The organism is Paenibacillus ginsengarvi, assembly GCF_003626695.1.
In the GTDB taxonomy this organism is placed as follows: Bacteria; Bacillota; Bacilli; order Paenibacillales; family NBRC-103111; genus Paenibacillus_AB; species Paenibacillus_AB ginsengarvi.
Genome location: NZ_RBAH01000002.1, coordinates 1 through 115,343 on the forward strand (window position 1 = coordinate 1; position 115,343 = coordinate 115,343).

General features: G+C 51.2%; 92 protein-coding genes and 1 pseudogene (1 of these 93 running past the window's edge). 73 read left to right on the forward strand and 20 right to left on the reverse strand.

The features are described from left to right. Window positions 1–192: 192 nt before the first annotated feature. Window positions 193–813: a hypothetical protein gene (locus tag D7M11_RS03285; protein WP_120745742.1), complete on the reverse strand. Its 621-nt coding sequence runs from the start codon at window positions 811–813 to the stop codon at window positions 193–195. Between the two features lie 104 nt (window positions 814–917). On the opposite strand from D7M11_RS03285, the gene D7M11_RS03290 reads away from it, so the two are divergent. Next, entirely contained in the window at window positions 918–1,307 is a 390-nt protein-coding gene (locus tag D7M11_RS03290; protein ID WP_120745743.1) for a hypothetical protein, read from the forward strand. Here D7M11_RS03290 and D7M11_RS03295 read toward each other — a convergent pair. After that, window positions 1,288–2,193 carry an AraC family transcriptional regulator gene (locus D7M11_RS03295; protein ID WP_120745744.1) on the reverse strand — a complete coding sequence of 302 codons (906 nt, stop codon included), beginning with the start codon at window positions 2,191–2,193 and terminating at the stop codon, window positions 1,288–1,290. The genes D7M11_RS03290 and D7M11_RS03295 overlap by 20 nt on opposite strands. Window positions 2,194–2,397: 204 nt before the next feature. On the opposite strand from D7M11_RS03295, the gene D7M11_RS03300 reads away from it, so the two are divergent. The 16 genes from D7M11_RS03300 (at window position 2,398) to D7M11_RS03375 (ending at window position 24,174) form a co-directional block, all read left to right on the forward strand. Further along, entirely contained in the window at window positions 2,398–3,258 is an 861-nt protein-coding gene (locus D7M11_RS03300) for a phytanoyl-CoA dioxygenase family protein (RefSeq protein WP_120745745.1), read from the forward strand. A 224-nt stretch (window positions 3,259–3,482) separates the two neighbouring features. Next, window positions 3,483–3,893 carry an NUDIX hydrolase gene (locus D7M11_RS03305; protein ID WP_120745746.1) on the forward strand — a complete coding sequence of 137 codons (411 nt, stop codon included), beginning with the start codon at window positions 3,483–3,485 and terminating at the stop codon, window positions 3,891–3,893. Between the two features lie 16 nt (window positions 3,894–3,909). Next, window positions 3,910–4,386, forward strand: a complete 477-nt coding sequence (locus tag D7M11_RS03310; protein WP_120745747.1) for an NUDIX hydrolase — start codon at window positions 3,910–3,912, stop codon at window positions 4,384–4,386. Window positions 4,387–4,700: 314 nt separating this feature from the next. After that, entirely contained in the window at window positions 4,701–5,360 is a 660-nt protein-coding gene (locus tag D7M11_RS03315) for a hypothetical protein (protein WP_120745748.1), read from the forward strand. 115 nt (window positions 5,361–5,475) lie between these two features. Next, window positions 5,476–5,856, forward strand: a complete 381-nt coding sequence (locus tag D7M11_RS03320; RefSeq protein WP_158606401.1) for a VOC family protein — start codon at window positions 5,476–5,478, stop codon at window positions 5,854–5,856. A gap of 15 nt (window positions 5,857–5,871) precedes the next feature. Further along, the gene (locus D7M11_RS03325; protein WP_193556090.1) at window positions 5,872–6,117 is read left to right on the forward strand and encodes a hypothetical protein; all 246 of its coding nucleotides are present in this window, start codon (window positions 5,872–5,874) and stop codon (window positions 6,115–6,117) included. A gap of 13 nt (window positions 6,118–6,130) precedes the next feature. Beyond that, window positions 6,131–6,685 (forward strand): hypothetical protein, encoded by a 555-nt coding sequence (locus D7M11_RS03330; RefSeq protein ID WP_120745751.1) that lies wholly within the window; start codon window positions 6,131–6,133, stop codon window positions 6,683–6,685. 229 nt (window positions 6,686–6,914) lie between these two features. Continuing rightward, on the forward strand, window positions 6,915–8,720 hold the full coding sequence (locus D7M11_RS03335) for a sensor histidine kinase (RefSeq protein WP_120745752.1): 1,806 nt from the start codon (window positions 6,915–6,917) through the stop codon (window positions 8,718–8,720). Next, on the forward strand, window positions 8,717–9,856 hold the full coding sequence (locus tag D7M11_RS03340) for a response regulator (RefSeq protein WP_158606402.1): 1,140 nt from the start codon (window positions 8,717–8,719) through the stop codon (window positions 9,854–9,856). The genes D7M11_RS03335 and D7M11_RS03340 overlap by 4 nt, the downstream gene beginning before the upstream one ends. Window positions 9,857–10,121: 265 nt before the next feature. Further along, a complete protein-coding gene (locus D7M11_RS03345) occupies window positions 10,122–11,705 on the forward strand; it encodes a hypothetical protein (protein ID WP_120745754.1) in 1,584 nt (527 codons plus the stop codon). 14 nt (window positions 11,706–11,719) lie between these two features. After that, on the forward strand, window positions 11,720–12,250 hold the full coding sequence (locus D7M11_RS03350) for a hypothetical protein (protein ID WP_120745755.1): 531 nt from the start codon (window positions 11,720–11,722) through the stop codon (window positions 12,248–12,250). 553 nt (window positions 12,251–12,803) lie between these two features. Continuing rightward, window positions 12,804–13,847 (forward strand): Cfr family 23S rRNA (adenine(2503)-C(8))-methyltransferase, encoded by a 1,044-nt coding sequence (locus D7M11_RS03355; protein WP_120745756.1) that lies wholly within the window; start codon window positions 12,804–12,806, stop codon window positions 13,845–13,847. After that, the gene (locus D7M11_RS03360) at window positions 13,844–14,119 is read left to right on the forward strand and encodes a CD3324 family protein (RefSeq protein ID WP_120745757.1); all 276 of its coding nucleotides are present in this window, start codon (window positions 13,844–13,846) and stop codon (window positions 14,117–14,119) included. The genes D7M11_RS03355 and D7M11_RS03360 overlap by 4 nt, the downstream gene beginning before the upstream one ends. 311 nt (window positions 14,120–14,430) lie before the next feature. Next, a complete protein-coding gene (locus D7M11_RS03365) occupies window positions 14,431–16,263 on the forward strand; it encodes an ABC transporter ATP-binding protein (RefSeq protein ID WP_120745758.1) in 1,833 nt (610 codons plus the stop codon). After that, window positions 16,263–18,146 (forward strand): ABC transporter ATP-binding protein, encoded by a 1,884-nt coding sequence (locus tag D7M11_RS03370; protein ID WP_120745759.1) that lies wholly within the window; start codon window positions 16,263–16,265, stop codon window positions 18,144–18,146. Before D7M11_RS03365 ends, D7M11_RS03370 begins: the two co-directional genes overlap by 1 nt. A 136-nt stretch (window positions 18,147–18,282) precedes the next feature. Continuing rightward, a complete protein-coding gene (locus tag D7M11_RS03375; RefSeq protein ID WP_120745760.1) occupies window positions 18,283–24,174 on the forward strand; it encodes an OmpL47-type beta-barrel domain-containing protein in 5,892 nt (1,963 codons plus the stop codon). A gap of 163 nt (window positions 24,175–24,337) precedes the next feature. Here the strand turns inward: D7M11_RS03375 and D7M11_RS03380 are convergent, their stop codons facing one another. Then, window positions 24,338–25,402 (reverse strand): Gfo/Idh/MocA family protein, encoded by a 1,065-nt coding sequence (locus tag D7M11_RS03380; RefSeq protein ID WP_120745761.1) that lies wholly within the window; start codon window positions 25,400–25,402, stop codon window positions 24,338–24,340. 176 nt (window positions 25,403–25,578) lie between these two features. Here D7M11_RS03380 and D7M11_RS03385 point away from each other — a divergent pair, with 176 nt between their 5' ends. The 7 genes from D7M11_RS03385 (at window position 25,579) to D7M11_RS03415 (ending at window position 33,797) form a co-directional block, all read left to right on the forward strand. Further along, window positions 25,579–26,439, forward strand: coding sequence for an AraC family transcriptional regulator (locus D7M11_RS03385; protein ID WP_120745762.1), 861 nt, complete (start codon window positions 25,579–25,581; stop codon window positions 26,437–26,439). Between the two features lie 176 nt (window positions 26,440–26,615). Further along, a complete protein-coding gene (locus D7M11_RS03390; protein WP_120745763.1) occupies window positions 26,616–27,248 on the forward strand; it encodes a PspA/IM30 family protein in 633 nt (210 codons plus the stop codon). A gap of 27 nt (window positions 27,249–27,275) precedes the next feature. After that, complete coding sequence (locus D7M11_RS03395) at window positions 27,276–28,319, forward strand: TFIIB-type zinc ribbon-containing protein (RefSeq protein ID WP_120745764.1); 1,044 nt, start codon at window positions 27,276–27,278, stop codon at window positions 28,317–28,319. After that, window positions 28,316–29,116, forward strand: a complete 801-nt coding sequence (locus D7M11_RS03400; protein ID WP_193556091.1) for a TPM domain-containing protein — start codon at window positions 28,316–28,318, stop codon at window positions 29,114–29,116. Before D7M11_RS03395 ends, D7M11_RS03400 begins: the two co-directional genes overlap by 4 nt. A 20-nt stretch (window positions 29,117–29,136) precedes the next feature. Next, window positions 29,137–30,117 (forward strand): SPFH domain-containing protein, encoded by a 981-nt coding sequence (locus tag D7M11_RS03405; protein WP_120745765.1) that lies wholly within the window; start codon window positions 29,137–29,139, stop codon window positions 30,115–30,117. A 1,008-nt stretch (window positions 30,118–31,125) separates the two neighbouring features. Beyond that, window positions 31,126–32,451, forward strand: coding sequence for an ABC transporter substrate-binding protein (locus tag D7M11_RS03410; protein WP_120745766.1), 1,326 nt, complete (start codon window positions 31,126–31,128; stop codon window positions 32,449–32,451). 20 nt (window positions 32,452–32,471) lie between these two features. Continuing rightward, window positions 32,472–33,797, forward strand: a complete 1,326-nt coding sequence (locus D7M11_RS03415; protein ID WP_120745767.1) for an ABC transporter substrate-binding protein — start codon at window positions 32,472–32,474, stop codon at window positions 33,795–33,797. Between the two features lie 72 nt (window positions 33,798–33,869). Here the strand turns inward: D7M11_RS03415 and D7M11_RS03420 are convergent, their stop codons facing one another. Next, a complete protein-coding gene (locus tag D7M11_RS03420) occupies window positions 33,870–35,264 on the reverse strand; it encodes an extracellular solute-binding protein (RefSeq protein ID WP_120745768.1) in 1,395 nt (464 codons plus the stop codon). 149 nt (window positions 35,265–35,413) lie between these two features. On the opposite strand from D7M11_RS03420, the gene D7M11_RS36845 reads away from it, so the two are divergent. From D7M11_RS36845 to D7M11_RS03435, 3 genes are read left to right on the forward strand one after another with little or no spacing between them, the layout of a single operon-like run. Beyond that, entirely contained in the window at window positions 35,414–36,907 is a 1,494-nt protein-coding gene (locus D7M11_RS36845) for a glycosyl hydrolase family 28-related protein (protein WP_158606403.1), read from the forward strand. Window positions 36,908–36,954: 47 nt separating this feature from the next. Then, window positions 36,955–37,962: a Gfo/Idh/MocA family protein gene (locus D7M11_RS03430; RefSeq protein WP_120745770.1), complete on the forward strand. Its 1,008-nt coding sequence runs from the start codon at window positions 36,955–36,957 to the stop codon at window positions 37,960–37,962. Beyond that, a complete protein-coding gene (locus tag D7M11_RS03435; protein WP_120745771.1) occupies window positions 37,959–38,948 on the forward strand; it encodes a Gfo/Idh/MocA family protein in 990 nt (329 codons plus the stop codon). Before D7M11_RS03430 ends, D7M11_RS03435 begins: the two co-directional genes overlap by 4 nt. Window positions 38,949–39,194: 246 nt before the next feature. Here D7M11_RS03435 and D7M11_RS03440 read toward each other — a convergent pair whose 3' ends face one another. From D7M11_RS03440 to D7M11_RS03455, 4 genes are read right to left on the reverse strand one after another with little or no spacing between them, the layout of a single operon-like run. After that, window positions 39,195–40,295: a GerAB/ArcD/ProY family transporter gene (locus D7M11_RS03440; protein WP_120745772.1), complete on the reverse strand. Its 1,101-nt coding sequence runs from the start codon at window positions 40,293–40,295 to the stop codon at window positions 39,195–39,197. A 20-nt stretch (window positions 40,296–40,315) separates the two neighbouring features. Next, a complete protein-coding gene (locus tag D7M11_RS03445) occupies window positions 40,316–40,546 on the reverse strand; it encodes a hypothetical protein (protein ID WP_120745773.1) in 231 nt (76 codons plus the stop codon). Window positions 40,547–40,551: 5 nt separating this feature from the next. Continuing rightward, window positions 40,552–41,751 (reverse strand): Ger(x)C family spore germination protein, encoded by a 1,200-nt coding sequence (locus D7M11_RS03450; protein ID WP_120745774.1) that lies wholly within the window; start codon window positions 41,749–41,751, stop codon window positions 40,552–40,554. Next, on the reverse strand, window positions 41,748–43,277 hold the full coding sequence (locus D7M11_RS03455) for a spore germination protein (RefSeq protein ID WP_120745775.1): 1,530 nt from the start codon (window positions 43,275–43,277) through the stop codon (window positions 41,748–41,750). The genes D7M11_RS03450 and D7M11_RS03455 overlap by 4 nt, the downstream gene beginning before the upstream one ends. 103 nt (window positions 43,278–43,380) lie before the next feature. On the opposite strand from D7M11_RS03455, the gene D7M11_RS03460 reads away from it, so the two are divergent. Then, entirely contained in the window at window positions 43,381–44,523 is a 1,143-nt protein-coding gene (locus D7M11_RS03460; RefSeq protein WP_120745776.1) for a GerAB/ArcD/ProY family transporter, read from the forward strand. On the opposite strand, the gene D7M11_RS03465 is transcribed toward D7M11_RS03460, so the two are convergent. Further along, a complete protein-coding gene (locus D7M11_RS03465) occupies window positions 44,520–45,164 on the reverse strand; it encodes a DUF2238 domain-containing protein (protein WP_120745777.1) in 645 nt (214 codons plus the stop codon). The genes D7M11_RS03460 and D7M11_RS03465 overlap by 4 nt on opposite strands. A 92-nt stretch (window positions 45,165–45,256) precedes the next feature. Further along, on the reverse strand, window positions 45,257–45,919 hold the full coding sequence (locus D7M11_RS03470) for a L,D-transpeptidase family protein (protein ID WP_240040939.1): 663 nt from the start codon (window positions 45,917–45,919) through the stop codon (window positions 45,257–45,259). 227 nt (window positions 45,920–46,146) lie between these two features. Here D7M11_RS03470 and D7M11_RS36275 point away from each other — a divergent pair, with 227 nt between their 5' ends. From D7M11_RS36275 to D7M11_RS03510, 9 genes are all read left to right on the forward strand, one after another. After that, on the forward strand, window positions 46,147–46,314 hold the full coding sequence (locus D7M11_RS36275; RefSeq protein WP_158606404.1) for a hypothetical protein: 168 nt from the start codon (window positions 46,147–46,149) through the stop codon (window positions 46,312–46,314). Between the two features lie 201 nt (window positions 46,315–46,515). Continuing rightward, complete coding sequence (locus D7M11_RS03475) at window positions 46,516–47,307, forward strand: DUF2935 domain-containing protein (RefSeq protein ID WP_240040940.1); 792 nt, start codon at window positions 46,516–46,518, stop codon at window positions 47,305–47,307. 210 nt (window positions 47,308–47,517) lie between these two features. Continuing rightward, window positions 47,518–48,321 (forward strand): helix-turn-helix transcriptional regulator, encoded by an 804-nt coding sequence (locus D7M11_RS03480; RefSeq protein WP_193556093.1) that lies wholly within the window; start codon window positions 47,518–47,520, stop codon window positions 48,319–48,321. A gap of 147 nt (window positions 48,322–48,468) precedes the next feature. Beyond that, a complete protein-coding gene (locus D7M11_RS03485; protein ID WP_120745781.1) occupies window positions 48,469–50,286 on the forward strand; it encodes a glycosyl hydrolase family 28-related protein in 1,818 nt (605 codons plus the stop codon). Window positions 50,287–50,428: 142 nt separating this feature from the next. Further along, a complete protein-coding gene (locus tag D7M11_RS03490; protein WP_120745782.1) occupies window positions 50,429–50,953 on the forward strand; it encodes a cyclase family protein in 525 nt (174 codons plus the stop codon). 23 nt (window positions 50,954–50,976) lie between these two features. Further along, window positions 50,977–51,432 carry a GNAT family N-acetyltransferase gene (locus D7M11_RS03495; RefSeq protein ID WP_120746068.1) on the forward strand — a complete coding sequence of 152 codons (456 nt, stop codon included), beginning with the start codon at window positions 50,977–50,979 and terminating at the stop codon, window positions 51,430–51,432. Window positions 51,433–51,546: 114 nt separating this feature from the next. Next, a complete protein-coding gene (locus D7M11_RS03500) occupies window positions 51,547–52,083 on the forward strand; it encodes an SRPBCC family protein (protein WP_120745783.1) in 537 nt (178 codons plus the stop codon). 93 nt (window positions 52,084–52,176) lie between these two features. Next, window positions 52,177–52,587 carry an IS200/IS605 family transposase gene (gene tnpA, locus D7M11_RS03505; RefSeq protein ID WP_120745784.1) on the forward strand — a complete coding sequence of 137 codons (411 nt, stop codon included), beginning with the start codon at window positions 52,177–52,179 and terminating at the stop codon, window positions 52,585–52,587. Continuing rightward, window positions 52,584–53,753: an RNA-guided endonuclease InsQ/TnpB family protein gene (locus D7M11_RS03510; protein WP_120745785.1), complete on the forward strand. Its 1,170-nt coding sequence runs from the start codon at window positions 52,584–52,586 to the stop codon at window positions 53,751–53,753. The genes tnpA and D7M11_RS03510 overlap by 4 nt, the downstream gene beginning before the upstream one ends. 564 nt (window positions 53,754–54,317) lie before the next feature. Here D7M11_RS03510 and D7M11_RS03520 read toward each other — a convergent pair. After that, window positions 54,318–55,148 (reverse strand): helix-turn-helix transcriptional regulator, encoded by an 831-nt coding sequence (locus D7M11_RS03520; RefSeq protein WP_120745786.1) that lies wholly within the window; start codon window positions 55,146–55,148, stop codon window positions 54,318–54,320. 135 nt (window positions 55,149–55,283) lie between these two features. Here D7M11_RS03520 and D7M11_RS03525 point away from each other — a divergent pair, with 135 nt between their 5' ends. From D7M11_RS03525 to D7M11_RS03570, 10 genes are all read left to right on the forward strand, one after another. Then, window positions 55,284–57,110 (forward strand): FAD-dependent oxidoreductase, encoded by a 1,827-nt coding sequence (locus D7M11_RS03525; protein ID WP_120745787.1) that lies wholly within the window; start codon window positions 55,284–55,286, stop codon window positions 57,108–57,110. Window positions 57,111–57,142: 32 nt separating this feature from the next. Next, on the forward strand, window positions 57,143–58,450 hold the full coding sequence (locus D7M11_RS03530) for an ABC transporter substrate-binding protein (protein ID WP_158606406.1): 1,308 nt from the start codon (window positions 57,143–57,145) through the stop codon (window positions 58,448–58,450). Between the two features lie 62 nt (window positions 58,451–58,512). Next, a complete protein-coding gene (locus D7M11_RS03535; protein ID WP_120745789.1) occupies window positions 58,513–60,492 on the forward strand; it encodes a glycosyl hydrolase family 28-related protein in 1,980 nt (659 codons plus the stop codon). Window positions 60,493–60,642: 150 nt separating this feature from the next. Beyond that, a complete protein-coding gene (locus D7M11_RS03540) occupies window positions 60,643–61,314 on the forward strand; it encodes an alpha/beta hydrolase (RefSeq protein ID WP_158606407.1) in 672 nt (223 codons plus the stop codon). Between the two features lie 163 nt (window positions 61,315–61,477). Next, complete coding sequence (locus D7M11_RS03545; protein ID WP_120745791.1) at window positions 61,478–63,331, forward strand: leucine-rich repeat domain-containing protein; 1,854 nt, start codon at window positions 61,478–61,480, stop codon at window positions 63,329–63,331. A gap of 98 nt (window positions 63,332–63,429) precedes the next feature. Continuing rightward, window positions 63,430–64,095, forward strand: coding sequence for a hypothetical protein (locus D7M11_RS03550; protein ID WP_240040941.1), 666 nt, complete (start codon window positions 63,430–63,432; stop codon window positions 64,093–64,095). Window positions 64,096–64,247: 152 nt separating this feature from the next. Then, window positions 64,248–64,745, forward strand: a complete 498-nt coding sequence (locus D7M11_RS03555) for a VOC family protein (RefSeq protein ID WP_120745792.1) — start codon at window positions 64,248–64,250, stop codon at window positions 64,743–64,745. Between the two features lie 147 nt (window positions 64,746–64,892). Then, complete coding sequence (locus tag D7M11_RS03560; protein WP_120745793.1) at window positions 64,893–66,074, forward strand: alpha-D-ribose 1-methylphosphonate 5-triphosphate diphosphatase; 1,182 nt, start codon at window positions 64,893–64,895, stop codon at window positions 66,072–66,074. A gap of 153 nt (window positions 66,075–66,227) precedes the next feature. Then, entirely contained in the window at window positions 66,228–67,160 is a 933-nt protein-coding gene (locus D7M11_RS03565; protein ID WP_120745794.1) for an ABC transporter ATP-binding protein, read from the forward strand. A gap of 19 nt (window positions 67,161–67,179) precedes the next feature. After that, the gene (locus tag D7M11_RS03570; RefSeq protein WP_193556094.1) at window positions 67,180–68,097 is read left to right on the forward strand and encodes an ABC transporter permease; all 918 of its coding nucleotides are present in this window, start codon (window positions 67,180–67,182) and stop codon (window positions 68,095–68,097) included. A 1,009-nt stretch (window positions 68,098–69,106) separates the two neighbouring features. Here the strand turns inward: D7M11_RS03570 and D7M11_RS03575 are convergent. Further along, window positions 69,107–69,904 carry a helix-turn-helix domain-containing protein gene (locus D7M11_RS03575; protein ID WP_193556095.1) on the reverse strand — a complete coding sequence of 266 codons (798 nt, stop codon included), beginning with the start codon at window positions 69,902–69,904 and terminating at the stop codon, window positions 69,107–69,109. A 152-nt stretch (window positions 69,905–70,056) separates the two neighbouring features. Between D7M11_RS03575 and D7M11_RS03580 the strand changes: the two genes are divergently transcribed. From D7M11_RS03580 to D7M11_RS38000, 7 genes and pseudogenes are all read left to right on the forward strand, one after another. Further along, window positions 70,057–71,208, forward strand: coding sequence for an amidohydrolase family protein (locus D7M11_RS03580; protein WP_120745797.1), 1,152 nt, complete (start codon window positions 70,057–70,059; stop codon window positions 71,206–71,208). Next, the gene (locus tag D7M11_RS03585; protein ID WP_120745798.1) at window positions 71,205–71,561 is read left to right on the forward strand and encodes a Rieske (2Fe-2S) protein; all 357 of its coding nucleotides are present in this window, start codon (window positions 71,205–71,207) and stop codon (window positions 71,559–71,561) included. Before D7M11_RS03580 ends, D7M11_RS03585 begins: the two co-directional genes overlap by 4 nt. Window positions 71,562–71,609: 48 nt before the next feature. After that, window positions 71,610–76,004 carry a carbohydrate binding domain-containing protein gene (locus D7M11_RS03590; protein WP_158606408.1) on the forward strand — a complete coding sequence of 1,465 codons (4,395 nt, stop codon included), beginning with the start codon at window positions 71,610–71,612 and terminating at the stop codon, window positions 76,002–76,004. A 17-nt stretch (window positions 76,005–76,021) separates the two neighbouring features. Beyond that, complete coding sequence (locus tag D7M11_RS03595; RefSeq protein WP_120745800.1) at window positions 76,022–77,356, forward strand: ABC transporter substrate-binding protein; 1,335 nt, start codon at window positions 76,022–76,024, stop codon at window positions 77,354–77,356. Between the two features lie 107 nt (window positions 77,357–77,463). After that, window positions 77,464–78,474 (forward strand): Gfo/Idh/MocA family protein, encoded by a 1,011-nt coding sequence (locus D7M11_RS03600; RefSeq protein WP_120745801.1) that lies wholly within the window; start codon window positions 77,464–77,466, stop codon window positions 78,472–78,474. A gap of 431 nt (window positions 78,475–78,905) precedes the next feature. After that, a pseudogene (locus D7M11_RS37880) lies at window positions 78,906–79,132 on the forward strand (hypothetical protein); the annotation flags it as partial. A 153-nt stretch (window positions 79,133–79,285) separates the two neighbouring features. Beyond that, a complete protein-coding gene (locus D7M11_RS38000; RefSeq protein ID WP_158606449.1) occupies window positions 79,286–79,393 on the forward strand; it encodes a hypothetical protein in 108 nt (35 codons plus the stop codon). 102 nt (window positions 79,394–79,495) lie between these two features. On the opposite strand, the gene D7M11_RS03610 is transcribed toward D7M11_RS38000, so the two are convergent. Continuing rightward, entirely contained in the window at window positions 79,496–81,952 is a 2,457-nt protein-coding gene (locus D7M11_RS03610) for a glycoside hydrolase family 44 protein (protein WP_158606409.1), read from the reverse strand. A 244-nt stretch (window positions 81,953–82,196) separates the two neighbouring features. Here D7M11_RS03610 and D7M11_RS03615 point away from each other — a divergent pair, with 244 nt between their 5' ends. Further along, a complete protein-coding gene (locus tag D7M11_RS03615; RefSeq protein ID WP_120745803.1) occupies window positions 82,197–83,114 on the forward strand; it encodes an aminoglycoside phosphotransferase family protein in 918 nt (305 codons plus the stop codon). Window positions 83,115–83,173: 59 nt separating this feature from the next. On the opposite strand, the gene D7M11_RS03620 is transcribed toward D7M11_RS03615, so the two are convergent. Next, a complete protein-coding gene (locus D7M11_RS03620; protein WP_158606410.1) occupies window positions 83,174–84,748 on the reverse strand; it encodes a DUF5050 domain-containing protein in 1,575 nt (524 codons plus the stop codon). A gap of 282 nt (window positions 84,749–85,030) precedes the next feature. Between D7M11_RS03620 and D7M11_RS37885 the strand changes: the two genes are divergently transcribed. Next, window positions 85,031–86,101, forward strand: a complete 1,071-nt coding sequence (locus tag D7M11_RS37885) for a CD3324 family protein (protein WP_338042468.1) — start codon at window positions 85,031–85,033, stop codon at window positions 86,099–86,101. 134 nt (window positions 86,102–86,235) lie between these two features. Here D7M11_RS37885 and D7M11_RS03630 read toward each other — a convergent pair whose 3' ends face one another. Further along, entirely contained in the window at window positions 86,236–86,703 is a 468-nt protein-coding gene (locus tag D7M11_RS03630) for a DinB family protein (protein ID WP_120745805.1), read from the reverse strand. Between the two features lie 139 nt (window positions 86,704–86,842). Between D7M11_RS03630 and D7M11_RS03635 the strand changes: the two genes are divergently transcribed. From D7M11_RS03635 to D7M11_RS03650, 4 genes are all read left to right on the forward strand, one after another. Beyond that, complete coding sequence (locus D7M11_RS03635) at window positions 86,843–87,754, forward strand: LysR family transcriptional regulator (protein ID WP_120745806.1); 912 nt, start codon at window positions 86,843–86,845, stop codon at window positions 87,752–87,754. A gap of 110 nt (window positions 87,755–87,864) precedes the next feature. After that, window positions 87,865–89,259 carry an FAD-dependent oxidoreductase gene (locus D7M11_RS03640; protein ID WP_120745807.1) on the forward strand — a complete coding sequence of 465 codons (1,395 nt, stop codon included), beginning with the start codon at window positions 87,865–87,867 and terminating at the stop codon, window positions 89,257–89,259. Between the two features lie 12 nt (window positions 89,260–89,271). After that, on the forward strand, window positions 89,272–90,690 hold the full coding sequence (locus D7M11_RS03645) for an MBL fold metallo-hydrolase (RefSeq protein ID WP_120745808.1): 1,419 nt from the start codon (window positions 89,272–89,274) through the stop codon (window positions 90,688–90,690). A gap of 53 nt (window positions 90,691–90,743) precedes the next feature. Then, a complete protein-coding gene (locus tag D7M11_RS03650; protein WP_120745809.1) occupies window positions 90,744–91,328 on the forward strand; it encodes a histidine phosphatase family protein in 585 nt (194 codons plus the stop codon). Window positions 91,329–91,417: 89 nt separating this feature from the next. Here D7M11_RS03650 and D7M11_RS03655 read toward each other — a convergent pair whose 3' ends face one another. Then, window positions 91,418–92,233, reverse strand: coding sequence for an AraC family transcriptional regulator (locus tag D7M11_RS03655; protein WP_120745810.1), 816 nt, complete (start codon window positions 92,231–92,233; stop codon window positions 91,418–91,420). A gap of 226 nt (window positions 92,234–92,459) precedes the next feature. On the opposite strand from D7M11_RS03655, the gene D7M11_RS03660 reads away from it, so the two are divergent. Together D7M11_RS03660 and D7M11_RS03665 are read left to right on the forward strand one after the other, a co-directional pair. After that, complete coding sequence (locus D7M11_RS03660; RefSeq protein WP_120745811.1) at window positions 92,460–93,773, forward strand: ABC transporter substrate-binding protein; 1,314 nt, start codon at window positions 92,460–92,462, stop codon at window positions 93,771–93,773. A gap of 17 nt (window positions 93,774–93,790) precedes the next feature. Next, on the forward strand, window positions 93,791–94,669 hold the full coding sequence (locus D7M11_RS03665) for a sugar phosphate isomerase/epimerase family protein (RefSeq protein ID WP_120745812.1): 879 nt from the start codon (window positions 93,791–93,793) through the stop codon (window positions 94,667–94,669). 114 nt (window positions 94,670–94,783) lie between these two features. On the opposite strand, the gene D7M11_RS03670 is transcribed toward D7M11_RS03665, so the two are convergent. Further along, on the reverse strand, window positions 94,784–95,689 hold the full coding sequence (locus tag D7M11_RS03670) for a helix-turn-helix transcriptional regulator (protein ID WP_120745813.1): 906 nt from the start codon (window positions 95,687–95,689) through the stop codon (window positions 94,784–94,786). Window positions 95,690–95,993: 304 nt separating this feature from the next. Here D7M11_RS03670 and D7M11_RS03675 point away from each other — a divergent pair, with 304 nt between their 5' ends. Genes D7M11_RS03675 through D7M11_RS03700 form a run of 6 tightly spaced genes read left to right on the forward strand, consistent with a single transcriptional unit; the run spans window position 95,994 to window position 102,221 of the window. Then, window positions 95,994–97,346 (forward strand): LLM class flavin-dependent oxidoreductase, encoded by a 1,353-nt coding sequence (locus D7M11_RS03675; protein ID WP_120745814.1) that lies wholly within the window; start codon window positions 95,994–95,996, stop codon window positions 97,344–97,346. Between the two features lie 38 nt (window positions 97,347–97,384). Further along, window positions 97,385–98,653, forward strand: a complete 1,269-nt coding sequence (locus D7M11_RS03680) for an ABC transporter substrate-binding protein (RefSeq protein WP_158606411.1) — start codon at window positions 97,385–97,387, stop codon at window positions 98,651–98,653. Between the two features lie 10 nt (window positions 98,654–98,663). Then, on the forward strand, window positions 98,664–99,494 hold the full coding sequence (locus D7M11_RS03685) for a hydroxypyruvate isomerase family protein (RefSeq protein WP_120745816.1): 831 nt from the start codon (window positions 98,664–98,666) through the stop codon (window positions 99,492–99,494). A 24-nt stretch (window positions 99,495–99,518) separates the two neighbouring features. Further along, complete coding sequence (locus D7M11_RS03690; RefSeq protein WP_120745817.1) at window positions 99,519–100,256, forward strand: sugar phosphate isomerase/epimerase family protein; 738 nt, start codon at window positions 99,519–99,521, stop codon at window positions 100,254–100,256. Window positions 100,257–100,302: 46 nt separating this feature from the next. After that, window positions 100,303–101,322 (forward strand): Gfo/Idh/MocA family protein, encoded by a 1,020-nt coding sequence (locus tag D7M11_RS03695; RefSeq protein ID WP_120745818.1) that lies wholly within the window; start codon window positions 100,303–100,305, stop codon window positions 101,320–101,322. 23 nt (window positions 101,323–101,345) lie between these two features. Further along, window positions 101,346–102,221: a sugar phosphate isomerase/epimerase family protein gene (locus D7M11_RS03700; protein ID WP_120745819.1), complete on the forward strand. Its 876-nt coding sequence runs from the start codon at window positions 101,346–101,348 to the stop codon at window positions 102,219–102,221. 23 nt (window positions 102,222–102,244) lie between these two features. Here the strand turns inward: D7M11_RS03700 and D7M11_RS03705 are convergent, their stop codons facing one another. From D7M11_RS03705 to D7M11_RS03715, 3 genes are all read right to left on the reverse strand, one after another. After that, window positions 102,245–102,571, reverse strand: a complete 327-nt coding sequence (locus D7M11_RS03705) for a YnfA family protein (protein WP_120745820.1) — start codon at window positions 102,569–102,571, stop codon at window positions 102,245–102,247. 207 nt (window positions 102,572–102,778) lie between these two features. Continuing rightward, complete coding sequence (locus tag D7M11_RS03710) at window positions 102,779–104,758, reverse strand: right-handed parallel beta-helix repeat-containing protein (RefSeq protein ID WP_158606412.1); 1,980 nt, start codon at window positions 104,756–104,758, stop codon at window positions 102,779–102,781. 46 nt (window positions 104,759–104,804) lie between these two features. After that, window positions 104,805–106,139, reverse strand: coding sequence for an ABC transporter substrate-binding protein (locus D7M11_RS03715; protein ID WP_120745822.1), 1,335 nt, complete (start codon window positions 106,137–106,139; stop codon window positions 104,805–104,807). Between the two features lie 317 nt (window positions 106,140–106,456). Between D7M11_RS03715 and D7M11_RS03720 the strand changes: the two genes are divergently transcribed. From D7M11_RS03720 to D7M11_RS03740, 5 genes are all read left to right on the forward strand, one after another. Further along, a complete protein-coding gene (locus tag D7M11_RS03720) occupies window positions 106,457–107,527 on the forward strand; it encodes a LacI family DNA-binding transcriptional regulator (RefSeq protein WP_193556096.1) in 1,071 nt (356 codons plus the stop codon). Between the two features lie 214 nt (window positions 107,528–107,741). Beyond that, window positions 107,742–111,035 carry an OmpL47-type beta-barrel domain-containing protein gene (locus tag D7M11_RS03725; protein ID WP_120745824.1) on the forward strand — a complete coding sequence of 1,098 codons (3,294 nt, stop codon included), beginning with the start codon at window positions 107,742–107,744 and terminating at the stop codon, window positions 111,033–111,035. A gap of 485 nt (window positions 111,036–111,520) precedes the next feature. Next, window positions 111,521–111,982, forward strand: coding sequence for an NUDIX hydrolase (locus D7M11_RS03730; RefSeq protein ID WP_120745825.1), 462 nt, complete (start codon window positions 111,521–111,523; stop codon window positions 111,980–111,982). Between the two features lie 47 nt (window positions 111,983–112,029). Continuing rightward, entirely contained in the window at window positions 112,030–112,656 is a 627-nt protein-coding gene (locus tag D7M11_RS03735) for a DUF4304 domain-containing protein (RefSeq protein ID WP_240040942.1), read from the forward strand. A 160-nt stretch (window positions 112,657–112,816) separates the two neighbouring features. After that, window positions 112,817–115,343, forward strand: the 5' portion of a protein-coding gene (locus tag D7M11_RS03740) for a heparinase II/III family protein (protein WP_120745826.1). 1,148 nt of this gene lie beyond the right edge of the window; the window shows 2,527 of its 3,675 coding nt (coding positions 1–2,527); its start codon is at window positions 112,817–112,819; its stop codon lies off the right edge, out of view.

The window sequence follows — 115,343 nt, forward strand, 5'->3', positions numbered from 1 at the left end:
CATGGTTGCTCGACACTTCCATGATACCAAACAAAGAGGGTGTTTTTTTGTCAATCAATAGAAAAAGAGGCTTTGGCTCTTAGAACCACAATGGATTCGACCTATTTTGTTGCTGCGAAAGTTGAGTAAATAAGTATCTTCATACAGAGAAAAGTTTTCCACCAGAAATCATTAGGGAGTATTTACTATAGCTCAATAAGTAAAAGGTCTTATCTTGTTATTCGCAGCCTGTTTGAGTCTTTTTTCAAGATCGTTAATGCTTGCTCCTTTGAAAGATTGATAAAGCGGATGTTTAGTTTTGGAATCAATTTTTCCATTCTTTAATAACCAGATACCTTCTTTGGGCATATACGGCCAGTAATTGCCATCAGACGTTTTACTTAGAATAAGGAGCGCTTCGTCTCCCTCATTTAGCATAGTAATTTCTTCAGAATCTGTAACCTTGCTAAACTGTAGTAGGGTTACTTCTTTATTTTCCGGTACTTCGCCATAAATTACTTCATTAACTTTAATGGTTAAGGGTGTGACATCATAAGTATAATTGGCTCTGTTTCCCAGATTGGCGTCACGTTTAACGTTTTCCCCAATTTTCTCGACTTTCCCACGGATAATAAGATTAACTGCGTACATTTCTTCTTCTAAAGTATTATTATTTTCGACCAGTGCAGAAGATGAATGGTTGTCCGTGTGATCGGTGCGAATAAGATTGGCAATATGCTTGGAACCAAAAGAACTTTGCTCAAAAATAGCACCAAGAACGATTGCTGCAGTCAAAGAAGCCACAACTATATTTTTTTTTTCATAAAAATCCATCCTTCCATTTACAGTGACTGTCCGATATACCCGCAAGTATCCGTATGGGGACGGTTCGATCCGGCTAGTGGAAGCGCTTGTACCGGTGTTTAGAGGAGGAAAAGATGAAGCAGTTTCTCATGATCATGTTCACTTTGATGCTTGTTCTGCCCGGCTGTTCCAAAGAGGATTACAGTAAAGAATTGAATACAGGTTTATCCGAGGCCGAAGCCAAGTTTCGAGAAAAAGATATCATTCAAGCGGTAGCCTCTGCCTCCAGCTTCAACGACGTCGCTTTCGTGAAATTTCGATTTTTAGTAAAGAAAAACGTTGATAAAACCGAGGCGATCCAATTGGTGGATGATTTCATTGCTGCTACGCAGAAATATTCGCGATTAGACAAAAACATTTTGGACATCACGGATATATCCTTTGATATTTTAAATACTGACGGAGTGACTTTGTACAAAGGGAGTAAGCGGACCAAAGAGCCGCTTATTCATTGGGAGAGTTAGGCCGGTTCGGATACAGGTCCGAGGTGCTGCACCGTTTTTTGTACGACAAAGGCGTCTCCTTCACCAGCCTCCCAAATTCCCGGTAGAAGGAAGAGGTGCTTTGAAATCCGCATTGCTCGCAGATGTCCTCGACGGGCAGATCCGTTTGCACCAGCAGTCTCTGCGCAGCCTGCACGCGTAGTTGGAGCAAATACGTTTTGAATCTTTCCCCCATAACCTCGGCAAACAGATGACGGGCCCGCGAAGGGCTGAGCGACATCGCTTTGGCGACATCGTCAAGACCGATGTTCTCCTGATAATGCGTTTGAATAAAGGCAAGACCCATGCGGACCGTTGCATATTTGTTGTAAAAGGGCTGCCAGACTCCGTCCGTTTCAGCATGATAATGACGAAGAAGCAGCGAACAAATGTGATACAGCAAACTTTTGACAAGCGTGCCGTAAGCCGGGCGGCGCTCCGAAAGCTCTTCCCGCATGTGCAAAATAAGCTTGCCGATCTCGCGAGCTACCGGGAGCTGTCCCGGTATGCGGTGCGTAAAGCGGTCACGGTCGTATAGAAACGGGCGGAGCAGCTGAAAATCTAACTGCTCGATCGTTGATGCTTGGAAAAATAAAAACAAATTCGAGCAGGTAAAGCCTCTGTACGATTTCGACGTATGCCGCTCGGTATTGTTAACGATGACAAGATCGCCGGGGCCGAGGTCGTATTCCCGGTTTTTGAAATAAAACACGCCTTTACCGGAGAGGCAGCAGCAGATCTCCAAGGCATCGTGCCAATGCGGAATTTCCGGAATAGTCGGCAGCGTCCATGGAACAAGGGATACCCCCGTCTCCGCACTCGGCAAATGGTTGTTCCGTATCGCTTCGACAGATTGAATGATGTCCACTCGTCACAGCCCCCGCCTTTCCTCTGTTACGTCTCCAGTATAGGACGATGCCGCTCGCCATTCAATACATTCGAAGGATGCAGCCGTTTTTGGGAATAAAAGAGACGCTGCTGCCATTGTTTCCCAAACGGAAAGTTTTTAAGATAAAGTCACGGTCGGCGATCAGATATCGTGCCGGCGATTGAAAACAAGGAGGTCTTTTCTTTGACCACTCAGTCGAAATTGCCTTACCGCTTCGAATTCGACAAGGACGAATTGCGGAGCATCGTGGAATGCAACGAGCAGCACGGCTTTGCCATTGTAAAAGGGATGCTGCCCCCGGAGACGGTGGAGATGCTGAAAGCGGAGGTGCGCCGCGTGCTTGAGCCTGTTGTGCAGTCAACCGGCGTCATCACGTATACGCATACCCAGTTCATCGAGCATTCTCCCGCTTACGCGTCATTAATGACCTATGAGCCGTATATGCGCATCGCTCGTGCGCTCAATGATGACGAACCGATCACATTAAACCGTTCGGCCGCCATCTACAAAATGGCGGGCTGCGGCCCGATGGCGTGGCACACGGACTGGGGGCCGCTCGAGCACCCGTACGATACCAATGCGGTTTTAAACAATTCAGGGGCAAACTCCATGTGGTTTTATTTGAACGGCATCGACGACGTTCGGGGAGGGCTGGCGATTATCCCTGACTCCCATACGGAAGATTGGGAAGCTCCCCAAGGTTTCGCCTTTACGGGCAAGAAAAAGTCGTTTTACCGGAAAGGAGCGGCGACGACCCCTCATACGCGTATGGACGATGTGCCGGGAGCCATGCCGGTCATCGCCGAGCCGGGGGATATGATCCTGTTCGCCGAGCGGACGTATCACGGCGTATATCCGCACCGGGGAACCGAAACGCGGCTGAGCTGCGGAATGAGCTTCCGCAAAAAAAGCTACAAACCCGAGCAGGTATGGCCGCTGCCCGAATCGGCGAAGCGGTTTATCGACTCTTGCCCGCCGGAGATCCAGCCTCTTGTCGAAGGGTATCTAGGGATGAGCGGAAATTGGGTGAGCGTTCCCCGGTAAAGGATGTAAGGGTACGTTATGAAATAACGGCAAAGTGAAGACAGTATAAGCAGGCTCCGGACAGGGCAAGGCAGGGCGGTCTTGGGCCTGTTTCCTGATTGTTTCTTCCAGCATAAAGGCATACATGCTATGCGTCAGTCATCAGTATATTATTAGGCAAACGTTTGTTATGGAAAGGAGATATTGATGTTAGCATTTAGGTTAATGAACGGGAGGAGAGCTAAGTGCTACCAAAACATTTTATTTCCGCAGCAGCAATCGTGCTCAATGAGCATAACGAGATCTTGCTGATCAAAGGCCCGGATCGCGGCTGGGAAATGCCGGGTGGCGTAGTTGAAGAAGGCGAGTCGCTCAGGCAGGCAGCGATCCGAGAAACCAAGGAAGAAAGCGGGATCGAGATAGAGGTCACAACATTTTGCGGTATATTTCAAAATGTGCCTCAGTCCATTTGTAACACGTTATTTCTAGGCCGACCGGTCGGCGGACAATTAACCACCAGTCCCGAGTCGCTGGAAGTAGGTTTTTTCCCGATTGAAGCTGCGTTAGAGATGGTGACTTGGGGCAATTTCAGGCAAAGAATCGAGTATTGTTTGCAGGAAGAGCGTCATCCCTTTTATGTGGAGTTTCAATTATGAGCTGGAGTGATGCCGAATGGAATATGAACCACCCAAGCACATCGTTTCCGTTTCCGCCTTATTAAGGAACGCTAATCATGAGGTTTTATTGCTTAGGACGCATTGGCGTTCGGATACATGGGAGATGCCTGGCGGAAATGTGGAGGCAGGGGAAGCTTTGGACAAGGCGGTATGCCGGGAATTTCTGGAGGAGACGGGGATTACGATCCGTCCTGTAGGCATAACGGGTGTGTACTATAATGCGACGAAGCATGTATTATCGGTTGTTTTTAGAGCGGAGTACGTAAGCGGTGACATTCAGGTGCAGCCGGAAGAAATTGTAGAAGCCAAGTATATCGCACTATCTGAAGCTAACATAGACCAATACATAACTCGACCGCAGCAAAAATCCCGCACACTCGATGCGATGAAGGCACAGTGTATTGTTCCGTATGAAACGTGGGCAGTCGATCCGGCCTATAACTTGGTATCCAGACTATTCAACGAGTTATAGACGAGCGGTAGTTACAGTTAATACTTCCCCGTTATCAATGAGCCTGTTTAGCGCCAGAAGAACGCCGGATTGGCACCCGGCCAGCCGGGTCGTGGGTGAGCGGAAGGCCGGAATATAACGAGAAAATAAAGGAAATGTAAAGGGAATTTGGAAACGGCATAGAAGTAGTTAAGGAATCCAGGAAGGGAGGCTCACGTATGGAAAAATACAAATCTCTCTGCTAGTAAAGCTTCTTACAAGGAGGGATTACGTATGTTATGATATTCTGCCCCTATTCTAACGTAAGGAAGAATCCATGATAGGGGAGGATTAGTATGAATATCGCTGACTACATCTTGAAGCATCATCTGAAAAACGTATACGTGATTACGGGCCTGGCCTGCGGCGGGAAGTCAACGGTTAGCAAGTATTTGGCGGATAAATATGATTTGATTTTACTGGATTGGGACAAACAATTTGCTTCGTATCAGGCATTGGTCGATCCGCGATATCAACCGGCCATGAGCCGGAGACCAACGTTTGCATCTTGGGAAGAGTATTTCATGAGGCCGCCCGAACCATTTTCGGCTGGATGCAACGTTTCGGGAACAAACCGACATGGTCATTGCGCATCTCCTTTCCCTTTCAGGGAATACGGAAACAAACGAATTATGGTCGACGGCTTCTTCTCGGTTGAAATTTTGAAGGAAATATCGGATTACAGCAGAGTCGTATTCCTGCTTTCCTCCGAGGAAGTGGTCCGCCACGACTATTTCAACCGGGAATGCAAACGGGATATGTACGAATGTATCAAAGGTCTGAACGATCCGGAGGCCGCTTTCGAGAACGTTTTCCAAACTATGTTTTACAAGGCGGATGAAAACGAGAAAGCCATTCGCGAAAGCGGGTTTAGATGGTTCAAGCGGGAAACTCTAGGGACCGACCCGATGGACACGATCAAGCAAATCGAAGAGCATTTCGGCTTTAACAAATAAAGGAACAGGTCTGGCCTGCTACAACGGGTCAGGCCTTTTCGATTTTATTTCGCTATTTACACGCGAACGCCCGTTTGGTATTCTTGTAGTAAAAATATGGGAATGAGGGATTGGTGTGGGCTTAAAGCTGAATTCGACCTATGTAACGATTCCCGTCAGTAACTTTCAACAAGCTGTGGACTGGTACGGAGAACATTTCGGATTTATGGTAACAACAGAAGACCCCTATTACATAGAAATGCGAAACGAATCGGGCATCAAAATTTTATTTCAACAAAATGAACATCGGCTTCATTCTCATTTTATGTATCCTGACGGTTCGGCCCAATCGTCGTTCGGGTTTATGGTCGACGATGCGGAACATGCCTATCGGTATTGCCTCGAGAAAGAAATAAGGGTTGGTACTTTTTTTGACTATCAAGGCAAATCCTTTTCATTTTACGATCCGGACGGTAATTTCATCGAGGTTTGGAGCCTGCCGGTGAGGAAGGACTGACGAGCGATTACGCCTGTGACTCCTGATGCAAGCATCATTCCAAAAGGAGATGGATGGTTGGGCATTGCATTTCGATTAGGGTACGCGGCTGTGATGGTGTGGCTCATTTATGTGATGTATGCGATCCTGCACGTGGATGCTTGGAATGACGACAATCGAGCAACCGTCGGTATTTTTGTTGCTTTGGCCGGACTCGTTTTGTTCCCTGTTTATTTTGTACTTGTTTACATCCTGGGAAGACTGGTTCGAATGAAAGAATAAGGAGAGGATCGGCTTGTCAAATGCAAAAGAAAAAATAGTCGAGCTGGACGTCGAAAAGATCAATATCGTCGATAAAGACGGGAACATACGAATGTCCCTATTCAATAGCGAACGTATCCCGGACCCTGTCATAGACGGTAAAGTGGTAAGCAGGTCGGGAATACCTGGATCAGGAATGCTGTTTTACAACAATGAGGGCGACGAATGCGGAGGGCTAGTGTTTGGGAGCAAAACCTATACTTCCGAAGATTACGGAGGACAATACGCCGGCAAAACGGAATCGGTAGCTTCTTTGACCTTCGATGCTTATAAAGGCGATCAAGTTACGCATATGTATTTTCATGAGAGTACGATTGGGGAGCGCATGTACGGATACGTCCTATACGATCGGCCGAGCGGAGTAGCGAGAGCGCGAATGGATCGCGCCCAGGACGGGGCTGTTGGAGTCAGACTATCGGACAGCAAGGGGCAAGAGCGAATACGTCTAGTAATAGATGCAAACGATGTACCGGTACTCGAGTTTCTTAATGAAAAAGGAGAAGTGGTGTATAGTCTCCCGCCTAAATAATAGATGATAGAGGCGGGAAATTAAAGGAATGCAGAGCTGCAGGAAAGGTACCTTTCCTGCAGCTGTTTTCATTTGAACGTTGCAGAAGCTTGAAGTTTTTTTAAATTCTTTCATTGAACCGTATTATAATGAAAATAGCAAATGATATTCTATGGTGGGGAATCCTTACGCCGAACCGGCCCATCTGATGGCTACGGCAGCCACCTCAAGTATAGGGAGATTCTAGAACTTGGAAACAAAACATTGGATGGCGGTAACGCTTTCTCTCGCAACGGCGCTGATGATTTTCGTCTCCTATTTGTCTTATCGCAAGCGCCATCTTCCCGTAGCCAAAACGATGATTCTGACTATGCTCGCTGCGGCTTTTTATGCGCTCGGCTCCGTCTTCGAGGCGATGAGCAGAAGTTTGGAAGATATAAAGCTGTCGATGCAAATCGAATATTTTGGCATTCCTTTCGTTACTACGCTTTGGTTATTTCAAGTGATTCAATTCACCGGAACTGCGGCGCGATGGCGCAAACGTCTGGCCGTGCTTTTATTCGCTATCCCTGTAACGATCTTTTTTCTCCATCTGACCAACGATTGGCATCATCTGGTCTATGAACGTTATATTCCGAATCCGGACGGCTCGATTCCCTTGTACACGTCGATCAAAGGCCCTTGGTATAAGGTGCATACCGTTTATAATTATTCCGTCTTACTGTGCGGAGTTTTCTTGTTCATTCCCATGTACCGGCGGGCTTCGCCGATCGTGCGCAGGCAAATTGCCGTTCTCCTTCTGGGGGCGGCTGCTCCGGCGATATTCAATTCGTTTTTGTGGTTCGGCTTGAAAGTGGATTTGACCCCGTTCGGATTTGCCGTCTCGGGCGTTGCTTATGTGTGGGGCATACTCCGGTTCCATTTGCTTCGCCTGACGCCGATCGCACAGGCCCAAGTGTTCGAGACGATCCGGGACGGCGTCATCCTGTTCGACTCCGAGCATCAGATCGTCAGTTTCAACCGCGCCGCCGGGCAAGTTCTTCCAGAGCTTGTTCAAGTGAAGCGTTATCCTGCCGATATGTCCGAGATATTGTCCGCCCATCCGGAGCTGCTGGAGCGCATTCGCGAAAGCGAAGGAGACGAGCGGTTTCCGTTCCAGACCGCCATGAACCACCGGATGAAATACTATTCTTGCAGCTTGTCGCTTATTTATGATTCGGGTCAGAACGGGATCGGTAAAATTCTCATGTTCAGCGATATTACCGAGCTAAAGGAAACCGAGGCCCGGTTGCGCGAGAACGCCCGCCAACTGTCCGAGCTTAATGCGTTCAAAGACAAGCTGTTCACCGTCATGGCGCATGACATTCGCGATCCGATCGCACTGCTGGTCAGTTTGACCGACCTGCTGAGCGATGAATTGGCCGCCGCAGGTGATGAGCATGCCGAACTGGTGCGAGAGCTTAAAGGTCAAGTGCAGAGCACCTTCCATCTAGTCGACAATTTGCTTGATTGGTATCGCAGCCAGGAAGGGCAGGTGGCGTTTCGCCCATCGGCCTGGAATTTGCAGCGGGTCGTTCAGCAGGCGCTGCTGCCTGCCGTGACCAAGGCGGATATGAAGCAAATTGTCATGACGGAGCGAATCGATAAGCGGTTGTCGGTCAGTGCGGATAAAGAGATGCTCGATGTTATTTTGCGAAATTTGCTGTCGAACGCGATCAAATTTACCGGCGCTGGCGGGGCAATCGATATTGCGGCCGCGTCGAAAGATAGCTTTATAGTCATATCCGTTCGCGACAATGGATCGGGGATTGATGCGGCGACAGCGGAACTGCTGCGAATGGAGGAGCGGTTTGTCAAAGGAGCTTTTCCCGGCGACGACACCGGAGAGATGCGATTTGGATTGGCTTTAATTCGCGAATTCGTGCGGATTCATGGGGGCAGCCTTTGGTTTGACAGCGAGCCGGGACAAGGAACGGTTTTTTCGTTCACGCTGCCGTCTGCGGACGGAGCGCTCAACTCGCAGGAACGTGAAAATAGAGAGGAGGAATGTGGATGAAAGTGATTTTGGTGGACGATGAGCCAACGATGCACCTGATCTTGCGCAAAATGCTCGCCAAGCTGTCGGGCGTTCAAGTGGCAGGCGCATTCACGGATACGAAATCCGCCGCCTCCTTTTTGCTTCAAAACGCCGATGTCGGCCTAGCGTTCGTGGATATCTCCATGCCGGGAGAAAGCGGAATGGCATTTGCTCACCAGTTGGATGCCTTGGGCTCTCCGGTGCAGGTCATTTTCGTAACCTCCCATAAACAATATGCGCTGGAAGCTTTTGAGCTGGCCGTCTTGGATTATCTGGTCAAGCCTATCGCCCAGGAGCGGTTGCAGCGGGCTGTGGATCGCGCGCTGGCGAGCCGCCGGCATGCATCTCAAAGGTCCCAACTGTCCACTACGGTCATAACGATGCTCGGCGACGTTTCCGTGAGTAATGGAGCGCGCCGGGTCAAGTGGATTTCGCGCAAATGCGCGGAGCTGTTCGCTTATTTGCTGCTTTACCAGGGCAAACGGATTCCGCGTTCCCGGCTGGTAACGGACATTTTCGGAGGGATGCTGCAGGCCGGTGCGGAGAACTACTTGAACACGACGGTTTATCAATTGCGCAAATCGTTGGAACCTTTAGGTTTGCGGGATGCCGTAAGATCGGAAAACGATGGCTACACGCTTGAATTGAAAGACCCGCTGATCGACTACAAGGATTTCGAAATGCAGGCGGAGCAGTTGCAAGCCATAGAGCGGGACGATATAGAAAACGCGACGCGGATCGAACGTTTATACACGGGCGACCTGTACGGGGACAAAGCGTATGTATGGGCCGTCCACGAAACGGAGCACTATGCGGAATTGTATGCCTCGTTAGTAAAGCGGCTTGCCGTGGCGCTGACTTTACACGGGGATACGACCACGGCTTCGAAGCTGCTGTTCAAATTGAAAGAACGGAATCCGCTTGACGAATCGGTCATTCGTCAGCTGATGGCGATATGCGAGAGGAGCGGGGACAAAAAAGGATTAACCGCGCTGTATACCGATTATGTGCGGCTGTTAAGCCGGGAGCTTGGCATTCGCCCGTCCGAGGACTTGATCCGTTTGTATGATTTGCTGCTCAGCACTTTTTCCGAGAAAAATAAGCAGGATCGATAATTTTATTGCGTTTCTTAAAAGACCCGCGAAGCCCGATGGCTGCGCGGTTTTTTCGCATGAATCGACTTTTTCTTTTATAATTCTTTCATCCGGTCTCGATAAACTGGAAGTAGGCAAGGACCGGACATCTTGAAGCGGATCTAGTAAAAGCAATCCGCTATTCTTACTCCTTTTCTGTTATATTATAGGTAAATATACCCAAAAAACTTGTGGTGCGTCTATTGTCTGCCAATCATCAGTCATTTCCGAGAAAAAGGTGGATCTCATGGAATTCAAATCCCATTCCCCTCGTCAAACTAGCAAAACCGGCCCGAGTCCCGCCCCGTCATCCGCAACGCACGAAGCCGAGTCGTTCGGAGCAGCCGAGTACGGGGCGGGCTCCAGGCGTGATTCCGTATTTAGCGCGGGACATATTATGCAACTGCAGCGCACGGTCGGCAACCAGGCGGTGCAGCGCATGCTGTCGGGTATGACCGCCCCACAGGGAAGAGCACCGCGCGTTCAGGCGGCGGGGGCCGATGTAATCAGGCGTAATCCGGAGGCCGCTGCCGCAGCGCCAATCGCTGCGGCGCCAAAGCTGGGAGGCGATCTGCGCTCCATGGGCGAATACTACACGATCTACAAGTGGTTGCAAGCCCAGGCGGACAAGGCCGGCAAAACGGCGCTGTTCGGCTTCTTCGACAGTCTCGATCCCGGTCAAAAGATGGCCGCCATCCGTTCGATGGCGGGCAATGCCAGATCCCCCGATCTGGACAAAGTGAAAGAGACGATGATTACCGGCTTTTTCAGCAAAAGCTTCGACTGGAATCGTTTCTCGGAACTGTCGCGTGAAGCGAAGCAATCCGACACGACCAATTACAACGCCGATCAGGCGCGCGATTACGCCAGCTATTCGGCGATCGGTACATCGTCCGCTGCGGGCGGCACGAGCGGCAGCGCCAAGATCAGCTCGGAGCTGGGGGCGCGAGGCGCGCTTCCTGTGGCGACGAATGCCGCGCCGGTGGCAGCCGGTTTAAGCGGTGCGGCTTCGCTCTCGCAAATGTACAATGCCACGCAAAATTATGACTCCAGCTTATCCACCGCCGATAAAGCGCAGCTTGTCGTCGGTGAAGGCGGAGGCGGGGCCGCCGACTTTGCCAGATTCGCAGCTGCGGCTGCGGACGGCCCGCGAGAGATAGCGAGCGGAGCGGCAACGATGGCTGCAGGGGTCGGGGCCGTCGTAGGCGGGGCCGCTTATCTGGTCAGCGGCGTTGCCGGCTACCGGGAAGGGCGCAAAAATGCGGCAAAGCTGGAAGGCCTGGAGAGCGGCTTCGGCGAACGGGCAGGCGACGCGCGCGCCGAGCAGCTTGGACATGCGGCGCATTTGGGAGCGTCAACGCAGCATTTGAACAAAAATAAAAGCGCCGCGACAGCGGCGAAGGGTGCGATGATGATCGCCGGCGGAGCGGTGCTGCTCGCGGCCGCGGCGTCTCCGATCGGGCCACTGCTCATCACAGCAGCCGCTATATTGGGCGGTATTGCGGCCATCATCAAATTTTACAAGAAAAGCAAGCGCAAGGAAGCGTTCGTGGACCGGGTGCTTGGCACCGAGGCGGAAGCAGCGAAGCCGGAGAATGCCGGCTTGGGCAAGGAGAAGGTAAGGCAACGGCTGATGGAGGTACGCGGGTTCAACAGCGTCGATCAATGTTACAGCCAGATCGTGACCGATTTGGCGGGCATGTTGTTCGATGGCGGCGTCAAGGGCGAGGATGAGGAATGTAAACAAGTTCTGGAGGCGATGGGCCTCAAAATCGATAAGAAGAAGCAGAAGCCAAGTAAGGAATTGATCGCCAAAAAATTACACACTTGAGGGAGGGCGGCGCTATGACTAGTACGGATATGCTGCCGGAATCGTTCCTGCAGGAAGTCTGCCGTTATTACGAGACGATCGGGCTGAGTGTCCGATTGGCGGAGCCTGCCGAGGAGTCCCCCTATTATTCGCTGATTGTCCGTTTCGATGACATCGGCGAGCGCGGCTTGATCGTTGATCTGGAACTTTGTTTCGTACCCGGCTTGGAAGCTTTTGCCCAGGAGGGCGTCTACATTTTGCAATCGTTTGCCGTGCTTGCCGATCATGTGCCAGCGGACAATGCCGCCGAGCTGTTACGTGCGACGTCGTATATCAACATGCTGCTGCCGCTCGGCGCATTCGGCTTGTACGAGGAAAGCGGCACGCTTTACTTCAAGATCAATACGATGCTGCACCACGATTGGTTGACGGAAGCGACAGCCGTGACTAACATCGATAGGCAAAACGGCCTGCTGCTGCACCAGTTGTATCAATACGCTGAACGGCTGATCGACATTGCGGAAGGGCGTCTTGCAGCAGCAGCGCTGCGAGAAGACTTGGCGTAACAGGACGTTACAAGCAGAAGGCGAATCTATTATTTTATTTGTTTTTGGCATTGTTAGCGGCCACGCTGTAATGTTACAATTTCTTTAACGCTTAACGTTAGGAGATGAAGAGGATAATGTAATCGGACTTGCCTTTGATGAGAAGAATAAAGCGGATTGTTGTTTTATTCTTCATGGGCAAGAAAGTTACCGTATTCTTTTCACTCAAAAATAGATCCGGTTCATGCTCCGTATGGAGCTGGATATTGCCGTGTTTTTGAGCTACAAGAAGGGGAACTTTCTTGCAGCTCTTTTTTGTTGCTTGGGAAAGTCGTTTCCGGGAGGATGATTGCCATGTTGATTGAGGTCGTAGATGATTGGGTGAACCGGTTCCAGTCCAGTAAAGCGGTTCACACAACAACCAATTCGGTTGCCGGAGGGTTATCTCTCTATCGACAGAAACACGTAGCGATCCGTTTGCAACGATTTGTGCTTTTGCGTTAGTTGGCTAACCACGTATGAAGCCACCGCTAGCGGTTGCTTTTAACGTTTTCTCCGGCAGTAAGGAGAAGACATGAAACCCCTATCGAAATATGAAACGATCCGGAGAATCTTATCCGACTTCAAACAGCCTGCATATCGGTATAAGCAAATTACGGATGCGATCTTCAAGCAAAACGTTGGCGAATACGAACGGATGACCATGCTGCCTCCATTTTTGCGCGACGAATTGATTCGAAGACTCGGTCCGCGCGTATGCAGCGTCGTTCCGGTCAAGGAACTGATGTCCAAACAGGTCCGCAAGATCCTTTTTGCCACCCCGGACAACGAACGCATTGAAGCCGTACGGCTCTCGTATGAGCGGGGATGGAACTCGTATTGCATTTCCACCCAGTGCGGCTGCGGGTTCGGGTGCAAATTTTGCGCGACCGGCACTATCGGCCTGAAACGAAATTTGACCGCCGACGAAATTACCGACCAATTGTTATACTTTCATATAAACGGCGACGCTCTGGACAGCGTTGCATGCATGGGGATGGGGGAAGCACTAGCCAACCCGCATCTATTTGATGCGCTGACGATATTGACCGACCCGAGTCTCTTCGGTTTAGGCCATCGACGAATTACGATTTCTACCATTGGTCTTTTGCCGGGAATCGAGAAGCTGACACGGGAGTTTCCGCAAGTGAATCTGACCTTCTCGATGCATTCGCCATTCGATGAGCAGCGAAGCGAGCTGATGCCGATCAACGATCGGTTTCCGATCCGCGATGTGCTCCGCGCACTGGATCTTCATATCCGCCATACGAGGAGAAAGGTGTACATCGCGTATATTCTTCTTCGAGGGGTGAACGACTCGGTCGCGCATGCGGAAGCGGTTAGCGAGTTGCTCGGTGCAAGGGGGCCTGGCGGACATCTCTATCACGTCAATCTGATTCCGTACAACTCGACCGAAGTTACGCCAGATAGCTACGGGCAATCGGATCGGGATCAGGTTGCAAGGTTTGTTCGGATCTTAAAATCCAAGGGAATCAACGTCACAGTGCGAACGCAATTCGGAACGGATATCGATGCGGCTTGCGGTCAGCTATATGGACACAGGAGTGAACCTACATGAAACCTATCGACGCTACCGTTATTCTCCCCCAAGAGCTGATCGAACAATTGCAACAGTTTGTGCAGGGCGGAACGATCTACATTCCGGCTAGCAAGGATGATCATCCGAGCATGGAAGAGGCAGCCGTTTGCCGGAAGGAGATGGATAGGCGAAATAGCGATATTATCCAAGCTTATACATCGGGAGCCTCTGTTGAACAACTGGCGCAATCTTATTTGTTATCGATCTATGCCATTCGAGAAATCATCAATCACTATACTTTGAAAATGTAGCACAAGAAAACGAGCCGTTGGAGTTGCTTCCAGGGCTCGTTTTCTTGTGATGGGTCGAATCGGCAACGGGGGGCTGGCGGATTTCTTGCCTTAACAGCAAAAACGTGCAATGCCTAAGGCATTGCACGCGTTAATTTGTATGTATGATTTTGGCACGATTTAATACAACGAGGATGTCCTCGCCATCCATAATATTAGTATAACAAAAAGCAAATTATAAGTCTATACTTTTACCGAAAATTCCCTTATTTTTATAAAGCAAAACGTTTCGATACAAGGCTTAAAAAAATTGGATAAAACGAGGTATCCCTATGGAGGTAAGCAAGCAGAGCGCAGCATACGGTTTTTTCAGCAATTTGATCTTTATGATTCGCGAGCAATGGAACTTTGATAAGAAGGGAGTTTTCGTACCGTTCGTAAGAATTCCTTCCGATATTGCTGTCTCGCTCCTGGGCATATGGATTCCCAAAGTGGTACTGGACGCGATTGCGAACTCGGTTCCGGCTTCTGAATTCGTGATGCAACTAAGCGTGTTGACGATGGCGATGATGGTTCTGATGTATGTTAGTTATTATACCGAACAAAGCATTTATAGGAATTCCGTTCGAATATGGAACTTGCACTTTTATATCCGAAAATCGTGGAAAATCGTCGATATGGATTATCCACAGTTCGCCTCTCCGGCGGGAAAAACCAAAATTGAACGATCTCATCAAGCGCTCAACAGGAATGTCAATGTGAATATGGTTTCTATTTATCCGCATTTTGTCGAGCTGTTGAAAAACGCTTTTGGATTTCTATCATTTTGTGCTCTACTAATTTGGCTAAACCCTCTTATCATTCTCCTGCTTCTATTAAGCTATGCGGTTAACGTGCTTGTTGTACTGCATATCGAAAAATGGCAGCATCAGACCAAGGACGAGCGTGCCCAAATCGATCGCAAGCTGGATTATGTGGTCAGCCGCACGAGCGATAGTTCTATCGCCAAAGATATACGGATCTACAACATGAAAACTTGGATAGACAGCATGTCCGAGTTTTTTATGCGAGAACAATACAACTGGCAGAACAAAATCGCATCGAAACGATACAGGCAGGCGCTGCTCGAAGCTCTATTGATTGTGGTGCGAAACGGAGGCGCCTATGTTTATTTAATTTGGAAGATGGATCATCACGAGATCTCCATTGGAGAATTTGTACTGTACTTCGGAGCGATTACCGGATTCGGGCAATGGCTGGAACAAATCGTAGGCAGAATCGGAAAGCTTTCAACAGCCCATTATAAGGTAAACGATTATCGGCATTTGATCGATACGACGGACAAGATGAGGAGGACGGAAGGAGCACCTCTCCCGCCTACGGATGAACCGGTGGAGATTGTTCTAGACAATGTCAGTTTTCATTATGAAGGCAGCAAGGAGCTGATTCTTGACCGGATCCATTTGAACATTCGCAAAGGAGAGAGGCTTGCGATTGTAGGCACGAATGGCGCAGGCAAGACCACTTTGGTTAAACTGATTTGTGGTCTCTTGGAACCGGTTTCAGGCCGCGTTTTATTGAACGGAACCGATATCAAGGAATTTAATAGAGACGAATACTACACCCTCATTACGGCCGTATTTCAAAATGTATGTTTGCTGCCTGTAAGCATCGCTAATAATATTACATTTTGCTCCGATGAAGAAGTCGACTGGGAGAAGCTTTATACATGTACGGAGCTGGCGGGGATCAAAAGCAAAATCGAAAGCTTGCCGAACGGCTTCGCCACCAATCTCGTACCTTCCGTAACGGATCAAGGCGTCCAGCTTTCAGGAGGAGAAAACCAGAAGCTTCTGCTGGCGCGAGCGCTGTACAAGGATGCTCCGCTAATTATTCTGGACGAGCCGACGGCTGCGCTTGATCCGATCGCCGAGAATCAGATGTATCTCAAGTACGATGAACTGACCAAAAATAAAACCGCGCTTTTTATATCCCACAGGCTTTCTTCTACACGCTTTTGCGATCGAATCATCCTTATCCAGGATAAAACCATAACGGAGACGGGAACTCATGATGAGCTAATGGCACTCGGCGGGGCTTATAAGGAAATTTTTGATATCCAGAGCCAGTATTACCAACGTAACGCAGGGGAGGAAGCTGTATAGTGAGCGATGCCGATAGGAGAAGTTTTGGTAAAGATCTGCAAATGATTAAGCGCGGCTGTACCCTTGCCAGACAGATTTCGCCGGGACTAATGGAGCTGACGCTTGTAAAGTCGGTACTCAACGCCATAATACCTTTTGTTTCCATATACATGCTGGCTGTAATTATTGACGAATTGCTGGGTGAGCGAAATCTAAAGTTGCTTGCCTTTTATGTAGGAGTAACAGTCGGTGGAACATTTCTGATGTCCGTACTGGCGGAATGGGTATCGAAAAAGGTATCGATCCAAAACGGGATGTTTGAAGCGAGGCTTCAGCATTTTTTGAATGACAAAAACTTGACCATGGACTTTACAAGACTGGAAGATCCCAAAAACACAGAGCTGCGGGAAAAAATTATGGGCAATATGTACGCAGCTGGAGGAGGGGTTCACGCGATCGTGGAACAGATAGCCACCATTGTCGAAAGCTCCTTTTCAGTGATCGTTGCTGTTGCGATTTCTTTTGGCGCCCTTACGGCAACTGCTGCAGCTGGCAGCGGTAGGATAGGCGTGGAGAATTCGGTATGGTTTTCCCTATTGCTAATAGCGGCAATTGTCATTTGCATAGCGCAAACCGTAAGAAATTCAAGATCAGCTAAAAAGAAAGAATTTGAGCTGTTTCAAAACGGCGCCCGAATAAACGGATACATTGGATATTACAATCATTTCTACCTGGAAGACGATCAGGCCGGCAAGGATGTGCGAATATTCGATCAGCGCCAGCTTATTGTAGATGAAGTGCTTGCCAAAGGACGATTGCCTTGGTTACACGTCGTTAATGGCACATACCGCCTTAATCAGAAATATCTTAGCTTCAATTCGGCGATTTCAGCTTTAATCGGCGGCCTTATATATATCTTTATCGGTCTTAAAGCGCTTTCCGGCACGATCAGTATTGGAAGCGTTACGCAAAGCTATGCGGCGATATTCAGGCTTGTTTCGGCGGCCGGGCATTTATCGGTCTCGCTCTCGAAAATCAGAAGCAACAATAACTACGTGGAACTGCTTTATGAATTTATCGATATGCCTTCGGAAAATCATGAGGGAACAGAGATTCCTGCCAGGTCCGAAGCCGGATGGGAGATTGAATTTCACAATGTCAGCTTCCGTTATCCGGCGAGTGAACAATATGCGCTGCACAATCTGAGCTTGAAGCTATCGCCGAGCAGTCGCACTGCGATAGTAGGGATGAACGGTTCCGGCAAATCCACTATGATTAAATTGCTGTGCCGGCTATACAGTCCGGAATCGGGATACATCACGCTGAATGGGAAAGACATAACGAAGTTTGAGTATAAAGCTTACTTGAGCCTTTTTTCGGTGGTGTTTCAAGATTTTCAACTGCTGGCTTTTCCTATAGGGCAAAATGTGGCGGTGTCGAAGGACTACGAGGAAGAAAACGTTTGGCGATCGCTGCAAAAAGCGGGAATAGCCGATCGAATACGCGAACTGCCTCTAGGAACGAAACAATCGATTTACAAAAACTTCGAAGAAGACGGAGTCGATCTATCTGGCGGCGAGTCGCAAAAGATCGCCTTGGCGCGCGCCATCTACAAGGATGCGCCGATCGTAGTGCTGGATGAGCCAACGGCAGCCCTCGACCCCGTCTCGGAATATGAAGTGTACTCCAGATTCAACGAAATGATCGGCGGAAAAACAGCGTTGTTCGTATCCCACAGACTTTCCTCATGCCGGTTTTGCGATCGGATCGCTGTTTTTCATGATGGCCGGATCGTTCAATTCGGCACCCATTCCGAATTGCTGCAAATCTCGAATGGGAAATATGCCGAGCTGTGGAACGCTCAGGCTCAGTATTATACGGAAAAGGCAAGGTTTGACCGTTAAAATTGCTGTTTTTTAAACCGGTTTTAAACTCTCCGCGTTATGCTATTGGAGTTAGCTGACCTAACAGACGGAGAGGAGTTGCTAAAAGACATTGGTATCGAAACGATGGAAACGAAACATACGAGCTCAGCCAGGCGTGATACTCGCGATCATTTCGGTGTTGGTGATGGCCGGCCTGGGCGGCGAACGGCTAGCGATGGCGGCAGAGGGATATCCGCCCCATCCGCTGCCCAGCTACATCGCCACCCAACAAGACTATACGCTCGGCTTGAAACCCGACGGAACAGTAGTCGGCGACGGTCAAGTTCAAATGTTAAACTTGTGGGACTGGACGAACGTCAAATCGATCGATGCGGGATTGAAGCATGCCGTCGCAGTTACGACTGACGGGCGTGTGTATGCAGCGGGGAAAGACGGCGGCAACGCTTGCTTCTCCAGCGACGATTTGACTCAAAAAGCGACACAATGGACGCAAATGAAGTCTGTGGTAGCAGGAGATTGCTTTACGGTAGGGTTGAAAACCGACGGAACCGTTGTGGGGCTCGGCAAGATGAACGGCTACGGGCAAATCAGCAATTTGTCCGAGTGGTCCGGCATCACGCAGATAGCCGCCGGCGACAACTTCACGGTCGGCTTGACCAGCGGCGGTAAGGTTGTCATGAAGGGCAACAATTTCTATGGACAGGATAATGTCGGCTCCTGGAGCAATATCGTACAGATCGCTGCCGGGGATATGTTCATCTTGGGGCTTCGAGCCGACGGGACAGTTGTATCGACCGGCAGCGTCGACGTATCCGGGTGGAAAGATATCGTATGGATTTCCGCAGGTTCTTCGGTCGCCGCAGCCGTTACGAAGGAAGGCAAGGTCGTCACGGCAGGCTACGTCTTCTCCGATATTGAAACGGAAATGAAGAAGTGGACGGACATCATTCAGGTCTCGATCCGCCGTCAATCCCATGCGGTCGCCGTTCGTAAAAACGGACAGGCGGTAGCTGCCGTTCAAGTGAGCGGCTTTAATTACAAGCCGCAGGTGAAATGGAGCTTGAAGCAATACACGCCGCAGCGGCCGGCTTCAATCGCTGCTCCTTCGTCTCCTCGAACAAATGGGCTTGCCACGCTGCAATGGACATCCCCGGGTAATTGGGGACTAGGCAGCGACCGCTATTATCAGGTGGAGTTTTACGATGGAAGCGCTTGGTCTACGATTGGAGAGCGGGTGACCGATGCGACGTTCTCCTATGACATCCCCGATGCCGTCCATACCACCGAAGCCAAATTTCGGGTGCGTGCGGGTACCGAGTACGGCTTATCGGACTACACGACGACGGATGCGATGGTGATCGACAGTATACCGCCACAAGCACCGCTAATCGCGCTGAGCACGGAAGCTTGGAGCGACCAGCCCGTGACGGTTACGATTGCGGACGGTCAAGCACTAAGCGGGGTGGATCGCACGGAATACCGGTTAAACGGCGGTTTGTGGCAGACCTATACGGCGCCGCTGCTCGTAGAAACGGAGGGAGAAACGAAAGTCGAGGCGAGAGCCTGGAACACGCTGGGAGGAGTCAGCGAAGCCAGCGCCAAGACGGCTCGGATCGATCGGCTTGCTCCGGAGTCCCCGGTCCTGACAGCGGACGCTTCCGGTTGGACACATGCGGAGGAGGTGACAGTTTCCGTAACCGACGGAGCGGATGCGGGAATCGGCGTATTGCGGTCCGAGGTTCGGATCGCCGCCTTGGACGGCGCCGTTGTATCCGACTGGACGCCGTACGTTCCGCCCCTGAAGTTACAGGACGAAGGACGCTGGACCGTTCATGCAAGGACCGTCGATAAGCTGGGTCATGTAAGCGGGGAAAGTGCCTTTGACATATGGATCGACCGTACAAAGCCGAATGCTCCGGTGGTCACCACGCAAACGTCCGATTGGATTGACGCGCCTGCTGTGACAGTAGCCGTCTATGGCGACGACGGGCTATCGGGCTTGCAGCGTCTGGAATACAAGCTTAGCGGCGGAGCCTCCGCTGACTGGACGGCGTATACCGGCGAGCTGCGGATCGAGGCGGAAGGCGAAACCGAGGTACGGGTGCGCGCGATAGATAAGGCAGGCAATGTAAGCGACGAATCGTCCGCGTGGGTCCGAATCGACCGGTCCGCTCCGGAGACGCCGGTTGTATCGGCCAGTGAATCGGATTGGACTGCCCGGGACGTCAAGGTAAACCTGGCAGGTACGGACCGCCTGAGCGGTCTGCTGAGATTCCAAGTGAAGCAGGGTGCGGGCGGCGCTTGGCAGGATGTGGCTCCCGGCGACTTCGCGACCGTGACCGCCGAAGCTGAAACAACGGTTACGGCGCGAGCGGTAGACCGACTTGGTCATATCAGCGCGGAAGCCTCCGTTCTGGTCCGAATCGACCGAACGAAGCCGAATCCACCGCTTGTGACTCCGCAAACGTCCGATTGGATTGACGTGCCTGCTGTGACAGTGGCCGTCTATGGCGACGACGGGCTATCGGGCTTGCAGCGTCTGGAATACAAGCTCAGCGGTGGAACCTCCGCAGATTGGACGGAGTATACCGGCGAGCTGCGGATCGAGGCGGAAGGCGAAACCGAGGTACGGGTGCGCGCGATAGATAAGGCAGGCAATGTAAGCGACGAATCGTCCGCGTGGGTCCGAATCGACCGGTCCGCCCCGGAGACGCCGGTTGTTTCGGCCAGTGAGTCCGGATGGACTGCCCGGGACGTCAAGGTAAACCTGGCAGGTACGGACCGCTTGAGCGGTCTGCTGAAATTCCAAGTGAAGCTAGGGGCGGTCACTTGGCAGGATGTGGCTCCCGGCGACTTCGTAACCGTTACCGCAGAAGGCGAAACGACGGTTACGGCGCGAGCAGTAGACCGGCTCGATCACATAAGTGCAGAGGCCACACTTCTGGTCCGGGTCGACCGAACGACGCCGTCGGTCCCAATAATTGCGACCGACGCTGCAGGCTGGACGTCCGGGAATGTGACGGTGTCCGTATATGGGAGCGCCGATGCCGTTTCCGGGGTGTTGAAGTACCAGTTCAAGCTGGGAACGAACGGTACGTGGAGCGATGTTTCGGGAGCCGGCATCACCGTGAGCGCTGAAGGTGAAACACCTATTTATGCGAGGGCTTTGGATGTGGCGGGCAACGTAAGCGAAGCGGCTTATACGGTCGTTCGCATCGACCGAACGGCGCCTTCCGCTCCGGCCTTGACCCCGAGCACGACATACTGGACTAATGACAAGATCACCTTTACAATGAGCGGCGGTGCGGATGCGGGCAGCGGGATAACGCGCTGGCAGTATCGGATTAGCCCCAGCGGGAGTTGGACGGATTACGAGGGCGCCGCCGTGACGGTCGATACGGAAGGTGAAACGACCGTTTTTGCACGGGTTATGGACCATGTCGGTCTGGTCAGCGGAGAAGCGAGCGCGGTATTGCATATCGATCGGACGCCGCCGAGCGTGCCGGTGCTATCGCTAAGCGAACACGGCTGGTCGAACCGCCCCGTGACGTTTGAGGTATACGGCAGTACGGATATGGCGAGCGGCGTTGCAAAGTATATGGTGAAGCAAGGCGTAAACGCAGCTTGGACGGAATACCCTGGCACAGCGGTTGAGATCAGCTCGGAGGGGGAGACACCGGTATTTGCGCTGGCTGTCGATGGGGCGGGCAACCGGAGCGCCGAGGCCCGAGCCGTAGTCCGGATCGACCAGGGGATGCCGGTACTTACATTGAAAGGGGACAATCCGCTGCTGCTAGAGGTCGGTACTCCTTATGCGGAGCCGGGCGCTGAGGCTGCGGATGCGCAGGATGGCGATTTGACCGGGCAAATAACGGTTACGGGCAGCGTCTATTCCGCCAAGCTTGGTGCTTACGAGCTCCGGTACCGCGTATCGGACCGGACCGGGAATACCGTCGAAGCAATACGGATCGTACAGGTTGTAGACACGACAAAACCTGCGATCACGATAATGGGAGCGAATCCGGTTATCGTTGCCTTGGGTGATTCCTACACGGATACGGGGGCAACGGCGACGGATAATTACGACGGAGACATCACGAGCCGGATAACCGTTACGGGCAGTGTGTATACGAAGCAAACGGGTATATACGCGATCCGTTACAGCGTTAGCGACAGCTCCGGCAATGCGGCGGAAGCCGTCCGTTTCGTTCAGGTCGTGGACAAGGTAAGCCCCTATATCGTACTGATCGGCGAAAATCCGCTGGAATGGCCGGTCGGTACGGTCTATGTCGATCCTGGAGCAAGGGCGTTCGATCCGCAGGATGGAGACCTTACAGGCCGGATTACAGTAACGGGCCTTGTGGACGCGTCGCGGCTCGGGAGCTACGTGCTCCGCTACGAGGTGACGGATCAAGCCGGGAATCCGGCGATCCCGGTCACGCGTTCGGTTCGTGTGACCGATACGATCCGGCCGATCATTACGCTTCGGGGGGAGCCGGAGATGTCCATAGGCTACGGTGTTTCCTTTATCGATCCGGGCGCCGTGGCCAAGGATAACTACGACGGGGATATTAGCGGCAGCATTCGAGTGAGCGGGTATGTCGATTCCCGCAAGCCCGGTGTTTACGAGCTGCGCTACCAGGCTGAGGATTCATCCGGCAACCGCGCGCTGGAAGTCGTGCGCAAGGTCAAAGTGCTTCCCCTTGCGCTTCCGGAGAAGGAAGAGCAAGCGGAGGAGGGCGGAGGCCCGACGCCAAGCTCACCGATCTCAACCGCGCCGGAGCCGAACATCTCTGGCCCCGGACCGGCGACGGGAAAGCCGGAAGCCGCCAGCCCCGGTATACTGGAAGTAAGCGGCTCTGCGAACGATCCGGATATGCGGCTGACCGTTCGCGGAGAGGCTTTCGCCGCGGCGCTTGCAGAGACCCGAGGGGAGGACGTAATCCTGTCCTTCGCCGACATTATGCAGGCAGCCGGAGGCCGTTCCGTGCGCGTCGATCTGTCGGCTGAATCGGTGGCGGCAGCTGCGCAAGCAGGGAAAAAGATCCTGCTGCTAGGCGCGGAAGCCGGCTACTTGCTGGACCCGGCCGCTCTGGAGCTCTCTTCGCTTGCCGAACGGCTGGGGAGCAACCTCGAGGGAATGACGATCTCGGTAACGATGAGAGCGATCTCGGAGCCGGACAGATTGCAAGGCTTGAAGCGGCAGATGTCGGAAGCCGGCTATCGGCTTTTAGCCCCGGCTATGGATTTTGGCGTTAGCGTCACGGCCGGCAAAACGGTCATGTCGCTGGACTCGTCACCGCAATACGTCCCGAAAACGATCAAGCTTCGGGAAACGGCAAATCCAGATGAAACGACAGTGGTCCGCATCCTGCCTGACGGATCGATCAGCTTTGTGCCGGCGGTATTCTCCGGCGATCAGGTGACCGTATGGAGCCGGACGAACGGCACTTATGTGCCGGTAGTCAGGGAGAGCGGGACATTCACCGATATAACCGGACATTGGGCGGAAAAAGAAATCGACCGGTTGAAGGCCAAACTGATCGTTCAGGGGATGCCGGACGGTTCCTTCCATCCGGATGAGGAAATTTCGCGGGCGCAGTTTGCGGTTCTGCTCGCGCGTATGCTCGAATTGCGGCCGGTTCCGCCACAAGGGCGGTTCAAGGACGTAGCCGAGGACGATTGGTATGCCGGGACGATCGCAGCCGCACAGGAGGCGGGGCTGGTCGGCGGCTTCGACGACGGCACGTTCCGGCCGGATGCGCCGGTGACACGGGAGCAGATGGCCGTTATGTTGGCCCGGGCCATGACCTTTGCGGGATTCGCGACGGATGGAGATGCCGGTAAGTCCGATGAGTTACTCGAAGGCTTCCGGGACCGTGAAGCTATCTCTTCGTGGGCCCGCGACGGAGTTGCGAGAAATGCGAAGGCGGGTGTCATTACCGGCTTCACGGATACGAGTTATGCGCCGAACCGAAATGCCAGCAGGGCGGAAGCCGCGGTGATGATCAGCCGCTGGCTGACGTTTTCCGGGTGGATGAATTAACGGCAAAATACAGTAGGGGATAGGATCAGCAGCAACAGAGCCTTGCACATGTGCAAGGCTCTGTTTTCTCATTGGAAGCTGGCGGTTTAACGCCAACCTGCTTCCAAGCCGCGGATCCTCCCGAATCTCGCCCGATTATTCCGGGTCGCGGATTGCCGGGGGCTTAACGGGCGAAACGCGGATTTTGGCGGTAACATTGTTCCATGACGGCGATCTGCCTCCGCACCTGCTGCGGCGTAACCTCTAGCGGTTTGCCGTGGACGAGCGCGTCGTACAGATTTTCATAAAAAGCCGTTCCCATCGTATCGACCGTGTTTTTTTGTTCCCAGCGGTCTTCGTGCCAGATTAGAGTCTCCGTGCACGCGGCCGGACTTCCGTCCTTATGGAACATCGGCTCGACGATCAGTCGCTGCTCCGGCGCTTCCTCCGGTTTGAAATATTTCCAGTCCAACCGTCCGATCGTTCCTTTCAGCCCGCCGCATGTTCCCTGCACCTCGTAATGATTGGACGGATAAGGCTGACAGGAGGATATTTCCACTTCGACTACGGGAGAGCCTGGACCGCGCAGTGTAACGTAAACGTAATCCTCCGCGTCCCCGAAGCTGTTGGTCGAGTCCATGTAACAGGTCACATCCGGCATTCGCTCCGGATCGAACAGCTGCAGCGCCTGGTCGAGCGGATGCGGGCCGATGTTCATGAGGCCGCCGCCGTTAAACCGCTTGAGCGTCTGCCAATCCCAGCGGCGGGCGAAGGTGGCGTTGGCGAAGCGGATGCGCACGATACGCCCCAGCACGCCGGAATCGATGATCTGCTTCATTCGGACAAAGGAAGGCGAAAATCGCGACTGCTGAAACACAGCCAGCTTTTTATTCGCCAGCTCTGCCGCTTCGATCAGCCCGTCCACATCCGTGGCTGCGGGGGCCAGCGGTTTTTCGCACAGTACATGAAAGCCTTGCTGCAAAAACGCAAGCGTTACCGGAACATGCATATGACTGGGCGTGGCGTTTACGATCAGATCGATATCGTTTCGGTTGTATAATTCCTCATGATCGGCGTAGGCATCGCAGCCAAATTCCCGTACGGCCTGTTGGCGCCGTTCCTCAATACCGTCAACCACCGCCGCGATTCGATACCGGTCCGGCATATGGGACAGCAGCTTGGCATGAATGCCTTTTCCGCTGCGGCCTTGACCGATGATCGCGACCTGCATGATACGTGTTGTCTCCATCTCGTTTCTCTCCCCGCCTCATGATCCGAATCGGTTCCATGCGCCAATTCGATGTCATTTTATCACGAATGCGGACGAGAAGATTGCGTTTAAGTCCGTTATCCTATCGCTCTGTTACGATATTGAATTTGCTATAATGGTATCGAAGCAATGCCGAACGAAGGGGGCAAGCCGCGATGTTGTTTATTGATACGCTGCCGCGTCCGATCGACCTTTTATTTGTCGCAGACCGCGGCGGGCCGTATCAGGAAGTCTTTCATTTCCATCCGTTCGTCGAACTGTTTTATATTCATGAGGGCAGAGGCCAAGTGATCGTCGACCAGCGCGTTTATGAAGTCGGGCCGGGAACGCTGCTCTTTTTCCGTCCGTTTCAGCCGCATTACCAGCAAATGCAGATCAAGCCGAGCCAGCCGTATATCCGCTCCTTGTTCCGATACGATCCCGGTTATTTCGTCGAATTTTTGAAGCCGTTCCCAACGCTTTATCGGTTTCATGACAGCTTGAGCCGTTCTGCCGAGGTGCTTCACGTTCAGATGAGCCCTGTATTCGCGCAGTTGGACGGTTTTATTCGCGATACCCGCCAGTGGTTTTGCGATTATGGCGAGGGGGACGATCTGGAACAGCCTACGCTGTTTTTACTTTCGCTTTTTAAGCGGATTCAGCCGCTGTGGCAATTTGAGGACATGACGGACAGCCGCCAGCCCGCGTCTGACCCTTTCATCGTGCGCGTCCTGGAATGGATCGACGAACACCACGGAGAGCCGTTTCAGCTGGAGACGCTAGCTAAAGCGGTTCACTTGTCGCCGAAGTATCTCTCCAATTTATTCCGGAAGACGACCGGCAAAACGATTACCGACTTTTTGACGATCCGCAGGCTAAAGAGCGCTTCGCAGCTGCTCCAGACGACGACTTTAACCGTGCAGGAGGTGAGCGAGCGAGCGGGCTATACGAACTGCTCGCACTTTTGCCATACGTTCAGAAAGTACGTAGGGATGACGCCCGGCGAATTCCGTGCACGGCCGCTTGCTCCGGTTTGAGCGGCTGTGGCCGAATCCTAATAACGATCCATCATAGGAGCTCTCCCGAAGTCATGCAAACTTTCGGAGCGGCTTCTTATTTTTTTGAAAAACTGTGTCGGCGCTTCAGGAATGACTTCGCCTTTTGCCGCATTTCGATGTATGATAGTAGAAAATGTATGATATAGGAGGAGCCGATGGGAATTTTATCGAGATTTAAGGATATTATGGCTAGTAATATAAATGCCTTGCAGGAAAAAAGCGGCGATCCGGAAAAAGAAATCGAGGAGTTCATGCGGGGTCTCCATCTCGATCTGGGCAAAGTTCGATCGGAAACGGCTTCTGTGCTTGCCGAAGAAAGAAGGGCGGAGCGAGCGCTGGCCGATTGCCAGGCTGAAATGAGCAAGCTGCAAAAATACGCCGAGAAGTGCGTCGCGGACGGCAACGATGAAGGGGCCAGAAAGTTTCTGGAGAAAAAGGCGCCGCTTCAGGAAAAAGAAGCCCAACTGCGCGCTTCCCATAACCAATCCGCTTCGAATGTCGACTGGATGAAGCAGATGGAGCGCAAGCTGGAGACGGATATCGGCGAGCTGGAGCTGCGCCGTACGAAACTGAAGGAGCGAATGCTGGCGGCCCAGCATCAGAAGCACCTCAACTCGCTCGGTTCGCCGACCGGCGACGGCATTGAAGCAAAGCTCAAAGCGATGGAGGATAAGGCGAATACCGAATATAACGAAGCCATGGCCATTGCCGAACTCCGAGCCGAAAAGAAGGAAGACATCGACGAGCTGTTTGCTCAATTCGAGAAAAGCAACAGAGACAAGAAATAACAGTCAAACTGCGATTGAGGTGCACACATGCAAGTGATTGATTACAAATGCCCGAACTGCGGCGGCGACATGGCGTTTGACAATAAAACCGGGATGCTGGCTTGTCACAGCTGCGGCCGAACCGACAATATCGAGGGGATCGCCGACCCGTTGACGTTGACGCAAAATCAAAATACGTTTTCCGAGGACGAAGCGACCGAGTATCATTGTAAAAGCTGCGGGGCTGTTGTGATGACTGAGCCGGAGACGACTGCAACGGCATGCAGCTTCTGCGGGTCCAATCTTGTGCTAGGCGACCGGCTGACAGGAAAGCTGGCTCCCGCGTACGTGATCCCGTTCTCGATCGGCAAGGATGACGCGATGAAGGCGTTCCGCAAATGGTGTCGAAACGGCCGCCTGACGCCGAACGGATTTATGACGGCGGATCGGGTCAAAGGCATTACCGGGATGTACGTCCCGTTCTGGCTGTACGATCTGGATAATCAGATCCATGCGCAGGCCAGAGCCACGAAAGTAAGGAACTACAAGCAAGGCGATTACTTGTATACGGAAACGCAGCATTTCGATGTGCACCGGAAAATCCGATTGAATTATGTAAAGGTTCCGATCGACGCTTCGGAGAAAATGAACGATCAACTGATGGATAGGTTGGAGCCGTTTCCATACGACAAACTGAAAAGCTTCAAATCCCCTTATCTTGCCGGTTATATCGCCGAAAAGTACAGGTATAACGACGAGGAGCTTTTCCCGCGGGCCCAGGAAAAAATTCGCGAATTTATCGATTCTTATATTCGCTCTACGATGTCGGAATACACGACGGTGAATGTGACCGACAAACAAGTCGACACCACCATTCATCAGGTCGATTATGTGCTGCTGCCGGTTTGGGTCGTGCATTACGATTACAAAAAAACGGAGCATACGTTTGCCATGAACGGTCAGACAGGCAAGGTTGTAGGGAAGCCCCCGATCAGTAAGGCGAAGGTGGCCGCATGGTTCGCCAGCATCAGCGCCGCTTCTTTCCTTTCGCTCAAGCTCGTTTCCTGGATGATGGGAGGGGGATTGTGGTGAAAAAAAGCAGCGCGATGATACGACTCTTCATCGTTCTTGCCGTTTTGCTTGCGGCTGCCTTCGGAGCGAACTCGGCTATGGCGGCGAAGGAATCGAAGCAGCTTATCTATGACGATGCGAAGCTGCTGAGTCCGGAGCAGTATGGCGAACTGAACGCGATGGCGAACCGTTTGGGCGCCAAAAGAGAAACCGATATTATTATCGTTACTTCCAAAAACGACGGCAACGTCGACGTCATAAAAATGACGCAAGATTTTTATGACGAACATGCGCTCGGATACGATAAGCCTCACGGCAATGCCGTTATTTTGATGATGGACATGAAAAACCGGGAAGTATACCTGGCCGGATTCTACAAGGCGAAGGAGCTTCTGGATGATGCCAGATTAAAGAAAATTCGTACCAGGATCAGTCCGGATTTAACAAGCGGCGATTACCAGCTTGCCTTCAAAACGTACATTCAAACCGCGTATGACTATATGGGCTACCGCGCGGGCGTAAACCCGGATAATCTTTTATTTAACATCTGGTTTCAGCTTATAGTGTCACTGGTCATCGGCGGGGTGATCGTCTGGATCATGGTGCGAAATTCCGGGGGGCGTATTACGATTAATCGGCAAACGTACGAGGATTCGCGCACATCGGGAGTTTTGGAGCGTCACGACCAATACCTGAATACAACCATCACAAAGCAGAAAATCGAAAAAAACAACGGACGCGGCTCCGGTGGCGGTGGTGGAGGCGGCGGTACTACCGGCGGCGGCCATTCGCATAGCGGCAGCAGAGGATCATTTTAAATCGAAGGGATGAGCAAACGATGTTTTTTGGAAATCAATTTGCCAATGTAGTCGAATGGGAAGAGTTCAGAGACGATATGATTTTCTGGAAGTGGAGCAACCGGGAGATCAAAAAAGGGAGTAAGCTGATTATACGCCCCGGTCAAGACGCCATATTCCTTAACAACGGCAAAATCGAAGGAATATTCGAAAATGAAGGGGAATACAACATTGCCTCCGACATTATTCCGTTCCTGTCCACGCTCAAGGGATTTAAATTCGGCTTTAATAGCGGCATGCGAGTCGAAGTATTGTTCGTGAATACGAAGGAGTTCACCGTCAAGTGGGGGACGCAAAATCCGATCATGATCCCGACGCCGCAGCTTCCCGGCGGCATGCCCATTCGCGCGAACGGCACGTTTAATTTTAAGGTGAACGATTACGTAACGCTTATCGACAAAATCGCCGGAGTGAAAGAAAGTTACCTCGTGGAGGACGTCAAAATCCGCATCACTTCCGTGCTGGACCAGTTGCTTATGAAATGGATCAGCCGGGAAGGCAAAGATATGTTCAATTTGCAAGCCAATTCGTTCGAGATTGGCAAAGGCATCAGCGAAGATCTGGATATGCAGGTGATGGACAACGGAATGACCATTACCGGCTTCCATATCATGAGCTTTAATTACCCGCAAGAAATTCAAGACAAGATTACGAAGACCGCTTCGTACGAAATGATCGGAAATGTGCAGAAATATCAGCAGATCGTGATGACCGACGGTATGGCGTCCGGCAATGTAAAGGGCGGGGGCGCGGCAGCGGATATGGCCGGCATGATGATGGGGATGAACATCGCGAACGAAATGATGAAACAGATGAACCCCGGCTCGAAGCCATCCGCCGACTCCGCTCCTGCCCCGGCGGCGCAAAGCTCCGGAGGGAAGAAGGCGAACTTCTGTCCGAACTGCGGCACGAAAAATGAAGGAGCCAACTTCTGTGCGAATTGCGGTCAGAAATTGAATTAGTTGCGACTCTTGGCAGACTTGGAGGCAGCCGACATATCGGCTGCCTTTGTCATGATTCACAAGCTACAGCTTCTCCTCCAAACGCGCGAGTACAGTCTCCAAATCTTCGAGTTTGGACCAGTAAAGACGCATTTCGTCGCGGATCGGAATGCTTCAGTTCGTGCAAGCAGGAATAGGTGGCCATAACCGTAGAAGCTTTTCCGTGCTTGAACAAGGACGTCGAATCCTTATCATCCTCGGACAAGTGGGAGGGTAAGTGATGGTTCATCAGATCCATGCTCCGCGCTTGAACCGAACCCAGCAAAAAAATCGGCCACCGGTTTTCCGACAGCATATGAAAATAAAAGGTTGCGCCCCTGGTTCAAAACGCGCGCGCCAATTGTCGGCACTTTCTCGATATAGCCTTCCGCCACAAGCCTATCGAGCCCTTTCCGTACCGTATTTTACTAAGTGAGTACGTTCCACCGAGCTCCGCCTCCGATGACAAAAAATCCCCTTCGGCTCTTCTTCCTGACGCAATATCCTCTGTTTCTCTGGCAATCATTTTGATTAAACGTTTTGTGGTTGTGGTTTTTTTTGTTCTCACTTGTCGATCCTCCAAAGTTTTAAAGGTATACCGCCGCAGCACATCTCCTTTTAGTCTGGTATATTATGATTTTATTTTTGTGAGAAAAGTGTTTTTCACTTGATATTATAACTTGAAAAGGGTGTTTTTGTCGTTACTTTGGCTAGAAAAATTCCTTATTTTTGAAATAATAACGTTTGACAGCGCATATAACCCAGAATATAATCTAAAATGAACCAGAAGGTGTATTGTTGTTGAAAGTTGATATTCTTATTATCACCGATTATTTGGTTCACTTCCTCTTCATGCATGAAAGCGGTTAACGAAACGGTGAGGGACAAGGAAAGGAGGGATGAAAGTTCTATCGAATCGGGCGGTTTCATCGCTCCGGTCAAAGGAAGTCGAACAAGGTTTGTACTCGATAAACGAAAGGGTCGAATGCGATGGCGAAATCAGGTTCGGTCGCATGGATGCTTGTCTTATTGCTGATAGTCGGCTGCAATGGCACGGCATCGAACAGTGAGAATGCAGGAGACAAGGGGGAAGAGAGGAAGGAGAATCAACTCGCCGACGAATACAAAGGCGGACCTGCCGAGCTGGTCGTTTACGATCGCAATGCGGGCTTAACAGACGAAGAATTCCAGAAAGTGTTCGTGCAACCGCTGAAAGCCAAATATCCGGAGATCAGTCTAAAGCACGTAAAGGCGGCGACGATCTCGCTGGAAAATATGTTGGCCGGCGGCACTCCCCCGGACATTGTATTGACTAGTAATGTCGCGCTTGCAACAATAGCAGACATGGATTATCCGACTGATGTTAACGAAATGATGGCGAGATTCAAAGTGGATATGGGCCGTGTCGAGCCAGCGGTCGTCACAGAGCTTCGCAAGTTTGGCAAAAAAGGGGAGCTGTTCGGCATTCCTTTCGCCATGAACTACGGTGCGATGATGTATAACAAGGACGTCTTCGACAAGTTTGCTGTCGCTTACCCTAGAGATTCGATGACTTGGGATGAAATCTATGAGCTGGCCATACGGCTCACGCGTACGGACGGAAACGTGAAGTATATCGGTGCCTCCCCAGGCCCGGCGAATTGGAAGTTCCGTCAATATTCACTGCCGGTGTTTGACGACAAGACGGGAAGAGCTTCGGTAAGTACGGAAGGGCATAAGAAAGCATTTGAACTAATGCAGAAATTTTATAAAATTCCCGGTTATGTCGATCAGGCCGTTTTCGAATATCCGGACGAGGTGTTCGTCAAAGAAGGCCGGATGGCCATGTTTCCGACGTGGATTGCAGGCGTGACGTATTATTTGAACCAGTCGGGCGGGAAGCTGCCGTTCAATTGGGACTTGGCTGCCTATCCGGCATTCGCGGACCGTCCGAATCTCGGCCAGCCGGTAGACTTCCACTCAGCCCTCGTATACAAGGCAAGCAAAAATAAAGAGGCGGCGTATCAGTTGCTTCGGTTGCTGCTGACAGACGACATCCAGATGATGCTCAGCAGGGGAGGAAGGCTTCCGGTGATTAAGGATGATGCGATACGTAAACAGTTCGGAGAAGAAAACGGCTATTACAAAGGCAAAAACTTGCAGGCCATTTTTAAAGTAGGGCCCTCTCCTGCGCCGTCGGCGTCGATCTATGACACGAAGATCAATGTGCTGGTCAATACCGAGTTGGCCAAAAGTATAGCGGTGGACGGCGTCGATATCAATTCAGCTCTGCGCAGTGCGGAAGAAAAGGCGAATAAGGAAATCGTTCAAAAGTGAGAAATGGGAGTGTGAAGAGAGTGGCGAAAACGGTTGTAACCGCGGCTTTGTCGGCTTTATTCATAGTAGCTGCGGCGACGGGATGCAGCGGAGGAAACAACGGCTCGGAGGGTGCCAATGAGCCGGCAATCGTTAAGGAGACGAAGCCCCTTGCCGCAGAAAACATAACGCTCAAAATTGCGATGAACTTCGGCGGTTATTTGACGGACGACGAGTTTGCTAAATTTGTCGTCGATCCGGTCAAAAAGCGGTACCCGAACATAACGATCCAAAAAGTCACGATGGATGCCGAGGCGAACAAGTTGGATAAAATCGTCGCGTCGGGCAACATTCCGGATATTGTCATTTACGCCGGTCCGCTGATCGATCAATTGACCGATCTCGCCCTTGACATGAATCTCGAGCCGCTCATCCAGAAGCATAACTTCGATTTGAACCGGTTCGAGAAGGTGACGCTCGATTCGATTAAGGTGGCAAGCCGGAAAGACTATTTGATTGCGATTCCCTACACGATGCATTTCAACGCCAACTATTACAATAAAGATATTTTCGATAAGTTCGGTGCATCTTATCCGAAGGACGGAATGACCTGGGAGCAGACGACGGATTTGGCTAAGCGTGTGACGAGGCAGGACAGCGGGGTTCAGTATAGGGGGATGGAGCCTGATTATGTATACCGGGTCGCGTCCGCCTTGGCGCTTCCGATAATTGACGACAAGACGTCGAAAGCTTCGATCAATACGACCCCGTGGCGGAACGTGTTCGAAACGGTGAAGAATATATACGACATTCCAGGCAATTCCAAGCTGCAATATGCCGGCACCGGCCAGGATGCGTTCGTCAAGGATAAAACGATTGCGATGCTGCCGAGCTTGAATTTGCTCGCAAAGCTGTCACAGGCGAAAGATTTGAACTGGGACATGGTTACATATCCTTCGTTCCCGGAAGCGCCGGCAACGGGTACGGCAATCGACGAGCATTTCATGCTCATTACGACAAACAGCAAATATAAGGATGAAGCGTTAAAGGTAATCATGACGATTACGTCCGACGAAGTGCAGAAGGATATGGTCCAAAATGGCAAAAACACAGTTCTGAAAGACGAAAAGATCAAGGCTGAATTCGGGAAAAATTTGCCCTTCCTGACCGGTAAAAACATTCAGGTCATTTCAAGAACGAAGCCGGCTATTGCAACCGCGAGCACGAAGGACATGAGCTATGCCAGGGAACGGGTGCTTAAAGCGATGGAGTCATTTGTCAAAGGGGAGGAAGCGGACGTCAACACGGCACTCCGCAAAGCGGAAGAGGATATTAACAAGACGATTGAGGCGAATAAGGGGAAATGACGGCGTCCTGAACAAGGAAGCCGCGCAGCCGGCCCTGACGGTGGATCGATCAGGGCCCCGGAAGCAGGAACGTTAGGAACCGGCCTGCAGCTTGTCTTCGATCCGGCGAAGCACCGTTTCCAGATCGTCCAGTTGGGACCAGTAAAATTTCAGCTCGCGGCGCATGTCTAGCAAGTCGTTGTATGTCGCTCCCATATCAGAGTGAAACCGGTAGGAAGGAATGATTTCACGGAACAGGTCGAACCGGTGCGGGCGGTTGCCGGCGAAATCTTCTCCCGTCCATTCCGCGGCCGATTTAAGGCTCGGTATGCTGAGTGTATGCTTCCTAATGAATTGCTGGGTTTGGTGAGACAGCATGTAGTCGACGAACAGCCTTGCGGCCAACTTTTGCTTGGATTCCCGGCTAATGCCGAGCGAGATGATGCCGAGCAACGTTTTCGGCTCCGCTATATTCGGTACGGGGGATATGTCGTATTCGAACGGTGCATCGCGGAACGCGTTCAAGCTGTTGTACGTTGCGAGGATGATCGATACTTTCTCCTTCAGGAACAAGAGCTGAACGTCCCGGTCGTCGTCCGACGAATAAGAGAGGAACGCTTCTCGGTCTTGAACGACATTTGTACATATTTCCAAAGCTTCCTTCAACTTGAGATCGTCCAACTTATATTTGCCGTGCTCGTCGCGCTGAAAAACGACTCCGTTCTGAAGCAGAAACAACGGCCAACGGTTTTCGGAAAACAAGTGGAAATAAACCCCGAACCGGTCGGTCGCTTTCGACAGCTTGGCACCCGTCCTGCGCAGATCGTCCCATGTCCAGCTGCTGTCCGGCTCCGGCAAGGAGAGCTCCCGGAAATGGTCTTTGTTATAGCACAGGATGACCGGAGTAAAAACGAACGGCTGAGCATATAAGCGATCGTGTTTGACGAACGGCTTCGTCAGAAACGGATAGATTCCTTCCTTCCATTCCTGCGGCTCTAGCACTTCCGATACCTGGTCGGCATCGCCCATGACCTCGAAATCGGTAACGTTGACGGTCATCACGTCGATTCCGTCCTCCAGCATCCGCTTCGTTTCGATCTCGCGATTGCGATTGTAATAATATTTTTTCACCGGTTTGACTCGAATGTTGGGATAAGCTTCGTGGAAAGCGCCGAGCATTTCTGTAATTCGAATTTCTTCATCCAGACTGGCGTAGTAGCCGAAATGGATCGTTACCGTTTCCTGGCGGTAAGGTTTTGCCACTTTCGTCCCGATTCGCGGAATTTTCTCGATGTAGCCTTCGTTTGCGAGCACGTCGAGCCCTTTCCGGACCGTATTTTTACTCAGCTCGTATTGTTCGCACAGATCGAGCTCGGATGGCAGGAAATCTCCTTCGGCTCGTTTGCCGGTAATAATCTCATCCCTCAAAGTGGAGATTAGCAGTTCGATTCTGGATCTCGAGGTGGTGCGTCGTAATTTCGAATCCATAAGTCCTCCGTAGAATCGGCGTTATGTTGCCTGCTTTAGCTTATTTCTGGAAAGGTTTTATTCGATTATAGCAGAAGCGTTGTTTGGTTGCTATCTGGTTCATTATGAATCGCAAATTGCAAGCAGATCGAATAGGAGGTAGATGTCCAATGGGAGAATTGAATCGTTCCCGCAGGGATTTACTGGTGTCAGGCGCGAAGTTGGTCGCGGGTGCAGGGGTTGGATTGGCTGCAAGCGCAATGATTTCTCCGGCAGCATTCGCTGCCGAAATTCCCGCTCCATTACAGCAGTTCGCAGTTGACCCCGGCATGGGCTTTCTATGTAATGTCAAAGCCGCTCCGTATAATGCCAAAGGTGACGGAGTGACCGACGATACGGATGCGTTCGAAGCGGCGTTGAGCACGCTCGAGTCAAACACGGGGGGAGTGTTATACATTCCGGCTGGAACGTATATTCTCCGCTATGTGAAGCTGAGATCGAGAGTCGTGCTGCGCGGGGACGGGAATGCGTCTGCGTTGAGGCTGAAAACCAATACAAATACGAACTTGGTCATATTAAAGGATGATTCGGTTGTCCAAGTCGGAATTATGGATCTCGCAATTGACGGAAACAAAGATGGCAATACGACCGGCAACGGGATTTTCCTAAAAAAAACGACCTATTTGGCAAAACCGGTTTATGCGTATCAATCGAATCGGAGCGATTTGAATTCGTTCATACACAACGTGCTTATATACAACTGTGCGGAAAATGGGATAGCGATTGATTATACACAGACGGATTTCGTGAATGTTCGTGCCCTACACATGAGCGACTTGCACGTATGGGGTTGTAAAAGGGCAGGCTTTACGGCGAAATCGATGACCGACTGCAAAATAACGAATTCGGTATTCAACTCGAACGCCATGTACGGCGTATATATCGAAGGCGGAGCTAACAACCACTATGTCAACGTGAAGACTTTCTACAACGGGCTGAGCGATCCGAACAACTTGGGGAGTTTTTATTTTAAAGATAGCGGTCGGTCGACTCTCGTTTCATGCGAAGCCCAGGAGGAATACAAGCATGGATTCATGCTGGACGGCTGCACGATGTTCAATATCGTTTCGTCGGTAGCGGATTCGAATGGTCAGGAGAACTCTACTTGTGCCGGCTTTTATTTAAAAGGCTGCAAGAGGTGCTCCCTAAACGGCTGCGCCGTCACTTCTTTCCACACTCCCAGCTGGCAAGGAATCGGAGTGAAGTTGGAAAACGCGGAATCCATTTATGGAACCGTCATTGCATGGAATCAGCTGAATAACAAAACGTTTGAAGTTAACGGTACCGTAACCGACATCGGGCTTCAGGTCAACGGAAAGTATATCATCGAGCCGACGGTACTTACACTGGGAACGCATAACCTATGGGTCGACCAGACGGGCAGGCTCAGAATGAAAAACGGCGCACCCACCAGCGATACGGATGGAACGATCGTTGGTCCGACTGATGCTGGCGGCGGTACCGGGAATGGCAATGACCCTGACAACGGAAATGGAAGTAACCCGGGTAACGGCGGTGCTCCTGGTAACGGCAATGGCAATGGGAATATAGACGGAAATAATAACAAAAGTTCGACTAAATGGCAGTGGCTGTGGCAATGGTGAGCAGCGGCAGTTGGAACAACAAGAAATGACGAGGAGGCATGTAAGCTATGAAAGTCGCGGTTATTGGGTGCGGAACGATGGGGGAGGCGCATGCGCGGGAATGGATTCGCATACACGGTGTGCATTTGGCCGGGGTATGCGACCCGATCGCGGAAAAGGCGGCCAAAGTGGCGGGGGTATGCCGTACGGACGCCTTCTGCTCCTTCGACGAGATGATGTCCACCGTGAAACCCGATGTGGTCGACATCTGCTTGCCGACCCATATGCATAAGGAATATACGGTAAGAGCGGCCGAACTCGGCAAGCACGTCATCTGCGAAAAGCCGATTTCCAATACGGTCGCCGACGGGCTGGAGATGATAGATGCCTGCAAGCGTCATGGGGTCGGCTTGTATATAGGACACGTTACGAGATTCGGGCGGCAGTATTCGGATGCGCATAAAAAGATTAAGTCCGGGGCTATCGGCAACGTTGGCATCGCCCATACGCGGAGATACGGCGGATATCCCGGCATACGTAAGGAATGGTACGCCGACCGCAAGCTGAGCGGCGGAGTAATCATGGATCTGATGATCCACGATATCGACTTTGTTTGCTGGGTGCTCGGCGACGTACAGTCCGTATTCGCACAAGCGGCCGGTACGGATCGAATGGAATATGCGCTTGTTACGCTTCGATTCGAGAACGGTGCGATCGCCAATCTCGAAAGCATGTGGGGGTACACCGGACCGTTCACCACAAGATTCGAGTTTGCCGGCAGCGAAGGGCTCATTCGCAGCCATAGTGACGAATCCGGCACGCTCACGCTTCACACCGCCACTAATAAAGGCCATGCGGAGCAAGTAGACCGCTACATTAACCAGCACTGGGAGCTCATGCACTTTATCGACTGCATTCGATCGGGCAACCAGGCGGTTATTGCTCCAGAGGAGGCGCTCCGCAATGTAGAAATCGCCCATGCCGCCTTGCAGTCGATCGAAACGGGCAAGCGAGTCGTAGTGTCCGATCAGATGATACCGGCAAAGCATGCGATCAGCAAGGAGGCGGGAGCATGAACAAGTTGAAAGTCGGCATTCTCGGTTTTGCCTACTTTTCTCATGCAAGGACTGCTTTGCATATTTTGCAGCGGATGCCGGAAGTGGAGGTGGTCGGAGTTTCCCATCATGACCGGGGCCGCGTAGTACTGATGCTGGAGCAATGCGGTGTGCCCTTCTACGAACAATACGGCGAGCTGTTGAGTACAGAGCTGGACGCCGTGCTGGTCTGCTCGGAAAATGTGCATCATGCCGAAATGACGCTGGCCGCGATCCGCGCCGGGAAGCACGTGCTATGCGAAAAGCCGTTGGGTGTAGCCTCGGACGAGATGCGGCAGATGGTTGTCGAGGCTAAGGAGAACGGAGTGCGGCTGATGACGATGCTGACCGGCTGCTTCCACCCTGCCGTTATGGAAGCGAAGCGCTTGATTGACAGCGGGAAAATAGGTCGTGTCGTCGCGCTTAAAGGTACGAATCGCGGAAAATTTCCGGGGGGCTGGTATACTATCCCGGAGCTGTCCGGGGGCGGTGCGATTATCGATCACGCTGTACATGTCACCGGTGTCATGAATCTGCTGACTGGGTCTAAGGCGAAAGCAGTGTATGCCGAAGGCGGCACGTTCTTTCGCGAGCTGAATGCAGAGGACGGCGGGATTGTGCACGTTACATTCGAGAACGGCGCAATCGCCGTCATCGACCCCAGTTGGTCACGGTGCGATTCGTTTCCGTTCGACGTCGATTTCACCGCTCAGGTAATCGGTACCGAAGGGGTTCTAGCGCTCGATTGCTTCAACCAGAAGACGGAAAACTACTTGGATCGTACGCCGCGAGCGGAGTGGGACTATTACGGAGACAGTACGTATGAGCTTATGATCGAGGACTTCGTTCGCGCGGTTCGCGATGGAACAGACGGGCAAGTGACGGGAGAAGATGGCTTGAACGCTTCACTAGTCGCCTTGGCTGCCTACAAATCAATGAAGCGCGGAGAGATGGTCACGGTCGATTGATCCGGCCGTGCGCCAAGAATAGAACAACCGGAGTTCGCCTGTGCGGCGTCTCTGGTTGTTTTTTGTTCGCAGAGAGGTAAGGAGTCGGCACGGAAATTTCGTGGCTGCAAGGAAAAAATCAATATGGAGGCGGAGGAAGCCGACAAATCGATTCAGGAGCAAATCGCGAAGACGTAGAGGTGATTCGTTCCGTAAATACCAAAGCAGCTTGCCAGGTTGAGCCTGTGCAAGCTGCTCTTCTTATACCTAACCGGAAGGACTACGCAGCTTGCGTAGTTTGGCGATAACAAGCAGCAGTACCGGCAGCAGAAAGCCGAATGTAGCAATATAGGGCGGCCATATTTTCGAATCCCACCAGGAACGGTAAGCGGTATCCGGGTATTCCATAAGTGATAGTACGACCATCATGACTCCAATCGGCAACACCAGCAGCCGTTCGTTCTCTATTCGCAAAAGCTGGGCCATGCCTTTGATCCCCGCATAAAAATAAAGAATCAGCTTAAAGAAAAGAGAGATGATCCATATGGTAGCCATGATCACTTCAATGCGGGTTAAAACACCTGCGATATTGATTTTTTTGGCCAACTCATAACTCGGATAAGCCTGCTGCAGCGTGTTCTCTACACCGATGACGGATACGCAAACAACGGTCATGATCAGTAAGAAACCTCCGCCAATGATCGTTCCCCCGTAGTAAGCTTTGGCCGCATGAGGGGAATCGGCAACCAATGGATACAGCATCAGTAAAACAATGAGCGGCATTCCTGAAAAACTGACATAATCGAGGGCGGCCCCTAGTATCGATGAAGTGCCGGTGGCGAAAACCGGCCTGAGCTGCTCGAGCTTCATATTCGGTATCGAAAATAAAATCAGGAGAACGAACAAGACGACAAATAGCGCAAACAGCACCTCGGCCGCGCGGCCAAGCGTCGTAAGTCCCATGCGCATTCCCATGCACACCACGACTGCGAACATAATGATCAAAACCTCCATAGGTGTCCGCATCATAATTTCTACAACCATAAACTCTCCCAAATAATACAGAAGCGAGGGACCAGCCAAGATTAATGTTGTTATGATGTAGAAAATGGAGGTAAGGGAGCCCAACCATTTCCCCAGCCATTTACGGTTCATCTCCACCAGCGTACAGCCAGGAGCTTCTCGTGCGAGAGCCAAATACATCCAGACGATTCCAAGAGTGGCGCACATGCCAATCAGGATGGAGATCCAGCCGCTCTGCTTAGCCGACGTCGCGGAGCTGAGCGGAATAAACAAGATCGAACTGCCGATCGTGAATAACGTAACGAACAGTGTAAATTGACGAATATTGATTTTGTCTTTACTCATGGTCTCCCGCCTTCCGAGGGTCAGCTCAGCTTGTTGTAAACCCAATCGCTAAGCGGTTTATACAAATAAGCGATCAAGTCCAGAGGATTGGGTAACGGAGCTCTGACGCTTTTTGCAATTGCTAGCCCAAGTGCAAAAACAAGCGTGATTGCAAACGTCCATTTCTCTTTTTTGCTTCCTTTCTGCAAGAAAGGCATTTCGATCAACAAGATAGCTGTCCCCGCTGCCAATATGCCAAACACAGCCAGCATGAAGCTTACCTCCCCACTTTGTCACGGAAAGAATTACTTTGTGTGCCGGTTCGTCTTATTTTAATGTCGAGTTTGAAGTTTACCTGAATATGAGGAAATATCGTAGCCCAGTCGTCTACCAGTCGCTCCCACGCTTTCGGTTCGTCACGCTGAATGACCTCGCCGAATCCAAAAATATCAGATTTGTACTTTTTCTGCGCTTTATCCACGACTTTGTCCAGAAACGATTGAACTCTTTTCTTGGAAATCTGTTCAAATTGAGAGATCGTCCCGATATCGTTCAAATCGACCTCGCACGCAACCTCGCCGATATTTTGTTCAATATGGATGCTTACTTCGATTACGGGTTGTCCATCCTTGATAGTACCTTTTACTTTCGTATTGGAACGGATGACTTCCACGCTCATCTCTCCGCCTTTTGGGCATTCAAGCACGCCGACCGTACTTTCGACTTTGTTCGTTATGAAGTTGTATCCTTTGCTTTCTTCCTCGTCCAGCCAGCCAACCAATTTGTCCCTCCGAAAAACCCCGATCGTCGAATATTTGATATAAGCCTCGGAATGGGCCGTTTTTAAATTATCGACGGATTCGCCCGATTTTTCATCGCCATACATCCGAACGCCGGTTAACGTAGCGGCTCGCCCCTTGCTCATCAAATCAGCCATCAGATCGTCAAGATATTTCCCGGCAGTCGGAGCCCACGCTTTCTCGGAGGTTTGCAGCGACTTGAATAGAAAATTGGCCGGAACCTTCTCCAGCGGCTGTAAAATGCTCATTACATCTCTGGCTTTGGCTTCGCGGGCAATGACCACATAAAAATCGGTCCGCATTTCATGATCTCGGGCGAAAAAATCGAGAATATCTTTGACCCCTTCGCGAGCTACTTCTTCACTAATAATTAAAGTGCGCAAATGGGAGGTATATATTTTGCGCGGTGATTTTGTCGTCATCCTTCGCAAACATTCGAATATGGTTTTGCCGGTTTCTTCATAGATGGTTATCGGCGAATTGCCGCCCCCGGTCTTTTTGGTCGCAATTTCTTGCGGATTTACAATTTGAACGGAAACCCGGTACTGATCCTTATGTTTATCGATACCGATACCGAGCACTATCGCGAGATCGTTTAATTCCCGGCGATTCCAGCAGCCGCTGAGCACAATCGTCACGAATAAACAACCGATAAGCACCGCCATTATTCGGCTCATCCCGATTCTCCTTCATTAGGATCATTTATCTTTTGCTTGTTTCGGGGAGATGGAGGAGACTCGCCGCCAACATCAGCAGAATGTCTTCGCTTGTTCGCGGTTGGATTCATCAGATGACTGTACATCTGCCACCAAGGTACCCTTACGACATTATCCTTCTGTTCTTTCATTTGAAAGGGGGCGAATGGGGTCATGTAAGGCACGCCAAACGACTGGAGATGGCATAGATGTAAGATTAACGCAATCAATCCGATGATAATCCCAAAGAAACCGAACGAAGCCGCAAGTCCCATAAACACGAAGCGTAATAGGCGAATGGATATCCCGATCTCGAAACTCGGGAATATAAACCCGGTTATCGCTGTAATGGATACGATGATGACCATGGCCGGCGATACGAGTCCCGCCTCAACCGCAGCCTGTCCCAGCACGAGGGCCCCGACAATCGATATCGAGGTTCCAACTGCTCTGGGCATACGTACTCCCGCTTCACGCAGCAGTTCGAAGGTGACCTCCATCATGAGCGCTTCAATAAATGCGGGAAAAGGAATGCCTTCGCGCTGCGCGGCAAGGCTGATCAGCAGCGAAGTGGGTATCATCTCCTGATGAAACGTTGTAATTGCGATATAAAGTGCCGGCGCAAGCAAAGAAACTAAAAGCGAAATGTATCGGAGAACACGCAGCAGTCCGTAGTCCGATCGATGATAGTAATCCTCCGGCGATTGGAGGAATTGGGTGAATAGTCCGGGAACTAACAAGACAAACGGTGTACCGTCAACAAATATGGCGACTCTGCCTTCCAGTAAAGCTGCGGCCACGACATCAGGTCGCTCCGTATTATTGACCGTAGGAAATACGGTGAATGTTTCGTCCTGAATAAACTCCTCGATATAGTTGCTCTCGAGTATGCCGTCCAAGTTTATTTTCGCGAGCCGCGTACGCAGCTCTTCCAGTAGCTCGTCCTTGACGAGTCCATGGATGAACATAAGCGCCACATCGGTTTTTGTGACCCGGCCGAGCTGTTTCGACTCGACCCACAAATTCGGGTTTTTGATTCTTCGTCGCACCAGCGAAAGGTTCGTTGTCAAGGTTTCGGTAAAGCCATCCTGCGGTCCGCGAACGACGGTTTGCGATACCGGTTCCGATACATGCCGCATTTCGCCACCGCGAGTATTTACAGCGATAGCAACGGCGACCGTATCCATCCAAATGACGGTCTCTCCGGCCAATAGGGCAGATTGGGCACCGGCAAAATCCCTTTTATAGCCGATGTCGCCGACTGTGATGGCAAGATGACGCATGAAAGAATCGAATTCGTTTATTTGAATCTGATCTGCATATAGGAGCATGGAGTCGAGCAACCGGAACACGGAATCTTTATCGATCAAACCTTCGATATAGGTAAACGCCAGCGTGATTTCCCGATTTTTGCCGAGAACAATCTCCCGTACAATAAAGTCTTTGCTATTCCCAAATCGATTTCGGATATAAGATATATTGTCCTTGAGATGCGGTTGGATGTTCATGGGAGACCTCTGCCTATTTTTGTAATCATTATTGACCAAATACGTTCACAATATAGCGTATATCCCTCCGATAACAGGTGAAAACTGAGAAAAAGTTAGGTGAATGCATAAACGTGCTTGTTTGTTCGAGCGGAGGCAAGGGGGGAGTATTCTGCAACGTGGAAACGTATCGATACGGCAATTCACTATATTGTCCGCACTATTTGTAATCGGTGATACCATTTTATACGTACCTGCCAATGTGACCAGATTTGCTATGCGGGATGCATGGATTTCGGGTGCGATCGCGATGATCCTAGGGCTTTGCATTGCAGTATTGTTCGGTTACGTTGTAAAACAGTATCCAGGCAAGTCACTAATTGAAATAACCAGGGAGTCGCTTGGGAACTGGACAGGGGCTGCCGTCAGTATCCTGCTGATTCTATTCTTCTTGATCGATTCGGGAATCGTATTATGGGAAGTCGGGGATTTCATGGTAACCCATATTATGCCGGAAACTCCGATTCAGGCTTTCCAAATCATGTTTCTTCTAGTTGTTGTTTGGGGGTTTCGGCTTGGGATCGATACGGTTGTTCGCGCGTCTGAACTTTTATTTTTTTGCGTCGTTGTTTTATTCTTTTTGCTTGTGTTTTTGCTTATTCCCCAAATGGAGCTTAAACGTCTGCTGCCGGTTTACCAGCCGAGCCCGAAACCCGTTCTAAGCGGAGCGCTGCTGCTGTCCGGTTACTACTTCGAATCCGTCATCCTGATTATGGTAATGCCCGCCATACGCGGAAGACGAGGGATCGTACGGTCTTATTTACTCGGTACGGCGGTAGGGGGGCTTATACTTACATTGACCATATTGGTTTGCATCCTGGTGCTCGGCGCACCGCTAACGGAAATGCAGTTATTTACAACGTACGTTCTTGCAAAAAAAATAAGTATTGGCGGCTTTTTGGAACGGATTGAAGTTGCTATGGCCTCGCTGTGGTTATTTACGCTGTATTTCAAGTTATACGTCTGCTACTATGCTGTTGTAGCAGGGACATCGCAGCTTTTTGCAATCAAGGATAACCGGGTATTATCACTCCCGCTTGCCGTCGTTGTTCTTGTTACATCACTTGTCGTTATCCCGAACATCGCTTATTTCAATTTAATCGTCGTAAAATACTGGTGGGCGTACACAGCCACGTTCGGATTGCTTCTACCTTTGCTTATACTTGGTTTTGGGGGATTTAAGAAAAGGAGACTGAACCAAAATTAGTTCACCACTTTCTTCCGTCTGCTTCTCCATATAAGAATGCCTTCTGCTGCGATCGCGCCGAACCAAGCAAGCATCATATCTTTTTGGGTATCGTATAAATCGCCCTGCATGCCGATGGCATCGTCATTGTTCGTTCCTTGGCCGGAAAGGCTGGCAACGGCCATCTCGGTAATTTCAAATATTGCGCTTAAACCCACTACGAGAGCCATAGGTGCGAGATAAGGCCACAATCCCCGCACAATTCCAGTTGTTCGAACGAACAATTGGCGAAATGGATAAATCCAAAGCAAACCAAAAGCGAAATGGACGACTCGATCGTAATAGCTGCGTTTTGTATGGAAGGTAGCTTTCAGCCAATTATCGATAGGTGTGGTTTCGTAAGAAAAGTGGGTGGCAAATGTATGCAGGCATAGAAATAAGGCAATAAAAAGGTATGACATATTGGACAAAGGGGTAAACCGATAGGTCCACACTAGCGCTGCTACAGTCAAAACAACCAATACATTTTCCGCAAGCCACAAGGAACGTTGAACCGGCCAAAGCCCTAAAGCTATCCAATAAATGACGAATCCAGCAAACAGGAGATGAAGCCGATAGTTGGTTCGAAACGGCACGCCGCCAGTAAGCTGAGAAGTACTCATCTCTTCATGCCCCCTAAAAAATGTTAAGGTAGCCCTACTATGCCCGCCTACGTCTAAAATATACCGATGGTACAGGCGGCAGGGACAGACCGCTACTCAAGCAAGCCTAGTTTGTTATAGACCTCCGCCGAGACGACACCGTCCGAGGGAATGCGCTGCTCTTGTTGAAACTTTTTTAAAGCCCGGGTCGTATCAGAACGAAACTTACCATTGCATTCTCCTTTAAAATATCCCGCGCTTTTCAGGCGGGATTGAATGAGCTGAACGTCTCCTCCAACGTCTCCTTCCGCCAGTCTTCTCGGCTCCTTATTCGCCTCTCCCAACACATGTCCATAAATCGTCACCTTGGTACCGATGGGGATAAGACGGTACAGCTCGATAACATCGGCATTTCGCATACGAATGCAGCCATGACTTAGATGCTGCCCGAGGGAATGAGGTTGATTCGTTCCGTGAATCCCGTAATTGCCCCAAGGGACATTTAATCCCAGCCAACGAGGTCCGAAAGCGGGACCCCAATTTTCACCTTTGTACACAATTTTATACTCACCGATAGGGGTAGGGGTGGAGTATGTACCGACGGCTATTCGGTAAGTTTTAAACACACTTCCGTGCAAGAGGACGATTAAACGATGCTGCTTCGGGTAGATTTCTATTTCGTACTCGCCTTGATCTCTAACGATCGGAAAAGAGGGTTCTGCATGAGTGTCCGAGGCACCTAGTAACAAGCTCCCTAATAGCATCCAAAGCGCCATGTAGAACAAACAAATTCGCTTCATATAGCTTTCTCCGTATGTAAGTTTTCGTGAACAAATGTAACTTTCCCAATGCAGCTGCATTAAGTTCATGGAAGTTATTACATAAGTTGAATATCGAATTGGTAACGAAGCTTGGATGCTGCGTCCGAAGAGCCGCAAGCTTTAGAATTGGGGTGCATGATCGGCCATCGGACTGGGGACCTTATGTATAGGAGGCGATCCAGATGAACAAAGGTCAACAAGTTGCTAAAATTCAAGAATATGCGGAAGCGAAAATCGCTATTCAAGCCGTCGAGGATAAGCAAGCTTACGCAGCAAGCCGGGTAATGGAAGAGGAAGGTCAAGAAACTCCAAACGAAAACCAACCCAAAAAAGGGTACGAAAAGCTTTAATCGATGAATCGATGTACACGGGCAAGCTGCCTTAGTTCGGATCTCCGGGCTAAGGCTTTGTCTTTTTAATGGGAGAGAGCGGAAGGGCTAAGAAATCGTATCCGACTCGCCAATCTAAATAAATGAATGTAAATCTGGAATAGAGCGATGAATCCGCACATACCCTTTCTTATTGAATATTCGTCGAAAGGGAGATTCCGGTTGGACCAAAATGCATGGTTTGAGCATCGGTTTTGGTTGCAAATTCTTGGAGATCATAGCCGGTTCATCTATAATGCGCTTTCGCCAAAAGAAACAGGAGCTATTCAAATAGCGCAGCAGTTCATTCAATCATTCGATCATCTGCTCCTGATGGCTCGATCCGCCGACACGGACATTCAGACATTGACTGGGCAGGCACTCTCGTTGACTCAGCAGTTGCAGAGGTTTAAACTAGACATTCTGCGCAAACAGCTTCTCAATGAAATTGCGATAGGATTATCGCCGACCTTTATTGACCATATGTTGAATGAGCTTGAGGAGTATTTACGGATCTTGAAGGCGTTGGAAGCAGGGGGACCGGTCCCCCAATTCGAAGCCATCCATCACGACATCCTGTGGTTATCGGATGCAGTTGGTCACGCAGCCTCCATTGCAAGCGACTTGGATATGGTAGAGAAACGTTTGATAGAAAAAAGTCATAAGTTCGAAGTGCACTTTCAACAATTTTATATGAAGAGCATCGAGATGGCCGGTTACATGCGAACGCAGCTCCGGGATTTCCCGGCTTTTCGCAGATTCCATCAAGATATCGATCTTGAAATGAAGTTATTTGTCGCGTTTCTCCGGGAACTCGAGGAAATGGAATTGTCGGCGGAACTTCTCGACCGAATCGCTCCTTTGGTGCCGGATCATATGATGCGGGAAGAATGTTATTATTTGACGAAGCTTGCAAATCTAGGTTTGGTTCCTGACACGCAATGCGATCCGACGAAGCCCAGAGTGGAGAAATAGCGAAGCCGATAAACCCTCTGTTCTCGAATGAGAACGGAGGGTTTTTACGTGACCAATTCGCCACCTGAATGTACCCAAAAAAGTTTAGCAAAACTCGACAAGAATGGTTCGTGTTATAATGATAGCGAACGACTACTTGGTGAGGGGATGATGGGGATCAAAATGTTATTTCCTTATTCGATCTGCGATGAATATTATTATTGTTTTAATATGAGGTCGAAAACTGTTTATCATTCGCATCCTCTCGCAGAAATTTACTACTTTCACAGCGGAACGGGCGAATATATTCTCGGAGACACGTTGTTTCAACTGAAGCAGGGCGACCTCATCATCATGGACGGGTTGACCCGGCATGGGCCCAAATTCAACGCGCAAGGCGCCCCCTTCGTGCGCACGATGTTTCAGTTCGAGCCGTATGCCTTGCGATTAGCGGAGCAGCACGTGTTCGGAATCGATCTTCTTCAGCCGTTCGAGCAGCTCGGGAACTACATCATTCATCTGCATGGGGATAGCAAAGAGGAGTTCGAGCAGATGCTGAGCCGGTTCAACCGTTTCTACGGCAAGCAGGACCCTGTGAACTGCGGCCGTTTTCTGATGGCCTTCTACGATATGCTGCTGTTCATTTACGAGAAGTGCAAACATAAATTAACGGGGCTGTATGCATCGGGTGCGAGGAGCGAGAAAGAGCGGATTGTCCGGCAGGTGATCCAATTTATTGAACATCGGTATATGGATGATTTGACGCTTGATGAGCTCGTGAAACAGTTCCACCTAAGCAAGCAATATTTATCCAAGCTATTTCGGGAAGTTACGGGAATGACCATCATGGACTATATTTATCGGCGCCGAATCAACCAAGCGAAGATTTTGTTTTATATGGCGAAAGAGAAGGCCGTTACGGATGTATGTTTTCAGGTGGGGTTTAAGGATGTCTCGCATTTCAGCCGAAAATTCAAACTGCAGGAAGGGCTGCCTCCGGAGCAGTACAGAAAAACAGTGCAAGGGCATGTGTAAAATGTAAGCGCTTCATGAATGGATCGGCACTTTCATTTCAGTCAAACAACGACTCTTTCTCATTCATTGCAGCACAGCGAAAATGGAGTCCCCCATGCTATGATTTTAGTGAATAGCGCGACCATACCCTATTAGGAGGAATGGCAAGTGGAAGGGGACAACCATAACAAGCACGATGTAAAATGCGAGACGGTTGGCAAAGGAGACCAAAACCAGGCAGGGTTGCCCGGAAGCGATGAAAGCAAGGCGGGCAAGTCCATTAGCCGCCGGGCACTGGTCGCTTCTATGGGTATGGCGGGAGTGGCTTTGGCGACGGGGGGATTGCTTCAATCCAGTGCATTCGCTTTGGGTCAAGGCTCCACAACTACTGATTCGACCTATAATCCGCTTAAATCGGCGAACGGGAACGCAGTCGGCATTCGCACGGTGGCGGAGCAAGTCGTCGACGAACGAGTGCCTTCGATGATTCAAGCTCAAGTCCCTACGATGGCAACCGCTTTGATAGACGAATCCTGTGTGTTGAAGATCACCATAGCGGAGCTGCGCTCCATGAGCGGCACGCCCGCCGGAAGTGTGTATTATGTTACCGATCCTGATAAAGAAGGCGTTTTCATTTATGATCCGGCGGATACGGCTTCCCTCGACAATATGGGAACCGTTATTGTCTCTACCGCAGGTGCCCGGTTCAAGCGCGTTCTAGAGAACCGCATTGCGAGCGTCAGATGGTTTGGAGCCGTGGGCAACGGCACGACGGACGATACGGTCGCCATTCAAAACGCGCTGGATGCCATCTCGTCCGGAGATATTTTGTATTTCCCGCCAGGTACATACTCCATCAGCAAAGTATTTGTGAATACGGCGGGTATTACTTTGGACGGAACGGGCACGATCAAGGCAACCTCCGGCTTCTATCTGAAAGAAGGCGATTTCGAGGCTCGCAATTTGAACTTTGTAGCTTCCGCGTATTCCACTCAGGCGCGAGCGATTAGCATGGGACCGGCTGATGTAGAGGGAAGAAGCCGTGACGTGAAAGGGATCAAAATCCACAATTGCAGCTTCAGCGGCTTTTTCTACTCGGTGGATATGCGCGGCGGTGAGTATGAGTATTCAGGGCCTCCCCAGTATTACCTCCATAACGTTGAGATCATCGGCTGCACCTCCGTTGCGCCGGTCGGGAGCAATGCGGGCCATTTCCAGAACACTCAAACGTACAACACTACCATCATGAATTGTAAAACGTACAACGGCCAAAATGCGACCAGCTACAATTTTATTCAATCGAACGGGTGGCTGAAGGTCATTGGAAACTATGACGACAATAATTCGTACGGCTCTTGCGAGGTAGAGAACAACAGTTCGCGGGCTGTAATCGCCGGGAATACATTTCGCAAAAAAGTTTGGATCGACGACAGCTCGAATGTAACGATCACTGGCAATGTTATAGAGGAATCGATTTATTTGACCGTGCAGTCCCTTGATCTTGAGAGTATTATCGTGACGGGAAATATAACGAACCGGATTCGAATCGAGCAGTTCGGGACTACGCAAAATTTGGCCGCCAAAGGCAGGCATATCAAGATCAGCGAAAATATCATTAACGGCACAAGCGGCAACTATGGCATCTTCATCACCGGTTTGGGCAACGACCGGTTCGAGGATATCGAGCTGTCGGGCAATATGATCACAGGCACGTACTCATCGGGCAAAATCGGGATCGTCAGGTCCTCCGGGATCAAAGTGCTGGCCCGAGACAATATCGTGAACGGCACATTCGTGATTAGCGGCTCCGGCGGAACCGTAAACGGGGTCGGCAACGTCGGCGCGAGCTACAGCGGTGCGAGAAATCGGCTCGCCGCCAGCTACAATGACGTCGAATATGACGGAGTTGTGCTGCTTTCGCCGAACGGTTCGAAGTACAAAGTCAAGGTCAGCGATAGCGGAACGCTTTCGACAGAGGCGCTGTAAGATAGAAGATCAAGCTGGTCCCATACGGGACTGGCTTTTTGTTTGCAATACGCTATTCCGTTTGCCGAAGGTAATGGTACAATCGGGGAAGGAGCAGATGTGAGCATTTATATCATGAGTTGAAGGAAGAGAGGCCGCTGAAGTGAGAGTGATCGATTTGTCGCTGCCGATTGCGGACGGCATGCCCGTTTATCCCGGCGATCCGGTAGTAAAAGTCAAGATAGCCCACACCCACGAGAGTCACAGCTGGGAATTGCGGCAGCTTTCGCTGGGCAGTCATACCGGAACGCATGTGGACGCGCCTTCTCATATGCACCCCGGTGCCGCGACATTGGATGAGCTGCCATTGGAGCGATTTTTCGGAGTATCACGCGTAGTTCTGCTTGAAGACCCGGTATGGCCGGAAGGCCGCGGCTTGTTTTTCGCCGAATCCGCCGGAGTGGAATGTCTGGAAAGACTCGCAGCGTTGCGGCCGCCGTTCGTCGGCGGCGAATTGTCCGAACAACTGGAACGTGGGCTGCTTGGTATCGGTATCGTGACGTATACGGGACTGCAAGGGCTGGATCGTCTTCCCGGCGGAGAAGACTTTATGTTTTACGGGTTTCCGCTTCGTATATTCGGTGGCGATGGGTCCCCGGTTCGAGCCGTTGCGGTGGTTAGCCCATGACTTAGGAGAAGGGAGTGATTGGATTGGAAATCAGAATCGATGACCTGACTGAGCCAAAAGTAATAGCATTAATCAGTGAACATCTCCGCGGAATGTTCGAAAATTCCCCGCCGGAAAGTGTTCACGCCTTACCTGTCGATGGTCTAAAAAAGCCGGAGATTACATTTTGGAGCGCGTGGGAGAACGATGAAATCCTTGGCTGCGGGGCGCTCAAGGAGCTTGATCCAACCCACGGGGAAATAAAATCGATGCGTACGTCTTCCTTACACCTGAGAAAGGGTGTTGCCAGAAAAATCCTCGAACATATGATTACTGTTGCGAAGGAACGCGGTTATTCGAGACTGAGTTTGGAGACCGGCTCTATGGAATCGTTCGGACCGGCAAGGAAACTGTATGAAAGTGTCGGATTTCAGTACGGCAAACCTTTTGCCGATTATACGGAAGATCCTAACAGTGTGTTTCTGACCATGGAAATATAGACTCTTTTGTCCGCGCTCCTTTCAATCGATTTCCTTATCTAATATTCCTTGACTGGAATATTCCCTTAGGGGTATATTTTAATTAAGGTTTGTATTCAGAATGGAGGAATGGATATGAAAGCAGGATCGGAAGGTAAGGAGCTAGTCCTAACACGTCAAGTCAAGGCGCCGCTCGAGCTTGTATTCCGAGCATGGTCCGAGGTCGAACATCTGAAACAATGGTGGGGACCGAAAGGATTTGAAATCTCGGTCGCCCGATTGGATTTTCGTCCGGGCGGTGTTTTCCACTACAACATGGTAGCTTCCGACGGCCATCAAATGTGGGGGAAATTTGTGTATCAGGAAATCGAGGCTCTTGAAAAGATTGTTTGGCTCAATAGCTTCTCAGATGAGGCGGGCCATACGGTCCGGGCGCCATTCAGCGATTTGATCCCGCTGGAGATTCGTAATGAGGTGATTTTTAGTGAAAATAACGGCGTTACCACGATGACTTTACGCAGCAGTCCGTTCCAGGCAACCGAAGAAGAGAGAAGCTTCTTTGAAGGCATGTTCGACTCCATGCAGATGGGCTTCGGAGGAACCTTCGATCAGCTTGAGGAGTTTTTAACGGCATTCCGAGAGCAGTCCCCTTCCTCTACAGGGAGGGGATGAATATCGGCCAGGCGAAGCCTGGAAATACTTGTTGCTCGGTATTGTAATATTTTGGTATAGTCGGTCTTGATTGATGATAAGGCTGGTGTATCAATGAAATTAGACTCGAACAATCATTCAGTGTTCTTGCTGAACTATCATCTGATCCTTTGTATCAAATATCGTAGAAAAGTGTTGACCGACGAGATTTCTGAATATGCGAAAGGCATTTTTGAGCGTATAGGAGAAAATTACAACATTACATTAAGCGAGTGGAATCACGATCATGATCATATCCATATACTTTTCAAGGCGCATCCCAATACAGAGCTATCCAAATTCATCAATGCATATAAGAGTGCCAGTTCTCGCCTCATCAAAAAAGACTTTTCCGCTGTAAAAAAGAAGCTGTGGAAAGAATATTTCTGGTCGCAAAGCTATTGTCTCCTTACAATGGGCGGTACGCCTCTGGAAGTATTGAAAACTTACATTGAGAATCAAGGAAAGGAGGTGAAAACAAGATGATCCGATGTGTCAAAACGACGTTTCGAACTTCAAAAACCGATCTGGAACGGTTGTTTGCGTGCAATCGGATCTCCGCAGAGATTTGGAACCGGTGTCTGATCCTAGCGAAAAACTATTCCCTGGAGCACGAAGGGAAATGGATCGGACAAACAGAGCTGCAAGCAGCACTGAAAAATCAATTTCCCCTCCATTCTCAATCCGTACAGTCTGTGTGCCATAAATATCTATTCGCCCGAGACGGCGCCAAACAGGCACAAAAACAAGGGTTACCGGTGAAATACCCATACAAGAACAAAACGCATTTCAACACGAAGTGGGTAGACCAAGCCTTCAAAATGGAGGGGAATACGATCTCATTGAGCATGGGAACTCAGCACGGAAAACGGCAGCCGCCGATCCGCATTACCGTTTCGTCCATCCCAAATGCCCGAATCAAAGAAATCGAACTGGTATATGATCGTGGGCTTAAGGTCTCCCTTAGTTATGACGACGGAAAAAAGGTTACGGAGAATAACGGCAATCAGGTGGTCGGCGTGGACCTGGGCGAAATCCACTCCATCGCGGCAACGACTACCGCGAACCGGTCGATCATGATCACCGGGAGAAAAGCGAGAAGCATTCATCGGCTCCGAAACAAAAAGCTGGCCGAGGTCCAGAAGCTCATGAGCAAATGCAAACAAGGGAGCCGACAATGGAAAAAGTACAATCGGGCAAAGATGTACATTCTTAGTAAAAGTGAGCGTCAACTAAACGATGCCATCCACAAAACCACTAGGCAATTCGTCACATGGTGCATCGAAAACGAGGTTAAAGAAATTGTTCTTGGTCAAGTGGAAGGTGTACAGCGCCATACGAAAAAGAAGAACCATCAATCAGTCAATCAAAAGCTATCCAATTGGAGTTTTGGCAAGATTCAAAAGCAGCTTGCTTACAAGATGGAACCATACGGAACCCCTGTAAAAACGATCGATGAAAGCTATACGAGTCAACAATGTCCTTGTTGCGGCAGAAGGAAAAAAACTTCTGCAAGAATCTACAATTGTACCTGCGGCTATGAAGAACATCGGGATATTCATGGCAGCAAGGGAATATTGTCAAAATACCTATACGGAGATATCCGGTATTTGGGCAAAAGCGAATCAATGAGGTATCTACGGATCGCTTAGCGGGAAGTAGTAGATGGTGAGTTCCCACCCACTTGCAAAAGTGTTGCTTACTGAACCATGCCGTTGCATTTCCGTAACCAGCGAGAGCAAGCAGCCAACCTGTTTGCTTGTAGAAAGTAACGGTGTTGCTGGTAAGAAACCCCTACTTCTTAGCGAAGCGTAAGTAGGGGAGGTTCATGCGAATGAATCTTATTATTAGATAAGAACAAGACGATAATTTCATGGCTATTGAGCTTATAGATGGCGGTCTAAGGGATGTTCATGGAGTTGTACAATACGCAAAAGCATTTTTTGAACGTTAAAGAAAGTTTAACTTCGCTAAAGCGTTAAGCGAAACGAAATACGACTTTCTTTACCAAGAGAAACTTCCGCTGGTTTTGGGGTCCCCGCAAAGTAATCGGAATACGCCTCGTAGTTTATCTTCACTTTGTGGGGGGGGGAGTCGCGGTCGCTCATCCTTGAAGTACCTCGATAGACGTTTTTCTTAAAAATAAAGTTGGGTTAGACGAAGGTGGAGCAACCTGCTGAGGCAAGGTGCTCCACCTTTTTTTTTGGCAGAGAAGCTTAAACCGTGTGCGCTTTTCTATAGGTTGCCGGTGTAACGTTCATGTGCTTCATAAAAATCCGGTTCAAATAGTAACCGTTCTGGTAGCCGATGCTTTCCGAAATTTGCTCCAGCGTTAGCGTCATCTCCAGCAGGAGCCGCTTCGCCTTCTCCAAACGAATGGAGGTGAGATGCTCAATCGGCGTGATTCCGAAGTCCGCCTTGAATTTCTGCGTGAATCGGGCGGGACTTAAACCGAGCATAGCGGCAATCTGTTTCAGGTCGATCGTTTGGAAAGCGTGTTTATGGATGAGGGAGGAAGCCTTGAGCATGAGCGGCTCGGGCTTATTTGATATGGACATGGGCCCGTCACCAACCGGCGTCTCCTCTCCGGATTCCCCGCAGTACAGCAGCCAAATATCCTGCGCATAATGGCTGAACCGATGCAGTCTACGCTCGCCTTCGAACGCTTCGGCTTGTTTCATCATTTTGTAGTTGGCGGCAAGGCGGCTTGTATTTTGGATGTTGATTTTGCCTGTGAAAAATTCCCGGCCTTCGGTCGGTTCCAACCCATTTCCTTCCCGGTCATACCAGCGCAAGCGCAAAACGAAAAAAGTGAGAGGCTCCACGACGACACGGCGAAACGGCGTTTTCGGAGGACAAATGAGCAGATCGCCGAACGTCGCGATTCCTTTGTCCTCGCCCAATTCGTAATAAAACGAACCGCTTTCCACGGCGAAAAGGGTCCATTCCTTGTACGTATCTTCATAAAACAAAAATTTGTCTTTGCGTTCCCAGTACATCGAGTAAATTAGGCGGGGGACATAATCGCTCAACAGGAAGTCATCCACTCGTGTTCCTCCTCTGCCGCAAGTCGCGCATTAAATTATGTATATATTTTAATTAAAATCATGGCATTTTAAAAGGAAAACGGCTGTACTACTATGAAATTAGAAACCATACCAGTTAAATTTCGAGGAGGAACCATGCAACCGGATCAAGAAAAAAGCAAACGCGCCAAGCTTCACACCCAGCTGTTCGTCGCGGGAGGGGGGCTTGCCGGCGTATGTGCTGCGCTTGCGGCGGCACGCAATGGAGCTAGAGTGATTTTATGTCAAGACCGACCTGTACTAGGGGGGAACGCTTCATCGGAAATTCGGATGCACGTATCCGGCTCGTCTCCGCGAGGAAAAGAGCTGCAAACGGAGGCGAGAGAGAGCGGAATCATCGAAGAAATTATGCTGGAGTGCGCTATACGCAACCCCCAGAGAAGCGCTTCGATGCTGGATCTGATCTTGTACGAAAAATGCAGGGATGAGCCGTTACTGACTCTACTGCTCAATACGGCGATCGTCGGCGTGCAAAAAGAAGGAAACCGAATAACCGCCGCCTATGCCAACCGGGAGAGCACAGAGGACCATTTTGAAATAACGGCTGATCTTTTCGCCGACTGCACGGGCGACGGAAGGCTGGGATACGAGGCGGGGGCGCTGTTCACGACCGGGAGGGAGTCGGCCGAGGCATATGGAGAATCCGCGGCGGCCGCTCTGAGCGACGCCTACCGGCTGGGCTCCTCTCTCCTGTTCACGGCGCGTGACGAGGGGAAGCCGATGCCTTTCGTAAAGCCCGTTTGGGCACGCACCTTCAGCGAGGAAGATTTGCGTTTCCGCGGGCATAACTCGTGGGAATACGGGTTCTGGTGGATCGAGTTCGGCGGCATGATGGACACGATCAAGGACAATGAGACGATCCGCGATGAGCTGCTGGCGATTATGATGGGAGTCTGGGATCATATTAAGAACAGCGGGAATCATCCCGAATCGCTGAACTGGGCGCTCGATTGGTTCGGATTTTTGCCGGGCAAACGGGAATCGCGGCGGTTTATCGGCAAACATGTACTCACCCAAAACGATTTGGAGCAGGCCGTCGATTTCGAGGATGTAATCGCTTACGGTGGCTGGTCGATGGATACGCACCCTCCGGGCGGTATCGACGCCAAAGAGGAGAAGCCGTGTTCGCAGCCGTACACGCCATACATGTACGGAATCCCGCTGCGCTCGCTCCTTAGTGAAAATATCGTCAATCTGATGTTCGCCGGACGCAACATGTCGGCAACGCATATTGCCTTTTCCAGCACGAGGGTGATGGCTACTTGTGCGGTGGCGGGAGAAGGGCTCGGCACATTCGCCGCTGCTGTACTACAAGCGGGAAAACGGCTGGAGGACGCTTGGTGCGACAAACAGCTTATCGCCAAAGCTCAGCAGATGCTGCTCCGGCAAGGCGCCTATTTGCCGGGACGGCTGCTGCCGAATGGCAATCTGGCCGCGGAAGCGCAGATAACAGCCTCTTCCGAGCAGGAAATCGGACGCGCGGCGCAAGTCATCGACGGCCATACGAGAACGGTGTCAGGTCCGCTAGGGGTCAGACCGGATTTAACCGAACCCGGTACGCATCGCTGGATGTCGGAGCCGTCCGACCAGACGCCGTGGTTGGAGCTGCGCTGGGAGCAGCCGGTCGATATACGCAGCATCACCATTGTGCTGGACACGGGACTACATCGTCACTTGTCGCTCACACATCAAAAAGCGAATCAAAACAGAATGATATGGGGGCCCCAGCCGGAAACGATCAAGCAGTTTCGGATTATGGCGGAAATCGGCAGCGAGGTTGAGGAGATCGTTCACGTCCGCGATAATTATAAACGCCAGTTGAAGTTCGACATACCTGTTGACCAGGTTACCTGCTTACGTTTCGAAGTCATCGAAACGAACGGGCTCGATCATGCTCGCATCGTCAATATTCATATCGAATGACAGTTGAAATGACCAATGGAGAGGGTGTTCGTATGAGAAATAGAAGTTTCCTGTTCCTGATGAGTATGGGCGTATTTTTGTTTGCTGGTTGCAGTGGGGCGACATCCGAGCCAAACGCGCAAGGCGAACAGCCTAAACCTCCGCCGGCAAAAGCTAACCCGGTAACGCTGCAGGTAGCCAGTCAGGGCTCCAGCACGGTATTGGACGAGGAGTTTAAACAGGTCGTGCAATCGTTTATGGCCAAGAAATACCCGCATATTACGCTGAATTTCAATCCCGAGAGCACGGCTACGTCGCTGGATGCGCTGCTGGCTGCCGGAACGATCCCAGATCTCATCGTCACGTTTAACGGCAATCTGGCTTCTTATAAAGAGAAAGAGCTCGTTTCCGATATGACGCCGTTGTTTCAAACAGCGGGTATTGACCTGAGCCGTTTCGAACCCGGCTACATCGTCGATGTGAAAAACGCGTCGGATAAAGGCGAAATGTACGGGCTGCCCATTAACGTGAATTACCACGCTATGTATTATAACAAGGACATATTCGATAAGTTCGGCGCGACTTATCCGACAGACGGGATGAACTGGGAACAGCTCACTGATCTGGCGAAGAAAGTGACCCGGATGGAAAGCGGAACCCAGTTCCGCGGATTGGACCCTGGAAGTACCGTGATATGGATGTCGCAGCCGTTATCCATCGCGGCGATCGATCCGAAAACGGACAAAGCGAGCCTTAGAACTGATAAATGGAGCAGAGTGTTCAAGCTGGCCAAATCGATCTACGATATTCCCGGCAACGGTATGATCACGGCTACGCCGAAAGATCAGTTCATGAAAAGCAAAACGTTAGCCGTTCTGCTGGATTTAAATATATTGACCCAACTGGCGGCTGCCGGGAAAGAGGGATTAAACTGGGATGTTGCGCAGTATCCGAGCTATACGGAAAAGCCGAATACGTATGGCAATGCCAGCGTGTACGTCATGCTGGCGACCAAAACGGGCAAACACCGGGAAGATGCGGTTAAAGCGATCGAGCTGATCACTTCGGAGGAAGTGCAGCTTGCCTTGTCCAAAAAAGGCAGACTGTCGCCTCTGAAAAGCGCTCAAGTGAAGCAGGCGCTAGGCGCCGACAATCCCGATTTAAAAAACAAACATTTGCCGAGCATTTTCAAAAGCCTCCCTGTGGAGTACCCGATCGCTTCGCCTTATCGAGGGAAGGCGGAAGGCATCCTCGTGAACAAATTCAAAGAGTATGTAAACGGTACGGTAGACGAGAATACGGCGCTTGCGCAAGCGGAGGAAGAGATTAACAAGATGGTGGCAACGGAGAAGACCAAGTGACGGTTTGAGCCGATGAAAGCGAAGACTTCCACCAGTACAGTTATTATAGGGAGGAAAAACCTATGATGGAGGAACATCCAAACCGTTCAGACTCGATAAGCCGGCGAAAGCTGCTTGCTTCCATGGGGGCTGCCGGAGCAACGTTTGCCGTAGGCGGCTTGCTCCAGGCCCGGGCATTGGACCCGGAAGGGACTGTGTCCGCTTCGGTATATGGGGCGGGCTTCGAGAACAAGGGCGGCAATGCGAATGGCATTCGGAACGTTGCCGAGCAGGTCGTGGAGGAGAAGGTGCCGCCTATGATTCAAGAACTCGTTCCTCCCATCATGACTACACTGCTGGATGAGTCGTGCTTACAGACAATAACGATAGCGGATATGCGCTTGATGGCTGTTGCGCCGACAGCAGATTTCTATGTCGTAACGGATGAAGGCAAGGAAGGCATATTTCGCTACGATCCGCTCGATACGACAACGCCGGACAATACGGGAACCGTCATCGTCACGGCATACGGCGCGCGATTCAAACGTATTCATGAAGGCCGCGGCGTAAATGTCAAATGGTTCGGGGCAGCCGGAGACGGCTTGACCGATGACACCGCAGCGATTCAAGCGGCTATGGATGTTATGACGGATGGCGGAATCGTATTTTTCCCCGACGGCAGTTACCGAACGACATCGAAGCTGATCGTCAAACACCGTAATGTGATGTTATCGGGTACCGGGAAAAGGAGTATCCACCATCTGAACCGCGAGGGGGAGCACAGCTTCGACCGTACTGTTCCCTCTACGATTTTGGCCGATCATACCGGGGACTGCGTTTGGTTGTCCCACTCATACAACTTGAACGGATTTGCGGCCAATCGGTTGACTTTTGTTACCAATGTAAAAAAAGCGTCAGGCGTGCAAAGCTTGAAGGCGGAACGCTGCTTTGGCTTCGATGTGGGCGGAGAGGGTCAGTTCCGCAGGGAGTTCGTATTCGAGCACGTATCGGTCGGCAAATTCGGGAAAGCGTTCGAGTTATATGCCAGCTCCGCCTCCAGCGGCACCAGTTTTTCTGCGATGGGTGTCATCCGGATTCAGAATTGTACTACGATGCACAATGATTTCATTGCCCGGACGATCGATTCCACGGCATGGAACGGATTTGTATACGATTACAATGAGGGCGGTAACAATGGGAAAATCGCAGATATGGGCGGTATCCACATTTCGGGCCACAACATCTCGATTTGCCGTAACATCCTGGAAGGGCAGAGAGACTCGATACGGATATCGGGCGGTCAGCGAGGGCTGACGATCAAAAACAATTATTTCGAAGCGAATACGGGCGAGGCGATCATTTACGTGTCTCGTCACAATGGACCGTTCGACATCGGAGAAAACTATATGGCTCGGCCGCAGGCCACTCACCGGGTACTGCTCCATCAATCGCTTAACGGCAGGTGCAGCGATCCGTATTGGCCGCAGCAAACGAACAAGATGGAATTTGCGATGCCGGGGACTAACAATACGGAGAAATTTTTAAACAATAGTGCGACGACACCCTATTTCCGCAGCGACCGCTTCGACCCGCAGCTCTTGCAAAAACCGGTATGGAGCCAAGCGGTGCCTGCTGTACCGCCTGTAATCGGGACGGTCGCAACCCGGCGCATAACGGAGCAGTACGAGATCCCGGTTGTATCCGGCGAATGGGTAGTCGTGTGCTGGATGCTGCGTCAAAAGACAATCGGACGTACCCCTTACACGGCGATTACGCTGCAAACTAGCGGGCAAACTTTCGAATTCGAGCATTACGGACACGGCAATCTGTTTCGCACTACGGAATTTGCCGTTATCACCAGCGCTTTGAAAGCGAATTCATCCGCGCCCGGCGTAACGGTGGACATGTGGCCGTGCGGGAAATCGCCTGCAAACGGTGAAAGCTATGAGATTTATTCCCCGCTCGTTTATACGATCGCCGACGTGAACGACATTCGGCCTTATGTCGAGATGAGGCAATACGTTCAGCATTTCGTTTTACCGGAGTTGAGCGGTTTAATCTGATCGCATGAAGGTGAAAACGGGAGGAACGACGCAGGTGGAACTGATTACCCGCTATTACGATGAGGATATTATTTTGAAGCGTGCTGTTGATATCGTTTGTCCGACACCTGTTACCAAGAGGGTAGCCCTCTTCTACATTCATGGGGGCGGTTGGAGAGCGGGGGCCCGGACGGCTTTCACCGGCACTTGTATTATTTTTCGCGCAAAGGTTATGTATGTGCCTCGGCCGGCTACCGGCTTGCGCCGGCTGTCCGCTTCGCAGAGCAGATGGGTGATGTCGTCACCGGCTATGAGCGTTTTCTAACGTACATCCGGGAGCGGGAGCTGGAGATCGACCGGGTGATCGTGCTTGGAAGCTCCGCAGGTGCGCATCTGGCGTCGTTGCTGGCCTTGACCGACCCCGCGCAATGGGAACAGGGAGTGCAGCGGACTCAACCGTGGCTCCGGCCAAGCGCTTGCGTATCCATTAACGGACCGGCCACTTTAGAGAAGTGGGACCCTATGCACGAGGGGATCAAGCGGGATATCGAGAATATGCTCGGCGTGACTTACGAGGAGGAAAGCGTTTTATTTCGCCATGCGTCGCCGATGACGTATGCGGAAGGGGAGGCAGCCGACTTTCTGTTTATTCTTGCAGGCAAGGAGAAGTTTTTCCCGCATTCCTTTATTTACGACATGAGCGAGAAGCTTAAGCGGCTGTCCAAGCGTTCGGAGGTGGTACTATTTCCGGAAGCGGAGCACGGATTTTTTTACGGCATCGGCAGTCCGCAGCAGCAACAGGCGCTGACCGTGCTGGAGCCTTTTTTGGAGAGTTATGCATGACCACCCGATGAAACGATCGTGGAGCTGCCGTGAGGGCAGCTCTTTTTTGTTGTTTGCGTTAGGTATTAGGTCTCATTTTGCTCCATATCGGTTTGTAGTTCAGGAATTTGCTGGTATATTTATATGTTGAAGAAGCAGCCGAGTTTAGCTGGGAGGTTTAGATTTGGATTTTATTAAATTAACTTGTCCGAACTGCAATGGCAAAATCGAATATAAAGAAGGGCGAACCTTCAAATGTCCTTATTGCGAAACGGAACTGTTGTTGAAAGAAAATAATGTCGTCATCAACAACTATTACGGCTCGGGTCCTGTGCAAGCCAAAGCGCAGCCCAAACCTAATTACAAGCCGCTGTTCCTTGTGCCGTTCTTAGTCCTCTGCGCTATTTTTGTTTATGTCATTTTGAACAACAATACATCCGAACCCAGCAGCTCTGGGAAAGTGTCTGTTCGCACAATGCCGGAAAGCGAAGTCCTTCTGTCCTTTTTAAAAGATATTTTACATAAGGGGACGGCGATGCCGACAGAGGAAGAAATCGCTAAAATCCGTTATTTGTCCACCCGCTACGTAGATTATCAGTGGCATTTTGCTTACAGCTTGGATGATCCGTTTACGAATAAGCAAGCTGTAATTACCGACTATGTCGTGATGGATAAAGTATTGAATACGCAAAGAATCGAACAAAAAGATTTCGAAGCGTTTAGCGGACTTACCGAGTTAAACCTGATGGGCGAATACCAGATTTCCCAAAGTGAAAAAGCAAGCTTCCGGCATCTGCAAGGATTAAAAAGCTATACGGGCGGCTTTAACGAATCTTTTCGAAGGATTGCCGACTATTTTGGCGATAAAGCTAAAGTAGAGGAGCTTTCCATTCAAATTCGAAGCAATGCGGAGCTGGCTTTATTACTCGAGTTTCCGAAGCTTCGCTCCCTGGAAATCAGTTATGTCGACGAATCGGTGACTGACTTTCAATTGCTGAGCCAGCTTCCTTTAAAGTCTTTGTTCATCACCCGCATCAATGATCTGAGATGGCTGGCATCCTTAACCGGTCTGGAATCATTGGCCGTTTCTTATAGCGAAGCGACGGATTTCAGCGCTTTGTATTCGCTGAGTCAATTGCAAGCCCTAAAGCTTACTTTTGTTAAAAACTTAAAAACGCTTGATTTCGTTCAAAATATGCCCAACCTGCAATCGCTCGATCTAAATCAAGTTGGCGTTACGAACCTGGACCGCCTTAGAAATAAAACATCTTTAACAAAACTGTATCTATCCGCCGGAAGCCAAATGGGATCTATGGAGTTTATCAATAGCCTGACGTCCCTGACGGAACTCACGATATCCAGTTATAGCGGATCGATACCCGCGCTGTATTTGCCGAATTTGAAGCAGGCCGAGCTCAAAGACGCTTTCCTGCCCAAATTGGAGGCGCCAGCTATAAAAACTTTGACGGTTTACGTTCGCGGCGGCGATATGGACGGGGCGAATCTGGTGAAATATTCGCAGTTGGAGCAGCTTACCTTGATGGAGTATGGAAGCTTTAAAGGCATCAGTTCTCTAAATCAACTGCCAAACCTTCGAACACTGCTTCTAAATGAGACGGCTTTTTTCAGCGGAGCGGATGCCTTATTCAATCTGCAGCATGTAACGACGATCGACTGTAATAAATGCTGGTTCCAACTGAATAGTCAAAGTCCATTTGCCAATAACACGCTGGAGCATTTAACTTTGAACCACCCCTCTTTTCGAATAGGGAAAGGCGATGATTTGAAAGAAATGGATCAGGCCATGCCTTACTTTGCCAATATGACAGCCTTGCGTTCGTTTACCTTGCAGGACAGCTCGCTTCAGTCGTTACAGTTTCTGAAAAATTGGCAGCAAATCGAGGAACTCCATTTGGAGAATAACGCCATTTCCGATGTGGAGCCTCTAGTGAATCTGCCTAAGTTGAAAATACTGTATCTTGTTGGGAACCAAGTGCAGAACAAGTCTGTTCTTGATAAGGACATTTTGGTGTATTGAGGGAACAAGTTATCTGCAACTAGATGTTTCATAGGAAACATGGTATTATGTTCATGTTTCGGAAGAACTTTCAAAAAAGCCTCTCGAGACAACATTTCATGGGCATTTACTATTCGGAGGGGTATATGAAAAACATCTTTAGTGCACTACTGCTTTCCTTACTATTTATGATTGTCATGGGATGCCAGGCGAGCAAGAATGAAGACAAGGCCACAAATGCAGCACCGGCTGCCGCCGAGTCCAATACCGGCTCCAAAGAAGAAAGCCAGAAGATTAATGTAGACAAAGGGCTATTAGATGTCGAGGTTACTTTACCAGCATCCTTTTTTAACGGACAGGACCTGGATCAAGTCATCGAAAAAGCAAAAACGGATGGTGTAAAAGAAGCAAAGAAAAACGCGGACGGTTCTGTAACTTATAAGATGTCCAAAGCGAAGCATGCTGAAATGATGAAAAATTTTGAGGATGCCATCGTCAAGATGGTAGACGATCTGAAAAGCGGTAAAGACTTCAAGTCGATCAAAGCGGTTGACGTTACCAAGAAATATTCCGAATTTACAGTGACGGTGGATAAAAACGCTTTTGAAAACAGCTTTGATGCAATCGGTCTTCTCGGGGTTGGAATGAGTTCCATGTTTTATCAGTCGTTTAACGGGGTTGCGTCAGACAAAATGAAAACGACTATTCAGTTGAAGGACCAAGCGACGGGGACGGTATTCAAAACCATCGTTTATCCGGATGATTTGAACAAGGCGAAAAATTAATGATAATCCCCATGAGGCGCTCATGGGGATTTGTTTTGCGCGAAACTTATTAAACGTGCTCACATCAAAGAAAAGAGCAATCGAAAAGAAACCGCAAGCCGCTGAAAGGTTATAATGAAAGTAAGGCAAGTAAAGACGAAGGAGGATGAAAGGTGCAAAACAAAATCCAAAAGATTACGCCTAATCTGTGGTTCGACACGCAAGCGGAAGAGGCGGTTCAATTTTACACCACTATATTCCATAACTCCAAGATCGGAAGAATTACCCGCTACGGCAAAGAAAGCTATGACAAGGCATCTGAAGGAAAAGTCATGACTGTCGAGTTTCAACTGGAAGGCCAGAACTTCGTCGCCTTAAATGGCGGCCCGCACTTCCAATTCAACGAGGCTATTTCGTTTATTGTCCATTGCGATCATCAAGAAGAATTGGATTATTACTGGGACAAGCTCTCCGAGGGCGGGGACGAGAAAGCTCAGGTTTGCGGGTGGTTGAAGGACAAGTTCGGCGTATCGTGGCAGATCGTCCCGAGTCATTTGACGGAGATGATCTGCGATCCCGATTCAGTCAGATCCGAAAGAGTGATGAAAGCCATCCTTCAGACGAAAGCCAAAATCGACATCAAGTCGTTAGAGCAAGCATACGAGGGGTAATGGATACCCTCCTGATCCGGCAGGCCGTCCTTCCAAGGATGGCCTTTTTAGTTTTCGCCTTCATGGAATCTTAACATTGTATTGGACCCGAACCTTCTATATGGTACTATATTGTTTGCTGGAAATGTTTGTTGAAGGAGGACGCTTATGAGCAGTCCAGGGTCGTTGATCATTAATGCAAGACTGGTGCAGCCCGATCGGGTTATAAATGGCAGTTTACAGATAAGAGAAAACATCATCGAAACTGTTATCGAGGGCGGGCCCTCATCTGCAGGCATGAACTTAAACGATTGCGAAGTTATAGATGCAAAGGGCGCGTACGTGCTGCCGGGTTTAATCGATATTCATTGCGACGCTATCGAAAAAGAAATTCAACCGCGTCCGAATACGTTATTACCAATGGACTTCTCCTTGTACGAGCTGGAAAAGAAATTGGCTGGCAACGGCATTACCACGATGTATCAATCTCTCTCTCTCGGGGTCGGGTTAAGTCTTCGCGGGGACGAGTTATTGGTTCAAGCTATCGATCTAATTCATAAATACCGCAAACGGCGTTCCATGATCCGTCATCGCGTGCATCTCCGCTACGAGTTGATTCATTTGCCGGGAATGAAGCTCGCTGAAGAGCTGATTCGAGCAGGTGCCGTAGATTACTTGTCGTTCATGAATCACGGCCCGGGTCAAGGGCAATACAAACGGCCCGGATCTTTCGAAGCGTATGTGATGAAAAATCAAGGCGTGGATAAGGAAGAAGTCAAGATCATTGCGGAAAATGCGATTCAAAAGCAAAAGGCGATCAATTGGGAGGATGTCCGAGCCTTAAGCAGACTTGCGCACGAATATCGTATTCCCATCGCCTCGCATGACGATGACTCTGAGGAAGCCATCTTAAATGCACTCGAGTTTGGTATTGCCGTCAGCGAGTTCCCTTTGAACATGGAGACTGCCGCGCTCGCTAAGGAAAAACAGTTATTCGTTTGCGTCGGGGCGCCGAATGTAGTAAGAGGCGGGTCCCATGATAAAAATATGAGCGCGCTTGACGCCATAGTTGCGGGGTCAGCGGATATTTTATGCTCCGATTATTTGCCTTCGTCTTTGCTTGCCGCAGTATTTAGGATTGCAGAACACAACATCAGCCTATCCCATGCCGTAAACATGGCGAGTCTGAATCCGGCCAAGGCAATGGGGATAAACAACGAGTATGGATCGATAGAACCCGGAAAAGTGGCCGACCTCGTGTTGGTACACCCCATCGAAGGATATCCATGGATCCAGCGAACCATTGTAAACGGTACGACTGTATACAGGTCCGATTTTTTTCTTTCTTGAACAACTGCTCTCCAAACGTCTGAAAGCCGCCTAGATCGCGGCTTTTTTTGTTTGCTATTGCAATCCTTCTTTTTAAAACAATAATTATATATTGTAAAACGATAAATTTTGTGATAAATTCGAACTGCGATTACGAATGGAAAGGGGCCATGTATGAACAGCGAACCTATCATTAGCTTGCAAAACGTAACGAAGCGGATCGGCCGAACTACAATCGTCGACGATCTTACATTCGATGTGCCGCAAGGCGAAATTTTCGGCTTCCTTGGCCCGAACGGGGCCGGCAAAACAACGACGATCCGCATGATCGTCGGACTGATGTCGATTACCAAGGGACAGATTTTGATTAAAGGGAGAAATATTAAGACCGAATTCGAGCAAGCGATCCGTCACGTCGGAGCCATCGTTGAAAATCCGGAAATGTACAAGTATTTGAGCGGTTATCTGAATCTCGTTCATTACGCCCGAATGGTACCTGGGGTAAGCAAAGAAAGAATCGACGAGGTCGTTAAGCTGGTCAAGCTGGAGAACCGCATTCACGACAAAGTCAAAACCTACTCGCTCGGCATGCGTCAGCGTCTCGGAGTCGCTCAAGCACTGCTGCATCGGCCGTCTCTGTTAATACTGGACGAGCCGACGAACGGTCTGGACCCAGCGGGGATTCGCGAGCTGCGCGATTATTTGCGGCAGTTGACCCGCACGGAAGGCATCACGGTTATCGTCTCCAGCCATCTTTTGTCCGAGATGGAGCTGATGTGCGACCGGATCGCTATTCTCCAGCAGGGCAGGCTTGTGGATGTGAAGCCGATTCAGCATTTTACACAGGGAAGCGGTCAATCGCTGACGTATCGGATCGAAGCGCAGCCGCCGGAACTGACGCTGGAGGCATTAAGACATATGGATGGAATCCAGGCGGTCAAGCTCCTTGAGGAGGGGGATGTCGAAGTTACAACCGAAAGGGAGCGCATTCCCGAGATTTTGACTCAGCTCATGCAGCGCCAAATTCGTATTTATGGCGTTCAGATGGTTCGTCAATCGCTTGAGGATCGTTTCCTGGAAATAACGGGGGGGAAGCAAATTGTTTAATCTTGTACGCAATGAAAACATGAAAATTTATCGACGGCTGCGAACGTGGATTTTGGTCGGATTTATGATCGCGTTGGTGCTCTTTGTAAATATAGTGGAATGGCATTCCGAGGGGAAACGATCGCAGGGAGATGGCTGGCGAGCGGAAAGACAGCAGGAGAAAGAGCGCCGGCTCGAAACGCTGAAGAAGCCTGAACTGTCGGAAGAGAGCCGCACGTACAATCTGCAGCAAATTGCCGTCATCGATTACGAACTGGAGCGGAACATACGCACGGCGGAAGGGACTTTGTGGCAAGGGGTGAACGGTTCGGCCGCACTGGTGCTGGTGATTACCGTGTTCACCATCATCATCGCGGGGGACAGTCTGGCCGGCGAATTCTCATCCGGCACGATCAAGCTGCTGCTCATCCGGCCGGCCAATCGGCTGAAGATTCTGATCGCCAAATATGCTTCTTCGCTTATGTTCGGCATCCTTTTGCTGCTTACGCTGTTTGTCGTTTCTGTTTTAGTGAACGGGATCTTATACGGGTTCGGACATCTGGATCTGCCTTTGATTCAAGTGACGAATGACGGGTATATCGTGGAGAAGAACATGCTCCTCAATCTTTGGAAAACGTATTTGCTCAACGGGGTTTCCACGATTCTCTACGTCACTATGGCCTTTATGATCTCGTCCTCCTTCCGCAGCAGCACCATGGCCATCGGCTTCTCCATCGCCACTCTGTTCGCGGGCAATATATTGCTGGAAGCGCTGCACCGCTTCGATTGGAGCAGATACCTGTTGTTTGCAAACACCGACCTCACCCCATATTTGAGCGGGCGACCTTATCAGGACGGAATGACGCTTTCGTTCTCCATCTTAGTTCTTGCAGTTTACTTTGTTGCCTTTAATCTGATCTCCTGGTTTATGTTCACGCGAAGAGATGTGGCGGCTTAAACGGGAATGAATCGATCGTACATGGACGCCTTGCGCATTCTCGATTAGCCGACTGCATGGATCGCGATGAATAGAGTTTAAAAGTAAAATAAGCCGCCTGAGCTGAACTGTATCCTGATCGTTAGACGCGATCGGCTGTTCGGCAGGCGGTTTTTTTACGTTTTTTATCCCAAAACATTTTTATAAAAATGATTAGTATTACATCAGGCGGTAGGATTTTACATAATCGAGAGGCGCACTCCTGACGAAATTATGATCACCTTGTCAGATCAAAAATCCGGAGAAATTTCCGGCATAGCCTATTACCGGGTCAGTGTCCATAATAACGAACTTCAGGCATCCGCATTCGGTGTCGGGTGACAAGAACATTGTCCCATTAATTGTCGCGATAATCGCGGCTTTTGCTTTTTATGAGATAAAGTTCTTGTCAATTCTCCGTGACAAGAACTTTATCCAATTCCCGAAATTGACAAGAACTTTATCTCATTCCCGACAAGCCAACTGGTCCATGTGTTCACAAGTAAGCGATTAAGCTCAATAAAACAAGGCGCAGCTTTGAGTATTCGGGTACAGTACTGGATTCCGGCTTGCAGCTTGGGCGGTGTTTGTGCGAACCCTCGCATTCCAAAATTGTATTTCGAAAAAGCGTGGAAGCAGATGCCTGTGAGCGGACCAGGCGCGCTTCACAAAAGTCTTATCGCGCCTTCGTATTTGTATGCGATTCATTCAGATCCTGCACGGAGTATGAAGCCATTCGCAAGTGCGGCGATCGTAGGAGATTACGTGTTACCCAATTACGCCGACATCCAGATGCACAAGCGCGATTGGTCACCTCGTTGCTGTTCCGTCATCAGGCGCGCTTGTGTTGGACACATGCAGCATGTGTGAAGAAAGCCCGCTTGCAGATCGCAGCACGTTTCAGCGATCCGCAAGCAGGCTTCATAGCATTTCACGCTAACGAGCGGCGGATGTACGAGTGCCGATGCAGCTTTGTTTGCAGTCTGTAACCCTACAGCTTCTTCATGATATAGGAGGGGGGTGTCCCCATCATTTTCTTGAAAAGCCGACTGAAATAATAAATATCTTTGAAGCCTAGGCGTTCTGCTACTGCGGTTATGTTGTACTCTCCGCTTCGTAACAAATCGCTTGCTTTGCCGATTTTGATTCGGTTTTGGTATTCAATAACCGTTAATCCCGTCGTTTTTTTGAAGATCAAGCACAAATAGGAGGGACTGATGCCGATCTCGCGGCTTAATTCCGCAATTGAAAAAAATTTTTGTTCGTTTGCATACATCAATTCCAGCAGCGATTCAACCATCTGCAAATGAGACGTTTTGTGCTCCAGAGAATCAATAATTAATAAATGCAAGATGTCCATAATGCGACTGCGGCATCGAATCCAATATCCCGGTTGTTTTCCGACCCACGCCTGAAGGAGCTCTTGAAACAATAGACCGGATCGAGTCTGATCTATATTTTTAAATACAGGCTTCAAACTTTCGAGCGCAGCCTGATCCGCGTCTCCTCCGAACTGAACATTAAACCTCACTATGATATGTCTCCATTGGTCCGATTCCCCCAATATTTTCTTGCGCGGCAAATCTTTTGGAAAAAACAATATATCCCCTTTCGAGACGCTGTAATGATTGTCCGATATATAATAATTGGTCGATCCGTGAGTTGTCAGGGAAAGCACATATCCATTCTGGGAAACCGATTCTTGAGTTGGTTGGACATTGACGGAGCTTCTCGACAGCAAGTCAACGACATAATGCAAATTTGTAATGGTGAAATCGAAATTGTCCATCCCATTTGGCGGATTCATTGACGTATTCCTCCTTCAAGATGACGCTCATTTTAGTAGAAGATTGTACAAATATAATAGAGGATATTTCATGGCTAGACAACCTTGCCCGACGATATAATATCGGTGTCGCGACAAATAGGAGGTAGAGACCAATGAAAGATTCACCTGTCTTAATCGATACCGACGTTCATAACCAGATCGGTTCGTTGTTGCCTTATTTACCGAAGGCATGGCATGAAAGATATCAAACTGTCAAAGTGCCCTACGGCGCGCAGTACTACTCGTCCGTAGGCACAAACCGCAAGGATGCGGTTCCGGACAAAGGCGGGGTTCCAGGCAGCGACCCTCAGTTTCTGATCAGCGATCATATGGATCGGTACGGCATCGATTATGCCATTCTCACCGGCTCCGGAGTTTTGGGCCTTTCCCTGGACCCGGACCCGGACTATGGAAATGTGCTTGCTGCCGCATGCAACGACGGTATGATCGATACATGGCTGAATGTAAGCTCGCGGTTCAGAGGCTCGATCTTCGTCAACGCTTCCGATCCCATAGAGGCGGCAGCAGAAATCCGTCGTCATGCCTCCAACCCTAGTATGGTCCAAGTGCTTATGGCGAGCGCTGCGCGAATGCCGTATGGACAGCGCTTCTATCATCCGATCTACGACGCTGCGAACGAGTGCGGCTTGCCGGTAGCCATCCATCCTGGCACAGAGGGCAAGGGAATCTCCGGAGCGCCAACGCCTTCGGGTTATCCTACCCGTTACATGGAATGGCACAATATTTTACCAATCAACTACATGACCCATGTGAACAGCCTTGTATGCGAAGGTGTATTCGAGAAATTTCCGAAATTGAAATTCGTCGCCATCGAAGGAGGGATCTCCTGGCTGCCGCACCTGATGTGGCGGATGGACAAAAACTACAAAGCGCTGCGTGAATCGACTCCATGGCTGAAACGATTTCCATCCGAGTATATTAAAGACCACATCAAGCTGACGACACAGCCTGTTGAAGAACCGAATAATCCGGAGTATTTATTGCAGATTTTGCACATGATCGAGGCGGAGAAAACGGTCATGTTCTCCTCGGACTATCCGCATTGGGATAATGATAATCCCAAAATGGCCTTTCCGCGGATGCCAAAAGACATGAAACAGCGTATTTTGGCGGGGACCGCAGCGGAATTGTACGGGCTGCATACGAGACCGGCAAGAAAGGACGACATTGCCAACGATCTGGCCGATCAAATCGCCAGAAAGTCGAAGCAGTCTCCCGAGCATGCTTGGGGAGAAGATGAATGAGCAGACATTGGGTCGGAAAAACAGCCGATATCGAGGAAATGAAAAGCAAGATTTTTAAAATCGCAGGAATCGAGTTCGGCTTGTACCAAGTACGAGGAAGCTGGTATGCGTGGAGCAACTTTTGCCCACACCAAGGCGCCTCTATATGCAAGGGACCTGTTTGCGGAACGCGGCTCCCTTCCCTTGTATATGAGTACAAATACGGAATGGAAGAGCAAATACTGCGTTGCCCGTGGCATGGCTGGGAGTTTGACCTGACAAATGGACAGCTGTTGGTCGATTCACACACGAAATTAAGAGGCTACCCCGTGGAAATTGACGATGGCCACTTGTTTGTAATTTTACCCAAATAATAGATGGTATGAGTAATGTTACTCTTTGTCAAAAGGGGGAATTCAAGCATGAAGTGGAATCGCTTTCATTTAAAACGTTGTATGCTGCTTGCAATCGCCTCCGTGCTGACCGTCGGCCTGCTGCCGACGTCAGCCGGAGCGCAGGACAGAAGCACGGACCGTTTTGTAAACGCCGATCAGAACGCGAATTTTGGAAGGGCAGCTTCCGAAAATCCGAATGGCGGTTCGCTTGCCTGGGAAGAGAGCTACTATCTCGACAGCTACGTGACCATGTATGAAACAACAGGGGATCGTTATTGGCTCGACAAAATCGTAGACCACACCGACAGAATGATGGGCAACGCCACCGATTACAACGGCGACGGAGCGCTGGGCTGGAAAGATCATACGGCTGCTCACAATCAGGTGAAAAATGCCAACTTTTCCCTCGTTGGGCCTGCCGATTCTACAGTCCAAATGGACGTATACGGCTCATTCGAGGAGGATGCAGACAACGATCATATTCCGGACGGTTGGGATGTGCAAGGGGCCGTTGGCAAAGCCTACCGTTCAACAGCTGTAGGCGCTGCTTTCAGCGGCTCGGCCGGCGTGATCGTCGAGAGCGACGGAAATAACGAAAACCGGCTCGTGCGGAACCTGTCCTATTCGCCCGGCATAACTTATGCGGTAGAAGCGTTCATGAGCGTAGATACGGAAATGACGCAAGCGCTCGTTGAAGTGTATAATGCGACGACGGGTGCAGTCGTCGCTTATGAGCGGGCCCATCATGTCGGTTTTGAGCGTTACCTCTTTACGTTCAAAGCGCCGTCAAGCGGAGTCCTCCAGCTTCGCCTTGCGCTGCAGAGCTATGGCCAGCCCGGATACAAAGCCTATTTTGATCACATATCGATCCGGGCTTTGGATGAGACAAAGCCGCTGCTTGAGAATGGCGGCATGGAGAAGCTGAATCCCGCGGACTCGACGTTGCCTGCCGGCTGGAACCGGGTCGGTTCTGCGAATGCGTCAGCCGTCCATACCAGTGTGGATTCCGCCTCCGGGTCCTATTCATTGGCGACCACGACGGACGGCACCTCCTGGAAAATTGCAGAACAAATCATCGACTACGTGCCGTCGCAAGCTTACACGCTATCGTTCAAAGGAAAAGTGTCCGGAACAGCAGCTCAAGGAAAAGTGCAAATTTACAATGCGACAGACGGCGCGGTCATTGCCTATACAACCTTTAACTCCACCTCCTGGACATCGGGAAGCGTGTCGTTCACTGCGCCTGCCGTTGCCGGCAATACCGTTAAGGTCCGATTGTACCAGTCAAACTGGACCTTGTCCGGGTTTACAAGTTACTATGACGATCTTGTATTGTCGGCAGTTTCCACGCTTGTGAACGGCGGCATGGAGGAGCTGAATGCGGTTGACCCGACAATGCCGAACAACTGGACCCGAAACGCTGCTGCCAACTCATCCAGCGTATATATTAGCACCTACGCAGCTACCGGCGCCTACTCCTTGGCCACGACAACGGACAATACTTCTTGGAAAATGGCCGAGCAAACGATCGATTACGTGCCGTCGCAAACCTACACGCTGTCCTTTAATGGGAAGGTATCGAGCACTGTCGCTTCCGGTAGGGTAGCCGTTTATAACGCAACAGACGGAGTCACGATCGCGACGACTACGTTCCAATCCACATCATGGGCGCCGCACAAGCTGACGTTCACCGCTCCGGAGGCCGCAGGGAAAAACCTCAAGATCCGGTTATATCAGAACAGCTGGAACTTGACAGGGTTCACCAGTTACTTTGACGATTTGCAGCTATACATGAGCTTGCCGGCGGCCGCAATAAGCAACGGCGGGTTTGAGACGGTGGACGGATCGGATCCGACTCTTCCGCAATACTGGAGCCGATTGGCGGGCACAACATCTACCGATGCGCATGTGGCTACAGGTATTAACAATTACTATACGGGTACCAAAGGAGTTATCATTCAGGCATCCGCATCCGCAGTTAAAGGGCTGGAACAGAATGTATCGTACGTACCGGGAGCCACCTATGTGTTGAGTTATATGGGGCGCGCCACAATCCCTAACGCTGAGGGCGTTGTGGAGGTGTTTAATGAAACCGACAATGTGGTACTCGCGGCCAGCACCTTTTCCGACCTCAAATGGACGAAGCGCTCGTTTGTATTCACTGCGCCAAGTGTAGTGGGTAAGACGATTAAGCTTCGCATTTCGCAGGCTGTATCGTCTGGCGGCGGATATGGTTACGTAGACGTTATCTCCTTACAGCGCCTGCTCCATACAGAAGCAGCAGGGTGGACACGCAGCTATCCAACGACGCTTGCCGAGGCCCACCGGACCAATGCTTCAACCGTCTTTAGCGATGATGCCGGCCTTGAGCTTATCCATGGTGGCACTGCAGCGCCAGTTCTATTTCAGGAGTTGTACAACTACAGACCGAATTCGCCATACGGCATTTCGTTCAGCGGCAAGGCCTCTTCCGGCGCATCCGGGCAAGTCCGCGTATACGACAAGTCGACCGCCACGACGCTTGGAAGCTGGAGCTTCAACAATACGAGCAGGCTGACCGGGATAAGCGGCGAGTTCCAAACGCCTGCTGCCGGGCATGAGCTGATCGTTGAGGTGTCCATTCCAACCGGAACAGCAGGGCATACGATCTGGGTCGATTCGTTTGAATTGGGAGAGCAATGGGAATATATGGTGCACGAAGGCGTGATCATGTCTCCCGTTTTGAGATTTGTAAATAAAGTGATTGCTGATCCTTCCTTGCATGCCGTTTACTTATCTAAGGCTCTGACTTATCGCGATTTTGCCGGAAATAATTTGTTTCACAAATGGGACCCGTATTGGAGACAGATAAGCGGAACAGATGGAGCCGATAACGGGACAGGCGTCTATTTACACCCAAAAGGCTTCAGCACAGAATGGTTCCCCGGCCGCAGCCTGCCGCATAATCAGTACTTGGCTTATGCCCAAATGCTGTATCTGCTCTACGATGCTACGGAAGGAGTGGCCGCATACGCCGCGGATCGTCCGTTATACAAGAGCAGGGCCAACGACATGGAGCGTGCGTTCAAAAGCACACTGATTGCACATCCGTTAAATGCGTTACTGGGAACAGACGCCTACTTGTGGAACTATTGGGACAGCTTTGGCGCTTGGGACAACGGGCATTATGCCAACTATCATCAAGAAGACATCTCCCATGCCGGCTTGACTATGGCGGGGGCAGTGGAGGCTTACCATCAAGGGCAAGTTTTTACCTTCGAGGATATGGCCAAACTGACCCGTACGTTCACGGATGTGATGTGGAATGGGAGTTTATCGGAACCTGTACTTTCGTATTATAATTCCAGGCAGCCTCTTGTTACGGCTGATAAAACAAATACGAACCGGTTTCATGCCTGGACCCATTTTGCTGAATTCGACCCTCTGGTCAGAGATATTGCGAATGCTGTATGCGAAGCGGACGGCTGCCCGACGGTAATCGCCTCAGACGTTGCGAAATGGAGCGGCAACAAAATCGCGAACTCCGACTTCGAACAGGCGGATTCGTCGGACGCCACATTGCCGCAGCGCTGGACGAGGCATAACTCGACATCGGCAACCGCGGCATTGACCGGAACCGATACAGGCATGAATGATTCTTCCTTATCGATTACAACCAACGGCACAACCTGGGAAATTGTGGAGCAAAGAATAGAGCAGTATGAGCCCAACACGCCTTATATCGTCTCATTCTTAAGCAAAAAATATGGAAGCGTTAACGGGAGAGTTCAAGTGTATGACTACACGACTTCCACTAATCTTGGCCAATTGATTGTATCGAATACGAGTTGGGCCAGAAATGAGTTCACGGTGCAAACGCCGGAAGCCGGCCATGATGTGCGGGTCAGGCTTTACACCTCCGCAGTATCGCCTGTCGGCTCATCGGTTGGATTTGACGACGTTCATACGTATCCATCGTTGTCGAGCGGAGAGATTGCGAACGCAGGATTTGAGACGCCGGACAAGTGGGATTCTACGCTCCCCCGTTATTGGCAGCGCGGTACGACCACGCTCCCTGCCAATGCAACCATCGATGCTTCAGACCGATTTGCGGGGGTTAACTCGTTCAAGCTGGTCTCCACAGCCGACGGAGCGGGTCAAGAGCTGTCTTACGCTTGGTCGGGCTATCGCCCAAGCGCTCTGTATACGGTTAGTTTTGCTGGAAAAGTGAGCGGAAGCGCAGGCGGGAAGCTTCGGATTATCGATACCACGACAAATATGGTTCTGGTCGATCAAGCTATCACTTCAACTTCTTGGTCATTGCAAGCGGTTACATTCACTACGCCTTCCGACTACAAGGATAAGCTGAAAGTGATATTGACGCACAATAACTCGAATGCCGAAGGTACGGTGTGGATGGACGAGTTGAACATTGCTTATTAATTGGAGGCTAAATTCACATGAAAAAGCAAGCGATCGTATATTCCTTACTCGCCAGTATGATGGCTTTGACTGCAGCCTGTTCAAGCGACAAAACGGATGGAACCGCTCCCGGCGACGCTAGGCCAGCCGATAACAAGGCCGCGACAGAAGTGAAAAAGCAGCCGGTTGAACTCGTATTTTACACGCCGGGAGCCGGCTACGACGAAACGTTTATGGATATTTTCGGCAGTGAAATTCAGAAGAAATTTCCTTATATTACTGTAAAATTTCTGTCTGCCAGCACAGGTCAATTGGCCGACCTTATCGCCTCCGGGCAAACGATCGACGTGCTGCTCGTGTCGATCGGCCAGAGTAATATGCTTACGGCTTACAACTACCAGTACGATATTTCCGAGTTGCTCAAATCGAAAAAGTTCGATTTGAGCCATATCGAGCCGTCGGCGGTCGAACTGCAAAAAGGATTTGCCAACAACGGGATGTATGGGCTCCCTGTGTTCACGAATACGCTGGCCAACTTTTACAACAAAGATATTTTTGATAAGTTCGGGGTGGAGTATCCGAAGGACGGATTGACTTGGGATCAATTGAAGGACCTGGCCAAACGTTTGTCGCGCACGGAGGGCGGCAAAACGTATAACGGTCTCGTGATGTCGTCATCCGCCAACATTGGGCTTAATCAGTTTTCAGTGGCATATATCGATCCGGTTGCGAAAAAGTCGATATTTACATCGGAAAAATTCAAGCAGGCGTTCAATCTGCTGACGAGCGTAGCGCAATTGCCGGGCAACGGATTAACGGAGGATACGTGGTCGCTCGCCGGACAGCAAAAAATGTTTTTCCAGGATCAAACCGCCGCGATGCTGCTGCACTTCGTCAACACGGGGCTCACCACATTGAAAGAGCAGTTCGACTGGGATATCGCCTCTTACCCACAGCTGCCTAACAATCCGGGCGTAGGCGCATCAACGTATCCGACTTATTTATATGTGACAAAGACGAGCAAGTACAAAGAAGATGCGTTCGATGCAATCGCTTACTTGACGACCGACGAGTTCCAAACGGGAATGGCGAAAAAGGGAATGCTGCCGATATTGAAAGACAAATCAAAAGGCTTGAGCGAATTCGGCAAAGACAATCCACTGCTCAAAAATAAAAACGTCAAGGCGCTCATTCCGGACAAGTACGCCCCGTCGGCGTTGATCAGTACGGAAATCGTGACAGCGCAATCGCCAGGCAATGCCGCCTTCTTCGAAGCGTACCAAAACGTTGTGCTCGGCACGAAAGACGCCAATACGGCGCTGCGCGAAGCCGGAGAGAAATACGACGCCAAGCTGGCGGAACTATTTAAATAAACTTAAATTAAATAAACACATCTTACAGTGGCTCCCCGCAAAGTACTTGGAATACGCTTCGAAGAGAGACTTTACTTTGCGGGGTACCGATAGGAGCGAATCAACATATGAAGAAGTTCAGAGCCGTCATCGTCGGAGCGGGAGCAATCGCACGTGACCATGCACGTGTGCTGAGGCACGACCAGCGCACGGAATTGGCGGGTATCGCCGACATTGACTACAGTAAGGCGCAATCATTGGCATCCGCTTCGTATACGGTCGCTTACGCCGACTACAAGACGATGGTCAGCGAGCTGCGGCCAGATATCGCGATCATTACGCTGCCTCATTTTTTGCATAAGTCGGCAGCGATCGATTGCATCGAGCGCGGTTGTCATGTGCTGATGGAGAAGCCGATGGCGCTAAATGTTGAGGAGTGCGCGGAGATGAACGCAGCGGCGCGCAAGCGCGGCGTCTATTTGGCCGTCGGCCATATTCAGCAACATTACGCGGCGAACCGTAAGGCGAAGGAGATCATTGCTTCCGGCCAGTTGGGACAGCTCGTCTCGATATTCGAACGAAGACATAATCAGTACTTTTTGCCGGAGCGTCCGGACTGGTTTCTCGATAAGGCGAGGTCCGGCGGAGGCGTCATGATCAATCTCGGCAGCCATTGTATCGATAAATTGCAGTGGATCGGCGGATCGCCGGTTACGAAAGTCAAGGCGTCGTTGACGTATCACGGGACGCGAGGCAACGTCGAGGGGAGCGGCAGCCTGCTGATGCAGACGGCGGCCGGCGTATCGGCGATGATCTCCATATGCGGCTACAAAAATGTGCCGGTCAATGAGACCGAATTTTTAGGCACGGAAGGCCAGCTGAAGCTGATAGGGTCGAATTCGCTCTGGATCGCCGGTGAAGATCGAGCCTATACGCAGGTCGAACTAGGCGAGACGGTGAATGTATTCGACGTGCAGTGGAGCGCTTTTTTGGACGATATCGAAGGGAACGGGCCGATGGACAATTCGGGCGAATACGGGCAGTCGGTATGCGCCGTTATCGATGCGATCTACCGTTCGGATGCAACCGGAACGGAGCAGGACGTCATCACAGTGCCGTCTCCTAACGTGCTTGTGTAGCCGATCCGGACAGCAGCCGGAGCATCGGGGATTCGGAGGAATCCGCCCCGTGCTCCGGCTGCAATCGTTATTACGGCCGCTCCCAGTCGAGTCGCGGTCAGGATTTCTATGAGGCATCGGAGAAACCGATGTACAACACACCCTAAGGGCAACGACCACGTAAAGGAGCAAGAATCGGACCATAGCCCCATCGTGACATGGGAGGATAAGCCTGTAGGTAAATGCGGAGATCCATCGTGCGATCAATCCTATTAAGAAGCAATCCTGACTAACGGCGGAAGCGGGCTCACCTCACATTCATCATACAGTTTCATTTCCAAGAAGCAGAATCTCGCACTATTAAAACGGTCTTCATGACAACCGATTCAGACTCGTCTTCTTCGTTGCCGTTCAGGCAAACTGCATCAAGTTGTTCGATTATCACGGCGTACCGCAGAAGACGACAAGTTATTATAGTTACACACAGTTCGACAATGTAACGAATGCTGATGCTGAACAAGTTATTGTTATGAGTTCAAACAACTTAAGGGGATGGATAGAACAAAAAGGCTATCCCAGTGATGAAAAAATAATGAGATATATAATCACATATCTTGAAGGCGGCGAGCCTTCATTCAAACATAAAATGGATATGTATTCAATCGTTATTAATCAATAAAAAGGGCTAGATAAATTGGATGAACCCGATCGTGTGTCGTTAGACAAGAAGTTTTCGGCTTGCATTTTCGTCCAAAGTTTGAAGGGAGCGTTGCTCACAAAAAACGCCTTTTGCACGGTGCCCTGCTTTCTATGAAGCAGTTAGTTTGATGTACTGTCCGTTAAATATAATGAAGGCTATTCCTTTGACGAGCTTGCGGAACTATTCCACCTGAGTGAAGAGCGAATTCGCGGAATTATTTACGAGTACAAGGCTAAGTAGAGCAGTGTAAAAAGAAAAAGAATCCGGCAAATGCAATGCCGGATTCAAGAAGTGCAAAGCCCGCGATCCTACCAGGATCGTGGGCATGCTGCTATTGAGCGACTACGGCAAAACAATCAGAGTAGCCGACTTGGCGGGGAGACGAAGCTCAAGTCCAGCCGGGCTGCCTTCTTGCGTGCCTGCGGCCGCTAACCGATGAATCGCGTCGAAGCGGTAAATCCGAGCTGTGCCGCTGAGGTTGAGATCGGCGGAAAGGCTCGCCGTTCTCGCCTCGGTGTCTTTATTGAATAACAACACGAAGGCCCGGCCATCCTTCGACATAATCGTATACGCACCCACCGCATCTACGTTGGAGCTAGTCGTGCTGACGACGTTGCCTTGAATTCTGCTGCCGGCTCCGTCATAGTTCAAGAACAGCTTGAATGCGTCTTCCAGCGGCGAAGCCGCCGGCACGGTCCCCCAGCGCATCGCATAATCCACGCCTTCCCGGGCAAAAATCGCCAAAGCTTCCGCTTGCGCCAGACCGCTGCCGATGCCCGTCCCGTCGCCGAAGTTATACTCCGATATCGACAGCTTCGTGCCAGGAGCGCTGCGTTCGATAATGTCGTGCATCCGGGGCAGCAGCTTGACGGGTTCTTGAATCCAGGAGGATGCATCCGCGAAATTCGGATCGTATAACGACTTCAAGGAGTGAAACCGGCGCTTGGTCATGGCGGCTGACTCGTCGCTGCTGAAAGGAACGTTGTTTTCCGCCGGGTAGTAATGAATGTCGAGCACGTCCACAAGCGTGATACCCGTCTGCCGTTTGTATGCATTCACTTTGCTTAAGTACCATTCCAAATAGGGCTTGCCCTCATGAGCCTCCATGTCGGGACCGGCCGAGCAGCCGTCCTTGGCCGAGTAAAAATACTCGCACCAGCCCCATGACACCGGACCGAAAATTTCCGCCCCGGGATCGGTTTCCTTGATCGCTTTGGCATATTCCGTCGTATAACTCCATACTTCGTCGTAGGTCGTCATTTGCGGGTGAACATCCCAGTGGGAATGCGGCCACAGCATCGGTTCGTTGTCCAGCGCATATTTGTGCACGAATGAACCGAAGTCTTGCTTCAGATGGCGGATCCAGCTTGTAACGAATTCCGTTCCAACACGCTTGGAGGTGTCTGTCGGATCGTTATCCGTCACGTAGCTTCCATTTGCGAGTTTACCCGTACCGGCGTCGGACCGGCAGCCGACTTCTCCATGATCGCATTCGTTACCGGCTTGGGCTCCGTATTTGCCCACGGAAAAGCTCCACGCAATATCCCGGCTTTTCGGCGTCCAGCCGATCGTCGGAACCTGGAGCAGCACATCGGTGCCGCTGTTTTTGGACGCCGCAACAAATTGATCGGACAGCGATCCGTTCGGCAGTTGGGACATAGTGCCCGGGCTGCTTGGAATGCTCAGGAAGTACCAATCGGCGCCGCGGTTTGCCGTATCCAGCTGCCAATTGTAGCGGGTCATAACATTGCCGCCCCAGCGCTTGATCGGAAAGTTTATCGTGGAAGCGCCTTTTGACGGTATATCCTCGAAATTTACTCCAAATATTCCATCGCTCAGCGCGCGCCGATCGGCACTGGTATCGATCGACACGTGGACGACCGGCAGCTCCGGTTCGGGAAGCTTCACGGTGTCCGTCGTTTTCAGCCAGTTCACATCGTCCATATATACAGGTTCCTGGCGGTGTTCGCCCCGAACGGAGACGACCATACCGTCGAAGGCCATGCTGCTCACTCCAAGGCCCGCGAATATGAGTCTGACATCCGTCCACTTGTCGGCGGGAAGACCGTTCGGCCAAACTTCGTCCAGGTTGAACTCCCCTGTTATATTCCGCCCCTGCATCATGGTCACCCGCAGCTTCTGTCCGCCTGCCGTGCCGCCATGAAGCTTGAACGTCACTCCGTAATAATGGGTAAGATCCATCAATGTATCCCGGTGAAACCAGATCGCTTCAAACCCTTTCGCCATGAAAGAGAGAGGCTTTTCGCGGGGGGAAGCCGAGACGGGTGCAGCATTATCCCCGGACCAGCTCCAGTCGCTGTAGCTCGCGGACCGTGCTTCCGCAAACACCGACTCCTTTTTATACTCTGTGACTTGAACGTCCATGGAGGATGAGCTGCTTTCATAGCGGGCTGTAATCTGGACATGGCCGCTGTGATGGGCAACGAGCGCTCCATTGCTATCTATGGATACGATGGCCGGGTTGCTGGAGGTCCACTGCGCTTCAGCAGTTACATCTTGGGCTGTGCCGTCACTGTAACGAGCTTCATAGAATAGGCGCGATGTATCCCCGGGAGCCAGCACCATTCCGTATTGAGACAATACACCCTCTAAAAGCGTCGGAGCCGCAGTATCGTTCTCCAATCCGTCGTTTGTCCGATCGGCGTATACCGCCAGCTCAGCCGGATGATTCGATGCGACTGCCGCTTCCGATCCGCCTGCACCACTGCCTATGATTGCAACAGCGGCTGTAAATATGGCTAGAAAGGAACAGAGTTTGATATGCGTTCGACGCTTCACTAGAAGGTCCTCCAAGAAAGTCATGATGGTCTGCGTACTAATTATGTAAAATATTCCGGTGAAACACAAGCATCGAGTAGCGAGCTGTCGCCTTCGACGCTAGAATCCGATCGTTGAGGAACGGTAGTATGGTTAAGTAAAAAACAAAAATTCCCAATCAAATAAATAGTTAATGTAGTAGCATTAATTATGGACAACCTTGGTTCATTCTATAATCCCAAATTAGGAGAGGTGAAGGGTTAATATGAAGGAACGTTTCGATCACATAAGAAACAAAGTGGAGGTATTGCTCAATTCCAGAGTAGATGAAATAAGTAAAATGGAAAACGTACCAAATAATTCAGTCTACAAAGTTATTGTAAATAACAAGTCTTACATTTTTAAAATATATAAACAAAGAACTTGGCCGGAAGACGGGAAACTCGTGTTTATCCATAAAAAACTAATGGAAAGTCATATTGACTGTGCAAGGATCATTGCGTTTGACAGAACCGATCCGTGCTTTCATACCGGATTTTTGCTTGAGGAATGTTTGCCAGGAGTAACCGCGGATCAGGTTGCATTCGATGACAAATCGGGGAAGGAGTTTTATAAAAAATTAGCGTTGCTGGTATCGAAAATCCATCGAATACGCATAGAAAACTTCGGCTATATCGGCAGTGGTATAGCAGGGTACGAATCATTTATCGAGTTCATGGAAGATAAATATGATGAAATCGCGAATGCATTGATTAACAAGAAAGTATTCGATGAAAACTGCCTGGTACAGTTAAAAAAACCGGCTATCGCTGGACTTCGACTATGCGAAAACCTGCCATCCGTATTATGTCATGGCGATTTATCTACAAAAAATGTAATTATCGGCGAAGAAGGCAGTCTGACTCTAATAGATTGGGATGACGCCATGTCCTATAATTGGATAGCGGACATATCCAGATTGACTTATTGGATGAAGTTTAAGATCAGCCAAAAAGAATATGAATTATATAGAAATACGTTTTTGGAGCATTACTCAACCGAAGGCTCGATTAACGTGTTCCATGCTTTGGAACTTACCTTTCATGTATGGATCGGTCTGGATTTTTTGAACTTCTACGCGAACACCCCTCGATTTGAAAACACATTGGCATATTTCAAGGAAACAGTAGAACAACTTACATAAGCTATCGGCAAAACGAATAAGCCGCCCTAAGGCGGCCCTATTAACTGTAATGCCTACTTTCACTTAATGAGCATAACCGAGGAATCCCGGGCGGATTGGAGCAGAACGCCGTCGTCAGACGCGAGCACGCGAGAGATCGGATCGGCCACTGCCAGCAGCAAGCCGCTTGAGCTGTCCAGAAGTACAGCGCCGTAACGGTCGTTTTCGCCTAATCGGCACAGTAACCGATCTTGCAGCACCTGAACGCTGACGACCGGAGTTCCCCACGCGAGCACATCTTCTCCATCCGGATTGGCCCAATACAGCTCGGAGCTTGGGGTTGTGTAAAATACATTGCCTTCCGCGCTATCAAACCAGGTTACGGCAAAGTCTGACAGCAGCATTTCGCCTGTTCCGTCCAACTCGGAAGCGTACAGCGCTTTGTCGGCATCTTTGACATAATAAAGCATACTGTCAAGGATGCGAAAACGGCTTACTTCGGCGTCTACGACTTTGCCGGATTCCCCAGTCTTTAGATTGATTTTGTAAATTTTATTCGGATCGGTTTGCCCACGCGAGCCGAGTACATAAGCATCATCGCCGATAATAGCAGGGGAGGAGCTATCGTGACCAGCCCCGAAGCCGCTGCCGTACGTGACGTGCCAGCCAAACATCAGGCTTGGATCGCCAACCGCCTTGCGAATGGTGCTCTCCTCCCCCGGAGGCGACAAATACAGGTTGCCGCTGCGAGGTGGAACCCCGTAATTGATGATCAATGTGCCATATGGAGTTTCCCGGAAGTTCAAATACCCTACATGCATCAGTTCCGCCTTGCCGTCATCGCCGATTCTCACATATTCGTCGTGACCCATGGTGGCCCCTCCAATATGATAAGAGAACCACAAGGTGTTGTCGCGGATTTGAAAAGATAAGCCCCCCGATAGCCCGTACCGGCTACTTAGGGTATACGAATAAATCTCTTCTTTATCGTTTGGCTGCTGCATCGGAGCCCGATACACGTGGAATGTCATTTCGTTTTCGTTCGTTACAGCGTAGTAATAATACCCCTTGTACAAAGCAACGTCATTCACGCTCGTATCTGCAGGCATGTCGAGGGTCAGAAGTTGCGGGTTGTGCGACCGAATCGTAAGCCCGGCCGAGTTGCCCCACTCGTAGTCCCACCCGAATTGGTCGTGTGCGAAGCGCCAGGTTAGCGGGAAATAGGTAACATCGCGAAAGCTTAACAGAGGATGCTCTTCTTTGGCGTTGTCGATCGTGCCGCCGTTGATCGCGACGGCCGTGTCGGGAATCTCTGCCGTGTAGACGGACGCATTTCGACGGTCGGATAGGCTCGGCATGTAGGAGGAGGTTACCGGACTCTGCTTAATAATCAAGCCTTCAGCTTGCGACCAGGTCGACTCCAAACCGAGCAGCCTGCTATCGTACCACGTCATTGGGAAGTAGGTGATCCCGTTATAAACGAGCAGCGGGTAGTCGCGGTATTGATTTTCCACCTTGTGCCCGTTCAGGCTCACCTGAAAATCCGGAAGCGTAACCATTACGCTCTTCTCTGCGGCTTGACTGCGTGCGGCAGGGGCCAACAAGCTCATGCATAATGAAAATACGAGCGTATATCCCATCCATTTGTTTCGCATCGTACGGTCATCTCCTCTCATTGAGATTAAACGCGAGGAGATGGGAAAAGTTTCTATTTCGCTTGTGTTCGACTATTATTATAAAAAAATATAAGATTTCCCTCGTCTTTATTCTTTCGCATAATAAAATCATCCTAAACCAAAGGAGTGAATGGATTGGAGTTACAGTCTAGGTATTCGGTGAGGGAGCTCAGACCGGAGGATGACTTTGAACGCATATGCCGCCTAATGGCAAATAGGGACATACAAGCTTTTCCCCGTAGTCCGGAGCGAGTCCGGAGCTTGTTTTTTCCAGACGATCGGGAAACGGGGCCAAACCTTAAAGGATTTGTCGCAGAAACAGAATCTATGATTGTCGCTTTTATCAGCGTCGAACTTCGTGGTAAAGATGGGCATTTGATGTACTTTATTGATGAGCCGAATCCCCAGCTAGTTCTAACCGAGTTACTCGATAGGTGTGCGCAGTACGTAATCGAAAGCGGGGGGAAACGGCTTACTTATTTTGTATCCACGGAATTCGGTCAAATTTATAATCAAGAAATTGCTTGGCTGGATCGTCTTGGGTTTCAAAACATCGATCCTTATGTACGCGTTTCGGCTAGACTTCTATTGAGCGAATGGAATCCTCCCGAGCAGTTGAATACCGAATCCATTCACACAGAATCGCTGAGCTTGGATGAAGTGCATCGGATGCTATTGGACGATGGTAGCATAACCAATGCGTATATATTCAGATTCCAGTTTCGAACGGTCAAGCCCAGTAACGTGATGTTGACGATGAGAAACGCAGAAAACGAAATAATCGCAGTCGCTTATTACAAGGTCATAGAGAAATCGAAAGATAGGCTTTTGGGGTCCGCCTTTAACGTTCATTTTAGACCCAAATTCGAACTCCTTCGCGCGGAAAAACGGAGATTTTTGCAAGGAGCCTTATGGTCGATGAAGCAATTGGACTTGCACGACGTTAACTCGCTTATGTCTCTGAAGGAAGTCGATACGTTTACACTTATGGTCCGGGAAGGTTTCGATCAAATCAACAGTCACTACTTCGGCTGGCCAAAATGCTCGAAACGGGACATGAGTAAATACAAAAACGCACGCGACGTGCTGCCCGAAAGCTTGATTCGAGAAATTCAAAAATATGTGCGAGGCGAGCACTTATACATCCCTCAAACCGAGAGAACGGGATGGGGAAAAAAGAGCGGCACTCGCGCCGAAATAGAACGCAGAAATAAGGAGATTTACCGTCAATATATGGATGGCATATGCGTAGCGGAGCTGGCGGAAATGTATTTTTTGAGCGAGGAACGAATAAGAGGGATTTTGTATCAGCATAATGCCGAATTACAATGAACCATAAGAGGAGCTGCCGGAAATGTGCCGGCGGCTCTTTCTTAGTTTTGTGCACAAATATCTGAATTTTTATAGCCTATGACATCTCAAAACCTAATATTTGGTTTGAACCAGCGCGGCCTGCCGCCGCTGCTTCAAGGAATCAGCTTGATCTGACTCGATATAACCCCAAGGTGAATGGCTTCGTGCATCAACGCGAAGTTGAACAGCTGGCCGGCCGTAGCAAATTGAAACGGGCCCATTTCAAATGGCGATTCGAGACGTTTCTCCAGCATTTCGGCCGTAAGCTCGCCGAATCGCGAAAGCTGTGCAGATAAGTGTTGAACCAGCTCCTCCTTCGTCGGCGGTGCGATCGTCCACTCCGACGGCTTGGTGCCGGAGTTAAACAATGATTCATAATACGCCGGAATGGCGGAAGAAAAGCCGAACGAAAGCGATGCATATTGGTCCATCCAATAAACGATGTGACCGACATTCCAGCGAATGGTATTATTAAAGCCAGCAGGCTGTACATCGAGTTGAGCTTCACCAACGCCTTTAATGTGCCCGATAACGATCTGACGCAATACGTTACCCGTATGAATAATCGATTGTGCTGTCATAATGGAACGCCTCCCGATAAGTGGTTTGTAACCTTTCGTCTTACATTCCCAATATATCTTTCTTACCTGGAAGCAACAATTACGAAAATCCGATGTTATCGATCGGTTTTACTAATGATGGAGTGGAGGAATTGGTGTAATGGAGCTGAGACAACTTGAGTATTTTTCCGCCGTATGCAAGGAAATGCATTTTTCGAGGGCTGCCGAGAACCTTAACACCACACAATCGAATTTGAGCCAGCAGATCAAGTTTTTGGAGAACGAACTCGGGCTGCCGCTGTTCGATCGCATCGGCAAACGAATCGCGCTGACGGATGCAGGCAAGCTTTTGCTGGAGCAAAGTCAGCTCATTTTTGAACGGATCGACCACATCAAGCGAGCGATAACGGATCTTAAACAATTGGAAGGCGGCACGCTGGACATGGCCATACTCCCGGGTGACGGCGATTTGCTGTTCGATGCGCTGTTGACCGATTTTCATCTCGCCTATCCGAATCTATCCATCAGCGTAACGGAAACGATGGATGTGTACGAGCAAGTGATGGAGGGGAGAAGGGATCTTGGCGTGACGACCGTACCTTCGAATCCGGATGATCGCCTCTCGGTTATCCCTTTATTCCATGAGGAGTTTGCTTTAGCGATCCATGCGGAGGATCCTCTTGCGAAGTCCAAAACGATCTCCTTCGATCAGATTCAGCAGTTGAAGCTCGTTTTGTTCGGTCCGGAACACCAGATTACGAAGCTGTTCCATGCCCGCTGCCAGGAAAAAGGGATACCCATCTACAATCCGATCGTCACCTCCACGTTGTCGACGCTTCTCTCATTGGTCGAGCAGGGAATCGGCGCATCCATTCTACCGCGGCTGCTGCTAGATTATTTGAACCGTGATAGCATCATGGCGGTTACGCTGCTGAATCCCTCACTTAGCCAAGATATTTGCATCATCCATCGGAAGGACAAATTTATGGGGCAGGCGGCGAAAGTATTTATCGGTGAATTGCAGTCTTTCGTTCAAAGGGTCGAGAAGCATTCCGCACGCTCACTCGGATAGCTAAAGTGAAACAAATTATATGCGTTATGAAATAATCCTGTATGTTCGCGTTCTGATCGCCTCTATATAATGAAATAAAGTTTGATAAGAAAAAAGAAAGAAGGCGCGGCATGCAGGATTATTCCAAGAGAGAACAAATCAGAACACAGGTGCTCGTCCTTGGCGGCGGCGCCGGGGGAATTGGCGCGGCGATAGCGGCGGCGCGCGAAGGCGCAGAGACGATTCTGGTCGACCGGCAGGGCTTTGTAGGCGGAAATATGACGATAGGTTTGCCATTGCTAGCTTTTCTGGATGCTCAAGGCCGACAGGTGACAGGAGGCTTGCCCCAAGAGATTGTGGACCGGTTGATCGAATTGGACGCATCGTTCGGCCACCGGGAATGTCCCTTGCATAATTCCACGACCGTCATTGACCCGAACATCATGAAGATCGTGCTTTTCGAGAAAATAAAAAAATATGGCGTTCGTCCTCTGCTCCATTGCGAGATTATTGGAACGACCGTCGAAAACGGCGAGCTGAAATCTGTTATTGTGAAGGGTAAGGGCAGAGAAATCGAACTGTTCGCCGACGTATTCGTCGATGCGACGGGCGATGGCGACGTTGCGTTTATGGCGGGAGCCGAATTTGAAAAAGGGCAGTACGCAAACGGCGAAACGCAGCCTCCTACCTTGATGTTCACAGCCGGCGGCTTCGATCTGCAGCGATTCATGAATTTCCTGGAGGATCACCCGGAAGAGTTAAAGCACGGCTCATCCATGAAAATACGTCCCGGATACACGGCGGAATTTTTACGGGCCAGCGAGAATCATGTGTTCGTCGGCTTAAAAAATACGATTTCCAAGCTGAGACAAGAAGGAAAATGCCCGATTGATCGCGATACGATTATTTATATCAATTTGCCGAGAGAAGGCTATATCGCTTTAAACTGCATTCGCATCCTGAACTTCGACGGCACCAAAATCGAGGAGCTGAGCCGGGGCGAGGTCGAGTCTCACCTGCAAATTCTCCCGCTCATTCAGATGCTGAAGGAGCATATCCCCGGCTTTGAGCATATTTATTTGTCCTCCATAGCGCCATTTTTGGGCATTCGGGAAACTCGCCGGATCAAAGGTTTGCAAATGATAGGCGAAGAGGCTGCTGTTCATGGAGTCATTCCCGAAGACACGATCGCGCTTGGATCTTATATTATCGATATCCACAGCGGTTCGGGCGATTCCACCATTATCAAATCGCTTGCCGGTCCTTATGGAATCACGTACGGGGCGACGATTTCCAAAGACATCAAACGGCTCATGTTAAGCGGCCGGTGCATCAGTGTGGACCCGGTTGTGTTTGGTTCTTCCAGAGTGATGCCTACCTGTATGGCCGTAGGCGAAGGCGTGGGCATCGGAGCCGCTATAGCGGCGAAGCAAAATATAGCCCCCGAAGACGTGGATGTACAGGCGATCAGACAAAAACTGCGGGAGCATGGGGCAATCCTCTCTTTAGACGAAACTGTAGATTAGGAGGATATCGTGATGTACGAAGGGCAATTGACTTTTTTCGGCGGGGTGGGGAAGTCTGGAGGCGTACAGGTCCTATTCGGAAAAGGGAAGCAAGGTCTGCTGTTCGATTTTGGCGTAGAGCACAGCAGCTTGCTGTTCCCCAAACAGTTGACGCTGTATGAGCCGGTAGGAGCTACGCCCGGCAGGGAGCTGCGGCAATTTCTGCTGGGCGGAATGACGGCCCCGCTGCTTCAGCTGTACGACCCGGAGTTGATCAAGGGGTTGGATACGCAGAAGGTGCGCCATGTTTGGGGCGACCGTGAATTTCCTGCTTACGAGCAGATTAGCCTGTTCATCGGACATATGCACACGGACCATAACGCCGTTCTGCCTTATGCGAATCCGGATCTTCCCGTTTATTTGAACCATGATACCTATTCCTTATACCGGGGCATGGTAACGGGAGGCCACACTCCGGATACCGCAGCGCGTATTCAGGCTTGTGACGATCTAAGCGTTGTCGATTTCGGCGAATTTACGATGCAGATCATCGAGATGGACCATAATGCGACGGGGGCGGCGGGTATTTTGATCGACGACGGCGTCCACACAATCGCCTATACGGGGGATTGGCGTCGTCACGGCAAACATCCGGAGAAAATCGACCGGTTCATTCGGCTTTGCCGCGAGAAACGGGTGGACCTGCTGATCACGGAGGGTACGCGTCTTGCGGCCGATCCGTCCGCCGAGATTTCCCGTCAGATGACGGAAGACGAACTGCTGTCCAGGTATTCCGATATGGTGAAAAAGTCGGAGGGACTCGTATACTTACAAATGTCGCCCCGCGATTTGGAACGCATGGCGAATATGATTGCCCTTGCAAACGAGAACGGGCGGAAAATCGTCATGGAGGCGTCCCACGCCCTTATTTGGCATGGCGCCAATCGTGAAGGGCTGCGTATTTTGGAAGGGCATCCCGCACTTGGCGCAAATATCCGGGTTATCGACGCCACTGTGCCAAGCGGCATGTCCATGCCATACGAGACGATATCGCTAGAGGAAGTAGCCGCGTGTAAAAATCAGTACGTGTATTTTTTCAAGTTTCCCGATCTTGCCCATATGATTGAATTGGAAACGCTGGGAGATTGGCAAGGGCGCTCGCATTTCATTCAGTCCGATTACAGCGTCAAGCTCGATCACCCGGATGTGATGAAATATTTGAAAACGTTCGGAATTACAGGTCATTCCTTATGCAACGGCGGACACGCGCATCCCGAAGCGATCGCGGGTATGATCGAGGACATTGCGCCGAGGGCGGTCATTACGTTGCACAGCCGCCATCCGGGGTCGCAGCAAACAAGAGGGAGTTACGCGTATCATCCCGAAAAAGGAGAGACGGTGACGGTGTCGTCCATTCTTGCATCGGCCATCCAAGCCGGAAACCGATCCTAAAGCCGACTTGAAGCAAAGGCATTCATAGTGAAAGTGGAAGGAGCCGACCTATTATGGCAGTGATCACTTTTGTCAGACACGGTGTTACCAATCACAATATCGAAAAGCGGGCGCAAGGGCATACGCAAAACCCGCTGAACGAAGAGGGACGAGCGCAGGCACAGCTCGTTGCAAGGCGTCTCTCCGAAGAACAGTGGGACGTATTCCTCTCCAGCGACCTGAGAAGGGCACGGGAAACGGCGGACATCGTAGCTGCTGCGATCGGCAGGCCGGTTGATGAGTTCGATCCGCGGCTGCGCGAGATGGACCGAGGGAAGATCGCCGATACGACGGAAGAGGAACGGGTAGCGCGTTGGGGGAAAAACTGGAAACAGCTGGATATGGCCCAGGAAACCCATGAGTCCATGCGTGCGCGCGGAATCGGCTTTATTCAGGATATAGCTTCGCGTTATGCCGGTAAGAGGGTGCTTGTCGTCACTCACGGCTATTTCCTTGGGCAGACTTTGAAGGAATTGATGCAGGACGAGTCGACAGGCAGCGAATTGCGCAATACTTCCGTCACGACAATCGCCCATGACGGCGAGAAGTGGGGCTATTTGCTGTACGATTGCACCAAGCATTTACCGGATCATACATGACGGTGTTTCTAACAGCAGAAAGAGCCGGTTCTCATGCAGATTAGCAGGAGACCGGTTCTTTTTACTTGGCTGCGTGGTTTAACGGGCCGCTATACCCGGTTCATCTCGCGGTATTTGGAAGGCCGCATCCCCATGCTTTTGGCAAATACAAGACTTAAATAAAAACCGTTCTCATAGCCGCATCGGTCGGCGATCTGATCCAGCGTCATGTCGGTATCCAGCAGCAGCTCGGCTGCTTTGCGGACGCGCAAGGACTTGACGAACTCCGACGGCGTGAGGCGGAACGCTTTGCGGAAACGGCGCGTAAACTGGACGGGGCTAAGGCCAAGCTGGCCGGAAAGGTCGTTCATGCCGAACGGGGCATAGGCATGGCGGTAGAGCCATTCCGTCGCCCGGTTCATCAACTCGTCTTCCGAAACGGGGAGATCCTCAAGCTGATCCTTCAGATCCCCGTCCTCCCAATCCTCGCACGCAAGCTGCCATAGATCGTTAAGCATCATCTGTTTGCGGTGGAAACTGCGGGCATCGCCGGCGAGATGAAGCTTGCGCATATAGGCGAGATTCGAAAAAAGCCGCTTGCCATCCGTCGGATGGGACTTTACGGTAGGCAGCGCCTGCTTCGACTCGAACGGTCCGCTTCCGGCGAAGTTGAAGCCGATATAATGAAGTCCAAGCGGTTGCACCATTTCACGATGAAACGTGCTGCCCGGCGGGCAAAAAATAAGCTCTCCGGCGCTTGCCTCACCGCTTTCCCCATCAATCCGGTAGCGGAATTTCCCCATTTCAACGGCAAACAGGACCCACACCGGATACGTATCCGCCTGCATTTCAAATTGTTCTTTGCGTTCGAAATAAAAGTGATAATCCAACAGCAGCTGCCGGTCCCACAAGCAATGCGCGTCCATGTCGAAGCTCGCCTCCTCTGATGAAATAAATTATATCACAAATGATAAAATACTGTATGTTAAAGAGATTAACTTTTTGTTCTAATGAAATAAAAATACGGTTTTACAATATCTTTACCGCCAGTTAACAGAAAAAGCAGCTTGAGTTGCTATACTTTAAATGCCATTGGAGTGGTCATAGGGAGAAACTTTATTTCATCAACCGATCAAAGGGAGGCATTACGGAATGATTAACAAGAAGATGACGCTGTTGCTGGGTATGTCGATGATAGGGGCTGCGGTATTCGGCGGCTGCAGCAAGGACGGAACGGGCCAGAACGGGGATGGCGCCTCGAAGCCGGCATCCGCCAAGGCTGCGGATACGACTCCCGTTACACTCAAGTTTGCCGTCCATTTGCCGATCAACGAGGAGTTCAAGCAGCTGTATATCGAGCCGGTCACGAAGAAGTACCCGCATATTTCGTTCGAGTTTTTCGAGGCCAGCAACTTTAAGGCATACGACCAGCTCATCGCGTCCGGCGAAGTACCGGATCTCTACATCTCGTTTAACGGCAACATGCCGGGACTGAAGGAGCGGGCCATCAACATGGATATGAAGCCGCTGCTGCAAAGTCATCAAGTGGATTTGAAGCGGTTTGAGCAAAACTTTCTGGACGATATTCAGTATGCCGTTACGGAGAAAGGCGAACTATACGGCTTGCCGATTGAAACGGCGTTTCACGCCTTGTATTACAACAAAGATATTTTCGATAAATTCGGCGCCCCTTATCCGAAGGACGGCATGACGATGGAGGATGCTGTGGAGCTCGCCAAGAAAGTGACTCGGAACGAAAACGGCGTTCAGTACCGCGGCTGGGATTTCGGGAGTATCGTGAGAATGGCTCAGCCTCTCGGACTCGTCTATATCGATCCCAAGACAGAGAAAGCGGTAACCTCAAGCGAAAGCTGGAGACGCGTATTCGAGCTCGGGAAGCAGATTTATTCGATTCCCGGCAACGAACCGTCGAAAGATTCGAAGAAGAACGGATTAAACGGGTTTACGAAGGAACGGACGATTGCTATGCTGAATGAAACGAGCAAATTCTCGCAGCTGAAAGAGGCGGAGAAGGACGGGTTCAAATGGGATGTCGTCCAGCATCCGTTTTATGCGGATAAGCCGAATATTTACGGAAATTCGACCGTGTATATGATCGGAGCCGTTCCGACAACCAAACATATGGAGCAAGTGCTTCAGGTGATGGAGGTCCTGACATCCGATGAAGTGCAGATGAACGTTTCCAAGTCCGGCCGCATCTCGCCGCTCAAGAACGAGGCCGTGAAGAAAGCGTTCGGCCAGGGGGATCCTTCCTTGCAAAATAAAAACGTTGCCGGCATTGTGAAGGGCAACCCGGTCAAATACCCAGTCTACTTGTACAGAGAAATTGCCGAGCCGCTGACCAATACCAAGTTTAACGATTACATGAACCGATCGGACGATGTGCATACCATCTTGAGAGAATTGGATTATGAGATTAATCAGGCGGTCGCCACTCAGAAATAATAGAGGAGGAAAAAACGATGAGACTTTCAACGACGACAGGGACGTTCAGCCTGACTTTATCCGGGGGCTACACGCCGTATAAGGAGGCTATGAGAAGGCTGAAGGCAGTTGGCTATGATGTGCTGGACATTAACTTTTGCCGGGCGCTGACGGGCCAAACCGATCTGGTCCGCGACAACTGGGAAGCGTTGATGCACGAGCTGCGGGAGGAAGCCGAACGGCTTGGCGTCGATTTTACCCAATCGCATCCCGTGTTTTTGCCTGGGCATGTAAATCGTCAGCCGCCCGAGAGGCTGGAGGTTTACAACGAAATGATGCGCAGGTCCATCATTGCCAGCTCCATCCTCGGCGTAAAATGGGCGGTCGTTCACCCTCAGGAGGATCGAGAGACAACCGCATTGGACGTCGATGCCTGTATCAAGGACAATGTGGAGCACTTCGCGCCGATCGTCGAGCTGGCTGTCAAGCATAATGTCGGGATCGCCTTTGAAAATATGATCGAAGGCGAGTCGTCCAAGCGGCGGTTTGCCAGCCACGCAGCCGAGCTTGTACAAATGATCGACATCTGGGGCGATGCCCGGGTAGGCGCATGCTGGGATTTCGGCCACGCCAATTTCCTGTACAAGGATCAGCGCCCGGCACTGCGCACGCTCGGCAAACGACTGAAGGCGACTCATGTAAACGACAATTACGGCAAGTCGGATGAGCATATGTTTCCGTTTCACGGCAGCGTGGACTGGCATTCGATCATGCCGGTGCTTATCGAGATCGGTTACGAGGGCGATTTTACCTACGAAACGCACAAGGAATTTAACCGCTTGCCCGAAGCGCTCAAGGACCCTTTGGCGAAAATAGGGTACGACATCGGCTTGTATTGTCTAACGCTTGCGAAGTAGTAGAAAGCGCCTGGGATAGGGTAAGGAGAGAATATGTACTCTTAGAAAGCCGCGTATATCGCGGTTTTTCTCTTTTTCAGGCCCCGATTCCAGTAAAGTGAAGCTTTGAGTGCTCTAGTCGTGTTCCGGCAGCGATTTGCGATATTCGCCGGGAGACATGCCGCTATACTTTTTGAACGCCTTGGAGAAGGAAAACAAGTCCGGATATCCGACGGAAAGGGCGATCTCCGTCAATGTCCAGGAGCTTCGCGCGAGCATTTCCCGAGCCGCCGCCATCTTCAATTGCAGCACGTAGCTGCTCGGAGACGTTCCGTAAACCGAGCGAAATGTGCGGCTGAAATGGGCGCGGTCGACGCCTGCGAAGGAAGCTGCTTTTTCGATCGTTATGCCTTCGGCGTAATGCATCTCCAAATATTCGGCGCCCTTTTGCAGCCAGCTGTCTGTGCTTGCAGAGGCAGGTTTATCCGTTTTTGCCGCCGAATCGGCGAGAGCCCCGAAAACGTCGAACAAATGTGCAAGCTTGGTCAAATCCGACGCGTCGCGGCCTTTCGTTTGAACGAAACGGAAAAATGCGCCCAGCCGCAGCCGAACCTCCGGACGAACGACGTTTCGTGCATAGGGGACGTCGGGACGAATATGCAGCCGTTCCAGAACGGGCAGCGCTTTTTTGCCGTCGAAGGCAATCCAGACCAGCTTCAGCGGCTTTTCTGAATCGGTGAAGTATTCGTGCAGGCAGTGCGGAAACAGGCAAAACATATCGTTACGGCTCAGAGGATAACTGACGCCGCCTTGGGTGTAGGTGCCTTCACCTTCGAGAACGAAGTGCAGACTATAGTAAGGTGTCGTACGAGGACCAACGTGATAATGCGGTTTGGCTATGTTTTGCCCAAGCCTGATCGGCCATATGGCGTTCATCTTCTCGATCGCGGAAGGGGTGAAAAAGTATCGTTCCACATATTCGATAGGCTCATCTTGCAGCTCGACGGGTTCTTCCCGTATCGCGGCGTGTACCGGATGCATGTCCATCCCTCCCTTGCAAGAAAGTATAAGGGACGAGGGGCTAAGAGGACAAGTCATGTTTTGTTGCTCCAAAAGATCACAAAATGACAAATCAAGATTGACACAATATGATATGGACTCCTGCCGTGGCAACCTGTTATAGTCTATATATCCGATAAAACATAGTGAATTTGTTGGATTTAATCTGGCATCAAGGATGCCAACAACATCCGAATACCGAATGTCGACCATTCCAATGGGACATAGAACCGCCGAACCGGCGAGCCTATGTCTTTTTTGTATCCACTTTTACAGGAGGCTCAGTATGACTTCAAGCCAAGGAAGAAAACCGGAGGAAATGCGCTTGGGCGTCTTCCTCGATGCAGCCGGACATTACGCAAGCGCCTGGCGTCATCCTTCGACGCCGACGGATCGATTTTTCCGCCTGGAGTATTACCGGCAGCTCGCCAGAACGGCGGAGCGGGCCAAGCTGGACGTGGTATTTTTCTCCGACCGGTACGGTTTACCGGACCGATACGGCGACAGCTTCCGAGCGACGGTAACGGCTCTGCACTGCACCAAACTCGACCCTTTCACGCTGATCGCCGCTTTGTCCGGGGTGACGGAGCGGATCGGGCTTGCGGCCACCGTGTCGACGAGCTTCACTGAGCCTTTTCACGTGGCGCGCCAGTTCGCATCGCTCGATCTGCTGAGCGGAGGGAGATCGGCGTGGAACATCGTAACGTCCACGAGCGATGGCGAAGCCCGCAACTTCGGCGGCGAGCGTCTCCCCGATCACGACGCCCGATACGAGCGGGCCCGCGAATTTGTCGAGGTGGCCGGCGGGCTGTGGGACAGCTGGGAGAACGATGCGTTCGTTTTCGACAAGCAGGCGGGCGTATACGCGGAAGCGGACAAGGTGCATTACCTGCATCACCGCGGCAAGCATTTTCATGTTCGCGGCCCGCTGGACGTGCCCGGCTCCCCGCAAGGGCGGCCGGTGCTCATTCAAGCCGGTGCGTCCGAAGCTGGGCGCGACTTTGCAGCCGGAACCGCCGAAGTGATTTTCTCCGCCCAGCCGACGCTGGATGGAGCGCGATCGTTTTATGCGGATATGAAAGCGGGAGCCGCTTCATACGGCCGTTCTCCGGATGCCATCAAAGTGATGCCGGGGATGATGCCGATCGTAGCCGCAACCGAAGCGGAGGCCCGGGAGACGGAGGCGATGCTTGCGGAGTTTGCCGATCCGGTGGCTGGACTTGCGATATTGTCCGATCAGATCAATTACGATCTGTCCGTTCATCCGCTCGACGGACCGGTTCCGGAATTAAGCGAAGTGTCCGGGATGCAGAGCCGGCTTCAGCTCGTTGCGAAGCTGACGCGTTCCGATTCGCCGACGCTCAGGCAGCTCGGGCGATTTTACGGCGGCAGTCGACTGCACCGCAAAGTCGTCGGCACTCCGGTGCAGGTGGCCGACTTTATGGAGGAATGGTTCCGGCAGGAAGCTTGCGACGGCTTCAACATCATGCCGCCGTATTTACCGGACGGCCTGGATAAATTTACGGAACTTGTCGTTCCGGAGTTGCAAAATCGCGGACTGTTTCGAACCGAATACGATGGCTCGACACTTCGCGAGCATTTGGGCCTGCCGTGGCCTGCCGGGCGCAACCGCACATGAATAGCAGCTTACGACTAACAAACAGGAGGGCGTTACCTTTGGACAAACGATATGTGATATTCGGTACGCTGCTGCCGCTGCTTCTGACGGCCGCGGGCTGCTCGGATCAAAAGAACGGCTCGCCCGCCGCAGCCGATGCGAAATCTGAGCCAGCCCCGGTCACGCTTAACGCGCAGCTGTCTGCCGCCTATAAAGAGGTATTCACGAAATATATGGAGCCGGTGATCAAGGCGAAGCTGCCGTACATTACTTTACAGTATTTGGACGAAAAACCGACTTTGGAGGAGCGAATCGCTTCCGGCGATATACCGGATCTATTGCTTCCGAACGGAAATTTGCGGCCGATTATCGACGTCAACCTGCAGTACGATCTGACCGAGATGATCAAAACGTACAAATTCGATTTGTCCAAGCTCGACCCGACATTGATCGACAGTATCAAGGCGTATGGCCCGAAGGGTGAGATTTACGCTCTGCCCGGCGATCGCAGCGTTAAAATTTTGCTGTACAATAAAGACCTTTTCAACAAATTCAATGCTCCTTATCCGAAGGACGGCATGAGCTGGGAGGACATTATCGCGCTGGCCCGGAAGCTGACCCGGACGGAGAACGGCGTGAGCTACTATGGACTGAACCCGGCGGGTTACGGCAACCTGAAGTCGCAGCTTCAGCTCCCGGTTTTCGGTAAAGACGACAAGCCGCAGCTATCGACGCCGGACTGGCAAAAACTCGCCGCCACCTGGAAGGCGATCTACGAGATTCCCGGAAACCGGACGACAGCCAACGCCCGAGATCTGTTCTCCAAAAATCAGAATACGGCGATGCTGCTGAACAATTCGTCCTGGCTGCTTCGCAATCCGGTCGCAGGGCTCGACTGGGACTATGTGGTGGCGCCGACCTTCGATAACAAGCTTGTGCCCGACCTGCTCGGATCGATGCTGTCGATCGCGGCGACGAGCAAAAATAAAGATGCGGCCTTTCAGGTGATCGCGCTGTATTATTCGGACGAGGTGCAATCGGCGATTGCCCGCGATGCGGCGCTTGTCGTAGGCTCCAGCTTGCCGGAAATCCAGAAGCTGTACGGGACGAACACGGCCAGCTCGACAGGCAAAAACGTGCAGGCGGACTTCTCCGGGAAAGCCGCTGTCAAAGTGATCGAGCCTTACGATTACGTTGCCTCTCCCATACTGAATCAAGCGTTTAACGATATAGCGGACGGGAAAAAAGATATCAACACGGCGCTGCGCGAGGCCGAGGAGCAGATTAATCTCAAAGTTCAGGAAGAAAAAACGAAGAAGCAGAAATAACGGAACGGAGTTGAAGGAATTGATCCGATTTGCCGCCCATTTGGAAATGAATTTCGGTCCCGGGGTGCCGTTTCACGATCGGTGGAGAGCCGCTAGACGCAGCGGATTCCGCGGATGCGAATTCGTATGGAGAAACGTCGAGCTGCCTGCCGCCGCGGAGCTGCAAAAAGCGGAGCCTCTTGCCGTGAGTTGCTTGGGCGGCACGACCGGGGCGGCTGCGGGCGCGCGTCCGGTGCTGATTCTCCCCGAAGACCGGGATCGGCTTATGAAGGATGTCGAGACGGCGACCGCTTATGCGCGCGAGTTGTCGTGCCGCAACTTGGTCATGGTGTCCGGTAACATGATCCGCGACTGGAGCGTCGAGAAACATCGGGAGGAAGCCGTCCGCTCGCTGCGATCGATCGCTCCGATACTGGAGGAAGCCGGAGTAACGGCACTGATCGAGCCGCTGAACAGCAAAATCGACCATAAAGGCGTTTATTGCGATACTTCAGCGGAAGGGTTCCGGATCGTTGAACAAACCGGAAGCCCGAACGTGAAGCTGCTGTACGACGCGTACCATATGCAGGTCATGGGCGAACCTATCGTCCGCACGATTCGCGAGCGATCCGGCCTTATTGGCTATTACCATCTCGCCAAGGTGCCGGGGCGTACCGAGCCGATCGGCGGCGAAATCGACGTTCCCGCTTTTCTCGAAGCGGTTGCGGATACCGGCTACGACGGCTTCGTCGGGCTTGAATATAAGCCGTCCGGCGACTACAGGGACGTATTTCGGCGTCTTTCCGACGCATATCCCGAACAGATCGACGGACAAGATCCGATCGATGAGAACTACCGATAAACAGAAGGAGGTGCAGGTTTCGTCATGAGTTCGCCGCAGATTGCGATTCAGGCAAGACTATGGGGTTTGGAACAGCTTCATACGACGTATCCGTCCATTTTCGATAAGGCGTGGAGCTGCGGGTATGTGGGCGTGGAAAGCCGCATCTCGCTGCTTGACGACATGGACAAGCTGCAAACGTATTTGTCATCGACGCCGCTGAAGCTTGCCGGCTTGCATGCGAACTTGAAACAGTTCGATCCGCAAGCGAACGGTTCTATCGATATCGACGCATTACTGGATAATATGAACAAGCTGGGCGCCGAATTTTTGCTCGTAAGCTTCGGCAAACAAAAGGAATACGACCGCTGGTTCGAGCTTGCCGGAACTATGGCGCAGACGTGCGCGAAACGCAATGTCGTTTTTTGCTACCACAACCACGCTTGGGAATTCGAGCACGCTCCGTTTTTTGACGATCTGACCGGAGTATACGGAGTGCCGCTGGCAGCCGACTTGGCATGGATCTGGAGGGCCGGCCGCGATCCGGCGCAGTTCCTCGACCGGTATGCGCCGTATATTCGTTACATTCACGTCAAAGATGCGACCTCTGATGGCAACTGGAAGGAGCTTGGCCGCGGGGAAGTCGAACTGCCGAATGCGCTTCGGCGCGCAGCCGCTTTGAATTTGCCGTGGTGGACCGTGGAGCAGGACGACACTGACCAAGACCCGAGCGTCAGCGCCGGCATCAGCCGTACGTACTTGCGCGACCACTTCGGCTTATAGCGATATTGACGCACGAACAAACGTGCCCAAAGAAACGGAGGCTGTCATGGACAGATTCAAAATTGCGGTTATAGGCGCAGGGGACATGGGGGGCAACCATGTCAGAGGATGGATTTCCGCCGGACATCACGTCGTATCGGTAACTGATACGGATAAGATCAGAGCCGACAAATTGGCGCTTCGATACAACGTCGGAGCCGTATACGGCGATTACAAGGAAGCGATCGACGACCCGCAGGTGGACATCGTCTCCGTCTGCCTGCCGCTCGTCCTGCACGCGCCTGTAACGGTGTATGCTGCCGGCAGGGGCAAACATATTTTTTGCGAGAAGCCGCTCGCCTCGTCGCGGGAGGCGGCCGAAGACATGCAGCGGGCGGTCGAGTTAGCCGGAGTCCGGTTCGGCATCGGCTTCCAGCGCAACTTTTCCGAAGGCGTCGGTTTGGTCCGGCAGTGGGCGGACGAAGGCCGCTTCGGTTCTCCGCTTGTATTCAGCTCGGATCTGATGCAGGAGGTGCGGCCGAAAATCGCCATGCACGACGCGAGAGGGAACCAAGGGCCTGTCGTGGACGCTTGCTGCCATTACTTTCTAATGTGGCAGACCGTATTCGGCTCGAAGCCGAAAAAGGTATATGCGAGCGGACGCATCTTGGGCAAGGACCGTCCGGAAATCGCCCATTTCGAGGAGCTGGCGGTCGACACGGCTGTCATTACGGTGGAGTACGAGTCGGGCGATATCGGAACGATGAACGTTTCGTGGGGCTTGGCGAAAAAAAGCCCGATCCGCGGCAGGCCGGACCGCATCTATGGACCGAAAGGCGGGGCCGAAGGGCCGTTTAATTCGTTTGGCCGCTCGACTGTATCCTTCGAATTGTACGAAGGCAGCAGTACGGCTACGGTAACAGTCGAGCAGCCGGATTTGTTCAGCAAGCAGTTCACTATATTTGCAGAAGCGGTCCGGGAAGGCAAACCGGCTCCAGTCGGTTTCCGGCAAGGGCTGGATATGCTCAGGCTGTCTCATGCCGTGCTCGAATCGGCCAAAACCGGCAACATCGTCCATTTGGACTAACGGATCACGGGGAGGGGCAGTCGGTGAAAATCGGATTTTACCATTCATGCTACAACCATTGGAATTTGCTGAAAACGTTCGAGTGGGCGCACCGAAACGGCTTCTCGGGCATCGAGCTGCATGGCGGGCCGAAATATCCGTTTGCGAATTGGAACGAATGGGCTAAGGGGGAAAACTGCTCGGAGCTGCTTTCGCTGCGGGAGAAGTACCAAATGCCGATTACGGGCATTATGTTCGGAGCGCTGCCCTTTTTGTCTCCCGATACGGAGCAGCGCAAACTAGCCGTGGACAGCATCAAATGTTTGCTGCGAGCAGCCGTTCACCTGGACATTCCGGTCGTCTCCACCTTTACGGGCAGAGACCCTTCACTGACAATCGAGGAAAACGTACCGCTGATCGAACAGGTTTTTCCGGAAATCGTCGACTATGCCGAGTCGTGTAACGTAACGCTTGCGTTCGAAAACTGCCCGATGTATGAATACTGGCCGCAGGCGCACAATATCGCCGTTTCTCCGGCACTCTGGCGCGAACTATTTGACCTGCTGCCGTCGAACAAAATCGGGCTCAATCTCGATCCGTCCCATCTGGTGTGGCAGGGGATCGACTATGTGCAGGCGGTTTACGATTTTCGCGACAAAATTGCGCTCGTTCAAGCAAAAGATACCGAATTGCTTCCTCGAGTGCTGCGAACGGAAGGGATGATGACCTGCAAATGGTGGAGGCATCGTATCCCGGGGCAAGGGGACGTCGATTGGAACCGATTTATCGGCGCGCTGCACGATATCGGCTATGACGGAATCATCAGCATCGAGCATGAAGATCCGATCTGGTCGGATAGCGACGCGAACATCGAAAAAGGGCTGCTCCTGGCCAAAAGTCATCTGGAGCAGTTCGTATAGGCTGCCGGGCGTCTGGATGCCAGTCAGCTTCTGGGCGCCCACAGCATGATAGACACGCCGATCAGGCATACGGCGGCACCGATCCAGTCGTACAGATCCGGCGTTTTTTTGTCGACAAGCCATCCCCACAATACCGCGAGAATAATAAAGACGCCTCCATAGGCCGCGTACACTCTTCCGAACGACGGAAAGTTTTGCAAGGTCGGAATGATGCCGTACAGAACCAGGATCAAGCTGCCAAGAATGCCGTACCAAACGGGCTTCGCTTCTCTCAGCCACAGCCATACCAAATATCCTCCGCCAATCTCGGCTAGCCCGGCGAGTACAAAAATAATGATTGAAAACAGCAAATGAAAACGACGCTCCTTCCCGATATTCCGTAATCGCTACGCAAAATTATAGCTCTCGGCGGATGAACGGGCAATGGGGCGTCGATTTTAGCGGTTGACTAAGCTCCAATCTTCCACCCGGAAACTGGCCGGACAAATACCGTTCGTTTCGTCCGGCGGCTTCCTCATGCGTGCTGCCTGCACGCGACGTATCGGGTTGCTTTGCGCCTACACGCCGCTGTCGGTAAACCAGTCGCCGACAGCCGATACGATTTCCCATTTCAGGTCGGCACGTCCCCGCAACGTTATCGTGCTGCCGGGGATAGAGCAGGCGATGTAGGAACGGGAGCCGACCGGTGTCAGCAGATCGCCGGCAGCGGCGGCTTGCAGCGCCATCCGGTGCGCGGCATCCACGATAAACGTATAGGCGATCTCCGCCTTTGGAACCGGCAGGGTGAGCGTGATATCTGCAGGAGCCGGCCGATTCGTGACGGCTGCTCCGAGCCAGTTATAAGACACCGCAGCGGAAGCGGCGGCCGTTTGGCGCGGCTGCGGATGGTTGACGGCGGTGACGCGCTCCGCCACCGAATCGATCAGATACGTGTTCTGGCTGCCGCCGATCGTCGTACAGTTGAAAAACCGCACATCGCTGATCTTTTGCGCAGAACGCTTTTTCAGTGCAAAGCCATGCTTGACGAGCGGGATTGCCCTTGTATCGATGGACAGGCAGTCGATCATCTCTACATTGCCGATCGAAACTCTGGGTTTCGAGGTGGCGCAAGTGACGACGAAGGAAGCGCTGAAGCCATAAATGCTGTCCGGCTCCTGGGTCGTCTGGCAGTTGATTGCCCGGCAGCGAATATAGGTACGGCGCAAGCTGTCGGAGGAGTTCCCGATATCCCAAAATCCGGAGGATTGGGCTTCTTCCGCTATGCAATCGATCAAACGAAACTCTCCCTGCGGCGCGTTGACGCCTTCTCCCGCAGAATTGATCGTAAAGCCGTAAAGGTTGCCTCGTGTCGTACAATCCTCGAATGTCACATCCATAAGCGGGGACAGCCGGGTCGGCTTGAGCAGCGCAGTCAGAAAACCGGGACCGGCATTGCCTTCGGCCAAGCAGTTCTTGAAACGGATGCGGCGCAGCGGCTGGCTCTGGCCGTTCGGCTCCAGATCGACGCCCGCTTCCGGGGCGGTGCCTTTCGTATTCGTAAACCGGCAGTTTTCCACCAGCAGGCCGTCCGCGGAAATGACCGACAAGCCTTGCCGCCGGTTGTTATCCGCTAAGCAGTCTCGCAGGATAATATCTTTGCAAGCGCCGTAGCCGGCGGTCACTTCATAAACGCCAACATAAAAACCGTCTCCGCCGCTGTCATTGCAGTTCAGGTTCTCGATCACTACGTTGCGCGATCCGCTGATGTCGACGCAGTGGGCTTGTTCGCCGCTCGTATAGGCGGCCTTGTTCATGCGCAAAGTGGCCCCGTTTCCGCGGATAACGACGTTTTCCACCATTTTCAAGCGAAGGAGACGCTCGTAAGGCGCAGATCGGCTAAGGGTATCGACCGCCTGAATAATCGCCCCGCTTTCGAGTTCAATCGTAGTATTGCTTGCGACATACAGTTGACCGGTCAAGTAATACGGCCCGTGCTGCTTGGGAATATACAAGGTCTTGCCTGCGGCGGCATCGAGAGCCGCTTGAAAGGCCGCAGTGTTGACGGTGACACCGTCGCCTTTGGTCCCGAACCAGGAGGCCGAGAGCACGTCGGACAGATGGCGCTTGAAACGCGCGCCGCCTCCGGAGACGAGAACCGTGCCGGTATTGTCGGCCGAAGCGCTGTCCAGCGGATCATAGCTGAAAAAGCCCTCCTGCCCGGGATCGGTCACATAATAGACGATGTCGGGATCCGGTGATGCCAGCGTGCGCAGGTCGCTGATTGTGGTCAGGAAACAGCAGCCGGATGCAAATGGAACGCCATGTTTTTTCCGGGAGGAGTCGTTGTACACATCCGCCCAGACGCTGCGGCCGTTTTCGCCATTCCACAGCATAACGGAGGTGGCGGCAAGTCCGGTTGCGCCGAAGCCCGCCAGCAGCTTGCGGCGGCTGAGCTTTGGCGGGGCGTTGAAAGCCCCGTCGGTGTCAGGGGACAAGGACGGTTGGGCTGTAAACACGGCTTGTTGGTCATCCAGTGGGGGTTGACGATAATCGGACATTTTTGACGCCTCCCAGGGTATAGTTTGATATTGTTTAACGCGATTCTTATTTTCCTTTTCCTGCCGTTCGCTCGGCAATCGCCTTGTTGATCGCTTCTTCGGCTTGGCGCAGCCCGGTATTGATGTCGATTTCATTACTCACGACGCGGGTCAGCGCATCGTTTATCGCCGGCAGCGTCAGATCGTTGTTCGGATGCGGCGGGATAGGTTCGGCAAATCGGCTTTTGAATACCGCTTTAATGTTTTTGCCCTGCATCGATTTCATCGTATGGCCGTACAATTCTTTGATCGCAGGGTCTTGAAGCGCGGTATAGCGGCCAAAGTCGGTTATTTTTCGCTGAATTTCCGATGAGGTCAGCAGCTCGATCACCCGAAACGCCTCTTCCTTGTGTTTGCCAAGCGAGGACAACATCAGGAAATGGCCGGAGGAGGCAACGGTCACATTCGGCTTCTCTTTAAAGCTTGGAAACTGAGTGACGTCCCAGGCGAAATCCTGCGGAGTGCCGTACAGCTTCTCCAGAGCGGCAAAGCGGGCGTCATAACTGATGGCCATGGCGACATTCTGGTCTTTGAGGAAGCCGTTGTTCAGTGTAGCCGCCGCGGAGGCGTCTTTGTTGCCCGGAAGGTCGTTGAACGCCTTGTAGAGCTCGAAAAGCGACTTCCAGCCTTCTTGAGAAGTTATGCTCGCTTTTCCGGTAGCCTGATCGATGCGGGGCAGGCTAAGCTGAGAAGAGACGTCGCCGATGCCTTGAATGAACGCGCCGCGGTATTGAACGCCGTCTGAAGTGCGGGATACGCTTTTGGCGATATTTAGCGCATCCTCCCATGTCATGCCTTCCTTCGGATAGGGCTGTCCGAATTTATCGAAAATCTCTTTGTTGTAGAAGGTTGCCGTAAAATTGAGCGAGAATGGCAGCGCATACAAGTTGCCGCTTCCGGAATAGGCACAGGCGGTAGCGATAGCCCCCGGGTCGAAGCGCTGCAGGTCGAACTTGTTACGTTCAATCATCGGATTCAGGTTTTCCACCGTTTGAAGCTCGCGGTGACTAGTGATGCGCGGGTAGGTGCCGAAGATCAGATCGGGAAAGTCGCCGGAGGCGAGCAACTGCTGTACGCCCTCGTCTCCCTTGCCGTTGACCGTGAGCTCGACCGTAATGTGCGGGTATTTGGCGGTAATCGGTTCTGCGATCAATGTCTGGAATTCCTCTTTGGTAATCGTTGCACCGTCCTGCAGCATGAGCAGCTTGACGGGCGCGGGCGGCGCTTTAGATTCGGCAGGAGGCGGGGAGGACGACGGATCGGCCGAGCCTGCTAACGGTGCGTCGTTTTGGCCGCAGGCTGACAGAACGGCAATGGTTGTTGCGATCGAGATTAGCTGCATGGGACGGGATGGGAAAGACAAGATGAACACCCTCTTTTTTGTTTTTATTGTATACGCTTTCGCACAAGCCCATCTTAGGGGAAATCAACAAGTCATTTCTAGTTTAAAATATGCTGAAAAAATGAATTTTTAAAAATACAAAAGGCTTTGGAGTAAGGTGAAACCCGCGACCGGAGCGAATCAAACGATTGACAGCCGGAAAGGGCGATGCTACTCTATTTGCAGAATATATAGAATTTATATAGAAACTATTTTAAATAAATAAACGATGCGATGTTGAGAAGTCAGTGTGCCATTGCTACATTTGACGCTGTTCCGTGAACGCGAAAGGAGAAGAACAGTCGATGCGCAAGAAGAAGGCGATTACACTTCAACATATTGCTGATGCGGCAGGGGTATCGGTCCAGACGGTCTCCAAGGCGCTGCGGGGATTGACCGGTGTATCGGAGCAGGAGCGGCACCGGTTGTTTTATATGGCCCAACAGATGGGATATGCCAGCAAAGCACAGGAGCGCGCACAGACGGTTGAGCAAATTCCGCTGCATAGCAGCAAGCCGTACCGGTTCAAATTGATTCTTCCTTCCCGCAGCAGCAAAGCAAACTTGATGAATCCGCTGCTGGCCGAGGGGCTTCAACAAAAAATGACTTTGCTTGGACATACCGTGGAGCAATTGGCTTTGCCAGCCGAAGGTAAGCTGTCGGTTGAAGCCTGGGCCCGGCTTCATCAGCTTGAACATTACGATGGGCTCTTTCTGGCACCGATGCTGGATAAGGAATCGTTGGAGGCGATACTTCAATATTCGGTCCCGCAGATTCTGATTTATTTCGTAAAGCCGGGCATGCGAGCGGATAGCGTCATATGGGATGTGGGAGCGGCGGTCAGACAGTCCGTGGAGTATCTCGTCCAGCACGGTCATCATCGCATTTTGTATATTGGCGATTATTTGGAGGAGTGGCGGGGGTTCGTCTTGCGCTGGGATGCCTTCGTCATGACGATGCGGGAATACGGGCTTACGGCTGCGCGGGAAGATCATATGCTTCGGGTGCGGACGACGGATCGCCGCAGCAATATGGACGAGTTTGCGTACATGGTGCGCAAGATGAACATTACGGCTGTATTATGCGGCGTCAATTACCACTTGTCTTGGATTTACCGGGCCTGTGCGGAGAACGGGATACGGATCCCGGAGCATTTGTCGCTGATTAGTCTGGAAAACACAACGAATCCGTCCTGGCCGGAACTGTCGCGGCCGAAGCTGCGGATTCGCGAGGCGGGAGCCCGCGCTGCGGAACGGATGCTTTGGCGGATCGCCAACCCGAACGCGCCTTACGAGCACACCATGCTGCAAGGAGATTTTGTACCAGGCAAAACGGTCATGTCGCTTTAGTGCCGGAGTCTTAACCGACTTCGGTTTTTTTGCGCTTTTTTCCTAGTTGCGCTCTCGGATGTTTAGTCCGGTTCGGGAGGGCTTAAGTAGGATTATAGGGAGGAGAGCCGTTATTTACAAAATCCTTTCATTTGGGCATAAAAAAATCGTGTTAGAATGAGGGCGATCTGATCACGACACAGTGCATCGTGACCGGAAACAAAGGAGGAAGATCATGGGAATGAGATCAGGCTGGAAGTCAACATGGTTAAAGGTCGCACTTGCGCTGTCGGTCGCCTTACCGATCCAGAGCTTGCTCTCCGGCGGGTGGTCGGAAGTTCGGGCCGAAGGGCCGAGCGATCCGGCGCCGTACATCGAGGCCAAGGTCGTCAATGGGAACGCCGGCAAAAAGATACTGTTCGACAATACGCACGAGCAGACGGCCGGAGCCGCAGACTGGGTCATCGACGGCGGGTTTTCGGATTTTGCCAATGCCCTTGCGAACAACGGCTACTACGTCAAGGAGCTTCGCAAATCGGGGCTGATCGAGCTGGCCGATTTGAACGATTACGACGTATTTGTCGTGGCTGAATCGAACGTTCCCTATAAGACGAGCGAACAGCGGGCGATGAGGCAATACGTCCAGAACGGCGGCAGCATCTTCTTCATAGCCGACCATTATAATGCGGACCGCAACAAAAACCGGTGGGACGGCTCCGAGGTGTTTAACGGTTATCGGCGCGGAGCGTGGAACGATCCGGCAAAAGGAATGAGCGCAGAAGAGAAGAACTCGGCGGCGATGCAGGACGTCGTCAGCTCCGACTGGCTGGCCACTAATTTCGGTGTGCGCTTCCGGTACAATGCGCTTGGCGACATTAACGCCAATCAAATCACCCGTCCGGATCAGGCGTTCGGCATTACGGAAGGCGTCTCCAGCGTAGCGATGCATGCCGGTTCCACCTTGGCGATTCTCGATCCGACAAAAGCCAAAGGCATCGTCTATTTGCCGCAGACGAACGATGCTTGGGCGAACGCCGTCGACCAAGGCATTTACAACGGCGGTGGCGTCGCAGAAGGCCCGTATGTGGCGGTGGCCAAATCGGGCGCGGGCAAAGCCGCTTTCATCGGCGATTCGTCGCCGGTGGAAGACGCGACGCCGAAATATTTGCGTGAGGATACCGGCGCTAAAAAAACGACCTACGACGGCTTCAAGGAACAGGACGACGGCAAGCTGCTCGTGAATATGGTGAACTGGCTGTCCAACAAGGAAAGTTATACGAGCTTGACCGAAGTAAGCGGACTTCAGCTCGATCAACCGACTGCCCTGCTGCCTTTCGAAGAACCGACTGCGTCGACCGAGCCGCAGCCCGAGCCGTGGGCGGCGCCAAACGCCGGATACAAATGGTACGACCGGAACACGTTCAAGCCGGGCTCGTACGGAAGCTCGGCGGTCGCCGCCAATCCGGTGTACAGCTTTGTGCATCAGGCTACGCTGCCTAACGCGGAGGAGTTTCAGATTCGCGTCGCGGCCGATCAGCTTGCTCCAAACACAACCGTGAGCGGCTTTAGCGCGGGTATTTATTTAACTGGAGGTACTCAGGTGGCGATGGTACGGAATGCGGACGGCACATGGCCGGCATCGTACGGCTACAGCTCGGCGTTCAGTCTGACCGCCGACCAGAACGGTCATGCGTTTGCGGATTTAACCGTACGCATCAAGCCTGGTACGTCGGGCGCAGCAAGCCTGCGGCTTCGCCAAAACGGCAACAATTTGAAAACCGATGCGGTTACACTGGCAAACGTGCCGGCCGAACCTTTGCCGGAGGTGCCGGACCCGATCCCGGCGGCTATTCCTGTAACCCAGGCTCGGTCGAAACCTTCCGGAACGCTCGTCACAGTTGAAGGTGTCGTGACGACGGAACCGGGCTCGTTTGGCGGCCAATCGTTTTATTTGCAGGATGCTTCCGGCGGCTTGTACGTATTTCAGAGCTTAAGCGGGTTTCATCTTGGGGACCGGCTGAAGGTAACCGCCTCGACGGCACTTTACAATACGGAGATGGAGCTTGAAAATCCGATTCAGATCGTCAAAACAGGCACAGCGGCTCTTCCCGTTCCGGCTGTCGTCTCCACGATCACGGACGGCAATCAAGGCCAGCTCGTGGAGCTTCGCGATGTGACGATCCAGAATATCATCTCCGCGACTCCGGCGGGATCGTTCGAGTTCGATGCGGTTAACGGAGTCAGCAACCATGTTCGCGTAGATGCCCGCACAGGTTTGACGCAAAGCGATTTTCCTTTTGCCGCCGGCCAAAAAACGAGCATAACAGGCGTTGCCTCCATATTCAAAGGCGTGTATCAGCTGAAGCCGCGGGGGATTCAAGATTTCGCCGCTCCGGCCGATACAGAAGCTCCCGTCACGACAGCCGTTTTGTTGTCCAGCCCGAACGGAGCAGGATGGTTCAATCAAGAAGTTACGGTAGTATTATCGGCGACCGACAATTCCGGGCAGCCTGTCACTACCCGTTATGCGGTAGACGGAGTGACGGAAGCGACTTATTCGCAACCGATCCGTTTAGCGGCAGATGGCATTCATACAATCTCTTATTACTCGGTTGATGCGGCCGGCAACACGGAAGCGGCCAAAACGCAACAAGTGAAGCTGGACCGCACGGCTCCGGCGGTTGAGCTTACAAATGCCGGACGTCCTGTCGCTGATGTTCCGATGCAGGAAACACTGAAGTTTGAAGTAACCGGCACGGACAATTTGTCCGGTGTGGCCTCGAAAAGTCTGATGCTGGACGGCAAAGAAATCGGCATCGGGCAAACGATCAAAGCGTCCGACCTCGGCTCGGGCACCCATACGGTGACGGCCCGTGTTACGGATGCGGCAGACAACTCCGCAGAGCGTTCTTATTCATTCCAGGTGCTGGTCGAACAAGGTCCGGCAACGGGTAAGCCTGGCAAGCCGGTACTTTCGGATGACAGCGGACAGTCGAACGGACTTCGCGACGGCAACTTTACGATTAAAATGAACATGTGGTGGGGCAATAACGGTACGGTGCTCAAGCTGTACGAAAATGGCACCCTTGTGGCTACGATGGACTTAAAGGACGCTTCTCCTGCTTCCCAGGAAGCGAAGATAGCGATTCGCGGCAAAACAAACGGCACCTATACGTACACATGTGAGCTGACTAACCGTTTCGGAACGACTTCGTGCGATCCGCATGTCGTTCGCATTACGGACGCTGCTCCAGGCAAGCCGGTGTTGTCCCAAGATAACTGGGACGGAGACGGCCGTTATACGGTCACGATGAACATGTGGTGGGGGACGAACGCAACCGAGTACCGTTTGTACGAAAACGATAAATTGATCGACAACCGAAGCTTGAAGGCCTCTTCGCCGAACGCGCAGTCGATGGTGACGGCGATCGAAGGAAGGGCGGTCGGCACCTACGAATACCGCTGCGAGCTTGTTAATGCGGGGGGCGTAACAACAAGCGATAAGATCGTCGTAAAAGTCGTGAAGTAAGAAAAGCTTCGATGTGATAGAGGAGCTTTCGCTTCCGTTATCGTTGTCTCAGCGGAACCGCCAGTTCCGTTATCGCCGCTTCGCGAACCTGCCAGGCTTGCATAGCGGAAGCTGGACTTCCTTTATGGCTCCATGGGCCCGGCTCCACTTGAGCTATCGGCGGCTTAACGGAACTTTTGCTTCCGTTATCGCCCGGTCAGCGGTCTTCTGCCAGCTATAGCGGAACTTTTACTTCCGCTTCTCTGTCCCTGGCCAGTTCCGATCCTGACAGGATGAAGAGGCGAAGCCTCTCCAAGATGAACGAACGAGTTTAGCAGAAGATTCTCCTGTACTGCTTAAGTCGAGGTTGTCCCCGAAGGCTGAACGAGACTTTCTGGCGGCAGCCTCTTTTTTGTTCATGGGGATTTGTTACCTTGAAAGACTCCTATTCGTAGGTTACTCTTAGATTCAAGATTACGAAACCCATATCGAAAGGTGGGATGGCGATGGGATATATACAAACGATACGGAAAAAAGTGGGTCATGACAGGATCGTTGCTGTGGGGGCAGGCGTGTTCGTGTATCAAGATCGAAAAGTGCTTTTGCAGAAGCGAAAAGATAATTTGTGCTGGGCCTTGCACGGCGGTATTGTTGAAATGGGCGAAGAAGTCGAAGACGCCGCCAAACGCGAGCTATATGAGGAAACAGGCTTGGTTGCCAATAAACTTGAGCTTTTGGGGGTCTTTTCTGGCGAGACTAGAATGTATACCTACCCTAATGGTGATGAAGTTTACTTAATCGGAATCGTATATGTATGTAATGATTTTTCGGGGGAGTTAATACCGGAAACCGACGAAACGTTAGAACTGAAATGGTTCGATATTGATGATTTGCCGCAGCAAATAAGCCCGCCAAACATAAAACCACTGGAATCATTTGTTCAATTTATGAAAGCACGCAGCATGTAACTATTAAACTAAATACCAGATGTCTTATTTGTTCAGGAGGTATTCCATTGCAGCAGCTCTTTAACGATATGATCAAGCAGGACGTTAAGCCGTTCCTGACTAAGCAAGGCTTTGCAAAGAAGGGCTTGAATTTCACAAAAAAAGCTGAAAATCTCACCTACATATTCCATTTCCAGAAATCGTCGGGCAATTCGGCGGACAACGTAATGTTTTATGTGAACTGCGGCATTTACGCTGCGGAATTGGCACAAATACAATCGAGAGAGATTATGACAGCCCCGCAAGAGGTGGATTGTCACTTCCGTGCGAGAATAGAAGATATTGCCCAGAACATTCCAGAGCGATTTGCAATAACGCCCGATACGAAAATAGATGAATTAAGGACTACGCTGCTGCGCGGATTAGAGGAGGTCCTTCATTTCTATGAAACTATGACCAGCGCCAGGTCCATCATGGATTATTATGTATCGGGTCCTTATTTACATCTGGGCGAAGAGAGCTTCCATTTGCTGTTACAGTCCAATGATGTAGAGGCGGCGAAACGTTATTTGAAAGCTTTGCAGGAAAAGCACGGAACCGAAAAGCGATGGGCTATATTTGAAAATAAATACGAGGCGATCTTCCAAAAATACGGAGTTGCATTTGATAAGCTGGAATCGTTAGGTGCAGAATAGCCGCACTACGCCAGAGCCGGGGATGGGACGTGGTCTCATTCCAAGCTTATCGTTTTGTATATTTGGACATGTCAATTACTTGACTATTAAACGGGTGAAGCCGCTCTGCGTGATATGATCATAGCATTCGAGCCCTTTTAAATGGAGAGGAGTCTTCGCCTTGAAGCCGTTGTATCCGTATTACGTAGTCCGGGAATCCGAGCAATTCGAGTTGCTTCCTGTTGCCGGCCATTTTATAGAGGGCGACACGATCAACAGCGCCTCCCGGAAAACCGAGTTTGCCGCGTATACCAATAAAAACGATCTACATATCCGGATATGGTGTTACGATGCCGAGCCGCAGCAAATGGAGACAATCCGACTGAATTTTGACCCGGATCATTCCGGCCGAAGGCCCCACAATCTGGTGCAAATCATGATCGATTCCAACGGAACGACAAAAGCGGAGACGATGGAGTACGATATCGTCCGGCTCACTCCCGTCGAAGGCGTCCGGGGCAGCTCCGTCTTTCGAAATGGAGCGTGGGAAATGACCGTTTTGCTGCCGCTCGAGCTGGTGTACAAAAGCAGGCAGACGAGACCTTATATCGGTTTAAATGTAATCCGAACAAGCAAGGGAAGCCCGGCTTTGTCCAAATGGTCCGGTCTGCCCGGAGAAATTTCGGTTTCTTGTTTGCAGGGGATCGGGGATCTGATCTTCGCGGAAGGGTTATCGGAGGACAAGACGAACGAATGGATCGAACGCGCGACCCAGGACAGCAACACGGCGTATACGAAATGGGAGAAGCAGAAGCTGCCGTCGGACATGCTCAAGCACATTCGCGACAAAAAAACGGGCTTCTCGCTTCGGATCAAACCGGAAGATGCGGAGCGCGCCCGGCGTAGCGCCAGCGAAACGGAATGGGGCGCGCGTATTGCCGCAAGAATCTACGAGGTAGCGGACTACTGGGCTTCAAAAACGGATGACGAGCTATTCGATTTCATTATTCCCGGCAATCCGCGAGCGATGACGCCGAGCCAGTTTTATGGGGATCCGCTCACCGGCGGAAATCGTTCTACGCTAAAAACATGCCTGGAAACGCCGTTCCGTTTCTATAACGAAACAACAGGGGAATGGTGGTATCCGGGCAAAAAGCTGAAAAACCCGTCGACGGGCGAGGAAGTAACCGTGGAGGATAACGGAGAAGGCTTTCTCATTCCTGAGGGTTTTCCAAATCCGTATACCCGCTGCATGCTTGTCGCCGCAACCCGCAACTACAGGCTGGCCATGGCGATGGCGGCACCGTACTGTCCATCTATTACGGACAAGAACGTCGTGCCCGAAACTAGCGGAACTCGTTATGCTGGGGGAATTCCTAATCTGGCCTATGCCTACATCTTATCCGGCGATATCCGCTATGCCTATAAAGCAGCCATTCTGATCGGTAGAATCGCGGAGCTGTACCCGTATATGAATGGTGGTTACCATGACGGGAGCTATTCGGATACGGTGCATTTGTCCGAGCCTTCCACAACCGGTACGGAATGGAAGAAAAATTTATTAGAAGCTTATGATCTCATTTTCGATGGAATCGGTCAGTTTCATGAAAATTTGGCGGCATTGTTCGCGCGAAAGCCGGATGCCGAGAACCATCCGCGTACAGTCCCGTTCGAGCTGCGAAGAGCGGTGGAGCGGGAAATGATTCCTTATGTCATCTATACGTGTGAGCTGGAACGAAGCGGTGCGAGCGACTGGTCGATGCGGCTGCTGGAGCTGGAAATGGAAGCGGCGGCATTAATCCAGAACGGAGAGCTGCTTCACGAGGTGCTGATGGACTCCGCCTTCAGCTTGTTCTCTAAACTGAAAAACGGCTATTACCGGGATGGAAAATATGCCTACGATTCATCGGGTTATGTCGAGTTAATGTCCTCCTCGATGATGAATTACCCGAATTGGACCTACTTGTTCCATGACGATGGCGCTTTCAGCCAGCCTCTTAATTTATTCGAGGACCCTCGCTTCGGCGTGAAGGAAATTATCGCCTTTTATTACCGTTACAGATGCGGTGGTTTGTCCGCCGCCTTCGGCGACACGCCCGTGGACAATGTGCTTCCGCTATCGGACAAGCGCAAAAAAGGAAAAACTCCTTTTCTTCCGTTAAGCGAAACCGTATTTCGCAGAATGCCATCAGCCAGGGATATTATTGGACCGGCACTTACAGAGTACAGCAAAGAGGAGCTCGAAAGTTTACGAGTCGAGGCCAGCTTGGATAACGGACGGGGCGGCAACCAGTCTTTGCTGGTGCTTGCCAGCGCTTTGTCCGAGGCGGAGCTGGCGCCGTACCGCGAACAAACGTCGCAAACGGTGCAGCCTTCCTTTTTGGCGGAAGACTCGGAGATCAGCATCTTGAGAAGCGGCAGCTCGGCCCGAAATACGAAGCATCTTGTGTTATACGGACAACCTACGCTGCCACATGCGCATGGCGATAAGCTCGGACTGTGGCTGGGAGCGTTCGGGGTGCATCAATTGGCGTTTGGGGGCCATTATCCGTTCATTTGGATCGGGCCGAAAATCGGTCAATGGGAGCTGCATTCTGCTTCGTGCAACGTTGTGCTTGTCGACGGCAGAAATCAAGCGCCTTCGACCTCCATTCAGCTCGAGCATTATGAAGGGAAATGGATGCAGGCGGCAGGTATGGAGAACAAAG

Bases quoted from the DNA above. Each gene is read 5' to 3' on its own strand.
- D7M11_RS03285 (WP_120745742.1), bottom strand. From the start codon at position 813: ATGGATTTTTATGAAAAAAAAAATATAGTTGTGGCTTCTTTGACTGCA.
- D7M11_RS03290 (WP_120745743.1), top strand. From the start codon at position 918: ATGAAGCAGTTTCTCATGATCATGTTCACTTTGATGCTTGTTCTGCCC.
- D7M11_RS03310 (WP_120745747.1), top strand. From the start codon at position 3,910: ATGGAATATGAACCACCCAAGCACATCGTTTCCGTTTCCGCCTTATTA.
- D7M11_RS03315 (WP_120745748.1), top strand. From the start codon at position 4,701: ATGAATATCGCTGACTACATCTTGAAGCATCATCTGAAAAACGTATAC.
- D7M11_RS03340 (WP_158606402.1), top strand. From the start codon at position 8,717: ATGAAAGTGATTTTGGTGGACGATGAGCCAACGATGCACCTGATCTTG.
- D7M11_RS03345 (WP_120745754.1), top strand. From the start codon at position 10,122: ATGGAATTCAAATCCCATTCCCCTCGTCAAACTAGCAAAACCGGCCCG.
- D7M11_RS03350 (WP_120745755.1), top strand. From the start codon at position 11,720: ATGACTAGTACGGATATGCTGCCGGAATCGTTCCTGCAGGAAGTCTGC.
- D7M11_RS03355 (WP_120745756.1), top strand. From the start codon at position 12,804: ATGAAACCCCTATCGAAATATGAAACGATCCGGAGAATCTTATCCGAC.
- D7M11_RS03360 (WP_120745757.1), top strand. From the start codon at position 13,844: ATGAAACCTATCGACGCTACCGTTATTCTCCCCCAAGAGCTGATCGAA.
- D7M11_RS03365 (WP_120745758.1), top strand. From the start codon at position 14,431: ATGGAGGTAAGCAAGCAGAGCGCAGCATACGGTTTTTTCAGCAATTTG.
- D7M11_RS03380 (WP_120745761.1), bottom strand. From the start codon at position 25,402: ATGGAGACAACACGTATCATGCAGGTCGCGATCATCGGTCAAGGCCGC.
- D7M11_RS03385 (WP_120745762.1), top strand. From the start codon at position 25,579: ATGTTGTTTATTGATACGCTGCCGCGTCCGATCGACCTTTTATTTGTC.
- D7M11_RS03390 (WP_120745763.1), top strand. From the start codon at position 26,616: ATGGGAATTTTATCGAGATTTAAGGATATTATGGCTAGTAATATAAAT.
- D7M11_RS03395 (WP_120745764.1), top strand. From the start codon at position 27,276: ATGCAAGTGATTGATTACAAATGCCCGAACTGCGGCGGCGACATGGCG.
- D7M11_RS03405 (WP_120745765.1), top strand. From the start codon at position 29,137: ATGTTTTTTGGAAATCAATTTGCCAATGTAGTCGAATGGGAAGAGTTC.
- D7M11_RS03410 (WP_120745766.1), top strand. From the start codon at position 31,126: ATGGCGAAATCAGGTTCGGTCGCATGGATGCTTGTCTTATTGCTGATA.
- D7M11_RS03420 (WP_120745768.1), bottom strand. From the start codon at position 35,264: ATGGATTCGAAATTACGACGCACCACCTCGAGATCCAGAATCGAACTG.
- D7M11_RS36845 (WP_158606403.1), top strand. From the start codon at position 35,414: ATGGGAGAATTGAATCGTTCCCGCAGGGATTTACTGGTGTCAGGCGCG.
- D7M11_RS03430 (WP_120745770.1), top strand. From the start codon at position 36,955: ATGAAAGTCGCGGTTATTGGGTGCGGAACGATGGGGGAGGCGCATGCG.
- D7M11_RS03435 (WP_120745771.1), top strand. From the start codon at position 37,959: ATGAACAAGTTGAAAGTCGGCATTCTCGGTTTTGCCTACTTTTCTCAT.
- D7M11_RS03440 (WP_120745772.1), bottom strand. From the start codon at position 40,295: ATGAGTAAAGACAAAATCAATATTCGTCAATTTACACTGTTCGTTACG.
- D7M11_RS03445 (WP_120745773.1), bottom strand. From the start codon at position 40,546: ATGCTGGCTGTGTTTGGCATATTGGCAGCGGGGACAGCTATCTTGTTG.
- D7M11_RS03450 (WP_120745774.1), bottom strand. From the start codon at position 41,751: ATGAGCCGAATAATGGCGGTGCTTATCGGTTGTTTATTCGTGACGATT.
- D7M11_RS03455 (WP_120745775.1), bottom strand. From the start codon at position 43,277: ATGAACATCCAACCGCATCTCAAGGACAATATATCTTATATCCGAAAT.
- D7M11_RS03460 (WP_120745776.1), top strand. From the start codon at position 43,381: ATGCATAAACGTGCTTGTTTGTTCGAGCGGAGGCAAGGGGGGAGTATT.
- D7M11_RS03465 (WP_120745777.1), bottom strand. From the start codon at position 45,164: ATGAGTACTTCTCAGCTTACTGGCGGCGTGCCGTTTCGAACCAACTAT.
- D7M11_RS03470 (WP_240040939.1), bottom strand. From the start codon at position 45,919: ATGGCGCTTTGGATGCTATTAGGGAGCTTGTTACTAGGTGCCTCGGAC.
- D7M11_RS36275 (WP_158606404.1), top strand. From the start codon at position 46,147: ATGAACAAAGGTCAACAAGTTGCTAAAATTCAAGAATATGCGGAAGCG.
- D7M11_RS03480 (WP_193556093.1), top strand. From the start codon at position 47,518: ATGAGGTCGAAAACTGTTTATCATTCGCATCCTCTCGCAGAAATTTAC.
- D7M11_RS03500 (WP_120745783.1), top strand. From the start codon at position 51,547: ATGAAAGCAGGATCGGAAGGTAAGGAGCTAGTCCTAACACGTCAAGTC.
- tnpA (WP_120745784.1), top strand. From the start codon at position 52,177: ATGAAATTAGACTCGAACAATCATTCAGTGTTCTTGCTGAACTATCAT.
- D7M11_RS03510 (WP_120745785.1), top strand. From the start codon at position 52,584: ATGATCCGATGTGTCAAAACGACGTTTCGAACTTCAAAAACCGATCTG.
- D7M11_RS03525 (WP_120745787.1), top strand. From the start codon at position 55,284: ATGCAACCGGATCAAGAAAAAAGCAAACGCGCCAAGCTTCACACCCAG.
- D7M11_RS03530 (WP_158606406.1), top strand. From the start codon at position 57,143: ATGAGAAATAGAAGTTTCCTGTTCCTGATGAGTATGGGCGTATTTTTG.
- D7M11_RS03535 (WP_120745789.1), top strand. From the start codon at position 58,513: ATGATGGAGGAACATCCAAACCGTTCAGACTCGATAAGCCGGCGAAAG.
- D7M11_RS03550 (WP_240040941.1), top strand. From the start codon at position 63,430: ATGGGCATTTACTATTCGGAGGGGTATATGAAAAACATCTTTAGTGCA.
- D7M11_RS03560 (WP_120745793.1), top strand. From the start codon at position 64,893: ATGAGCAGTCCAGGGTCGTTGATCATTAATGCAAGACTGGTGCAGCCC.
- D7M11_RS03565 (WP_120745794.1), top strand. From the start codon at position 66,228: ATGAACAGCGAACCTATCATTAGCTTGCAAAACGTAACGAAGCGGATC.
- D7M11_RS03570 (WP_193556094.1), top strand. From the start codon at position 67,180: ATGAAAATTTATCGACGGCTGCGAACGTGGATTTTGGTCGGATTTATG.
- D7M11_RS03575 (WP_193556095.1), bottom strand. From the start codon at position 69,904: ATGGACAATTTCGATTTCACCATTACAAATTTGCATTATGTCGTTGAC.
- D7M11_RS03580 (WP_120745797.1), top strand. From the start codon at position 70,057: ATGAAAGATTCACCTGTCTTAATCGATACCGACGTTCATAACCAGATC.
- D7M11_RS03585 (WP_120745798.1), top strand. From the start codon at position 71,205: ATGAGCAGACATTGGGTCGGAAAAACAGCCGATATCGAGGAAATGAAA.
- D7M11_RS03590 (WP_158606408.1), top strand. From the start codon at position 71,610: ATGAAGTGGAATCGCTTTCATTTAAAACGTTGTATGCTGCTTGCAATC.
- D7M11_RS03595 (WP_120745800.1), top strand. From the start codon at position 76,022: ATGAAAAAGCAAGCGATCGTATATTCCTTACTCGCCAGTATGATGGCT.
- D7M11_RS03600 (WP_120745801.1), top strand. From the start codon at position 77,464: ATGAAGAAGTTCAGAGCCGTCATCGTCGGAGCGGGAGCAATCGCACGT.
- D7M11_RS03615 (WP_120745803.1), top strand. From the start codon at position 82,197: ATGAAGGAACGTTTCGATCACATAAGAAACAAAGTGGAGGTATTGCTC.
- D7M11_RS03620 (WP_158606410.1), bottom strand. From the start codon at position 84,748: ATGCGAAACAAATGGATGGGATATACGCTCGTATTTTCATTATGCATG.
- D7M11_RS03630 (WP_120745805.1), bottom strand. From the start codon at position 86,703: ATGACAGCACAATCGATTATTCATACGGGTAACGTATTGCGTCAGATC.
- D7M11_RS03635 (WP_120745806.1), top strand. From the start codon at position 86,843: ATGGAGCTGAGACAACTTGAGTATTTTTCCGCCGTATGCAAGGAAATG.
- D7M11_RS03640 (WP_120745807.1), top strand. From the start codon at position 87,865: ATGCAGGATTATTCCAAGAGAGAACAAATCAGAACACAGGTGCTCGTC.
- D7M11_RS03645 (WP_120745808.1), top strand. From the start codon at position 89,272: ATGTACGAAGGGCAATTGACTTTTTTCGGCGGGGTGGGGAAGTCTGGA.
- D7M11_RS03650 (WP_120745809.1), top strand. From the start codon at position 90,744: ATGGCAGTGATCACTTTTGTCAGACACGGTGTTACCAATCACAATATC.
- D7M11_RS03655 (WP_120745810.1), bottom strand. From the start codon at position 92,233: ATGGACGCGCATTGCTTGTGGGACCGGCAGCTGCTGTTGGATTATCAC.
- D7M11_RS03660 (WP_120745811.1), top strand. From the start codon at position 92,460: ATGATTAACAAGAAGATGACGCTGTTGCTGGGTATGTCGATGATAGGG.
- D7M11_RS03665 (WP_120745812.1), top strand. From the start codon at position 93,791: ATGAGACTTTCAACGACGACAGGGACGTTCAGCCTGACTTTATCCGGG.
- D7M11_RS03670 (WP_120745813.1), bottom strand. From the start codon at position 95,689: ATGCATCCGGTACACGCCGCGATACGGGAAGAACCCGTCGAGCTGCAA.
- D7M11_RS03675 (WP_120745814.1), top strand. From the start codon at position 95,994: ATGACTTCAAGCCAAGGAAGAAAACCGGAGGAAATGCGCTTGGGCGTC.
- D7M11_RS03690 (WP_120745817.1), top strand. From the start codon at position 99,519: ATGAGTTCGCCGCAGATTGCGATTCAGGCAAGACTATGGGGTTTGGAA.
- D7M11_RS03695 (WP_120745818.1), top strand. From the start codon at position 100,303: ATGGACAGATTCAAAATTGCGGTTATAGGCGCAGGGGACATGGGGGGC.
- D7M11_RS03710 (WP_158606412.1), bottom strand. From the start codon at position 104,758: ATGTCCGATTATCGTCAACCCCCACTGGATGACCAACAAGCCGTGTTT.
- D7M11_RS03715 (WP_120745822.1), bottom strand. From the start codon at position 106,139: ATGCAGCTAATCTCGATCGCAACAACCATTGCCGTTCTGTCAGCCTGC.
- D7M11_RS03725 (WP_120745824.1), top strand. From the start codon at position 107,742: ATGGGAATGAGATCAGGCTGGAAGTCAACATGGTTAAAGGTCGCACTT.
- D7M11_RS03730 (WP_120745825.1), top strand. From the start codon at position 111,521: ATGGGATATATACAAACGATACGGAAAAAAGTGGGTCATGACAGGATC.